98 protein-coding genes and 1 tRNA gene (2 of these 99 cut by a window edge) are annotated in these 115,343 nt (G+C 61.3%); 40 read left to right on the top strand and 59 right to left on the bottom strand.

The window, feature by feature from the left end; genetic code table 11:
• The 3 genes in view from ACR0K1_RS00990 to ACR0K1_RS00980 are tightly spaced (at most 11 nt apart) and all read left to right on the top strand, a layout consistent with a single transcriptional unit that may run on beyond the window.
• Nucleotides 1-464, top strand: partial view of an ABC transporter permease subunit gene (locus ACR0K1_RS00990; protein WP_480848222.1) — the 3' portion only. Its footprint begins 430 nt before the window's first position; the window shows 464 of its 894 coding nt (coding positions 431-894); the start codon falls outside the window, past its left edge; the stop codon is at nucleotides 462-464.
• 11 nt (nucleotides 465-475) lie between these two features.
• The gene (locus tag ACR0K1_RS00985) at nucleotides 476-1,522 is read left to right on the top strand and encodes an ABC transporter ATP-binding protein (protein WP_480848220.1); all 1,047 of its coding nucleotides are present in this window, start codon (nucleotides 476-478) and stop codon (nucleotides 1,520-1,522) included.
• A complete protein-coding gene (locus ACR0K1_RS00980; protein ID WP_480848580.1) occupies nucleotides 1,522-2,517 on the top strand; it encodes an endonuclease/exonuclease/phosphatase family protein in 996 nt (331 codons plus the stop codon). Before ACR0K1_RS00985 ends, ACR0K1_RS00980 begins: the two co-directional genes overlap by 1 nt.
• Nucleotides 2,518-2,524: 7 nt before the next feature.
• Here ACR0K1_RS00980 and ACR0K1_RS00975 read toward each other — a convergent pair whose 3' ends face one another.
• Nucleotides 2,525-3,400 (bottom strand): LysR family transcriptional regulator, encoded by an 876-nt coding sequence (locus ACR0K1_RS00975; protein ID WP_480848218.1) that lies wholly within the window; start codon nucleotides 3,398-3,400, stop codon nucleotides 2,525-2,527.
• A gap of 116 nt (nucleotides 3,401-3,516) precedes the next feature.
• Between ACR0K1_RS00975 and ACR0K1_RS00970 the strand changes: the two genes are divergently transcribed.
• Both ACR0K1_RS00970 and ACR0K1_RS00965 read left to right on the top strand, forming a co-directional pair.
• Entirely contained in the window at nucleotides 3,517-5,067 is a 1,551-nt protein-coding gene (locus ACR0K1_RS00970; protein ID WP_480848216.1) for a proton-conducting transporter transmembrane domain-containing protein, read from the top strand.
• Between the two features lie 14 nt (nucleotides 5,068-5,081).
• Nucleotides 5,082-7,493 carry a YbcC family protein gene (locus ACR0K1_RS00965; RefSeq protein WP_480848214.1) on the top strand — a complete coding sequence of 804 codons (2,412 nt, stop codon included), beginning with the start codon at nucleotides 5,082-5,084 and terminating at the stop codon, nucleotides 7,491-7,493.
• Between the two features lie 45 nt (nucleotides 7,494-7,538).
• Here the strand turns inward: ACR0K1_RS00965 and ACR0K1_RS00960 are convergent, their stop codons facing one another.
• From ACR0K1_RS00960 to hutI, 16 genes are all read right to left on the bottom strand, one after another.
• Complete coding sequence (locus ACR0K1_RS00960; RefSeq protein ID WP_480848212.1) at nucleotides 7,539-8,684, bottom strand: iron-containing alcohol dehydrogenase; 1,146 nt, start codon at nucleotides 8,682-8,684, stop codon at nucleotides 7,539-7,541.
• Complete coding sequence (locus ACR0K1_RS00955) at nucleotides 8,681-10,063, bottom strand: aldehyde dehydrogenase family protein (protein ID WP_480848210.1); 1,383 nt, start codon at nucleotides 10,061-10,063, stop codon at nucleotides 8,681-8,683. The genes ACR0K1_RS00960 and ACR0K1_RS00955 overlap by 4 nt, the downstream gene beginning before the upstream one ends.
• Before the next feature lie 94 nt (nucleotides 10,064-10,157).
• On the bottom strand, nucleotides 10,158-11,435 hold the full coding sequence (locus ACR0K1_RS00950) for a glutamine synthetase family protein (RefSeq protein WP_480848578.1): 1,278 nt from the start codon (nucleotides 11,433-11,435) through the stop codon (nucleotides 10,158-10,160).
• Between the two features lie 234 nt (nucleotides 11,436-11,669).
• Nucleotides 11,670-12,425 carry a methyltransferase domain-containing protein gene (locus ACR0K1_RS00945; protein ID WP_480848208.1) on the bottom strand — a complete coding sequence of 252 codons (756 nt, stop codon included), beginning with the start codon at nucleotides 12,423-12,425 and terminating at the stop codon, nucleotides 11,670-11,672.
• Nucleotides 12,422-13,042, bottom strand: coding sequence for a pimeloyl-ACP methyl esterase BioG family protein (locus ACR0K1_RS00940; protein WP_480848206.1), 621 nt, complete (start codon nucleotides 13,040-13,042; stop codon nucleotides 12,422-12,424). Before ACR0K1_RS00940 ends, ACR0K1_RS00945 begins: the two co-directional genes overlap by 4 nt.
• Nucleotides 13,039-14,325 carry an adenosylmethionine--8-amino-7-oxononanoate transaminase gene (bioA, locus tag ACR0K1_RS00935; protein WP_480848204.1) on the bottom strand — a complete coding sequence of 429 codons (1,287 nt, stop codon included), beginning with the start codon at nucleotides 14,323-14,325 and terminating at the stop codon, nucleotides 13,039-13,041. The genes ACR0K1_RS00940 and bioA overlap by 4 nt, the downstream gene beginning before the upstream one ends.
• Complete coding sequence (bioD, locus tag ACR0K1_RS00930; protein ID WP_480848202.1) at nucleotides 14,322-14,942, bottom strand: dethiobiotin synthase; 621 nt, start codon at nucleotides 14,940-14,942, stop codon at nucleotides 14,322-14,324. Before bioD ends, bioA begins: the two co-directional genes overlap by 4 nt.
• A complete protein-coding gene (locus tag ACR0K1_RS00925) occupies nucleotides 14,939-16,072 on the bottom strand; it encodes an 8-amino-7-oxononanoate synthase (protein ID WP_480848200.1) in 1,134 nt (377 codons plus the stop codon). Before ACR0K1_RS00925 ends, bioD begins: the two co-directional genes overlap by 4 nt.
• Nucleotides 16,069-17,049, bottom strand: a complete 981-nt coding sequence (gene bioB / locus ACR0K1_RS00920; protein WP_480848197.1) for a biotin synthase BioB — start codon at nucleotides 17,047-17,049, stop codon at nucleotides 16,069-16,071. Before bioB ends, ACR0K1_RS00925 begins: the two co-directional genes overlap by 4 nt.
• A 111-nt stretch (nucleotides 17,050-17,160) precedes the next feature.
• On the bottom strand, nucleotides 17,161-18,009 hold the full coding sequence (nadC, locus tag ACR0K1_RS00915; RefSeq protein ID WP_480848195.1) for a carboxylating nicotinate-nucleotide diphosphorylase: 849 nt from the start codon (nucleotides 18,007-18,009) through the stop codon (nucleotides 17,161-17,163).
• Nucleotides 18,006-19,571 (bottom strand): L-aspartate oxidase, encoded by a 1,566-nt coding sequence (locus ACR0K1_RS00910; RefSeq protein WP_480848193.1) that lies wholly within the window; start codon nucleotides 19,569-19,571, stop codon nucleotides 18,006-18,008. Before ACR0K1_RS00910 ends, nadC begins: the two co-directional genes overlap by 4 nt.
• A gap of 6 nt (nucleotides 19,572-19,577) precedes the next feature.
• Nucleotides 19,578-20,627, bottom strand: coding sequence for a quinolinate synthase NadA (nadA, locus tag ACR0K1_RS00905; protein ID WP_480848190.1), 1,050 nt, complete (start codon nucleotides 20,625-20,627; stop codon nucleotides 19,578-19,580).
• 153 nt (nucleotides 20,628-20,780) lie between these two features.
• On the bottom strand, nucleotides 20,781-22,463 hold the full coding sequence (gene hutU / locus ACR0K1_RS00900) for a urocanate hydratase (protein WP_480848188.1): 1,683 nt from the start codon (nucleotides 22,461-22,463) through the stop codon (nucleotides 20,781-20,783).
• Nucleotides 22,460-23,251 (bottom strand): N-formylglutamate deformylase, encoded by a 792-nt coding sequence (hutG, locus tag ACR0K1_RS00895; RefSeq protein WP_480848576.1) that lies wholly within the window; start codon nucleotides 23,249-23,251, stop codon nucleotides 22,460-22,462. Before hutG ends, hutU begins: the two co-directional genes overlap by 4 nt.
• Nucleotides 23,251-24,789 (bottom strand): histidine ammonia-lyase, encoded by a 1,539-nt coding sequence (gene hutH, locus ACR0K1_RS00890; protein ID WP_480848186.1) that lies wholly within the window; start codon nucleotides 24,787-24,789, stop codon nucleotides 23,251-23,253. The genes hutG and hutH overlap by 1 nt, the downstream gene beginning before the upstream one ends.
• Nucleotides 24,786-25,997: an imidazolonepropionase gene (gene hutI, locus ACR0K1_RS00885; protein ID WP_480848184.1), complete on the bottom strand. Its 1,212-nt coding sequence runs from the start codon at nucleotides 25,995-25,997 to the stop codon at nucleotides 24,786-24,788. Before hutI ends, hutH begins: the two co-directional genes overlap by 4 nt.
• A gap of 83 nt (nucleotides 25,998-26,080) precedes the next feature.
• On the opposite strand from hutI, the gene ACR0K1_RS00880 reads away from it, so the two are divergent.
• Nucleotides 26,081-27,445, top strand: a complete 1,365-nt coding sequence (locus ACR0K1_RS00880) for a formimidoylglutamate deiminase (protein ID WP_480848182.1) — start codon at nucleotides 26,081-26,083, stop codon at nucleotides 27,443-27,445.
• A 73-nt stretch (nucleotides 27,446-27,518) separates the two neighbouring features.
• A complete protein-coding gene (locus ACR0K1_RS00875) occupies nucleotides 27,519-28,220 on the top strand; it encodes a GntR family transcriptional regulator (RefSeq protein ID WP_480848180.1) in 702 nt (233 codons plus the stop codon).
• Nucleotides 28,221-28,225: 5 nt separating this feature from the next.
• On the opposite strand, the gene ACR0K1_RS00870 is transcribed toward ACR0K1_RS00875, so the two are convergent.
• A complete protein-coding gene (locus ACR0K1_RS00870) occupies nucleotides 28,226-28,843 on the bottom strand; it encodes a TetR/AcrR family transcriptional regulator (RefSeq protein ID WP_480848177.1) in 618 nt (205 codons plus the stop codon).
• A 160-nt stretch (nucleotides 28,844-29,003) separates the two neighbouring features.
• Between ACR0K1_RS00870 and ACR0K1_RS00865 the strand changes: the two genes are divergently transcribed.
• From ACR0K1_RS00865 to ACR0K1_RS00840, 6 genes are all read left to right on the top strand, one after another.
• Nucleotides 29,004-29,933, top strand: a complete 930-nt coding sequence (locus tag ACR0K1_RS00865; protein WP_480611619.1) for an AEC family transporter — start codon at nucleotides 29,004-29,006, stop codon at nucleotides 29,931-29,933.
• 103 nt (nucleotides 29,934-30,036) lie between these two features.
• Entirely contained in the window at nucleotides 30,037-30,870 is an 834-nt protein-coding gene (fghA, locus tag ACR0K1_RS00860; RefSeq protein WP_480848175.1) for an S-formylglutathione hydrolase, read from the top strand.
• 3 nt (nucleotides 30,871-30,873) lie between these two features.
• On the top strand, nucleotides 30,874-32,322 hold the full coding sequence (gene sthA, locus ACR0K1_RS00855; protein ID WP_480848173.1) for a Si-specific NAD(P)(+) transhydrogenase: 1,449 nt from the start codon (nucleotides 30,874-30,876) through the stop codon (nucleotides 32,320-32,322).
• Nucleotides 32,319-32,774 (top strand): YaiI/YqxD family protein, encoded by a 456-nt coding sequence (locus ACR0K1_RS00850; protein ID WP_480848171.1) that lies wholly within the window; start codon nucleotides 32,319-32,321, stop codon nucleotides 32,772-32,774. Before sthA ends, ACR0K1_RS00850 begins: the two co-directional genes overlap by 4 nt.
• Nucleotides 32,775-32,885: 111 nt before the next feature.
• On the top strand, nucleotides 32,886-33,980 hold the full coding sequence (mtnA, locus tag ACR0K1_RS00845; RefSeq protein WP_480848169.1) for an S-methyl-5-thioribose-1-phosphate isomerase: 1,095 nt from the start codon (nucleotides 32,886-32,888) through the stop codon (nucleotides 33,978-33,980).
• Between the two features lie 81 nt (nucleotides 33,981-34,061).
• The gene (locus ACR0K1_RS00840) at nucleotides 34,062-36,101 is read left to right on the top strand and encodes a bifunctional aldolase/short-chain dehydrogenase (protein ID WP_480848167.1); all 2,040 of its coding nucleotides are present in this window, start codon (nucleotides 34,062-34,064) and stop codon (nucleotides 36,099-36,101) included.
• Between the two features lie 19 nt (nucleotides 36,102-36,120).
• On the opposite strand, the gene ACR0K1_RS00835 is transcribed toward ACR0K1_RS00840, so the two are convergent.
• A complete protein-coding gene (locus tag ACR0K1_RS00835) occupies nucleotides 36,121-37,356 on the bottom strand; it encodes an MFS transporter (RefSeq protein WP_480848165.1) in 1,236 nt (411 codons plus the stop codon).
• Between the two features lie 149 nt (nucleotides 37,357-37,505).
• Here ACR0K1_RS00835 and zapE point away from each other — a divergent pair, with 149 nt between their 5' ends.
• Entirely contained in the window at nucleotides 37,506-38,564 is a 1,059-nt protein-coding gene (gene zapE / locus ACR0K1_RS00830) for a cell division protein ZapE (RefSeq protein ID WP_480848163.1), read from the top strand.
• Between the two features lie 62 nt (nucleotides 38,565-38,626).
• Here zapE and ACR0K1_RS00825 read toward each other — a convergent pair whose 3' ends face one another.
• Genes ACR0K1_RS00825 through ACR0K1_RS00810 form a run of 4 tightly spaced genes read right to left on the bottom strand, consistent with a single transcriptional unit; the run spans nucleotide 38,627 to nucleotide 44,887 of the window.
• Nucleotides 38,627-39,901 (bottom strand): bifunctional folylpolyglutamate synthase/dihydrofolate synthase, encoded by a 1,275-nt coding sequence (locus ACR0K1_RS00825; protein WP_480848161.1) that lies wholly within the window; start codon nucleotides 39,899-39,901, stop codon nucleotides 38,627-38,629.
• Nucleotides 39,898-40,830, bottom strand: a complete 933-nt coding sequence (gene accD, locus ACR0K1_RS00820; RefSeq protein ID WP_480848159.1) for an acetyl-CoA carboxylase, carboxyltransferase subunit beta — start codon at nucleotides 40,828-40,830, stop codon at nucleotides 39,898-39,900. The genes ACR0K1_RS00825 and accD overlap by 4 nt, the downstream gene beginning before the upstream one ends.
• A gap of 60 nt (nucleotides 40,831-40,890) precedes the next feature.
• Complete coding sequence (locus tag ACR0K1_RS00815; protein WP_480848156.1) at nucleotides 40,891-41,787, bottom strand: CPBP family intramembrane glutamic endopeptidase; 897 nt, start codon at nucleotides 41,785-41,787, stop codon at nucleotides 40,891-40,893.
• Nucleotides 41,780-44,887 (bottom strand): ABC transporter transmembrane domain-containing protein, encoded by a 3,108-nt coding sequence (locus ACR0K1_RS00810; RefSeq protein ID WP_480848154.1) that lies wholly within the window; start codon nucleotides 44,885-44,887, stop codon nucleotides 41,780-41,782. The genes ACR0K1_RS00815 and ACR0K1_RS00810 overlap by 8 nt, the downstream gene beginning before the upstream one ends.
• A 228-nt stretch (nucleotides 44,888-45,115) precedes the next feature.
• Here ACR0K1_RS00810 and ACR0K1_RS00805 point away from each other — a divergent pair, with 228 nt between their 5' ends.
• The 3 genes from ACR0K1_RS00805 (at nucleotide 45,116) to ACR0K1_RS00795 (ending at nucleotide 47,853) form a co-directional block, all read left to right on the top strand.
• Nucleotides 45,116-45,877 carry a DUF6478 family protein gene (locus ACR0K1_RS00805; protein ID WP_480848152.1) on the top strand — a complete coding sequence of 254 codons (762 nt, stop codon included), beginning with the start codon at nucleotides 45,116-45,118 and terminating at the stop codon, nucleotides 45,875-45,877.
• Between the two features lie 11 nt (nucleotides 45,878-45,888).
• Nucleotides 45,889-46,248 (top strand): hypothetical protein, encoded by a 360-nt coding sequence (locus ACR0K1_RS00800; RefSeq protein ID WP_480848574.1) that lies wholly within the window; start codon nucleotides 45,889-45,891, stop codon nucleotides 46,246-46,248.
• Between the two features lie 78 nt (nucleotides 46,249-46,326).
• Complete coding sequence (locus ACR0K1_RS00795) at nucleotides 46,327-47,853, top strand: MFS transporter (protein WP_480848150.1); 1,527 nt, start codon at nucleotides 46,327-46,329, stop codon at nucleotides 47,851-47,853.
• A gap of 43 nt (nucleotides 47,854-47,896) precedes the next feature.
• Here the strand turns inward: ACR0K1_RS00795 and ACR0K1_RS00790 are convergent, their stop codons facing one another.
• From ACR0K1_RS00790 to ACR0K1_RS00760, 7 genes are all read right to left on the bottom strand, one after another.
• Entirely contained in the window at nucleotides 47,897-49,237 is a 1,341-nt protein-coding gene (locus ACR0K1_RS00790) for a S41 family peptidase (protein ID WP_480611633.1), read from the bottom strand.
• Nucleotides 49,238-49,243: 6 nt separating this feature from the next.
• On the bottom strand, nucleotides 49,244-50,368 hold the full coding sequence (locus ACR0K1_RS00785) for a murein hydrolase activator EnvC family protein (protein ID WP_480848147.1): 1,125 nt from the start codon (nucleotides 50,366-50,368) through the stop codon (nucleotides 49,244-49,246).
• The gene (gene gpmI / locus ACR0K1_RS00780; RefSeq protein ID WP_480848145.1) at nucleotides 50,365-51,882 is read right to left on the bottom strand and encodes a 2,3-bisphosphoglycerate-independent phosphoglycerate mutase; all 1,518 of its coding nucleotides are present in this window, start codon (nucleotides 51,880-51,882) and stop codon (nucleotides 50,365-50,367) included. Before gpmI ends, ACR0K1_RS00785 begins: the two co-directional genes overlap by 4 nt.
• A 119-nt stretch (nucleotides 51,883-52,001) precedes the next feature.
• On the bottom strand, nucleotides 52,002-53,672 hold the full coding sequence (locus tag ACR0K1_RS00775; RefSeq protein ID WP_480848143.1) for a sulfatase-like hydrolase/transferase: 1,671 nt from the start codon (nucleotides 53,670-53,672) through the stop codon (nucleotides 52,002-52,004).
• 65 nt (nucleotides 53,673-53,737) lie between these two features.
• The gene (gene nqrM, locus ACR0K1_RS00770; protein WP_480848141.1) at nucleotides 53,738-53,974 is read right to left on the bottom strand and encodes a (Na+)-NQR maturation NqrM; all 237 of its coding nucleotides are present in this window, start codon (nucleotides 53,972-53,974) and stop codon (nucleotides 53,738-53,740) included.
• Between the two features lie 15 nt (nucleotides 53,975-53,989).
• Nucleotides 53,990-55,015, bottom strand: a complete 1,026-nt coding sequence (locus ACR0K1_RS00765) for an FAD:protein FMN transferase (protein ID WP_480848139.1) — start codon at nucleotides 55,013-55,015, stop codon at nucleotides 53,990-53,992.
• A gap of 65 nt (nucleotides 55,016-55,080) precedes the next feature.
• Nucleotides 55,081-55,266: a hypothetical protein gene (locus ACR0K1_RS00760; RefSeq protein ID WP_480611639.1), complete on the bottom strand. Its 186-nt coding sequence runs from the start codon at nucleotides 55,264-55,266 to the stop codon at nucleotides 55,081-55,083.
• A 122-nt stretch (nucleotides 55,267-55,388) separates the two neighbouring features.
• Between ACR0K1_RS00760 and ACR0K1_RS00755 the strand changes: the two genes are divergently transcribed.
• Nucleotides 55,389-55,913 (top strand): CBS domain-containing protein, encoded by a 525-nt coding sequence (locus ACR0K1_RS00755; RefSeq protein ID WP_480848137.1) that lies wholly within the window; start codon nucleotides 55,389-55,391, stop codon nucleotides 55,911-55,913.
• A 39-nt stretch (nucleotides 55,914-55,952) separates the two neighbouring features.
• Here ACR0K1_RS00755 and ACR0K1_RS00750 read toward each other — a convergent pair whose 3' ends face one another.
• Nucleotides 55,953-56,708: a metallophosphoesterase family protein gene (locus ACR0K1_RS00750; protein WP_480848134.1), complete on the bottom strand. Its 756-nt coding sequence runs from the start codon at nucleotides 56,706-56,708 to the stop codon at nucleotides 55,953-55,955.
• 128 nt (nucleotides 56,709-56,836) lie between these two features.
• On the opposite strand from ACR0K1_RS00750, the gene ACR0K1_RS00745 reads away from it, so the two are divergent.
• Nucleotides 56,837-57,850, top strand: coding sequence for an NAD-dependent epimerase/dehydratase family protein (locus ACR0K1_RS00745; RefSeq protein WP_480848132.1), 1,014 nt, complete (start codon nucleotides 56,837-56,839; stop codon nucleotides 57,848-57,850).
• A gap of 54 nt (nucleotides 57,851-57,904) precedes the next feature.
• Here the strand turns inward: ACR0K1_RS00745 and nqrF are convergent, their stop codons facing one another.
• The 6 genes from nqrF to ACR0K1_RS00715 are packed head-to-tail and all read right to left on the bottom strand — an operon-like array spanning nucleotide 57,905 to nucleotide 63,766.
• A complete protein-coding gene (nqrF, locus tag ACR0K1_RS00740) occupies nucleotides 57,905-59,128 on the bottom strand; it encodes an NADH:ubiquinone reductase (Na(+)-transporting) subunit F (protein ID WP_480848130.1) in 1,224 nt (407 codons plus the stop codon).
• 10 nt (nucleotides 59,129-59,138) lie between these two features.
• Complete coding sequence (nqrE, locus tag ACR0K1_RS00735) at nucleotides 59,139-59,747, bottom strand: NADH:ubiquinone reductase (Na(+)-transporting) subunit E (RefSeq protein ID WP_170389343.1); 609 nt, start codon at nucleotides 59,745-59,747, stop codon at nucleotides 59,139-59,141.
• Complete coding sequence (locus ACR0K1_RS00730) at nucleotides 59,747-60,400, bottom strand: NADH:ubiquinone reductase (Na(+)-transporting) subunit D (RefSeq protein WP_170710614.1); 654 nt, start codon at nucleotides 60,398-60,400, stop codon at nucleotides 59,747-59,749. Before ACR0K1_RS00730 ends, nqrE begins: the two co-directional genes overlap by 1 nt.
• Nucleotides 60,400-61,215, bottom strand: coding sequence for a Na(+)-translocating NADH-quinone reductase subunit C (locus ACR0K1_RS00725; RefSeq protein WP_480848128.1), 816 nt, complete (start codon nucleotides 61,213-61,215; stop codon nucleotides 60,400-60,402). The genes ACR0K1_RS00730 and ACR0K1_RS00725 overlap by 1 nt, the downstream gene beginning before the upstream one ends.
• Nucleotides 61,208-62,416 carry an NADH:ubiquinone reductase (Na(+)-transporting) subunit B gene (locus tag ACR0K1_RS00720; RefSeq protein ID WP_480848126.1) on the bottom strand — a complete coding sequence of 403 codons (1,209 nt, stop codon included), beginning with the start codon at nucleotides 62,414-62,416 and terminating at the stop codon, nucleotides 61,208-61,210. The genes ACR0K1_RS00725 and ACR0K1_RS00720 overlap by 8 nt, the downstream gene beginning before the upstream one ends.
• 6 nt (nucleotides 62,417-62,422) lie before the next feature.
• Nucleotides 62,423-63,766 carry a Na(+)-translocating NADH-quinone reductase subunit A gene (locus tag ACR0K1_RS00715; protein WP_480848124.1) on the bottom strand — a complete coding sequence of 448 codons (1,344 nt, stop codon included), beginning with the start codon at nucleotides 63,764-63,766 and terminating at the stop codon, nucleotides 62,423-62,425.
• Nucleotides 63,767-64,064: 298 nt separating this feature from the next.
• Here ACR0K1_RS00715 and ACR0K1_RS00710 point away from each other — a divergent pair, with 298 nt between their 5' ends.
• Both ACR0K1_RS00710 and ACR0K1_RS00705 read left to right on the top strand, forming a co-directional pair.
• Nucleotides 64,065-65,180 carry a THUMP domain-containing class I SAM-dependent RNA methyltransferase gene (locus tag ACR0K1_RS00710; RefSeq protein WP_480848122.1) on the top strand — a complete coding sequence of 372 codons (1,116 nt, stop codon included), beginning with the start codon at nucleotides 64,065-64,067 and terminating at the stop codon, nucleotides 65,178-65,180.
• Between the two features lie 92 nt (nucleotides 65,181-65,272).
• Nucleotides 65,273-65,349: transfer RNA gene (locus tag ACR0K1_RS00705), tRNA-Pro, on the top strand.
• A 170-nt stretch (nucleotides 65,350-65,519) separates the two neighbouring features.
• Here ACR0K1_RS00705 and ACR0K1_RS00700 read toward each other — a convergent pair.
• Nucleotides 65,520-66,062 (bottom strand): MarR family winged helix-turn-helix transcriptional regulator, encoded by a 543-nt coding sequence (locus tag ACR0K1_RS00700; protein ID WP_480848120.1) that lies wholly within the window; start codon nucleotides 66,060-66,062, stop codon nucleotides 65,520-65,522.
• 78 nt (nucleotides 66,063-66,140) lie between these two features.
• Between ACR0K1_RS00700 and ACR0K1_RS00695 the strand changes: the two genes are divergently transcribed.
• The 3 genes from ACR0K1_RS00695 to ACR0K1_RS00685 are packed head-to-tail and all read left to right on the top strand — an operon-like array spanning nucleotide 66,141 to nucleotide 68,968.
• Nucleotides 66,141-67,154, top strand: coding sequence for a TRAP transporter substrate-binding protein (locus ACR0K1_RS00695; protein ID WP_480848118.1), 1,014 nt, complete (start codon nucleotides 66,141-66,143; stop codon nucleotides 67,152-67,154).
• Nucleotides 67,155-67,160: 6 nt separating this feature from the next.
• The gene (locus ACR0K1_RS00690) at nucleotides 67,161-67,661 is read left to right on the top strand and encodes a TRAP transporter small permease (protein ID WP_480848116.1); all 501 of its coding nucleotides are present in this window, start codon (nucleotides 67,161-67,163) and stop codon (nucleotides 67,659-67,661) included.
• Nucleotides 67,658-68,968, top strand: a complete 1,311-nt coding sequence (locus tag ACR0K1_RS00685; protein ID WP_480848114.1) for a TRAP transporter large permease — start codon at nucleotides 67,658-67,660, stop codon at nucleotides 68,966-68,968. The genes ACR0K1_RS00690 and ACR0K1_RS00685 overlap by 4 nt, the downstream gene beginning before the upstream one ends.
• 24 nt (nucleotides 68,969-68,992) lie before the next feature.
• On the opposite strand, the gene ACR0K1_RS00680 is transcribed toward ACR0K1_RS00685, so the two are convergent.
• The 5 genes from ACR0K1_RS00680 to ACR0K1_RS00660 all read right to left on the bottom strand — a co-directional run bounded on the left by ACR0K1_RS00680 (nucleotide 68,993) and on the right by ACR0K1_RS00660 (nucleotide 75,083).
• Nucleotides 68,993-70,234 carry an acyl-CoA dehydrogenase family protein gene (locus ACR0K1_RS00680; protein ID WP_480848112.1) on the bottom strand — a complete coding sequence of 414 codons (1,242 nt, stop codon included), beginning with the start codon at nucleotides 70,232-70,234 and terminating at the stop codon, nucleotides 68,993-68,995.
• Nucleotides 70,235-70,364: 130 nt separating this feature from the next.
• Nucleotides 70,365-71,552 (bottom strand): kynureninase, encoded by a 1,188-nt coding sequence (gene kynU / locus ACR0K1_RS00675; RefSeq protein ID WP_480848109.1) that lies wholly within the window; start codon nucleotides 71,550-71,552, stop codon nucleotides 70,365-70,367.
• 1 nt (nucleotide 71,553) lies between these two features.
• Nucleotides 71,554-72,393 (bottom strand): tryptophan 2,3-dioxygenase, encoded by an 840-nt coding sequence (locus ACR0K1_RS00670; RefSeq protein WP_480848108.1) that lies wholly within the window; start codon nucleotides 72,391-72,393, stop codon nucleotides 71,554-71,556.
• 28 nt (nucleotides 72,394-72,421) lie between these two features.
• Entirely contained in the window at nucleotides 72,422-73,600 is a 1,179-nt protein-coding gene (locus ACR0K1_RS00665) for an acyl-CoA dehydrogenase (RefSeq protein ID WP_480848572.1), read from the bottom strand.
• A gap of 208 nt (nucleotides 73,601-73,808) precedes the next feature.
• Nucleotides 73,809-75,083: an NAD(P)/FAD-dependent oxidoreductase gene (locus ACR0K1_RS00660; RefSeq protein ID WP_480848106.1), complete on the bottom strand. Its 1,275-nt coding sequence runs from the start codon at nucleotides 75,081-75,083 to the stop codon at nucleotides 73,809-73,811.
• 113 nt (nucleotides 75,084-75,196) lie between these two features.
• Between ACR0K1_RS00660 and ACR0K1_RS00655 the strand changes: the two genes are divergently transcribed.
• On the top strand, nucleotides 75,197-75,601 hold the full coding sequence (locus ACR0K1_RS00655) for a rhodanese-like domain-containing protein (protein ID WP_480848104.1): 405 nt from the start codon (nucleotides 75,197-75,199) through the stop codon (nucleotides 75,599-75,601).
• 116 nt (nucleotides 75,602-75,717) lie between these two features.
• A complete protein-coding gene (locus tag ACR0K1_RS00650; RefSeq protein ID WP_480848102.1) occupies nucleotides 75,718-76,602 on the top strand; it encodes an MBL fold metallo-hydrolase in 885 nt (294 codons plus the stop codon).
• 49 nt (nucleotides 76,603-76,651) lie between these two features.
• Here ACR0K1_RS00650 and ACR0K1_RS00645 read toward each other — a convergent pair whose 3' ends face one another.
• The 5 genes from ACR0K1_RS00645 to ACR0K1_RS00625 all read right to left on the bottom strand — a co-directional run bounded on the left by ACR0K1_RS00645 (nucleotide 76,652) and on the right by ACR0K1_RS00625 (nucleotide 81,989).
• Nucleotides 76,652-77,803, bottom strand: coding sequence for a porin (locus ACR0K1_RS00645; protein WP_480848100.1), 1,152 nt, complete (start codon nucleotides 77,801-77,803; stop codon nucleotides 76,652-76,654).
• A gap of 340 nt (nucleotides 77,804-78,143) precedes the next feature.
• Nucleotides 78,144-79,301 carry an N-acetylglucosamine-6-phosphate deacetylase gene (gene nagA, locus ACR0K1_RS00640; RefSeq protein ID WP_480848097.1) on the bottom strand — a complete coding sequence of 386 codons (1,158 nt, stop codon included), beginning with the start codon at nucleotides 79,299-79,301 and terminating at the stop codon, nucleotides 78,144-78,146.
• A complete protein-coding gene (locus tag ACR0K1_RS00635) occupies nucleotides 79,298-80,329 on the bottom strand; it encodes an SIS domain-containing protein (RefSeq protein WP_480848095.1) in 1,032 nt (343 codons plus the stop codon). The genes nagA and ACR0K1_RS00635 overlap by 4 nt, the downstream gene beginning before the upstream one ends.
• Nucleotides 80,330-80,337: 8 nt before the next feature.
• Nucleotides 80,338-81,105 carry a GntR family transcriptional regulator gene (locus tag ACR0K1_RS00630; RefSeq protein ID WP_480611661.1) on the bottom strand — a complete coding sequence of 256 codons (768 nt, stop codon included), beginning with the start codon at nucleotides 81,103-81,105 and terminating at the stop codon, nucleotides 80,338-80,340.
• Entirely contained in the window at nucleotides 81,102-81,989 is an 888-nt protein-coding gene (locus ACR0K1_RS00625; RefSeq protein WP_480848093.1) for a glucosamine kinase nucleotide-binding domain-containing protein, read from the bottom strand. Before ACR0K1_RS00625 ends, ACR0K1_RS00630 begins: the two co-directional genes overlap by 4 nt.
• Nucleotides 81,990-82,146: 157 nt before the next feature.
• Here ACR0K1_RS00625 and ACR0K1_RS00620 point away from each other — a divergent pair, with 157 nt between their 5' ends.
• The 10 genes from ACR0K1_RS00620 to ACR0K1_RS00575 all read left to right on the top strand — a co-directional run bounded on the left by ACR0K1_RS00620 (nucleotide 82,147) and on the right by ACR0K1_RS00575 (nucleotide 92,086).
• Entirely contained in the window at nucleotides 82,147-83,046 is a 900-nt protein-coding gene (locus ACR0K1_RS00620; protein WP_480848091.1) for an N-acetylmuramic acid 6-phosphate etherase, read from the top strand.
• Between the two features lie 10 nt (nucleotides 83,047-83,056).
• Nucleotides 83,057-84,307 carry an ABC transporter substrate-binding protein gene (locus ACR0K1_RS00615; RefSeq protein ID WP_480848088.1) on the top strand — a complete coding sequence of 417 codons (1,251 nt, stop codon included), beginning with the start codon at nucleotides 83,057-83,059 and terminating at the stop codon, nucleotides 84,305-84,307.
• Nucleotides 84,308-84,373: 66 nt separating this feature from the next.
• A complete protein-coding gene (locus tag ACR0K1_RS00610; protein ID WP_480848086.1) occupies nucleotides 84,374-85,288 on the top strand; it encodes a carbohydrate ABC transporter permease in 915 nt (304 codons plus the stop codon).
• Nucleotides 85,289-85,301: 13 nt separating this feature from the next.
• The gene (locus tag ACR0K1_RS00605; protein WP_480611666.1) at nucleotides 85,302-86,141 is read left to right on the top strand and encodes a carbohydrate ABC transporter permease; all 840 of its coding nucleotides are present in this window, start codon (nucleotides 85,302-85,304) and stop codon (nucleotides 86,139-86,141) included.
• On the top strand, nucleotides 86,138-87,166 hold the full coding sequence (locus ACR0K1_RS00600; protein WP_480848084.1) for a Gfo/Idh/MocA family protein: 1,029 nt from the start codon (nucleotides 86,138-86,140) through the stop codon (nucleotides 87,164-87,166). The genes ACR0K1_RS00605 and ACR0K1_RS00600 overlap by 4 nt, the downstream gene beginning before the upstream one ends.
• Before the next feature lies 1 nt (nucleotide 87,167).
• The gene (locus tag ACR0K1_RS00595) at nucleotides 87,168-88,163 is read left to right on the top strand and encodes an ABC transporter ATP-binding protein (RefSeq protein WP_480848082.1); all 996 of its coding nucleotides are present in this window, start codon (nucleotides 87,168-87,170) and stop codon (nucleotides 88,161-88,163) included.
• 84 nt (nucleotides 88,164-88,247) lie between these two features.
• Complete coding sequence (locus ACR0K1_RS00590) at nucleotides 88,248-89,285, top strand: zinc-dependent alcohol dehydrogenase family protein (protein WP_480848080.1); 1,038 nt, start codon at nucleotides 88,248-88,250, stop codon at nucleotides 89,283-89,285.
• Nucleotides 89,286-89,421: 136 nt separating this feature from the next.
• Entirely contained in the window at nucleotides 89,422-90,993 is a 1,572-nt protein-coding gene (locus ACR0K1_RS00585) for a caspase family protein (protein ID WP_480848078.1), read from the top strand.
• On the top strand, nucleotides 90,963-91,670 hold the full coding sequence (locus tag ACR0K1_RS00580) for a hypothetical protein (RefSeq protein ID WP_480848076.1): 708 nt from the start codon (nucleotides 90,963-90,965) through the stop codon (nucleotides 91,668-91,670). The genes ACR0K1_RS00585 and ACR0K1_RS00580 overlap by 31 nt, the downstream gene beginning before the upstream one ends.
• 11 nt (nucleotides 91,671-91,681) lie before the next feature.
• Nucleotides 91,682-92,086: a hypothetical protein gene (locus tag ACR0K1_RS00575; protein WP_480848074.1), complete on the top strand. Its 405-nt coding sequence runs from the start codon at nucleotides 91,682-91,684 to the stop codon at nucleotides 92,084-92,086.
• Between the two features lie 38 nt (nucleotides 92,087-92,124).
• On the opposite strand, the gene ACR0K1_RS00570 is transcribed toward ACR0K1_RS00575, so the two are convergent.
• Nucleotides 92,125-93,582: a caspase family protein gene (locus ACR0K1_RS00570; protein ID WP_480848072.1), complete on the bottom strand. Its 1,458-nt coding sequence runs from the start codon at nucleotides 93,580-93,582 to the stop codon at nucleotides 92,125-92,127.
• A gap of 199 nt (nucleotides 93,583-93,781) precedes the next feature.
• Here ACR0K1_RS00570 and ACR0K1_RS00565 point away from each other — a divergent pair, with 199 nt between their 5' ends.
• On the top strand, nucleotides 93,782-94,819 hold the full coding sequence (locus tag ACR0K1_RS00565; protein WP_480848070.1) for an OmpA family protein: 1,038 nt from the start codon (nucleotides 93,782-93,784) through the stop codon (nucleotides 94,817-94,819).
• A 21-nt stretch (nucleotides 94,820-94,840) separates the two neighbouring features.
• Here the strand turns inward: ACR0K1_RS00565 and ACR0K1_RS00560 are convergent, their stop codons facing one another.
• From ACR0K1_RS00560 to ACR0K1_RS00545, 4 genes are all read right to left on the bottom strand, one after another.
• On the bottom strand, nucleotides 94,841-96,775 hold the full coding sequence (locus ACR0K1_RS00560) for a caspase family protein (protein ID WP_480848068.1): 1,935 nt from the start codon (nucleotides 96,773-96,775) through the stop codon (nucleotides 94,841-94,843).
• Between the two features lie 20 nt (nucleotides 96,776-96,795).
• Nucleotides 96,796-100,401, bottom strand: coding sequence for a two-partner secretion domain-containing protein (locus ACR0K1_RS00555; RefSeq protein WP_480848066.1), 3,606 nt, complete (start codon nucleotides 100,399-100,401; stop codon nucleotides 96,796-96,798).
• Nucleotides 100,346-102,058 (bottom strand): ShlB/FhaC/HecB family hemolysin secretion/activation protein, encoded by a 1,713-nt coding sequence (locus tag ACR0K1_RS00550; RefSeq protein ID WP_480848064.1) that lies wholly within the window; start codon nucleotides 102,056-102,058, stop codon nucleotides 100,346-100,348. Before ACR0K1_RS00550 ends, ACR0K1_RS00555 begins: the two co-directional genes overlap by 56 nt.
• Before the next feature lie 200 nt (nucleotides 102,059-102,258).
• On the bottom strand, nucleotides 102,259-103,098 hold the full coding sequence (locus ACR0K1_RS00545) for a M15 family metallopeptidase (RefSeq protein WP_480848062.1): 840 nt from the start codon (nucleotides 103,096-103,098) through the stop codon (nucleotides 102,259-102,261).
• 166 nt (nucleotides 103,099-103,264) lie between these two features.
• On the opposite strand from ACR0K1_RS00545, the gene ACR0K1_RS00540 reads away from it, so the two are divergent.
• From ACR0K1_RS00540 to ACR0K1_RS00530, 3 genes are read left to right on the top strand one after another with little or no spacing between them, the layout of a single operon-like run.
• Nucleotides 103,265-103,840 (top strand): OmpA family protein, encoded by a 576-nt coding sequence (locus ACR0K1_RS00540; protein ID WP_480848060.1) that lies wholly within the window; start codon nucleotides 103,265-103,267, stop codon nucleotides 103,838-103,840.
• Between the two features lie 38 nt (nucleotides 103,841-103,878).
• Nucleotides 103,879-106,083: a serine/threonine protein kinase gene (locus ACR0K1_RS00535; protein ID WP_480848058.1), complete on the top strand. Its 2,205-nt coding sequence runs from the start codon at nucleotides 103,879-103,881 to the stop codon at nucleotides 106,081-106,083.
• Between the two features lie 20 nt (nucleotides 106,084-106,103).
• Entirely contained in the window at nucleotides 106,104-107,330 is a 1,227-nt protein-coding gene (locus tag ACR0K1_RS00530) for a hypothetical protein (RefSeq protein ID WP_480848056.1), read from the top strand.
• Between the two features lies 1 nt (nucleotide 107,331).
• On the opposite strand, the gene ACR0K1_RS00525 is transcribed toward ACR0K1_RS00530, so the two are convergent.
• The 6 genes from ACR0K1_RS00525 to tagH form a co-directional block, all read right to left on the bottom strand.
• The gene (locus tag ACR0K1_RS00525; protein ID WP_480611682.1) at nucleotides 107,332-108,054 is read right to left on the bottom strand and encodes a PP2C family protein-serine/threonine phosphatase; all 723 of its coding nucleotides are present in this window, start codon (nucleotides 108,052-108,054) and stop codon (nucleotides 107,332-107,334) included.
• A complete protein-coding gene (tagF, locus tag ACR0K1_RS00520) occupies nucleotides 108,051-108,737 on the bottom strand; it encodes a type VI secretion system-associated protein TagF (RefSeq protein WP_480848053.1) in 687 nt (228 codons plus the stop codon). Before tagF ends, ACR0K1_RS00525 begins: the two co-directional genes overlap by 4 nt.
• Nucleotides 108,737-112,306: a type VI secretion system membrane subunit TssM gene (gene tssM / locus ACR0K1_RS00515; RefSeq protein ID WP_480848050.1), complete on the bottom strand. Its 3,570-nt coding sequence runs from the start codon at nucleotides 112,304-112,306 to the stop codon at nucleotides 108,737-108,739. The genes tagF and tssM overlap by 1 nt, the downstream gene beginning before the upstream one ends.
• 2 nt (nucleotides 112,307-112,308) lie before the next feature.
• Nucleotides 112,309-113,736 (bottom strand): type IVB secretion system protein IcmH/DotU, encoded by a 1,428-nt coding sequence (icmH, locus tag ACR0K1_RS00510; protein ID WP_480848048.1) that lies wholly within the window; start codon nucleotides 113,734-113,736, stop codon nucleotides 112,309-112,311.
• Nucleotides 113,737-113,833: 97 nt separating this feature from the next.
• The gene (gene tssK / locus ACR0K1_RS00505) at nucleotides 113,834-115,174 is read right to left on the bottom strand and encodes a type VI secretion system baseplate subunit TssK (RefSeq protein ID WP_480848046.1); all 1,341 of its coding nucleotides are present in this window, start codon (nucleotides 115,172-115,174) and stop codon (nucleotides 113,834-113,836) included.
• Nucleotides 115,175-115,212: 38 nt separating this feature from the next.
• Nucleotides 115,213-115,343: the final stretch of a type VI secretion system-associated FHA domain protein TagH gene (gene tagH, locus ACR0K1_RS00500; protein WP_480848044.1), read on the bottom strand. 1,318 nt of this gene lie beyond the right edge of the window; only the last 131 of its 1,449 coding nucleotides appear in the window; its start codon lies beyond the right edge, outside the window; its stop codon occupies nucleotides 115,213-115,215.

Genomic DNA, 115,343 nt, shown 5'->3' with positions numbered 1-115,343 from the left:
TGCCCTCGTACGAAGCGATCCAGAAGCTGGGCCTGACCAACACCTATACCGGACTGATCGTACCCTTGATCGCATCGGCCACCGGCACGTTCTTCTTCCGCCAGTTCTTTATGTCGGTGCCGGAAGAACTGGCCGAAGCCGCGCGCATCGATGGCGCAGGCCCGTGGAAGTTCTTCATCGACATCCTTGTCCCGCTCAGCCGGACGATGATCGCGGCGATCTTCATCATCATGTTCGTCTTTGGCTGGAACCAGTATCTGTGGCCGACGCTGATCACCACGGATGAAAGCTTCTTTACTCTGGTGCGCGGGATCAAGCAGATCGTTCTGTCCTATACCGACAGTCAGATCCCCGAACACGGGCAGGCCTTGGCATTGGCCATCGTGGCGATGATCCCGCCTGTGGCCATCGTCATCTTCTTCCAGAACTGGTTCGTCAAGGGCCTCACAGAATCCGACAAATAAGGAATACGCGCATGGCTCAGGTTTCATTAGAGGGCATCCGCAAGGTCTATCCAAACGGCTTTAAGGCGGTCGAGACCACCAGCTTCACCATTCAGGACGGCGAGTTTGTCGTTCTGGTCGGGCCCTCGGGCTGTGGTAAATCCACCCTGCTGCGGATGATTGCAGGGCTTGAGGATATCACCGAAGGCACGCTGAAAATTGGCGACCGGGTGGTCAACGATGTGGACCCGGCGGATCGGGACATCGCGATGGTGTTTCAGAACTATGCCCTGTACCCGCATATGACCGTTCGCAAAAACATCGGCTACGGGCTCAAGAACCGGGGCATGCCGGCGGCTGAAATTGACGCCAAGGTTCAGGACGCTGCAACCATGCTGAACCTGACGGAATACCTTGATCGCAAACCGGCGCAGTTATCGGGCGGTCAGCGTCAGCGTGTTGCCATGGGCCGCGCCGTGGTCCGCGACCCGGCGCTGTTCCTGTTTGACGAGCCGCTGTCGAACCTCGACGCCAAGCTGCGCAACCAGATGCGGATCGAAATCAAGGCTCTGCAGCGCCGCCTCGGCACTACCGCCGTCTATGTGACGCACGATCAGGTCGAAGCCATGACAATGGCCGACCGCATCATCGTTCTGAACGCGGGTCAGATCGAACAGATCGGCACACCGTCCGAAATTTACCACAACCCGGCCTCGACCTTCGTGGCCTCGTTCATGGGCGCGCCGCCGATGAACCTGATCGAGGTTCAGGTGGATCAGGGGCAGGTCCGGATCAACGGGTATGACGGCCTGATGCCCGCGCCCGAGTCTGCGAATGGCCCGGTCACTCTGGGTATCCGGCCCGAGGATATCGAACTGAACGAACAGGGCACGGTCCCGTTTCGGGTCGACATCCTGGAAGAGCTTGGCGCCCACCGCCTGCTGCACGGCGCGCTTGGCGGTCAGCCTTTTACCGTGATGGTCAGCAAGGATCACAAGGCTCAGATCGGCGAGACTCAGGTCTCGCTCCGGCCCGATGCGGTCCGGCTATTTGATGCGGAAACGGGAAAAGTTCTTTGATCACAAACGTTGTGGACGATCTGCCCGCCGTGACTGAAGATCAGCGGGCCAGCATCCTGTCCGCCCCCCGCACGGCGCAGGCCCATCGCGACCTGCTGCGCCGCTTAGACGCGATGAACGCCCTGCAATTGGGTGGTGCGGCAAGTCGTTCAAACTTGCCCGCTGATTTCAACGTGGCCGCCTGGAATGTGGAACGCTGCCTGTTCCCCGAAGCGACGGCGGCCCACCTGCAACAGATCGCCCCTGAAGTTGTCCTGCTGTCCGAGGTCGATCACGGCATGGCCCGCACCGCGCAGCGTCACACGACCGAAGTGATGGCCGCTGAACTGGGCATGGCCTACGCCTTTGGCGTCGAGTTCCACGAGCTTGATCTGGGCGGCCCGACCGAGCGGCATTTCTGCAAGGACGATTTCAACACGCTGGGCTGGCACGGCAACGCGATCCTGTCCTCGGTTCCTTTTGAGCGCACCGCTTTGATCCGGCTGGACGATCACGGCCATTGGTTTTGCAGCGATGACGGTACAGTTGACCCGGACCAGCCGCGCGTCGGGGGCCGTATGGCTATTGCCGCAGTGGTACCGACCGAAAACGGCCCTGTTTGTGTTGTCTCAACCCATCTGGAAAGCAACGCTGGCGCGCCGCACCGTCATGGGCAATTCGAAATCCTGCTGGATGCAATCGACGCCTTTGCCCCCGATATGCCGATCCTGATTGGCGGAGATCTGAACACCGGCAACCACCTGCCTCCCGATTTCGACTGGCAAAAGGAAACCCTGTTCGACCTTGCCAGGACGCGCGGCTATTCCTGGGAGTTCACCGCAGACGGCCCGACGACCCGCCCCAGCCTGATCACGCCGCACCCCACGCGCGTGATGAAGCTGGACTGGCTGGCCGGACGAGACCTGACCTGCCGGGACAAGGGTGTCCTGACCTCAATCTCAGATGACGGGACGCCGCTTTCCGACCATGATTGCGTGTGGTGCAGGGTCGGCTGACTGCTGATCACTCCGGGCCGTCTGACAGCAATTGCCGAACCAGCGGGTTGGGAAAGCGCCGTTTGAGCGTCACGGCGTGGAAGTTCTCCTTTATGCGCGGATGCTCCTGCGCTTCGACCAACCGGCCCGAGGACAGTTCGTCCTGAACCACGATTGGGGCCACCAGGGCCAGCCCGATATCCTCGCGCGCCAGCAGGCGCATCATGGCCATGTCGTCCACCTCAGCCGCGATGTGCGGGCGCACCGACATGCGGCTGGCCATCGCGTCAAACGCCGTGCGGACGGAATTATTCGTGGTCGGCAGAATGAAGGGCTGTTCTTCCAGCAAATCCCGGATCGGGCGTTTTGGGTCCAGCCTGACCGGGGTGCCGACAATGCTGACCGGCTGTTCCGCCAGATGATGTGTTTCAAACCGGGTCAGACTGTCGCTGGCGGGTTCGTGGTTCATCAGGACAAGGTCGAAGTTCAGCGTTTCCAGCCCCTCGAGCAATTCGCTGGGGTTGCCGGATCGCAGGATCACCTCGACATCCGAGCGCGCCAGAATGGGCCGCAGAAATCCGATTTGAAAGTTCCGTGACAGCGTCGCCTGCGCCCCGACACGCAGCGCTTGCCTGCTGTTTCCTTCGTCCTGCAAGGTCGCCACAAGCTCTTGCCCTGTTGCGAAAATCGCGTCGGCATGGTCGAGCGCGATGCGCCCGGCTTCGGTCAGATGCAACTTGCGCCCGCGGCGCTCGAACAGCTGATGGCCCAGCCGTTGTTCCAGTTCCTTGATCTGAACGGACAGCGCGGATTGCGACAGATTCAGACGCTCAGCCGTCCGGGTCAGGTTCCCGTCATGCGCAACGGCCCAAAAATAGCGGAGGTGGTGATAGTTCAGCGGCATATCGTTCTATATAACCGAACGATATCTACAGAACAATGAATTTTTATGATGCTTAATTCTGAAATATGCCCTGTCCGACGGGCTGGCTCAGCCTGAAAGATCAAGGAGTGTACCCTGTGACTTACCTGCTTATTCCCTTGCTTGGCCCGCTGATTCTGCTGGCTGCAGCATATCATGCTGACCGCAATCCCGGTTTGCGCCCCGGCAAGGTGCCGAAACTTGCGGAATGGGCTGCTTTGGCCGCCTTTGGCATGTCGGCGCTTTCGACCCTGCTTCTGATAACGCTTGGCGCAGGCACTTCGGCGCTGATCGGGGTCTGGGGCGTCGGCCTGTCGGTTCGGCTGGATGCGGTCAGCGCCACGATGCTGGTGCTGGTCAGCTTCATCGGGTGGGTCGTTCTGCGCTATTCGGCGACCTATATGGATGGCGAAGCGCGGCAGGGGGCGTTCACGGGCTGGATGTCAGTGACATTGGCCTCGGTCCTGTTGCTGGTGATGTCCGGCAACCTGATACAATTACTGGCGGCTTGGATTGCCACCAGCCTGTCCCTGCACCAACTGCTGTTGTTCTATCCCAACCGCACAATCGCACAGCGCGCGGCCCGCAAAAAGGCCGTCGTCGCCCGGATCAGCGATGGCGCGCTGGCACTGGCTGTTCTGCTTCTGATTTTGGGGTACGGAACCACCGATATCCCGGCGATCCTGTCCACCGCGCAGCCTGATGCGATGACCATCATCGCCGCGCTGCTGATTGCGGTGGCGGCCATCACCGCCTCGGCCCAGTTCCCGATCCACGGCTGGCTGACCGAAGTGATGGAGGCCCCAACCCCTGTCTCGGCCCTGCTGCATGCCGGGGTGATCAACGCAGGAGGGTTCCTGTTGATCCGCTTCGCCGATGTGATGCTGGTGGCTCCGGGTATCATGGCCCTGCTGGTGATGCTGGGCGGGTTCACCGCTCTGTTCGGCGGGCTGGTGATGCTGACACAGCCCGCGGTGAAAACATCCTTGGCGTGGTCCACAATTGCCCAGATGGCGTTCATGATCATGCAGTGCGGTCTGGCGCTGTTTCCGCTGGCCTTGCTGCATATCGTGGCGCATTCGCTGTACAAGGCACATGCCTTCCTCAGCGCCGGTGAAGCCGTGCGCAACGTGGCGGCGATCCGGCGGCCCGGACCTGTTGCGGTGCCAAGCGCGCGGAATGTGCTGCTGGCCTTTGCGACCGGCATCTTGATTTACGGGGTTGTGGCCGCAGTTTTTGGAATTGACGGAAAATCCATGCAGGCCATCGCGTTGGGAGTGATCCTGATCTTCGGCGTCGCCTATCTGCTGGCGCAGGGCTTTGCCGACGCGGCACCGGGCGCATTGACCCGTCGCACGGTGATCTATGCCGGTCTGACCTCGGTCAGCTATTTCGTACTGCAGGTCGCGGCCCAGCATGTGACGGCGGGCACGCTGCCCGCGACCCCGGCACCGGGACCCTTGGAATGGGCGCTGATCGTGCTGGCCCTTGTCAGCTTTGGCGCGGTCGCGCTGGCGCAATCGACCTTCCCGCTTTGGGCGTCGCACCCTGCGGCGGCAGGCATCCGGGTGCATCTGTCGAACGGGCTTTACGCAAACGCAATCTTCGATCGGCTGCTGGACGAATGGTCCAGACGGCAAACGGCTTAAACGGGGGCCTGAAAATGTATATGAAACACGAAAGCTATCCCGCCGCACTGCTGGAACTGGTTGCGATTGCCAATGACGCGGTGCGTCAGATACCGCCGCTGTTCCCTTTGTCCGCGAACGTCGCGGTGAACCCGTTTCTCGGCCAAACCGACGAGCCGCTGACCGTGACCGCCGCCCGCCTTGCCCGCGTCGCGGGTGCGCGCATCACGCCGCACCGCGCCGCTTTTGCCGAAAAGCTGAACGCAGGCGATATTCTGGATGAGGATTTGATTGACGCGCTGGCCAACGCGGAAAACCGTTTTGATCTGCCCAGCCTGAACGAAGTGAAGTCAGCGCTTACGGCGGAGCCGACCACCCCTATGCCCCTGCCCACCGTCGCCGATCTGGCCGCCGAGGTGTCGGGCATCGACTGGCCCGGCCTGATTGACGAACGGATCGGCGCTTGGGCCGCCAGCCATTTCGATCAGGGTCAGGCCCTGTGGCAACCCAGCCGTGTCGGAGGGGCCTACAGCGCTTGGCGCGAGTTCGCCTCGCGCGATCTGACGCTGGAGATTCACGGGCTCAAGGGCTTCGGCGCGTTTGTGGCGGGCACCAACCGGTCGCAATGGCGCGCCATCGGCCGCGCCTCGGAAACGCTTGGTGTAACGCCCGAGGCGGCTGGGACCGCCTTCCACCGCTGGCTGATCACGCTGGGCGGCTGGGCGCAATATGCTCGTTACCTGTTGTGGCAGGCCGAACTGGAAGGTCAGAGCGACACGACTATTACCGAGCTTCTGGCCATTCGGCTGGTGTTCGAAGAGGCTCTGTTCACCCTCTACCGCGACCAGATTGCCGACCGGTGGGCCGGGACCATCGCACAGCATGAAGCCCCAGTGATGCCAACCCGCGATCTGATGATCGACGTGGTTCTGCAGGATGTCGCCGAGCGTGTGCAACAGCGCAGGCTGGCGCACACTCTGGCCACGCATCCCCCCCGCAAGACCGAAGGCCGGCCGCAGGTTCAGGCCGCGTTCTGCATCGACGTCCGCTCCGAGGTCTTCCGCCGCGCGCTCGAGGCGCAGGGCGAAGGGATCGAGACCATTGGTTTCGCAGGGTTCTTCGGCCTCGCCAGCGCCCATAAGGCCGCCGGTTCGGACGTGACCGAACTGCGCGGGCCTGCATTGTTGAACCCAAGCGTCTCATCGAAAGCCGCCGAAGGAACCCAAGCCGATCTCAACCGCCGCTACACAGCCCGCGCCAAACGCGCCTGGGGCCGGTTCAAGCTGGCCGCCGTATCTTCGTTTGCCTTTGTCGAGGCGACCGGCCCGGTCTATGCCGGAAAGCTGCTGCGCGATGCGCTGGCGTTCAAATCAGAACCGGAGAAAGGTGACCCGGCCCCGCAGCTTGATTCATCGATTGATCTGCAAACACGCGTCGACATGGCGCAGAGCATTCTGTCCGCCATGTCCCTGACCGGCAACTTCGCCAGAATTGTCATGCTGGCGGGCCACGGGGCCGATGTGACCAACAACCCCCACGAAAGCGCATTGCAATGTGGCGCGTGCGGAGGGTACGCCGGTGACGTCAGTGCCTGCCTGTTGGCCGCTTTGCTGAATGACAGCGCCGTCCGCGATGGCTTGCGGCAAGCGGGTATCGATATCCCGGCGGATACGCTGTTTCTGCCAGCTCTGCATCATACAACGACGGACAAGGTGACCCTGTTCGATCACGATCAACCGGTGGGTCAATGGACCAAGGACATCGCTCAGCTAAAGGGTTGGCTGGAAGCGGCCGGGCAAATGGCCCGGGCCGAGCGTGCCGACCGCCTGCCCCGGGCCAGCGACGCAAGCGACATTGCCCGCCGCGCCATCGACTGGGCCGAGCTGCGCCCCGAATGGGGCCTCGCCGGGTGTCGTGCTTTTATTGCGGCTCCGCGCAGCCGGACACATGGCGCAGGCCTCTCGGGTCAGTCCTTTCTGCACAGCTATGATTGGCGCGCGGATGACGGCTTTGGCGTGCTGGAACTGATCATGACCGCTCCGGTCGTGGTCGCCAGTTGGATCAGCCTGCAATATTACGGCTCGACCGTTGCGCCCGCCCTGTTCGGCGGCGGCAACAAGCTGCTGCACAACGTTGTGGGCGGGATCGGTGTCATCGAGGGCAATGGCGGAGCTCTGCGCCCCGGTCTGCCCTGGCAATCGGTGCATGACGGAGAAGGGTTCCAACACGACCCGCTGCGCCTGTCGGTGATCATCGAGGCCCCGCGTGAGGCCATGAACGACATCCTGAAACGCCACGCAGGCGTCAAGGCGTTGTTCGACAACCGCTGGCTACACCTGATCGCGATGGATGAAAATGGCGATCTGGCATGGCGGTATCAGCGGGATCTGCACTGGGTTCCGATGGCAGGCCACGCCGATGCCAGCCGTGCCATCGCCGCCGAGTAATCTGGTTGCTGCCGGGTCCGGCGGCACTCGCCGGACCCGTTGGTCTTACAGCGCGGTTTCGAACAGTTGCGTCAGGTTATCCTCGGTCAACTCAACCGGGTTGCCACCGCAGGATGGATCAATAATGGCCCCCTGAACCAATTCGGGAATCGAGGCCTCTGTCACGCCCAGATCAGACAGGTTGCGCGGAATGCCGAGGCTGTCGTTGAACGTCTGCACAAAGGTACAGAACCCGTCAAAGCCGCCATCAATGCCCAGAAAGGCCGCCGCTGACTGGAAGCGATCGGCAATTTCGGGGGCGTTAAAATCCAAGACGGCGGGCATGCAGACCGCATTCGTCGTGCCGTGATGGGTATTGAACACCGCGCCGACGGGATGGCTCATCGCGTGAATCGCCCCGAGGCCCTTTTGGAACGCGGTTGCCCCCATCGCCGCCGCGCTCATCATCTGGGCGCGAGCCTCAATATCGCTGCCATCGGCATAGGCGCGGGGCAGGTATTCTTTCACCAGCCGCATGCCCTCCAGCGCGATGCCGTGGCTCATCGGGTGGTAATGCGGGCTGCTGAACGCCTCGACACAATGGGCAAAGGCATCCAGCCCGGTGCCCGCAGTGATGAATTTCGGCATGCCCACCGTCAATTCCGGATCACAGATCACCACGGTCGGCAGCACCTTGGGGTGGAAGATGATCTTCTTGGCGTGGGTTTCGGAATTCGTGATCACACTGGCGCGCCCCACCTCAGACCCAGTCCCGGCGGTGGTCGGCACCGCGATTATTGGCGCAATCGCATCCGCATCCGCGCGCGTCCACCAATCGCCGATATCCTCGAAATCCCAGACCGGGCGCGTCTGACCCGCCATAAAGGCGACCATCTTGCCCAGATCCAGCCCCGAGCCGCCGCCAAAGGCAATCACGCCATCATGGCCACCCGCGTTATACGCCGCGACCCCGGCGTCGAGGTTCTTTTCATTCGGGTTCGGGTCCACATCCGCAAACAGGCCCCGCCCCAGCCCGGCGGCCTCCATAATGTCCAACGTGGCGCTGGTGATCGGCAGATCGGCCAGCCCCTTGTCCGTCACCAGCAAAGGACGCTTCATCCCCGCTGCTGCGCAGGCCTCGGGCAGTTCCCTGATCCGGCCAGCGCCGAACTTGATCGCGGTCGGGTAAGACCAGTTTCCAACAAGGCTCATGATGTCACCTTTTTCAGATGGTAGGATTTTGGGCGCGTCAGGTTGTGATAGCCGATCACCGACAACCCACCCCCACGCCCGGTGTTTTTGCAACCGGTCCAGCAAAGACCGGGGTCCAGATAGTCGGCCCGGTTCATGAAGACGGTACCGGTTTCGATCTGGTCGCCCACCCGCGCGGCGCGGTCCACATCGCGGGTCCAGAGGCTGGCAGTCAGGCCGAACTCACTGTCATTCATCAGCGCGATGGCTTCCTCGTCCGAGGACACTTTCATGATGCCCACCACAGGCCCAAAACTCTCATCCCGCATCACCCGCATGTCATGGCTGACATTGGTCAGGATTTGCGGGGTAAGATAGGCACCGCCATCATCCTCGGGGAAGGTGTCGATATGGGTCACGGCACCCGCGGCGACAGCCTCGGCAATCTGCGCGCGTACCTCATCGGCGAACCGCACATTTGCCATCGGCCCGATCGTCGTTTCAGCGTCCAGCGGATTGCCCAGCTTATAGCCCTTCACGATCTTCACCGCTTTGGCGACAAAGTCATCATAAAGGCTCTCATGCACATAAATCCGTTCGATCCCGCAGCAGCACTGGCCCGAGTTGAACATCGCCCCGTCGATCAGCGTGTCGACGGCCGCATCCAGATCGGCATCGTCCATGACATAACCCGGATCCTTGCCGCCCAGTTCCGTGCCGACCCCGGTAAAGGTCCCCGCCGCCGCGCGTTCCATCGCCTGCCCGCCGCCAACCGAGCCGGTGAAGTTCACAAAGTCAAATGCCTTCCCTGCAATCAGATCATTGGCCACATCATGGCTCAGGAACACGTTCTGAAACACGTCCATGGGCACACCCGCCGCATGAAAGGCGCGCGCCATCCGCTCACCCACCAGCAGCGTCTGCGTCGCGTGTTTTAGCACCACCGCATTGCCCGCAATCAGCGCCGGAGCAACGGTGTTGATCGCCGTCATGTATGGATAGTTCCAGGGTGCCACCACAAACACCACCCCATGCGGAAGGCGCTTGATGTATCGCCGGAACGTCTCGTCCTCGCCCACGGCGATATCGGCCAAAGACGCCTCAGCAATCTCAGCCATGTAGCTGGCGCGTTCACTGAACCCGCCGAACTCACCGCCGTAACGCACCGGGCGGCCCATCATATGCGCCAGTTCCGGCACGATCTCATCATTCATCGCACCAATGGCAGTCACGCCTGCCATCACCAGATCAATCCGCTGCTGCAAAGGCCGCGCGGCCCAGTCCACCTGCGCCGCCCTCGCCTGTGCGGCAACCTCAAACGCCGCTTCGCGCGTTAGAACCTCCCGCTCTGCATATACCGAACCATCAATCGGCGAGACACATTGCAACATCTGCCCCATCTTCTCTCCATTCCCGAAAGAAACAGGATCCCTGCTTCATCTGGCCACAAATATCCCGGGGAGCGCGAGGGGCTGGCCCCTCGCTCCCAAACCATCAAGCCCGCTCAAACCCCCGGGCAATTTCCCAATCCGTCACCACGCGCTCAAATTCCTCAATCTCCACCTCAGCGGCGCGGGTGTAGTGATCGACCACATCATTCCCCATCGCCGCGCGCAGCATGGCTGATCTGTGCAGCGCATCGCGCGCCGCGCGCAGGTTGCCGGGGATCATGCCGGTGTCGCCCTGATAGACGTCACCGGTCGCCGCAGGCTGCAGGTCCAGCCCTTCTTCAATTCCGGCGATCCCGGCGGCCAGCATCCCTGCAAGGGTCAGATATGGGTTCATGTCCGAGCCCGGAATGCGGCATTCCACCCGCACCGCCTTTGTCCCGTCACCGCACAGGCGGAAACCGGCGGTCCGGTTGTCGACCGACCAGATGATCCGCGTTGGCGCAAAGGTGCCCTTCATGAACCGCTTGTAGCTGTTGATATAGGGCGCCATGAAATAGGTATAGTCGGCTGCGTATTTCAGCAGCCCGGCCATATAGCTTTTCATCAGCGCCGACATGCCGAGCGGATCTTTTTCGTCGAAAAAGATCGGCACCCCGTCGGCCCAAAGTGACTGATGCACATGGGATGAACTGCCCACCTTCTCATGATGCCACTTGGGCAGGAACGTCGCCGCATGCCCGTGTTGCCACGCAATCTCTTTCACCGCATTCTTGGCGATGGTGTGATATTCGGCCGTGTCCATCGCAGGGGCATATTTGATGTTCAGTTCTTCCTGCCCGGTCTCGGCTTCACCCTTGGAGTTCTCGACCGGTATCCCCGCCTCCCACAGATGGTTGCGGATCGGGCGCATCACATGTTCTTCCTTGGTGGTTTGAAGGATGTGATAATCCTCGTTATAGCCCGAGATCGGCTCGAGTTCCCGGAACCCTTCCTTGCGGATCTGATCGAAGCTTTTCTCGAACAGGAAAAACTCCAGTTCCGTGGCGGTCATCGCCTCATAGCCCATGGCCTGCAGGCGGTTGACCTGTTTCTTCAGAATCGATCGGGGGGCGTGCGGCACCTCTTTGTGGGTGTGATGATCCAGAACATCGCACATCACCATCACCGTGCCCTCCAGCCACGGCACCGGGCGCAGCGAGTCCAGATCGGGTTTCATCACATAATCGCCATACCCCCGTTCCCAACTGGTCGAGGCATAGCCACCGGGCGTTCCCATCTCGAGGTCGGTGGCCAGCAGATAGTTGCAGCAATGTGTCTCTTCCCAGGCGCTGGCAACGAAATGAGCGGCATGAAACCGTTTCCCCATCAGCCGTCCCTGCATATCGACGATGCAGACCAGAACCGTGTCCACCTCACCCGCAGAGACCAGGGTTTTCAGGTGTTCGAAAGTCAGTTTTGCCGTCACGTTGCTGTCTCCTTGATGTCCCCCGCGGTGCGCCGATGCGCTACCAGAATCCTATCCGCCACCGTGGCGACCTGTTGGCCCGAGCGCAATAGGGTGCCGCGAAGTTCGGCGCGTTGAAAGACGACAGGACGGGGCTGTATCGGCCATCCGCTACCGCTTGCGGGCAATGACCCAGACAGGATGATAGGTCAGCGAAACGCCCCGAGGGGTTTCGAAAAGGCGCCTATAGTCAGCCGTAAACCGGGCGAGGGTCGATTTGGTCCACGTCGTCCGCGCCCGGCCATTCACGCCGGTATTGCGCAGATGCTCCAGAACCTGACGGGGCGTGGCAAAACACGACTGTCGTACACAATCACCAGCGCTGAGAATGTCCATCCGGTCGCTCAATGCCGCCGTCAGCTCATCAGGTCGACACAGCCCCGGCGCGCGGGCCGCCGTACCGATCCGGGTCAACTCGCGGTATTGTTCGGGTCCGAAACCGGAAATCGCGAGCCATCCGCCTGGTGCCAGCGCGTTTGCCGCCTTGGTCAGCAATCTGGCCGGGTCCTCCATCCACTGGATCATCGAGGCCGAGGCCAAAAGGTCGATGTGCTCCGGCCAAGCAATCTCCCGGGCGTCTCCGGCAACAAACCCTGCCCCCATTGCGTCAGCCGTCGCGCGGGCCTGCGGGGCAAGGTCATTCAGGGTCAACGCGCCGAACCCGAAGCTCTCGCACAGATGGCGGGTCAGATGGCCGGTGCCGCATCCCAGCTCGAACGCATGGCCGAAATGGTCCGGCGCGCCGTGCTGGCGCAGCTCTGAGACCAACCGATTGGCGATCCAGGCCTGCTGGCTGGCGGTGTCGTGATAAGTGTCGAAGCTTCGGCTAAAGCTGCGCTGGACCCGGTCGGTAAACTGAACGGTCATACCAGCCACCCTGCCCAGTTTTGTCCCGGTTGAAAGGGAACGTGCGGCGCGGAAATGCGTTTTACCTTTTCCGGTTGAGACGCCCACGCCGCCTCCTGCGCGGCGGTTGAAATGATACGGTCGCGGTCCGGAATCCAGATCCGGTCAAAGCCCGGGTCCGGGGCGGGTCCGCGTTGGGTGACGGCATGAAGCTCGGACCGGGCGGCCTCAATGTTCAGCGCAGGCGGTTCGCTGTCCAACCCGGCGCGGCGGCAGAATTTTGCGAAACCGGTCGGCGAAAGCTGATCCGCCGTCGCGCGGATCAGGTCCGGTGCGATCCCATACTCTGCGCTGGCCGGATGCAGCGTACCGCTGACGGCCACCAGCCGGTCAGGCCGAAACCCGGATACGCTCAGCCAGTGCGCTGCCGAGGCCACGCCGAAGGAGAACGCCAGCAGGTCCACCCGGCCGAACCGGCTCAAATCCGGCAACGGGTCCTCCAGGCTGGTGTAATCTTCGACCAACAGAACGTTCCCGGCCCCGGTCAACCCGCTGAACGGGGCCGCGCCAAGAGCCCAGCCTGCGAAGACCAGCATCAGGTCCGAGCGATCCGATTGCGCCAGCCATTGATGCCTCACCGCGCACCTCCGGCCAGAGAGACCATGGCGGCTGTGACCCGGCTCAACTCGTCCGGCGAGATGATGTAGGGCGGCATGCAATAGATATTGCGGGCAAACGGGCGCAGCCAGACGCCGGTTTCCGGCGCCAGCCGATGCGCGATTGAGGCATCCACCGGCTCCTGCATCTCGATCACGCCAATGGCCCCCAGAACCCGCACATCCGCCACGCCCGGCAAGGCCCGGGCAGGCGCGAGTTCCGCCTCTAGCTGCGTGGCGATGTCACCGACCTCCTGCCGCCAGTCGCGTTGTCCCAGCTGATCCAGACTGGCGACACCGGCAGCGCAGGCCAGCGGGTTGGCCATATAGGTCGGGCCGTGCATCAGAACCCCGGCCTCGCTGTCGCCGATCCCCTGGGCCACGGCTTCAGTGGCGACGGTCGCGGCAAGCGTGATGTGCCCGCCGGTCAGCGCCTTGCCCAGACACAGAATGTCGGGAACCACCCCTGCGTGATCCATCGCGAACATCTCGCCGCTGCGTCCGAAGCCAGTGGCGATTTCATCGAAAATCAGCAGGGTGTCATGCGCATCGCACAGTTCGCGTGCACCGCGCAGCCATGCCGGGTGATAGAAATACATCCCCCCGGCCCCCTGCACGACCGGTTCGAGGATCAGCGCGGCGATCCGGTCGCCCTTCTCTGCCAACAACTGCTCCAGCGCGCCCAGCCCGTTTTCAGCGGGGTCATCCGACCAGTCCTGATCGTAGCGGATGGGCGGGCGCGGCAGAAAATGCTGGATCGACAGCGCGCCGCGAAACAACCCATGCATGCCGTTGACCGGATCGCAGACGCTCATCGCTTTCCACGTGTCGCCGTGATAGCCGCCGCGGATGGTGGCAAATTCGGTCCGTTCGCGGCGGCCTTTGGCGATCTGGTACTGTACCGCCATTTTCAGCGCGACCTCAATCGCGACCGAGCCGCTGTCGCTGTAGAAAATCCGGTCCAAACCGTCGGGCAACAGGCCGATCAGCCTGCGGCCCAGTTCGACGGCTGGTTCATGAGTCAGGCCGCCAAACATCACATGCGGCAACTGTCCCAACTGTTTCTGCATCGCATCGATGATGGCCGGATGGCGGTGCCCATGTACGGTGCACCACCAGGACGACATCGCGTCGATCATCCGGACCCCGTCATCGCGGGTCAGCCACACGCCTTCGGCCCCGGTGATCAGATGCATCGGGCCGGGGTCCAGCACATGCGTATAAGGATGCCACAGGTGGCGGGCGTCGAATTCGAGCGGGGTCACAGGAACCTCCGGATCGTATCGACATTGATGGATGAAAAAGCCTCCGCAAGGTTTTGGGATGTCAGATTATTCAGGTATGGCAGACGGCCAAGATGCCGGACATCGCACATCTGCACGATGGTGTCTTCCACGTCAGGCGCGGCGTCGCCGACAAAGGCCACGCCGGCAACCTGACACCCGGCCCTGCGCAGGGCCATCAGGGACAGAGAGGTGTGGTTGATCGTCCCAAGCGCCGTGCGGGCCACCAGAATGACCGGGGCCTGCCACTTGGCGAAGAGGTCCAGATAAAACACCTCCCGGTTCAGTGGCACCATCACACCCCCCGCCCCTTCGATGACCAGAGGCCCGTCGACCTGCGGCAGGATCAGACGCGACAGGTCGATCTCAACGCCCATATCCTCGGCTGACAGGTGCGGGGATGCGGGCAGGTTCAGGCGATAGGTTTCGGGCAGCACCTCGGCCCCCGACAGGGTGCGCACAATTTCGGTGTCGGTTGCATCTTCCAGCCCCGATTGCACGGGCTTCCAGTATTTGGCCCCCAGCGCCGCCGTCAGGCCCGCCGCGAAAACAGTTTTACCGACGCCGGTATCGGTTCCGGTGATGATCAGCGCGCTCATGCGGCCTCCTTTTGCTGCGTGGCGAGGGCGCGGAACAGGGCGGTGATGTCCTCGTGCCCGACATTCCCGGTGATGGAGACCCGCAGACGCGAGGCCCCACGCGGCACTGTCGGAGGCCGAATGCCGCGCACATCGAACCCCTGATCCTGCAGAGACGCCGCCATCGCCATTGTTCTGGCTTCATCCCCCAAAACCACCGGGATAATCTGGCTGTGAAGAGCGACCCCCGAAACACCGAATTGCCGCGCCGTTTCATGCGCGTGCCGAACGCGCTGCTGCGCCGCCATCACAAGCCCATCGGTTGTAGCCAGCGCTGTTAGGCCGCCGCGAACGAGCGCTGCGTTCAGCGGCGACGGCGCAGTGGCAAAGATGAAAGGACGCGCCCGGTTGATCAGCGCATCAATCATGGCTTTCGGCCCGCAGATCAGCCCTCCAGCAACACCCAGCCCCTTACCGCAGGTGTGAAGCGTCAGCAGGTCTGCATCAAGATCGTGGGCCAACCCTTTGCCCTGCCTCCCGAAAACGCCGGTCGCATGAGCCTCGTCCACGATCAGAACGGCATCACACTCCTGCGCCAGCGCTGCGAGGTCTTTCAGAGGTGCTAGATCGCCTTCCATCGAGTAGACGCTTTCCACCGCGATCCAGATTTGCCCTGCGCCGCCGGCAGCGCGCCAGTTGGTCACCACCTGCCGGGCATCGCCGACATCATTGTGCCTGAAGGCGCGCAGGTCAGTCCGGCTGGCGCGCATGCCTTCGTGGGCGCTGGCGTGGACAAGCGCATCGTACAGAACCAGATCGCCAGCGGCTGGCAGAGTGGAAAAGATCGCCTGATTGGCCTGAAACCCGCCGCCCATGAACAAGGCAGCCTCGGCCCCGAAAAACGCGGCGGCCTGTTGTTCCAGGGCTTCATGTTCAGGATGATTGCCCCGCAGCAGACGCGACCCGCCCGATCCCACGGGAACGCCCCGCGCGATTGCCTGCTGAGCGGCCTGCTGCAAAACCTGCGAACCCGCCAGCCCCAAATAGTCGTTCGAGGCAAAATCCAGCCCGCGCACAGGTGAAAGCACCCGGCGACGATGCCGGGATTCCAGCGTATCGAGCATGGAATTCAGCCGGTCGACAGCTTTCATTCGGCAGCTTCCGTGCAAGCCCTGCCCTCTGCCTGTTCCGCCTGCAGACCCAGCTTGGCAAACAGGATCGAGTCCATGTCTTCCTCGGGGTTTTCTGCGGTTAGCAAAGTGTCGCCGACGAAGATCGAGTTGGCCCCGGCAAAGAAGCACATGGCCTGCATCTCGTCGCTCATCTCGCTGCGCCCGGCGGACAGGCGGACGTAAGAGGTCGGCATAAGGATGCGCGCGGTGGCGATGATGCGCACAAAGTCGATCGGGTCGATGGGTTCGGCATCGGCCAGCGGCGTGTCGGCCTGCGGCATCAGCATGTTGATCGGAACCGAATCCGGCGGCGGGGTCATGTTGGCCAACTTCAGAAGCATGTCGATGCGGTCGCCGGTATGTTCGCCCATCCCCAGAATCCCGCCCGAGCAGACCTTGATCCCCGCATCCTGCACCCGGTTCATCGTGTCGATCCGGTCGGCAAAGGTGCGGGTGGTGATCACCTCAGAGTAATAGCGTTCGGACGTGTCGATGTTGTGGTTGTAGTAATCCAGCCCGGCGTCGCGCAGTTGCACGACCTGCGTGTCATCCAGCATGCCCAGCGTCATGCAGGTTTCCATCCCCATCGCCTTGACGCCCTCGACCATCGCCACCAGCGCGGGCATGTCGCGGGCTTTGGGTTCGCGCCACGCAGCGCCCATGCAGAACCGGGTTGCGCCGCCATCCTTGGCCTTCTTGGCCTCGGCCAGAACTCGCTGGACCTCGATCAGTTTCGAGGCCGGCAGTGTCGAACCGTTCCGGGCCGATTGCGAGCAATAGGCGCAATCTTCCGCGCAGCCGCCTGTCTTGATCGACAGCAGTTTGGAGGTTTGAATCCGGTTCGGATCGAAATGCTCACGATGCACGGTCTGGGCTCGGAACAGCAAATCCATCAGCGGAAGGTCATGAACAGCTTGCGCAGATTTTCGGGTCCAGCCGGAATGGGGGATGATCATTTTATCTATAAAACTTTCTGCAGCCTGCGTTAGCCGGGATTTATTATCGATAAAATTGAATCGCGCAACACATCATGCTGGCGCGCCACAATTTGACGCATGAATCCGCTTTTAGAAGTCCAACCCGAGGTCCGCCGTGCGCACCGAATGTGTCAGCGCCCCGGACGAGATATAGTCCACCCCTGTCGCCGCAATCGAGGCCACCCGGTCAAGCGTGACATTGCCGCTGGCCTCGGTCTTGATACGTCCGTCGACCATGGTAACCGCTTCGCGCAGCGTGTCGTTGTCCATATTGTCCAGCAACACGACCGAAGCGCCGCCGACCTCAAGCACTTCGGAGAGTTGGTCCAGCCGGTCCACTTCAATTTCAACCGCCATCATGTGGCTGGCATGGGCTTTTGCCGCCCCCAGTACCTGACGAACCCCACCCGCGGCGGCGATGTGGTTGTCCTTGATCAGGATCGCGTCGGACAGCGAATAACGATGGTTGAAGCCGCCGCCATGCAGAACCGCCAGTTTCTCGACGATCCTGAGACCGGGCGTGGTCTTGCGGGTGCAGGTGATGCGCGCCGTAGTGCTCTTGGTCTGTGCCACAAACGCCGCTGTCTGGGTCGCAATGCCGGTCAGCCGCCCGGCAAAGTTCAGCGCCACCCGTTCGCCGGACAGGATCGAGGCGGCTGAGCCCCGGATGGTCATCAGCGTATCACCCCGCTTGCATGCGGTGCCGTCACCGACACACGCTTCGACCTCAAGCTTGGGGTCGACCAAACGAAAGGCAATGGCCGCCACCTGCATGCCCGAAACAACCGCATCCTCGCGCGCGTTCAGGCGGGCCTCATAGGTGGTGCCCTCGGGGATCACGGCGCGGGTGGTCACGTCGCCATAACTGCCAAGGTCTTCCATCAGGGCGGCGCGGATCATCGGTTCCAGGACCAGATCAGGCAGGGTGGCAAAACTCATGTCAGTTCCTTGCAGGCTTGCGCCCGGATGGCGAGCGCTTCGGACAGGTACATCCGCGAGCGTTCACCGGGGCCTTGGGCGGTATCGGGGAAATCGGATCGGGCGTGCGCGCCACGGCTTTCATCGCGCAACAATGCGCTGGCGGCGATCAGGGTGGCCGTCGCGCACATGTTCATGAACGATGGGTAAACGTCGTTCGCCGCTTCCAGCGCCGCGATCTTCTGCAGCGCTTGGGTCAACCCGGCGCAGTCCCGCACCACGCCGACATGGCGGGTCATGATCTGGCGCAAGTCCAATACTGCCTTTGCCGTATCCGGCGCATCGCCCTTGGCAAATTGGATGTCCAGAAAGTCAGCCTCCGGCATCACGGGAACACTGTCTGCGATGTCTTCGGCGCAGATGCGGGCAAACACCAGCGCTTCCAGCAGACCGTTCGAGGCCAGCCGATTGGCCCCGTGCAACCCGGTCGAGGATGCCTCGCCACAAACCCAAAGCCCGCCCAGTGTCGCGCGGCCCTTTGTGTCGGTTGCGATCCCGCCCATGTGATAATGCGCGGCGGGGGCAACCGGGATCGGCTGCGTCACCGGATCGATGCCGTTTCGGGCGCAATATTCGGCAACCGCCGGAAACTCCTGGGTTATGCGGGCGCCCAACGCCGCGCGGGTGTCCAGCGCGGGCTGACTGCCCGCCTGCACCTGATCGAAGATCGCACGCGCCACCACGTCGCGGGGGGCAAGCTCGGCATCCTTGTGGATGGCCTGCATGAACCGCTCGCCCTGCTTGTTGATCAAAATGGCCCCTTCGCCGCGCAGCGCCTCGGTCGCCAGCGGCGCGGGGTCTTCGCCCACATCCATCGCGGTGGGGTGAAACTGGACGAATTCGGCATCGGCAATCTGCGCCCCGGCCCGTGCCGCCATGCCGATGACCTGCCCCCGGATACGGGGAGGATTGGTGGTCAGCGCAAAAAGCCCGCCAGACCCACCCCCTGCCAGCAGCACGGCAGGCCCGCGCAGCATTACGGTGTCGGGGCCACCTTCGGCATCCTGTACCGCGACGCCGGCCACCTGCCCGTCCTTCACATCCAGCCCGACGGCAAGCACGCCCTCCAAGACCTGAATGGAAGGTGTTTCGCGAACCTGTTCAATCAGCGCGGCCATGATCTGGCTGCCCGCCTGATCGCCTTTCACCCGCACCACCCGCGCAAAACTGTGCGCTGCTTCACGGGACAGAACATAGCCGCCGTCCTTAGTGCGGTCGAACGGCGTTCCCAGCGTGGTCAGGTCAAGGATGTAGTCGCGCGCTTCACGCGTCACGAGGTCGGCAACCTCGGGTGACACTGTCCCCGCCCCCGCGTTCACAGTATCCGCCGCATGGCTTTCCGGGCTGTCTGCACCGTCCATCGCCGCCGCCACGCCACCCTGCGCCCAGGCGGAACTGGCCCCCTGCCCCAACGGGTCGGGCGAGATCATCACCACTGGCCGCGGTGCCAGTTTCAGCGCGGCATAAAGCGCACCAATACCAGCCCCCACGATAACAACACGATCCGTGGTGAGGTCTTTCATACGGGATCAGAGACCCAGCTTGCGCGACAGATCGATCATCGCCTGCACCGATTTGCGCGCCTTTGCGGCAACGTCCCCGGCGACCTGGACCTGACCCTCCATCGTGTGCAGGGCATAGAGGATCTTTTCCAGCGTGATCTTCTTCATGTACGGGCACATGTTGCAGGGTCCGACGAAATCGACCTCGGGAAGCTCGTCGGCAATGTTCGACGCCATCGAGCATTCGGTGATCAGCATCGCCTTTTCAGGCTTTTCGTCATACACGTATTTGATGATGCCGCTGGTCGAGCCGGAATAATCAGCCTCGGCCACCACATCGGGCGGGCATTCCGGATGCGCGATCAGCCGCGTGCCCGGGTTCCATTCGCGGAAATCGCGCAGGTCCTGCGCGGTGTATTGTTCGTGCACGATGCAGGAACCGGGCCAGTAGACCACGGTCTTGTCGCTTTTAGTTGCCACGTTCTGCGCCAGATACTGGTCGGGCGTCATGATGACCGTGTCGCTGTCCATCGCATCCACGATCTGTACCGCGTTGGACGAGGTGCAGCAGATATCCGAGGCCGCTTTGACCTCGGCCGTGGTGTTCACATAGGACACAACCGGCGCGCCGGGGTATTTGGCGCGCATTTCGTCGATTCCCTCAGCCGTGATCGATTCTGCCAGTGAGCATCCTGCGGCCATATCCGGCATCAGCACGGTCTTTTGCGGGCTCAGGATTTTCGACGTCTCAGCCATGAAATGCACACCGGCCTGCACGATCACATCCTCTTCAACCTCGCTGGCCTTCATCGCCAGCTGCAGGCTGTCGCCGACAAAGTCGGAAACGCCGTGGAAAATCTCGGGCGTCATGTAATTATGCCCAAGGATCACGGCGTTACGCTGTTTTTTGAGCGCATTGATTGCCCGCACATAAGGCGCATAGATCGCCCAGTCCGGCGGGCTGACCACGCGGTCCATCCGGGCGTAAACATCCTGCATCTCGTTGGCCAGCGTGGCCGAGGGCGCAAGGTCGTACTGATCCGCAAGTACGGAACGAACGTTAGTAAGATCGAGCAACGGGCGAGCTACCTTTTCAGCTGTCGTTTATCTGGCGGGCTGCTTGAGGCCGTAGGCCTAGCCGATGCATTTCCGTAATAAAACCGGAAAGTTTGGCGTTAGCGCTAAGAAATGCAGGTAAATCCGCCGAAAACCGGAAAAGGACGCACCGGATTACCCCAGGATACCCGGCAGCCGCAGCCCGTGTTCGCGCGCGCAGTCCTTGGCGATGTCATAGCCCGCATCGGCATGCCGCCACACGCCCGAGGCAGGATCGTTCCACAAAACCCGCTCGAGCCGTTTGGCCGCCGCATCGGTCCCGTCGGCGCAAATCACCACGCCCGCGTGCTGGCTGAACCCCATCCCGACACCGCCGCCATGATGCAGCGACACCCATGTCGCGCCCGACGCGGTATTGACCAGCGCGTTCAGCAGCGGCCAGTCGCTGACCGCATCCGAACCGTCCATCATCGCCTCGGTCTCGCGGTTGGGTGAGGCGACCGAGCCGCTGTCCAGATGGTCGCGCCCGATCACCACCGGGGCTTTCAACTCGCCCGTGCGAACCATTTCGTTGAAGGCCAGACCCGCGCGGTGGCGATCCCCCAGCCCGATCCAGCAGATGCGCGCGGGCAGGCCCTGAAAGGCGATACGTTCCTGCGCCATGTCGAGCCAGTTGTGCAGATGGGTGTTCTCGGGGAACAGTTCCTTCATCTTGGCGTCGGTTTTGTAGATATCCTCGGGGTCGCCCGACAGGGCGCACCAGCGGAACGGGCCGATGCCACGGCAGAACAGTGGGCGGATATAGGCAGGTACGAAGCCGGGGAAGGCAAAGGCGTTTTCCAGCCCTTCATCCTGCGCCACCTGCCGGATGTTGTTGCCGTAGTCCAACGTCGGCACACCCGCGTTCCAGAAATCGACCATCGCGGCCACATGCTGCTTCATCGAAGCGCGCGCCGCTTTTTCCACCGCTTTCGGGTCGCTTTCGCGCTTGTCCTTCCACTGCGCCATGGTCCAGCCCAGCGGCAGATAGCCGTTCACCGGGTCATGGGCGCTGGTCTGGTCGGTGACGATATCGGGGCGCATCCCGCCCGCTTGCATGCGGCGGTAAATCTCGGGGAAAACCTCGGCGGCATTGCCCAGCAGGCCGACCGACTTCGCCTCGCCCGCCTTGGTCCAGCGGTCGATCATCTCAAGCGCTTCATCCAGCGTCTCGGCCTTTTCATCCAGATATTTGGTCCGCAGGCGGAAATCGATGCTGTCCGGGTTGCATTCGACCGCCAGACAGCAGGCCCCGGCAAAGACGGCGGCCAGAGGCTGCGCACCACCCATACCGCCCAGACCTCCGGTCAGGATCCACTTGCCGGTCAGATCGCCGCCATAATGCTGGCGCCCGGCCTCGGCAAAGGTCTCATAGGTGCCCTGAACGATGCCCTGCGTGCCGATGTAAATCCACGACCCGGCGGTCATCTGGCCGTACATCATCAGACCCTTCTTATCGAGCTCGTTGAAATGGTCCCAGTTGGCCCAATGCGGCACAAGGTTCGAGTTGGCGATCAGCACCCGGGGCGCATCCGCATGCGTCCGCACGATGGCGACCGGCTTGCCGGATTGCACCACAAGCGTTTCATCCTCTTCCAGATCCTTGAGGCTGGCGACGATGGTGTCAAAATCATTCCACGTCCGCGCCGCGCGTCCGATACCGCCATAGACCACCAGCTCATGCGGGTTTTCGGCCACATCCGGGTGCAGGTTGTTCATCAGCATCCGCATCGGCGCTTCGGTCATCCAGCTTTTGGTGTTCAACTCGGGGCCGGTGGGCGGAAACACGTCGCGGGTGTTCTTGCGGGGGTCGGTCATGGGGCAAGCTCCAGTGCTGTGTCTTGGATGGCATCCAGAATATCGCGCAGCCAGCGGCGCAGGCGGGTGGCTTTTTCCAGGTCATACGCCCACGGCGCGGCTTCGGCGGTCAGATAGGCGGATTGGGCTAGTTCCATCTGGATCGCGTGCATGCCTTCGCTCGGGCGTCCATAGTGCCGCGTGGACCAACCACCGCGAAACCGCCCGTTCAAAACGGTTCGATAGGGGGAAGTGGCCGCAAATTCATGGGTGATAGCCTCGATCTCGGGCGCGCAGGTGGTGCCGCCATCGGTGCCGATATTCATGTCAGGCAGCGTGCCGTCGAACAGAAACGGAATTTGGCTGCGGATCGAGTGGCAATCGTAGAGGACAGCGATGCCGTGGGTGGCTTTCACGCGTTCCAACTCGGCGGTCAGCGCGGCATGATAGGGCGCATGAAACTGCGCCAGACGGTGCGTGATTTCCTGTTCCGAGGGTGCTGAGGTCCAGATGTCCTGACCGTCAAAATCCGTCATCGGCACCAGAGTCGTGGTGTTCTGACCGGGATAGAGCGTCACACCGGACGGGTCCCGGTTGGCGTCGATCACGTAACGGTGGAAGGTCGCCCGCACCGTTGTCGCGCCGGGCAGCAAGCCGCTGTAAAGGTCGTGAATGTGCCAGTCGGTATCGCTCAGCCCCTTGCCGATTGGATTCAAGGCAGCCTCGATATCCGGCGGCACATGGGTCCCGGTATGGGGCAAGCCCAGCACGACAGGGCCATCACCCCGTGTGACTTCCACCCGGGCTATCACGCGCCCAGCTCCGGCATGGTGATGCCTGTGCGATGGGCGATCTCACCACTGGCGATCAGGGTCGAGGCGGCCTCGATATCCGGCGCGGTGTAACGGTCGTCGCCCAGCGGTGGCACGATTGCGCGCAGCCTGGCCATCACGCCTTGAAGGGCTTCGCTGGTCGGTAATGGCGCGCGGAACTCGACGCCTTGGGTGGCGCAGAGCAGTTCTACCCCCAGAATACGCTCCAGATTGGTCACCATCTGCCCCAGACGGCGTGCGCCATGGGCGGCCATCGACACGTGATCCTCCTGATTGGCCGAGGTCGGCGTGCTGTCGGTCACGCAGGGATTGGCCAGATGCTTGTTCTCGCTCATCAGGGCCGCCGTGGTGACTTCGGCGATCATCAGGCCCGAGTTCAGCCCCGGATTGGGGGTCAGAAACGGCGGCAGATCGAAGCTGAGCACCGGGTCGACGATCAGCGCGATGCGGCGCTGCGCGATTGCGCCGATCTCGGCCACCGCCAGCGCGATCATGTCGGCGGCAAACCCCACCGGTTCGGCGTGGAAGTTGCCGCCCGAAACGATCAGACCGGTCTCGGCCAGAACCAGAGGATTATCCGTCGCCGCGTTCGCCTCGATCTCAAGCGTTGTTGCCGCCTGACGCAGCACATCCATCGCGGCCCCAACGACTTGTGGCTGGCAGCGGATGCAATACGGATCCTGCACGCGCGTATCACCGTCGCGATGGCTTTCGCGGATGACCGAACCCGCCAGCAAAGCGCGCATGGCAACCCCGGCTTCGATCTGCCCGCGATGACCGCGCAGAGTGTGAATTTCTGGCTGCAAAGGCGCGGTCGAGCCCATGATGGCGTCCGTTGTCAGCGCCGAGGTCACCAGCGCGCATTGCGCCGCCTGCCACGCACCAAACAGGCCTGCCAGTGCGAAGGCGGTGGAAAACTGGGTGCCGTTGATCAGCGCCAACCCCTCTTTCGGGCCAAGTTCAACCGGTTGCAGCCCCGCCGCCTCCAGCGCCCTGCCACCTGGCATGATTTCGCCGCCAAATTCTACCTCGCCCTCACCCATCATGACAGCGGCCATATGCGACAGCGGTGCCAGATCACCCGAGGCCCCGACCGAACCCTGCGCCGGGATCACCGGGGTCACGCCCTTGGCCAGCATAGCTTCCAGCAAGTCGATCAGTTCCAACCGGACACCAGAGGCGCCGCGGCCGAGGCTCAGCAGTTTCAGCGCCATCATCAGCCGGGCATGCGCGCGCGGGATTGCTGGCCCGACACCGCAGCAATGACTGAGGATCAGATTGCGCTGCAGGGTTGCGGTATCCTCGGCGGCGATCTTGACATTTGCCAGCTTGCCGAAACCGGTGTTGACGCCATACACAGCCAGATCCCCCGCGGCTGCATCAGCGATCCGCGCATGGGCCGCTTCTATAGCGGGGCGGCACGCCCGGTCCAGACGTACCGCGCGCTCTTCCCGAAAGACCTGTTCCAGTTGCTTCAAAGACACCGCACCGGGTGCGAGGGTCAGGGTCGTCAAATCGCACCTCCGAAAAAGCGAGTGTGAAGCGGGTTGAAGCCGACGCGATAGGCAAGCTCGGCCGGGTGCTGCACATCCCAGACCGCCAGATCGGCGCGCAGACCGGCGGCGATCCGGCCGCAATCGGTCAGACCAAGCGCGCGGGCCGCGTGGGTGGTGACGCCCTGCAACGCCTCTTCGGGCGTCATGCGGAACAGGGTGCAGCCCATATTCATCGCCAAAAGCAACGAGGTCATAGGCGCAGAGCCCGGATTGCAATCCGTCGCCAGCGCCATCGGCACGCCGTGCTTGCGCAACAGGTCAATCGGCGGGGATTGGGTTTCGCGCAGGGTATAGAACGCGCCGGGCAGGATGACGCCGACACTTCCTGCGGCAGCCATGGCCTGCACGCCCTCTTCATCCAGATATTCGATGTGATCCGCCGACAGTGCGCCATACCCGGCGGCCATTTTTGCACCGCCAAGATTCGAGAGCTGCTCGGCATGCAGTTTGACCGGTACGCCAAGCTCTTGCGCTACATCGAATAAGGGCACCAGTTGATCCGGCAGAAAGGCGATCCCCTCGCTGAATGCATCCACTGCATCCACCAGTCCCAGTTCATGCGCCTCGCGCAGGGTCGGGATGCAAACCTCGGCAATATAGGCGTCGGCGCGGTCTTTGTAGGTGTCGGGAATAGCATGCGCGCCCAGAAAGCTTGCCACCACCCGAACGGGGCGATGGTCCGGCAACGCCCGCGCGGCACGCAGCATGTTCAACTCGGTCTCGCGATCGAGACCGTAGCCGGATTTGACCTCGATCACCGAGACACCCTCGGCCAGCATCGCATCCACACGCGGCAGCGCCTGTACGATCAGGTCTGCAACACCGGCCTCGCGCGTGGCTTTCACGGTCGAGATGATGCCACCCCCGGCGCGCGCAACTTCTTCGTAGGTCGCACCGTTCAGGCGCATCTCAAACTCGACGGCACGGTGGCCGCCATGCACCACATGGGTGTGGCAATCGATCAGCGCGGGCGTGACCAGACGGCCATCCAGATCGGTGCCGGGCAGCGACGCATGATCCGCAGGCAGGTCGGCCCGTTTCCCGACCCATGCAATACGCCCATCCGCGATCACAACCGCCGCATCTTCGATCAGCCCGTATTTCTCAGGCCCTTCTGCCATCGTGGCAGCTTGCAGATTGAGTAGCACCTGATCGCGGGCCTGCATTCGATTCCATCTCCCTCGCATTTCGCTCTTTTCTAGTACAGTTCAATCTGTATTATGTCTATGCATTATTTGTGGAGCCCCGCATGACCGCCCTATTCGCACAGCGCGCCCTTCTTGAGACCGGATGGGCAGAAAACCTGCGGCTTGAGGTCAGGGATGGCCGGATTGCCAGCCTTTTGCCAAACGCATCACCGCAGCCAGGCGATGTTCGGGTGGATACCCTGCTGCCGGCGCTCGCGAACCTGCACAGCCATGCCTTTCAGCGCGCGATGGCGGGGATGACCGAATACCGTCTGGCCGGGCGCGACAGTTTCTGGACATGGCGCGACCTGATGTACCGCTTCACCGCCCACCTGACACCCGAGCATGTTCAGGCCATCGCCGCGCTGGTCTATCTTGAGATGCAGGAGGCCGGGTATGCCTCGGTCGGAGAGTTTCACTATCTGCACCATCAACCGGACGGGAAGCCCTATCACCGCCTGTCTGAGATGTCCGACCGGATCATGGCCGCTGCGGCAGAGACCGGGATCGGCCTGACCCTCCTGCCGGTGCTCTACTCCTACGCGGGTGTCGGCGAGCACCCGTTAGAGGCGGGTCAGCGGCGCTTTGGCAACGACGTGGATCGGTTTTGCGCCCTGGTGGATCAGGCGCGGGGTGCGCTGAATGCATTGCCGGACGATTACCGTGTCGGCATTGCGCCCCATTCCCTGCGGGCCACCTGCCTGCGTGATCTGGCACAGGTCGTGGCAGCGCAAGTTGCCGGCCCAATCCACATCCACATCGCCGAACAACCCAAGGAAGTGGCCGAGGTTCAAGCCGGGCTAGGCGCGCGCCCGGTCGAATGGCTTTTGGACAATGCGTCGGTCGACGGCAATTGGTGCCTGATCCACGCGACCCACATGACCGACGCCGAAACCCGCGCAATGGCTGCCAGCGGTGCCGTCGCCGGGCTCTGCCCGATTACCGAGGCCAATCTGGGCGATGGCCCCTTCAATGGCGCGGCCTATCTGGAGGCGAAAGGTGCCTTTGGCGTCGGCTCCGACTCTAACGTCCTGATCTCATTGACCGAGGAGTTGCGCACGCTGGAATATTCCCAACGCCTGCGCGACCTGTCCCGAAATGTGCTGGTGGTCGGCGAAGGTTCGGTGGGCCAGACGCTGTATTGCGGCGCGGCTGAAGGCAGCGCGCAGGCCTTGGGCCGCCAGGCCGGAATGATCGCCGAAGGCATGCTGGCCGATTTAGTAGCCGTCGACAGCCAGACCCCGGCTTTGTGCGGGCTCAACGCGCAACAACTGCTTGACGGTCTGGTCTTTGCCGCCAAAGACAGCGTGGTAACGGATGTCTGGTCGGCCGGTCGGCATCAGGTGCAAAACGGGCGCCACGTGGCACGGGACCGGATTATCGCCAACTACCGTCAGGCGATGGCAGACCTTGTCCCAAATCTTTGACCCCAAGGCATCTTTGCAATCCAAATAAACACAGACATAATACAAATATGACCGAAACAAATATGAGCGCCCCGTGAACGATCAAAAACCCATCGGTTTTCAGGACATAAGGGACGAGGTGCTGAACCGCATCCAGACCCGGATTTGGCCGCAGGGCAGCTTGCTGCCGACCGAACTGGAGCTTGCCGCCGAATTCGGCTGCGCCCGTGCGACGGTGAACCGGGCGCTGCGCGAGCTGGCCGAACAGGGCATCGTGACCCGCAAGCGCAAGGGCGGCACGCGCGTTGTCACCACTCCTGTCAAACAGGCCAAGCTGCCGATTGCGGTCGTCCGCCAGACCATCGAGGATATGAATGCGCAATACCGCTACGCCCTGGTCACGCGCACCCTGATCGATTGTCCCGCCTGGCTGCAGGCCAAGCTGGGCATTCAGGAGGGCACGAAAATCCTGCATCTGCAGTGCATGCACCACGCCGACAACCGCCCGTTCCAGTATGAGGAACGCTGGATCAACGTACCCGCGGTTCCGCATGTGGTAGATGAGGATTTTCTGGCCGTTGGTCCAAACGAATGGCTGCTGGCGGAAGTCCCGTTCTCAAACGCCGAAATCGCGTTTTCAGCCGTGCCAGCGGCAGGCCAGTTGCAAGAGTTTCTGTCAGTCCCGCCGGGAACCCCGTTGTTCCAGATGGAACGCACCACATGGTTTCGGGAAAGCCCGGTCACCTTCGTCAGAATGACATTTCATCAGGGCTATCAGATGCGCACCACGTACTGAGAATTTCAAACCCCGTAGCGCGCCATGAACATATCCACCGCATGCTGCGCGACCTGATCTATCTCGGCCTGACTGAACTCGCTTTGAATGCCAAACGCGGCCCGGGTCCAGACCCGCACCTTGCACAGTTCCGAAAACTGTTCGGCGGCGAACTGGATGTCGTCGATCCTCAACTCGCCCTTGGCCACCGCTTTCTCCAGATAGCTGGCCATGTGACACTGGCCGTTTCGTGGGCCCGCCTCATAGAACGCGCGCCCTAGCTCGGGAAAGCGATCCCGCTCGGCCACGCAAACCCGGAAAACCTGCTGCGCAAAATCCGAGATCAAAAAACCCGTAAGCTGCTGCGCTGTGATCATCAGGACCTCACGCACAGGTTTGGTCTCATCCACCATCGAGATGACCTGATCCGCCATGCGGTTGCATTCGGTCTGTGCGACCTCGACAAACAACAGGCGCTTGTCGGGAAAGTAGCTGTAGAGCGTGGCCTTCGAGACACCGGCAGCGCGGGCGATATCGTCCACACTTGCGCCTTCGAACCCATCCGCCATGAAAACCTCTCGGGCTCCGCGCAAGACCTGATCGAATTTCCGGCCAGTGCGCAGGATGGTGGCGGTTTGGGTCATGTCGTCTCCTGAGATGTTGCGTGGGGCAAGCGTATAAACCGTTCGGTTCAGATACAACGATTCGCGGTGCTTTCAAAACCGCGGATGGCGCGGACACCTTGTTTGTCGCGCCTCGGTCAGAGCGCTTGCCGCGCCCGCAAACCATGCTAGGACAGTGCGCATGGTCGAGATTTTCTTACGCACCCTGCCCTTCTTCGCAATCATCGGCCTTGGTTACTGGGCCGGGCGCACGCGGTTCTTCACCGCCGAGGCGACGGCCTATCTGACTAAATTCGTGTTCTATTTCGCCCTTTCAGCAATGCTGTTCCGGTTTGCGGCAACCCTGCCCTTTGCCGATATCTTCAACGGGCGGCTGATACTGGGCTATCTGGCCGGAACGCTGACGGTCTATGCGCTGGCCACCAGCGTCGCCTGGCTGCGCGGGCTCGACATCCCCACCGCCGCGGTCGAGGCCCAATGCGCGGCGATTGGCAATGTCGGCTTTCTGGGCCTGCCGATGCTTGCACTGTTGCTGACCGAAGCGGCAATCGGCCCGGTGATGCTGGTTCTTGCGGTGGATCTTGTCGTGTTCTCATCCGTCATCGTGATCCTGATAAACGGCGGGCGGGATGGAAAACTGACCCCCGCCACATTCCGGCTGATCGGTCTGGGATTGCTGAAAAACCCGATGATCGTGTCCATCTCCGCCGGGCTGATCTGGTCGGCGCTGCAAGTCCCGGTTCCGGGCCCGCTGAATGATTTCCTGACCATTCTGGGCGGCGCGGCAACGCCCGGAGCCTTGTTCGCAATCGGGGCCTCGCTGGCCGGAAAATCTGCGGAACGGCTGCAGGTCGCCGCCTGGCTGAGCTTTTGCAAACTGGTCGTCCATCCCGCCTGCGTCGCCGTTGCGCTGATCTGGCTGGTCCCCATCGACCCTTTTTCGGCAACGGTTGCCATTGCTGCCGCAGCCCTGCCCGTGGCGGGCAATGTCTACATGCTGGCCGCGCATTACGGGGTCGCCCCCCATCGCGCGTCCGCCGCGATACTTCTGTCGACGATCGTAAGCATTCTGACCGTTCCATTGGTGATCGCCTGGGTCACAACACCCTGATCTTCACCTTTTCGAAAAATACTCTCGCCGAAGGCAGCCGCACTTTACGTGCGGCTTTTGGAACGTTAGCCATGGCGCAAACCCAATGTAAGGACAAAGCCAGATGGAAACCCTTTCAGAAAATGCCTGTTTCGGTGGTGTACAGGGTGTGTACCACCATGCCTCCTCGGCTTGCCAATGCGACATGACCTTCGGCCTGTTCCTGCCGGCCGAGGCCAAGGACGGCCCCGTTCCCATCCTGTGGTATCTGTCCGGCCTGACCTGCACCCATGAAAACGCCATGACCAAGGCAGGCGCACAGGCCTGGGCCGCAGAACAGGGCATCGCGGTTGTGTTCCCCGACACCTCGCCACGTGGCGAAGGCGTGGCCGATCACGAGGATTACGATCTGGGTCAGGGTGCCGGGTTTTATGTGAACGCGACCCAAACCCCATGGGCCCCGCATTTCAACATGTGGAATTACGTGGCCGAGGAACTGCCCGCTCTGCTGGCCGAAAACTTTGCCCTCGACATGGACCGTCAGGCCATCACCGGCCATTCGATGGGTGGCCATGGCGCGCTGACGCTGGCGATGAACCTGCCGGGGCGGTTCCGGGCGGTCTCGGCTTTTGCGCCGATCTCGAACCCGACCGGGGCGGATTGGGGGCGCAAACAACTCAGCGCCTATCTGGGCGATGATGAGGCCTTGTGGGCCAAACATGACGCCTCGCTGATGATGAAGGAAAAGGGGTTCGACGGCCCGATCCTGATCGACACCGGGGCCAGCGACCAGTTCATCGACCTGCTGCGCCCCGAGGCGCTGGCCCAGGCGATTGCCGAACGCCGCCAGCAGGCTACCTATCGTCTGCAGCCCGGCTACGACCATTCGTATTTCTTTGTTTCGACTTTCATGGAAGACCACATCATTTTCCACGCCGAAGCGCTGTACGGGGACTGAGGCATGAGCAAATACGACTATGACCTGATCATCATCGGGTCCGGCCCGTCGGGGCGTTCGGCAGCGATACAGGCGGGCAAGCTGAAACGGCGGGTGCTGGTGATCGACCGCAAGGATCGCTTTGGCGGGGTGTCGGTGCATACCGGGACAATCCCGTCGAAGACCCTGCGGGAAACCGTGCTGAACCTGTCGGGCTGGCGCGAGCGCAGCTTTTATGGGCGCTCGTACCGGGTCAAGGACCAGATCCGCGCCGAGGACCTCAAGGCGCGCCTGCACATGACGCTCGATCACGAGGTCGACGTGCTGGAACATCAGTTCAACCGCAACCATGTCGAAACGCTGAACGGATTGGCGAAATTCATCGGCCCGCACGAGGTCGAGGTCGCCACCGACGCGGGCGAGACCACGCGCCTGACCGCCGCCAAGTTCCTGATTGCCACGGGCACCAAGACCTACCGCCCGGATTATGTGCCGTTCAACGGCAAAACCGTGGTGGATGGCGATGATTTTCTGGAAATGGCCGAAATCCCCCGGTCGCTCTGCGTTATCGGCGCGGGCGTGATTGGTGTGGAATACGCCACCATGTTCTCGGCGCTTGACGTGCGGGTGACGCTGATCGAACCCAGGGAAACCTTCCTCGATTTCATCGACAGCCGCCTGATCCACGATTTCACCCATCAGGTCCGCGAGAACGGTGTTGATCTGCGGCTGGGCTCGGCGGTCGAAAAGATCGAAGATGCGGGCGAGCATGTTGAGGTCACACTCGAAAACGGCCGCCATGTCCGGGCCGAGATGCTTCTGTTTGCTGCCGGACGGATGGGTGCGACCTCGGCACTGAATCTGGATGCGGTTGGGCTGGAAACCGACCACCGCAACCGGATCAAGGTGGATCGCAAGACCTATCAGACGGCTGTGCCGCACATCTATGCAACCGGAGATGTCATTGGCCACCCTTCGCTGGCGTCTACCTCGCTGCAACAGGGGCGCGTTGCGGCCTGCCATGCGCTAGACACCCCCACCCTGCCGGAAAGCCCGTGGTATCCTTACGGCATCTATTCCGTGCCCGAAATCTCGACCTGCGGCATGTCCGAAGAAGAATTGCAGGAACGCGGTATCCCTTACGAGGTCGGCGTGGCGCGGTTCCGCGAAACCTCGCGCGGGCATATCATGGGGCTGGAACATGGCATGCTGAAAATGCTGTTCTCGCTGAAAACCCGCCGGGTGCTGGGGGTCCAGATCGTCGGCGAAGGTGCGACCGAGTTGATCCATATTGCACAAGCCGTTCTGAACCTGAAAGGCACGGTGGACTACTTCGTGCAGAACACCTTCAACTACCCGACGCTGGCCGAGGCGTACAAGATCGCCGGTCTCGACGCGTTCAACCGCATGCCTATTCCTGAAGAGTTCAAAGTGCGCAAGGCACCCGCGAAGAAAGAGGCAAAGAAGGCGTGACAACGCTCTATGTCGATGGCGACGCCTGCCCGGTAAAGGCCGAGGCCGAACGGGTCGCGACCCGGCACAAGGTGCCTCTGGCGCTGGTGTCGAATGGCGGGCTGCGGCCCTCGGCGAACCCGCTGGTTCAGGTCGTCATCGTGGCCGAAGGCGCGGATGAGGCGGATAAATGGATCGCCGAGCGCTGCGGGATGGGCGATGTGGTGATCACCTCGGACATCCCGCTGGCCGCGAAATGCGTCGCGGCCGGTGCGCGTGTCCTGCGCCCGAATGGCGAGGCTTTCACGGCAGCCAATATCGGCCAGCAACTGGCGATGCGCGATCTGATGGCCGACTTGCGCGCCGCCAACCCTCTGGGCGCGGGCGGGGGCGACAAACCGTTCAGCAAGGCAGACCGGTCCCGCTTTCTGGATGCGTTGGAGCGCGAGTTGCGCGCGGCGCTGCGGGGCTGATGGCGCCTGACCAACCCGGCGGAACCCGAATACCCCGTTTACATCCGGAGTTTTAGAACGCACCTTGCGGTTGAAACCTGACCGCGCGTTTTGGAACACGGAGAGTGCAGTATGAAAGTCAAAGGCGAACACTACCGATCGATCTGGTGGGACACCGCAGCGGGCGAGGTTCGGATCATCGACCAACGCTGGTTACCGCACGAGTTTCGGATCGTAACTCTGAAAACGCTGGATGAATTTGCCACCGCAATCCGCGACATGTGGGTCCGGGGCGCGCCGCTGATCGGCGCGACGGCCGCATTTGGAATCGCCGAGCAGATTTCCCGTGACAGCTCGGATGCCTCGTTTGATGCGGCCTATGAGGTTTTGAACGCAACCCGGCCGACGGCAATCAACCTCCGCTGGGCGCTGGATAAGTGCCGGGCGGCGCTGATGCCTCTGGCCCCCGGTGACCGGGCGGATCAGGCGTGGAAACTCGCGCAGGAGATCGCGGATGAAGATGTTGAGATCAACGCCTCGATCGGTCGGCACGGGCTGGAACTGATCAAAAGCATCGCCGCAAGCAAACCTGCAGGCGAGCCGGTGCGCCTGCTGACCCACTGTAACGCGGGATGGCTGGCGACGGTGGATTGGGGAACCGCCACAAGCCCGATGTATCACGCCCATGAGGCCGGTATTCCGGTCCATGTCTGGGTGGACGAAACCCGGCCCCGCAATCAGGGGGCGCTGACCTCGTGGGAGTTGGGCGAACATGGCATTCCCCATCGCTACATCGTCGATAATGCGGGCGGGCATCTGATGCAGCACGGGCTGGTGGATGCGGTCATCACCGGCACCGACAGGACCACTGCGCAGGGCGATGTGTGCAACAAGATCGGCACCTATCTCAAGGCGCTGGCCGCGCATGACAATGGCGTGCCGTTTTATGTGGCCCTGCCCTCGCCCACCATCGACTGGACGGTTCGCGACGGGGTGGAGGAAATCCCGATTGAAGAGCGTGATCAGGGTGAAGTCTCACACGTCATGGGGATTGACGATCATGGCGCAATTGCCGACGTGCGCGTGACCCCCGACGGAACCGAAGGCGGCAACCCCGCCTTCGACGTGACGCCGAACCGGCTGGTCACCGGGCTGATCACCGAACGCGGTGTATGTGATGCCTCTGCCGAGGGGCTGGCTGATCTGTTCCCTGAAAGAGCCGGTTAACATTTTGTTCAGGCTGCCCGACGAAAGTCCGGTCTGATTGGAAAAGCCCACGACCCGCAGTGAAAATTTTGCTGAGAAAACATGATGATCGAAAACTGGTACAAGACAGACGAAGCCAGCCAATGGCGCAATCAGGCGGGCGAAAACCCTGCCGATCAGGAACTGGGTGAGCGCGTCTATACCTCGCGGCTGATCGGGCAGAACCCGGACCTTCTGATGCATGGCGGCGGCAATACCTCGGTCAAGCTGGAGCGGCCCGACCTGTTCGGCGACCTGCAGCGGGTTCTGCATGTCAAGGGTTCGGGCTGGGATCTGGACAGTATCGAAGCGCCGGGTCTGCCGGGTGTCTGGCTGGACCCGCTGCTGAAACTGCGCGCGCTGGATCGGTTGACGGATTTCGAGATGGTCAATGTGCAGCGCGCCAACCTGCTGGACTCCGGCTCGCCCAACCCCTCGGTCGAAACGCTGCTGCATGCCTTCCTGCCGCATAAATACGTCGATCACACCCACGCGACCCCGTTTCTGGTGCTGGCGAACCTGCCAAATGCCGAAGAGGTCTGCCGCGAGATTTTTGGCGACCGGTTAGGCATCGTGCCCTATATCATGCCCGGTTTCGGTCTGGCGAAAAAAGCGGCTGAGGTGTTCGACGAAAACCCGAATGTCGAAGGGCTTTTACTGCTGAATCACGGGCATTTCACCTTCGGGGAAACCGCCCAGGAAAGCTATGACAAGATCGTGTCGCACACCAACGAAGTCGCGGCCTATTTCGGCATGGGTTCGGTGACGCCCATCGGCCAGCGTGAACCCGCTGCAAACCTTGAGGTGCTGCCAGCGCTGCGCGGCGTCATTGCCGACGTCTCGGCAAGCCGTGACGATCCCATGCCGGTGTTCGATCTTCGAAATGGGCCAGAGGTCATGAAATTCCTTGAGCGCTCAGATATCGAAGATTTGTCCGGTCGGGGCATGGCCTCTCCCGACCATGTGCTGCGCACCAAGGGCAGCCCGCTTGTCCTGCGCACATCCGACCTGACCGGCGGGCGTGCGCAACTGAAAGCCAGGGTTGAGGAATTTGCCGAAGCCTATCGCGCCTATTTCGACCGGCAAGCCCCGCAGGCGGATGAACCCAAGACCCTTTTGCCCGCCGACCCCAAACACGCCTGGATCGAAGGCGTCGGGGTGGTTGGTATCGGGGCCAATGCCAAGGCGGCCTCGGCGGCGGCGGATCTGGCAGAGCAGAACCTGCGGGTGCGCGCCGTGGGTGAGGATGCAGGTGGGTTTTATCCAATCGGCGAGAAGGACCGGTTCGATTGCGAATACTGGTCGCTGGAACAGGCAAAGCTTGGCAAATCCGCCCCGCCGCCCCTGCAGGGCAAGGTGGTGATGGTCACGGGCGGCGCCGGGGCGATTGGTCTGGCGACCGCGCAGGCCTTTGCGGCCTCGGGCGCCAATATCGTACTGGTGGATCGGGATGAGACGGCGCTGACCGAGGCGCAGAAGACACTTGGCAACTGGCATTCTACTTTCGCCTGTGATGTGACCGAAGATGGCGCAGCTGATGAAGCGGTGAATGCAGCCATTCATCGCTTTGGCGGGTTGGATATTCTGGTCTCGAACGCCGGATCGGCAACCTCGGGCGCAGTGCTGGACCTTGACGATGCCGCGTTTCGCGCGGCGTTCGAGCTGAATTTCTTTGCCCACAAGGCCTTTGCATCTAGCGCGGCCCGCGTGATGCGGGCGCAGGGGCGCGACGGTCAGATCCTGTTCAATATCTCAAAACAGGCTATCAATCCGGGCCGGAACATGGGGGCATACGGCACACCCAAGGCGGCGACGATGTTCCTGTTGCGCCAACTGACGCTTGAGCTTGCCGGCGATGGTATCCGGGTGAACGGGGTGAACGCAGACCGCATCCGCTCGGGTCTGTTGACCGATGGATTCATTCGCGAACGCGCAGAGGCGCGTGGTGTTAGCGAAGAGACCTATATGGCGGGCAATCTGCTGGGCCGCGAGGTTGAGGCCACTCATGTCGCCAACGCCTTTGTCGCGCTGGCACTGATGGAGCGTACGACGGGTCACGTCGTGACCGTGGACGGGGGAAACACCGAAGCGGAGCTGCGCTGACCAAAGCGCGGTTGCCGTCTCAGGCGGCGACTGGGGTTCGGTTCTCACGGATCGGCAGGTGCACGATGGCGCTGAACGCCCCAATCGCCACGCCGATCCACCAGACGAAAGTGTAATCGCCAAACTGGTCATACATGCGGCCGCCAAGCCAGATGCCAAGAAAACTACCAACCTGATGGCTGAAGAAGATGATGCCATAAAGCGTCCCCATGTAGCGCAGCCCATATAGATGCGCGACCAGACCGGATGTCAGCGGGATCGTCGCCAGCCACAGAGACCCCATCACCAGCGAAAAGGCGATCACCGACAGCGGCGTGATCGGGAACATGATGAACAGCGCCGCCGCGAGGGTCCGCCCGGTATAGACGGCAGCCAGCAGGTATTTCTTGGGGAAGTGATTGCCCGCCCAACCGGCCAGCAGCGTGCCGCCAATATTGGCCAGCCCGATCAGTGAGATCGAAACCGCCCCAAGGGCCGAGGTTGTGGTGATGCCGATGGAATGCAACACGCCGCCGGGCTGGATCGGCCCGCACATCTCGGTCACGAAGGCCGGGAAATGCGCGGTTATGAAGCCCAACTGATACCCGCAGCTGAAAAAACCCATAAATATCAGCGCGTAAGATGGATCGCGAAAGGCCTTGCCCAGAATCTGGCTCATGCTTTCTTCAAGCTCGGCCTTGGAAACGGCCTGCGGCGCGCGCATGAAGGGCAGCGTCAAGACCAGCGCAAGGATCGCGATGGCGAAGATGATGAACACCTGCTGCCACGGCAGGAAGGTCAGCATCCACTCGGCGGTCGGCGCACCCAGCACCTGACCAAAGCTGCCCGCCGCCGTCACGATGGCCAGCGACATCGACCGGTTCTGGTCCGACGACGCGCGCCCAACCACGGCCAGCACCACGCCGAACCCGGTTCCGGCGATGCCGAAGCCCACAAGCCAGGCGTACATCTGGTGCCCGAACGGGGTGACGGACCAGGCCGACAGCACCATCCCTGCCGCATAGGTCAACGCACCCAGAATGATCGCTTTGCGGTCGCCGACCTTCTCGGCAATCGCGGCAAAGATCGGTTGCCCGATCCCCCAGGCCAGATTCTGAATCGCAATCGCCATCGAGAAATCGGTGCGCAGCCATCCGAATTCATCCGCAATCGGAATCTGGAACACACCGAAAGAGGCGCGCACGGCGAAGCTGACCGTGATGATGATGCATCCGACGATCAGGATAGGGTTCAGCAGGCGGTCGTATTGCGGCATGGGCCCCTCGGGGATTTCGTCCGGCAGACGGTAATCAATTGGAACCGGGCGTCAATTCAGCAGTTTTGCGGTCACGGATAACGAAATTTGAACTGTCGGCAAAAATGCCCGCTTTTCATGGCGCAAACCGAAAGGTAAGGCTCGGACCTATGACGGATCTGATTTCGCATTACGAGGCCCGCATCGCCGAAGGCACCCTGACCCGGGACGACGCGCAAGAGGCTGTCCTGCCGCATTTCGAGCGTATCCGGGCCGCGCTGGCCCAACCGGTCAAGCGCGGGTTGTTTCGCAAAGCGCCCCCTGCCCCGCAAGGGCTGTACCTGTGGGGCGGCGTCGGGCGCGGCAAATCCATGTTGATGGATATGTTCGTCGATACGCTGGGGGACATACCGGCGCGGCGCGTTCACTTCCATGCTTTCATGCAGGAAATCCATGCAGGCATGCATAAGGCGCGTCAGGACGGGGTCGAGGATGCGCTTGCGCCCGTCGCGCAAGAGGTCTTGAAATCCGTCCGCCTGCTGGCCTTCGACGAGATGCAGATCACCGACATTACCGACGCCATGATCGTCGGGCGATTGTTCGACCTGTTGCATGAGGGCGGGGTGGCGGTTGTGACCACATCGAACCGGCATCCAGACGATCTGTACAAGGACGGGCTGAACCGGCAACTGTTCCTGCCGTTTATCGCCCATATCAAAGAGCAGTTGCAGGTGTGGGAACTGATCTCTCCGACCGACTACCGGCAGAACAGGTTAAAGGGCGCGCCGGTCTATTTCACGCCGATCGGGCCCGAGGCGCGGCAGAACATCCGGTCTGTGTGGACCGATCTGGCAGGAGGCCCGGCGGACCCGCTGATTTTGCAGGTCAAGGGGCGTGCGGTCGAACTGCCCGCCTTCCGGAACGGCGTGGCGCGCGCGTCGTTTTATGATCTGTGCGGCCGTATGCTGGGGCCGGGGGATTATCTGGCCATAGCGGAAGAAGTGAAGGTATTGATCCTCGAAGATATTCCCCGCCTGTCGCGCAACAACTTCAACGAGGCAAAGCGCTTTGTGACCCTGATCGATGCGCTTTACGAAGGTAAAGTCCGCCTGATCTGTTCCGCTGCTGCCGAGCCCGAGATGTTGTATGTCGAGGGTGAGGGAACCTTTGAATTCGAGCGCACCGCCTCGCGCCTGCGCGAGATGCAGGACCAGGATTGGGGGAAATAGGGGGCTCTGCCCCCGCCGCGCTTTGCGCGACTCCCCCGGAGTATTTTTGAAAAGATGAAGCGCTAGCCGTTTTCGCGCAGGATATTTCCGGCGAGATAGAGTGAGCCGCAGATCAGGACCCGCGCGTGCGGGTCTTTTTGCGTGATCGCGGCCAAGGCGGCGCTGACGCCGTCTGCGGTGGTGGCGGGCAGGTCGACTTTGGCGGCGGCGGCGGCGGTCTCCTCGGCGCTGAGCGTGGCCGCCTCGCCGGGTATGGAGACGGCGGTCAGGCTTTGGGCCTGCGTGGCCAGCGGTGCCAGATAACCCGTCACATCCTTGGTGTTCAGCATGCCACAGATCATATGGGTCGGGCGTTTGGGCAGCCTGGCCAGAACATCGGCCAATGCGATGCCCGCGGCGGCATTGTGCCCCCCGTCCAGCCACAGTTCCGCCTGCGGGGCCGACTGCACCAGCGGTCCGGTTTTCAGACGCTGCATGCGCGCGGGCCATTCGGCTTTGGTGACCGCGGCCTCATAGGCGGCATCGCCGAGTTTCAAGTGGCGCAGCACCGCCAGAGCGGAACCGGCGTTCTGAATCTGATGCGCCCCCAGCAGGTTGGGTAGGGGCAGGTCCAGCAGACCGGTTTCATCCTGATAGACCAACCGCCCCTGTTCTTCGTAGACATGCCAGTGCTGCCCATGGGCGATCAGCGGCGCGCCGAGTTTGGCTGCGGTGCGTTCGATAACCTCCATCGCTTCATCGGGCTGAGGTCCAACGATGCAGGGCACGCCCCGCTTGATGATCCCTGCCTTTTCGGCGGCGATTTTCGCGAGCGTGTCGCCCAGAAACTGCTCGTGATCGATCGAGATCGGCGTGATTACGGTGACGGCGGGTTTGTCGATCACGTTGGTCGCGTCCAGACGACCGCCTAGACCGACCTCGAGCAAAATGTAATCGGCCTGTGCGCGGGCAAAGGCCAGAAGGGCGGCGCAGGTTGTGATCTCGAAATAGGTGATGTTTTCACCGCCATTGGCTTCGTAACACTCATCCAGAACGGCGGTCAGGTTGGGTTCGGAAATCAGTTTTCCGGCCAGACGAATGCGTTCGTGGAAACGCGCCAGATGGGGTGATGTGTAAGCGTGAGCCGTCAGCCCTGCCCCTTCGAGCCCGGCGCGGATCATCGCCTGGGTCGAGCCCTTACCGTTGGTGCCGGCGATGTGGATCACGGGCGGCAGTTTGTCCTGCGGATTGTCCAGCGCGGCCAGCAGGTTCCAGACACGGTCCAGCGTCAGGTCGATGATCTTGGGGTGCAGCGCCATCATCCGGTCGAGGATGGCGTCGGACGTTGGCGCGGTCATTCCTTGCCTGCGTCCTCGGCAGGGGCTTTTTCCTGTGTTTCCTCGGGAGACGGCGCTGGCAGATCGCCTTTGACCGCAGGCGGCAGCCCCATCAGCATTCGGGTGATCGTGATAAGCTCTTCGCGCATCTCGGTCCGTTTGGTCACGCGGTCCAGCATGCCGTGATCCAGCAGATATTCGGCGCGCTGGAACCCCTCGGGCAGTTTTTCACGGATGGTCTGCTCGATCACACGCGGACCGGCAAAACAGATCAACGCGTTGGGTTCCGAGATATGCACATCGCCCAGCATCGCGTAAGACGCGGTCACGCCTCCGGTGGTCGGATGGGTCAGAACGACGATATAGGGCAGGTTCGCCTCTTTCAACATTTCCACGGCGACGGTTGTGCGGGGCATCTGCATCAGACTCAGAATACCTTCCTGCATCCGGGCGCCGCCAGCAGCCGAGAACAGGATCAGCGGGCGTTTCAGTTTCACCGCTTCTTGTGCTGCGGCGATGATGGCGTTGCCCACAAACATGCCCATCGATCCGCCCATGAACGAGAAATCCTGCGCAGCGGCCACGATCGGTGTCCGGCCGATCTCGCCCGAGGCGACCAGCATCGCCTCTTTCTCGCCGGTCTTTTTCTGCGCGGCTTTCATGCGATCCGGGTATTTCTTCTGATCGCGGAATTGCAGCGGATCGTCCTTGGGGGCGGGAACGTCGACCTCAGTGAAGATGCCACCGTCGAACAGGTGCCGGAATCGCTCGCGCGGGGTGATTGCCATGTGATGGCCGCACTGGGTGCACACGTTCTGGTTTTCCGCCAACTCGCGGTGAAACAGCATGGTTCCGCATTCATCGCACTTGTGCCAAAGGTTTTCAGGCACTTCCCGGCGCGAGAAGATCGAGTTGATCCGGGGGCGGACGTAATTTGTGATCCAGTTCATGTCGGAACCTTGGCTAGTGCGGCGTTGACGTCAAATAAGACGCCACGGCCGGAAATGCAATCAGCGCCTGATCGCAAGGCGCGCGGTTAGCCAGCTGACGATCATGACCGCGAAGTCCACCCGCAGCCATTGCCGCAGCATGCCGGTATCCGACATGTCGTAGGGCAGCAGGAACAGGGCCAGACCGCTGAGGTTGTCGGGCAGTGAGATAAACAGCAGCGCAACCGCATTGTTGAAGAAATGCAAGGCGATAGCCGGACCAAGGGTCCCAGCCCGCGCTGTCAGGTCGGCGGCCAGCAGGCCAAAGACGCAAGACCATGCGGCAACCAGCAGGGCGTTGTCCCCTGCGAGGGCCGGCGCGTAGTGACCGGCGGCAAACAGGATCGAGGGAACGCCCATCCAGATCACCGGGGACCGAAATCTGGCCGCCAGAGATTGCTGCAGGTATCCGCGAAACAGAACCTCTTCGGCGCTGGTCTGGATCAGGACAGCGAAGGCTGAGATCGGCAATAACATCAGCCAGACAGACAGGCTGAGGTTCGCCTGAAGCGGCTCGCCCATGTCATAGGGCGGCAGCACGGTCACGATCACGCCCAGGATCATCAGGGCGCGCAACACCCTCCAGAACTGAGCCAGTGCGGTGCCGCGCGCCCCGATCATCGACGCAAAAGCCCGGTGCTGCAGCAGGCGCGCGGCGACGGCGACGCCCAGTGTGATGAACCCGAAGCTGCCCAATAGCACGAACATGGCCAGCGGTGTGCCGCCCTTGAACAGAACAGCGGTCCAGTCAGAGGGGGCGATACCGGCAATCGCCGAAAACAGGACCAGGTTCAGCGCGCTGACAAGAATGCCGACCAAAGCCAGCCCCAGCGCAATCCGCCACAGTTCGGGTCGGGCGCGGGCAGGCGCGACAAGGCGGTCATGGGCGGCGTAAGCGCCCGGTTCATCGTCACGCATTGTCACCGGCGCCCTCAAGGCCCTCGGGCTGGGTCACATCCGGGAAAACATCCGCCCCGGCGCTGGCGGCATTGATCCGGTTGGCCAGTATGGTCAGATACCCGGCCACGGTTTGCAGCAGTTGCACCGCAACCGTGGCATCGCTTTCGACAACCGCGCGCAGTTCTTCCGCTCCGATCCGCAGGAAGGAACAATCATCGACGGCCGTCAGGTCCAGTTGGCGCTCTTCACCGGTGATGATCGACAGATCGCCGATCAGGCGACCCGGCTCGATGATCGAAACCGTTCGTTTCGCCCCGTCCGGTTCAGTCCATTCCAGTTTGGCCTGACCCGCGATGCACAAATAAGCGGCGTCCGGTATCTGTCCGCGGGAAAAGATCACCTGACCCGCCGCAGCCTCGTACCACTGCGCTGAAAACGCCAGCAGCCTCTGGTTGCGGGCATCAATGCCCGAGAACAGCTCGGTCGAGGCGATCACTTCGATCTTGCGGCTCAGATCGGCCGAGGCCCCCTGGACGTGCATAGGTTGGGTGCGCGAGACGCCGTCGATCCGCCCGTCCTTGATTTCGACGAACAGATCATAGGCTTCGGGATGGGCAAAGTGGTCCTCCATGAAGATCATGATTGAATCCGGCAGCAATTCGCGCAGTTTCAGACGCGTGCGCAGGCGGCTTTCGGAATCGTGGCTGGCCAGCGCCTTGTCGAGGATCAGAACATCGGGGCGTTTGATCCCGGCCCGCGAAAACGCGGCACGTTCCTGAAATACGGTCGGCAGGTTGTTCCCGCCCAGACCTGAAGGCAGGTCATAGATGATGGCAGCGGCGCGGCGGCGCAAACCGGCCTCGTTCATCGCTTCGGCCACCACGTTTTCAATGTCTTCGGCATGCGCGCCTGCCATCAGTGACACCCGACCGTAGATCGCGTTTTCCATCACCGACAGCCGGGGGATGTAGACCTCGGGCGTCACCGGCAGGAACATTCCATCGAGCGCGCCGCGCAGCTGGTCCGCCCGTGCCTTGCGGATCGCCAGGATCTTGTCCTTGTATTCTTCCGGGAAATCCGGGCCGATCTGTTCGGCTGTCAACAGAAACGGAACGGTGAGCAGCGTCGCGCGCTCGTCATCGTTGATCTCGGCATCGCCCTTGGCCTTGCGGCGGTCCTGAATGTCCAGCAAGCGGTGATACATGTCTTTCGACATGCCCAGCCGCAGGAACAAGGGGTGGTCCGTGCCATCACGGCCAAAGGCGTGGTTGAGCGTTTCCAGCACCGCATTTGAAATGCTCATCGCGTCTTCTGCAAGGTCATGCGCACTGAGCATGGACAGGAACCGCCCGTCGCCTGCCAGAATCTCGGGTGAGATATCGCGTGCCGGGGCGCCGAACAGCAGGTTGCCGCCCAGCGGAACAGCGGGATTGAACCGGTCGGGATCGAATCTGTAGACATATTGGTCCAGACCCTTGGCGCGCAGCTTTTCGTCTACGGATTTACGCAGATCGACGATCCCCTTGGCCAGTATCGGGTGCAGTTCGGGGTCGAAACGCGTGCGCAGGGTGCGGCGGAACATGAATTCGTCAATGCCCATCGCCTCGACCAACTCGAACCACCAGTCGCGGATATCGTCAATGTCATCCAGTCCGGCCAAACCGGGGTCGATCCACTCATCCGACAGCGAATCCGGCGGGTTCCCGGCGCGCACCGCTTCGATCTGCCGGCGCGTGGGTGTTTTCACTGCGTCTGTCTCATGCTGCGGGTGGGTCCGCAAGGGCATCATCAGGTTGTCGCCCAAAGTGCCGTCAAACAGATAGGGCCGCGAATAGGCATAGCCGATCCGCGCTGCGATGACGGACTGATGCAGATCGCGCAGATCGTGCCCGGCCAGAATAACCTCTCCCTGAACCGGCAGAACCTCGCGGGTCAGCAACTGGGCCAAGGCGTTGCGCTCGGCCGCGTGGGTCGACTGGATCGCCACGCGGGCCCCCTTGGGAATGGTCAGGTCGATATCTTCCAGAACGGTCTTGCCGTCATTGTCCCTGACGGTGACGTTGCGCAGCTCGATATCGCCGGCCAGATGCGGGATCGTCTCGGGCTCGCCCACGAACAGGTGCTCGGGGATCATGTCCGATGGCGCGAAGCGCTCGGTCACAATCTCCCACCGCAGGGACATGTCCTGCACCTGATTGTAATAGGTCAGAAGATCCTTCCACGGGCCGCTCAGATCCTTGTATGCCCCAAGCGCGGCGACCAGAGCGCCCACCGTAACCTCGCCCGTGATCGCCAGATAGCCGCCAACCGAGTAGAACAGGAACGGCGTCATCTGAGTGATCAGATTGTTGAGGAATTTCATGAAGAATTTCTTGTTGTAGATCCGGAACCGGATCTCGAACAATGTGCCCAGCCGGTGGCTGAATTGCGCCAGCCGGTAACGCCAGCCGCCATTGGTGCGCAGGTCGCTGATGCCAGCCGCGCTTTCCCCGATCTCGGAGCTCAACTGCCGGACCTCCTGTATGCGGTCCTTGTTCAGCAAGTTGATCTGGCGCTGCAGTTTGGGGATCAGCCAGGCCTGCAACGGGATCAGGGCGATGCTGGCCAACCCGAACCAAACGCTTTGCATGAACAGAAAGGTGACGATCGTCATCATCTGCCCGAACTGGAACACCGGCTGGGCGATGGCATCGCCCATCAGCCCGCCCATCGGTTCGGCCTCGGAGGTGATCATCGACACCAGTTCCCCCTGGCTGGTGGTGGCGAAATAGGATTTCGGAAACCGCATCGCACGGTGAATCAGCGTGAACCGCAGACGGCGCAGCATACGCTCGGCCAGAACGCCTTTCATCGTGTTGATGCGCATTTTCATCAGCCCGCTGACGATCACGGTTGCCAGAAAGGCAAAACACAGGATCAGCAGATATTGCACCTGAGTCACGGTGATCCCGAACACCACCACCGTGTCAGCGGGCGCGCCGATGGCGTCGTTGATGATCTGCTTGGGCAATTCCAGCGAGGCATAGAGGAACGGGAACGACAAAACCGTCAGAACCAACAGAACAAGCTGTTGTTTCTTCGAGTATTTCCAGATGAATGAAAACAGGGTGGGTTCCATGCCTGGGCCTTGTCCGGAGTGGGAGGAACTGCGACGGTTGCGATGTTCCGCGTGGGTCAGATGGCAGACGGTAAGCATTGCCTTGGCCCTTTGCAAGAATGGGCGCGTTTCTTGTCCGGCCGTGTCGCGACCGTCCGGATTTGGTAAATTCTGTCCGCCAATCCTTATTTCAGCTTTGTCCCGCAACCTCTGTTTGATTAAACAGAGGCAACTTCAGACGATGGAACCATGGGCAGAATTCTGGACCGCTATCTTCACCGCAAGATTCTTGGGCGCTGGCGCACAGCGGCTTTGGGAGCAACGGGTGCGGCACAACCGATATTGCGCCAGCAGCGCGATCAGGCCCGCGCGCTGCGCACCCATCTGGACCGGCTGATTCACGAGGCGGACAGCCGCCTGAGCCACCCGCTGATCGGATCGGCCCAGTTTCCCAAACCGGTCGGAACGGACTGGAGCTGGCGGCCCGACCTGTGGCGCGGACCGTTGGCGCAACCCGGTCTGGCGTCGCCCCGGCGCAAGGCCGCGCTGGACGGTCAGGTGACACTGTTTCACGACTGCCCGCAGGCCGAGATTGCGGCACGCCAGATCAGAAACCGCAAAGAGCGGGACCTGGCACCGTATAGTCTGGCGATCGAGGTGTTCAGCTTCGAAGGCGGGTTCCTGTCGCTGTCCGTCGAATTGCCGAAAGACGCCGCGCAGAACCTGACCAGTCAGCATCTGATATGCGTTGACACCCTGATCGACAGCGAACGACCGGTTGAGATATTTGCCCGCCTCAACGTGCAGCACGGGCCGAACGCGGAACAGGTGCTGCGGCAGATGGATATGTCCGGGCCCTCCACCGCGGTTGATTTCGATCTGGCGCATCTGCCGCTGAACGAGCGGCGGATCGAGAAAATCTGGCTGGACCTGATCATCGAAAACCCGCGCATGAACCGCATCGTCCTGCGCGATCTGACCATTTGCCGCCACCACCGCGCAGATTTATGAGACAGCCTGACATGACGCAGCCGACACTAACGCTCACCCGGTTCGAAAACGGCCTGTGGCAGGGTCATCTTCAGTCCGATGCGCAACCAAGCATCGAGGTTCGCTATCTCGGCGAGGCGTTGGAGGGTGTGGACCTGTCACCCGCCGACACCGGCTGGACCCTGACCGTGCCCGTGCCGGTAACCGCTCTGTCCGAAGGCGTGCACAGCTTTGTTGTCATCGATACCGCCTTGACCCGCAAACTGGCGGATTTCACCGTGATCGCCGGCGCCCCCGCCGCCGACGATCTGCGGGCCGAGGTCGCGCTGTTGCGCGCCGAACTGGATATGCTCAAACGGGCGTTTCGGCGGAACTGCAACGCGGGCGACTAAGCGCCGCCGCCTCATTTCTCTGTTATTTCAGCCGTTTTAGTGCATCATTCAGGCATCCAGAACAGATTGGGTGCAGCAATGGACCGCAACAGCATCATCAAAGTCATCGCTCTGATGGTGACTGGCTTTGGCATCGGCATCGACTTTACCGGTGCGCTGATGCTGGTCCCGGCCATCGAAAACTCTTTCAACGCCGACATCACCAGCACCCAATGGGTCCTGAACATCTACGCCCTGTTCTTTGCCATGACCATGGTCGCCGGGGGCCGCCTTGGCGATATGTACGGCCATCGGAAGGTGATGATCATCGGCCTGTCGATCTTTTTGTTTTCGTCGATCATGTGTTTCGTATCGCCCAGTCTGGACTTTCTGGTCGGCGCGCGTGCCTTGCAGGGTATCGGCGCAGGCTGTGTCTGGCCCTGCACCTTGGCCTTTGGGGCCACGAAAGTCTCAAAACCGGAACACCGGGCCCTGGTCATGGGCCTTATTCTGGCGGGTGTGACCACCGGCAACGTCTTTGGCCCGATGATCAGCGGGCTTGCCGTGAACCTTGGTGAATGGCGGTACTTCTTTCTGGCCAACGTGGTGTTTTCCTGCATCTCGATGGCCACCGCCCTGTTGCTGATGAAGCGTGAGACGCATCACAAACAGGGCGAGCACATTGATTTCGCGGGCATGGCCGTCCTGTCCTTCGCCGTTCTGCTGCTGCTTTACGGGTTGGATGTGGGTGCGGATTGGGGCTGGACCTCGGTTCCGCTGTTGCTGCTGTTCTTCGTCAGCGCGTTTTTGTTCCTTCTGTTCCCAAGGATCGAAAAACGGGTCAAGGAGCCGCTGCTGTTGCCCCAGATGATGCGGAACCGCGAGTTTCGCATCACGCTGGGCCTGAATATGTTCAACGTCTCGGCGGCTTTCGTTGGGTTGCTGTATTTCCCGCAATACATGCAAAAGGTTCTGGGCTGGTCGACCTTTGAATCGGCGCTGGGATTGGCACCGCTGACGATGTTGCTGGCGGTCGGGTCCATTGTGTCCGGCACGCTCTATAACGATTTCGGGCCCAAACGGCTGTTGCTCTGGGGTTATCTGATCGCCGCCATAGGGTCAGCCAGCATGATCGTGATGCCCAGCGGGCTGGGGTATTTCCGGATTCTGCCCGGCATGGCGATGATCGGACTGGGCGCAACGCTGACGGTTGGTCCCTCGGGCACTGCGGCTGTCTGCGCTGTCAAACCCGAACGCGCGGGGCTAGTCGGCGGCCTGAGCTTCATGGTCCATCTGGTCTATGGCGCGATCTCGGTCGCCTTTGCCACGGCCATCATGTACGTGGTCAGCCGGTCCAGCCTGCAGGAAAACCTGAGCGCTGCCGGCGTTGACCTGTCAGAGGCTGATCAAAGGGCCATCAATGGCGGCACGCTCAGCACCGACTCGGCCCAAGCGGTGCTGCAGAAACTGGGGCCCGAGGAGGTCGAGAAGGTCAAAACCGCCACCGCCGCCGCGTTCGACAGCGGCATGAGCATGGCCTTCGTGTTTTCGACCATCTCGGTTTCGGTGGGTATCCTGCTGGCCCTCATGCTGGATGAGGAAAAGCTGCACAAGGTCGAAAGCTGACGCGAAAAAAGGAAAGGGCCGCGTCATTCGCGGCCCTGTGATTTTACTGTGATGGCCCGTTCGGGTTGAAGGCCGACAGACCCTTGAGGATGTCGATGGCATAGGCCAGTTGGTAATCCTCCTCCCGCAGTTCCGCGGTTTCTTCGGCCTTGGCGCGGTCTTCCTCAATCTGGCGAATCTCATCCTCGCTCAGGCTGTCATTGTTCAGACTGCCGCGCAGGTCCGCCTCGGACCGGGAGGGCCGGTTGGATTCTTCCTCTTCCGGCTCGGGGGCCGGGCGCGGCTGTTCGACGATGATGTCGGGGCTGACGCCCAGCGACTGGATCGAACGGCCCGACGGTGTGTAATAGCGCGAGGTGGTCAGGCGCATCGCGCCGTCGCCGCGCAGGGGCATCACCGTCTGAACAGACCCTTTGCCAAAGCTCTTTGTTCCCACAACGATGGCACGGCGATGATCCTGCAACGCACCGGCCACAATCTCCGACGCAGACGCAGAGCCGCCATTGATCAGCACCACAATCGGCTTGCCCTCGGCCAGATCGCCCGGCGTCGCGTTGTACCGCTCGCCTTCTTCCGGGTCGCGGCCGCGGGTCGAGACGATCTCACCTTCGTTCAGGAACGCGTCCGAGACCTTGATGGCCTGCGTCAGCAGACCGCCCGGATTGTTGCGCAGGTCCAGCACGAAGCCGTTGACCTTTTCGATCCCGCCGGCCTCGGTGATCTGTTCTTCCAGCCCCTCTTGCAGGTTCGGGAAGGTCTGGTCGTTGAAGGTGGTGACGCGCAGCACAACGCTGGTGCCTTGCGTCCGGGCGCGGACGGCGGTCAGTTTGATGGTGTCGCGGATGATGGTCACGTCGAACGGTTCCGGTTCGCCTTCGCGCACGACGGTGATCACGATCTCGGACCCGACAGGCCCGCGCATCAGATCGACCGCCTTGTCCAGCGTCAGGCCCAGAATGCTTTCGCCATCCACATGGGTGATGAAATCCCCGGCCTCGATCCCCGCAGCGGCGGCGGGCGTGTCATCGATAGGCGAGACGACTTTGACAAAGCCCTCTTCCTGCGTGACCTCAATGCCCAGCCCGCCGAACTCGCCCCGCGTTTGCACGCGCATCTGTTCCGCGTCATCGGGCGACAGATAGCTGGAATGCGGGTCCAGCGAAGTCAGCATACCGTCAATGGCGGCCTCGATCAGTTCTTCGGGCTCCACTTCTTCGACATATTGGCTGCGGATGCGTTCGAAGATGTCGCCGAACAGGTCCAGTTGCTGATAGACGCTGGCCTTGCTTGCAGCCTCCTGCGCCAGCAGGGGTCCTGCGATCTGAGTGGTTGCGATGATGCCTGCCACGGTTCCGGCCACACCGGCCATAACAAATTTCTTCATACTCGTTTATCCATCCTTGCTGGTCCGAAACCACGATTCCGGGTCCACGGGGCTGTTGTTCTGTCTTACCTCTATATAGAGCGTTTCTGACCGGTCAGTTCCAGTGCCATCACTGGTTGTTGACAATATTGCGCCGATTTCCGGCGTTTTGCCCGGCATGAGACCCACGGGCGTGCCCTTGGGGATCACCTGCCCCGGCTCACCATAAACCTCCTGCAGGCCTGAAAACACGAATAAAAGATCGGGTTGAGGTTCCAGGATCACCAGATTCCCCAGATCCAGAAGCGGGCCCCGATAGCGAATCGTGGCTGCCGTGGGCGAGGTGACCAGCGCGCGCGGGCGCGTTCCAAGCACCAGACCGGGGCGGGTCACCCCGGCGGCGTCGGTTTCACCCGCGCCATGCAGCAGGATGCCCTGTACTGGCAGAGGCACCTCGCCCTTGCTGCCGGTTATGCTGGCGTCGGTCGAGGCGATCTCACTTTCCGAGATTTCAGCCAGCCCGCTGGCAAACCCGTCCAGCGTTTCCGTGGAAGAGATCAGGATCGCCGTGCGCACCGGGTCTTCGACAAAGCGCCGGGGAAGGTCGGTGCGATCGGCTATGGCTTCGCTCAGCCGGGTGCGGGCATCCTGAACGCCGCTCAAACCTTCGGTCAGGGTGTCGGCTGCGTCCTGTTGCAACAGGCGCAGGTTTTGCACTTCTTGCAGGTCCCGCGCCAGCGCTTCGGCCCTGGCGTTCAGGCCCGGCGTGACTTCGGACAGCATCATGCCCGCCCGCGCCGCCCCCAACGGGCCCGAGTGGTGCAGCATCAAGACCGGCGGGGCGGTGGTTTCGATGGTTTGCAGCACGCCCAGCAACTGCGCCACGTCCTTTTCTTTCGCACGCAGTTCGGCGGTCAGTTGCGCCTCGCGCGTTGCGGCCTTGCGCAACCCAGCCCGCATGGCAATCAGACCGGCCTCATAGGCCTGAATCGTTTCGGTCAGGGCGCGCACCCGGTCGCGGGCCCCTTCGGCTTCGGTCAGCGAAACCGAGGCCTGTTCCAACAGCGCCGCCGCCTCAAGCGCGGCCTGCGAAGAATCAGCTTGCGCGGGACCCGCGAGAAGAAGTGAGACAGCCAGAGCCGCTAACCTCATGACAACAGGCTCTCGCCGGTCATTTCGGGCGGTTTGGGCAGGCCCATCAGGTCCAGCAGCGTCGGGGCCAGATCCGACAGGCGCCCGTTGCGTAGCTGCGCGCCTTGGGGGCCTCCAACCAGTGCCACCGGCACCGGGTTCAGCGTATGCGCCGTATGCGGGCCGCCGGTTTCGGGGTCGACCATCATCTCGCAATTCCCGTGATCGGCGGTGACGATCATCGCGCCTCCGGCCTTGTCCAGCGCGGCGACAACTTGCGCCAATCCCTGATCCACAGCCTCACAGGCCTTGATCGCGGCCTGCAAGTCGCCGGAGTGTCCGACCATATCCGGGTTGGCGTAGTTGGTGACGATCAGGTCGTAGCCGGCCCCGATGGCTTCGACAAATTTCGCCGTGACCTCGGGGGCCGACATCTCGGGCTGCAGGTCATAGGTCGCCACTTTCGGCGATTTCGGCATGTACCGGTCTTCGCCCTCTTCCGGGGCCTCCTTGCCGCCGTTGAGGAAAAAGGTGACATGCGGGTATTTCTCGGTTTCGGCCAGCCGGAACTGGCGCAGGCCCTGTTTGGCGACCCATTCGCCCAGCGTGTTCACGATGGCGCGTTTGGGAAAAACCGTCGTCATGTAGGCGTTATGGCCGTCGGAATATTCGACCATGCCCAGCAGCGTGGACAGGTTCGGGCGCGGTCCGGTATCGAAGTCCGCAAAACCCGGCTCACCAATCGCGCGCAAAATCTCGCGCGCGCGGTCGGCGCGGAAGTTGAGGCAGAAGAACCCGTCCCCGTCCCGGACACCGCCATAGTCGCCTAACACGGTGGGCGCGATGAACTCGTCGGTCTCGGACTGGTTATAGGCATGATCCACCGCATCATGCGCGGTGCTGACAGCACGACCCTGCCCTTTGATCATGGCGGCATAAGCTTCGCTGACCCGGTCCCAGCGGTTGTCGCGATCCATTGCAAAATAGCGCCCGCAGACGGTGACAATCCTGGCCCCCTTGGGCAACCGATCCTCAAGTTCCGCGATATAGGTAAAGGCCGATTTCGGGGCGACGTCACGCCCGTCCGTCACCGCATGCAGGACCACCGGCACACCTGCATCGGTGATCGCCCTGGCTGCCGCGACGATATGGTTCAGATGCCCGTGTACACCCCCGTCCGAGACCAGCCCCATCAGATGCGCCGTGCCGCCCGCAGCCTTCACCCTGGCAATGAAATCCTGCAGCGCGGCATTGTCGAAGAAAGAGCCATCCTCGATCGCCAGATCGATCTGCCCCAGATCCATCGCCACAACCCGGCCCGCGCCGATATTGGTATGGCCCACCTCGGAATTGCCCATCTGACCGCTGGGCAGGCCCACATCCGGGCCGTGGGTGATCAGCGTGGCATGCGGCCCATTGGCCATGATCGCGTCAAAGGTCGGCGTGTTCGCCAGATAGGGCGCGTTGGCCGTTGTATCGTCCGACAGGCCCCAACCATCGAGAATGCACAGGACAACGGGTTTCGGGGCGGTCATTGGGTGTCTCCGGTTACTGCTCTGCGCCCATCTTCTATCGCGCGCCCGCCAGAGGGTGAACCGTCTTTGCCACGATTGGCGCAGATTTAATCAAACCGGAACCGGCAGGGATTGAAGCGTCAGTCCTTCAGATAGCTCTTGTAGGGCCGAGCCTTGCGATTGCGGTATTTGACCGTCAGGTCCAGCGGCGTATCGTTTTCATCATAGACCCCCAGAACGATCCCCCTGCCCCGGCTTTTGGTCCGCATCTCGATCAGTTGCTGCTCGGACCGCGTGGTGCGCTGCGACGCGCGGCGGGTCCAGGCGAACAGATGCTCATACATCTCGGCAATGACTTCGGAGTGCTCAGCGCTGTCGCGCAGATCGGTCAGTTCATCCGGGTCGTTTTCCAGATCGAACAGGATCGGCCGGTGGCCGCCTTCGCAATGGATCAGCTTCCATTTCCTGTTCGCCACCATGAACATCACCGCATCGCGGACCGAGGCGTTCAGCACATCCGCAATCGGCGAGCCCGAGTAATCGTATTCGCAGATCACCACGTCGCGGGGCAGGTCGTCGGCCTGTCCGTGCAGGATCGGCAGCAAGGAATGCCCTTCCAGAATATGCGTCGCCACCTCTCCGCCGGCGGTATCGACAAATGTGGGTGCCAGGTCGATGGATTCCACCAGCGCATCGCTGACCGTACCGCGTGTGGCATCCGCCTCGGGCGAAGGATCGTAGATGATCAGCGGCATCCTGGTCGACGCATCGTGGAAGAAGGTCTTTTCCCCCATCCAGTGATCGCCCAGAAAATCCCCGTGATCCGAGGTCAGGACAATCATCGTGTCATCCATCCGCCCGGTCTGTTCCATCCAGTCGAACAGCCGCCCCATCTGGTCGTCCGCCTGTTTGATCAGGCCCATATAGGCGGGGATCACCGCCTCGCGCACATCTTCCCGCGAGAACGCCTGCCCCACTTTGGTATCCATGAACGCCTTGAGCACCGGATGCGCATTCTGGCGTTCCGCCTCGGACCGGACCACCGGCAAAACGTGGTCGGGACCATACATCGAGGCATAGGGTTCGGGCACGATGTAGGGCCAATGCGGCTTGATAAAACTCAGGTGGCAGCACCACGGGCCGTCATGGGTTTGCATGAAGTCGATGCCGCGCCCGGTCAGATAGGGGGTTTCGCTGTCCTCTTCGGCGATATTTGCTGGCTCGGATGCGTTTTTCAGAAACCAGCCGGACAGAACGTTACCTTCCGCATCCAGCCCGGAATTGGCAAAGTCATGCCAGGGGTTGTCGCTCTCATAGCCCTTGGCTTTCAGGAACTTGTTGTATTCCTTCGCCCCATCCGGGTCGTAATACCCATCCGGCCCCTCGGGCAGCATGCCGTCATCCCGTTCGAACACGTCGAAGCCACATTCGGCAACGCGGGCCCCTATCAGGCTGTCGGGTTCCAGACCCAAACGGGCCATGCCTTCGGCATCCGCGCGCATATGGGTCTTGCCGACCAGCCAGCAATCCATCCCGGCCTTGCGCAGATGGTCACCCATCGTGATCTCGCCAACTTTCAGCGGAATGCCGTTCCAGGACGCCCCATGCGAATGCACATAACGTCCGGTATAGGTAGACATGCGGGAACTGCCGCAGATCGGCGACTGGATATAAGCGCGGTTGAACCGGACGCCTTTCGCCGCCAGCCGGTCGATATTCGGGGTATGCAGATGCGGATGCCCGTAACAGCTCAGGTAATCCCAACGCAGCTGGTCGAACATGATGAACAGGATATTTCTGGCTTTGGCCAATTGCGCCCCCTCCCGAGTGGTCCGGTGCTATCTAGCCAATTCCGTTCGGGCAGCGCAAATGCCGATTAGTTCTGACGCTCCATCCGTTCCAGCATCTTCCTGGCGCGCTTGCATTGAAGCTGGTCGCGCAGCGGGCTGTCGGGGTCGACATCCTTTTGGCAGACCACGCATTTATCCGCGCCCGAGATCGCGTTCAGACCGCCGCAGCTACCCTTGATGGTCTTGCCCATCAGCATCACACCCAGCGACATGCCCACCATGACAAGGGCTAGCAGTATGAAGGCCAGAATAAAGGTGCTCATCTTGGGTCCTGCCGGTCAGTTCGTGCCAAGCGCGTCTTTGAACGCGGTGCTGTGCATCGTAATATACGCATCTTCGCCGCCTGTCACATCCCGCGCGATGAAATACACGGCAAGTTTATGCTCTTCGGCCAGTTCCATGCCCTTTTCCTGCCCCAGCGCAAGCATCGCCGTCGCCCAGGCATCGGCCATCATCGCATTTTCGGCCAGAACGGTGACCGAGGTCGTGCGATGCGTAATCGGACGCCCGGTGGTGGGGTCGATGATATGGGAATAGCGCACACCATCCTGTTCGAAGAAATTCTTGTAATCGCCAGAGCTTGCCATGCCGCGATTGTCCAGCGACACGATCAACTGAACGCTTTGCGCGCCGGGTTCGGGTTTTTCGATGCCGATGCGCCACGCCTCACCCTGATCGTTTTGCCCTTTGGACACCAGATCGCCGCCGATCTCGACCAGATAGTCCTCGATCCCAGCCTCTTGCAGGGTCTCGGCCACGGCGTCGATACCGTAGCCTTTCGCAATGGCAGACAGGTTGATCCCAACCGCGGGGTCGGATTTCGCCAGTGTCCCGGCCTCGGCGTCCAGCGTCAGCAACCGGGCCTGCCCGACACCATCCAGCGCGGCTGATATGTCTTCGTCGGACGGCACCGGGTCTTCCGGTTTGCGTGGGCCGAAGCCCCAAAGCTCAATCAAAGGGCCCAGCGTCACATCGAAAGTACCGCCGGTCTTTTCGTGCACCTCATTCGCGGCAGCCATCACCACTGCAAACTCGGCTGAGACCGGCATCGGGGCGGTGCTGGCGGCGGCAGAAAAGGTCGAAACCTCGGAATTCGGGTCCCAGTTGGACATCTTGGCGTTGACGTCGGCCAGTGTCTGATCAACGGCCCGGGCGAGCGCGTCGGCGTCCAGATCCTCGCCAATGGCGGTGATGTTGAAGGTTGTTCCCATCGTTTCGCCCGACAGGCGGACCACGTCGGGTTCCTTACCGAACAGGCAGCCGGAAACAAGTGTGGCGAGGGCCAGCAACGGCACTAGTCGCATCGGGGGTCTCCTGGAAAATCCGTGCCCGGCATATGCCAGCGCCCCGGGTCAGAGTCAAACCGGCGTCACAGCTTGAGCGGCAGAAAACCAAGCGCAAGCAAGCCTATTCCCGCCGGTACCCCGAACAGCCAGGCCCGTTTCCGCCATCCCGGCGGCTGCTGTTTCCACAGTTTGCGGAAGTTATGGCCGCAAACGACCACCACAAAGAAGATCAGCACAGCCAGCGGCGGGGTCAGATAGAGGTCGTTCAAAGCCTTGCGTATCCTTGATAAGCGGCGGATTTCACCGATCCGGGCATTTGCACCCTATACAGGTCGTTTAGCTGCGCTAAGGTGAAAGGGAAAGACTTTGAAGTACAAGGAGGAGAGTGCCAATGGCTCCAAGCTCTTACCAGTCCCCATCGCGCGGCGACAAGGCTGACAAGACAACCTACAGCCAGTCGACGGAATCGAACCTGTCGCATGCGCAGACGACCGTGGCCAAGCTGCTTGATGGTAAGGGGGATGCGGTTTTCTCGGTACGTCCCAATGATACGATCCATTCCGTGGTGAATACGCTCAAGGAAAAGCGGATCGGTGCCGTGGTCGTGACCGATCAGAACGGTACCCTGCAGGGCATCCTGTCGGAACGTGACATCGTGCGACGCATGGCGGATACGCCGGGTCAGACCCTGCCGCAAGCGGTCGAGGAACTGATGACCAAAGAGGTCAAATCCTGCACACCGGACGATCTGCTGAATGACGTGCTGAAAACTATGACCGAAGGCCGTTTTCGCCACATGCCGGTTCTGAAAGATGGCAACCTTTGCGGCGTGATCACCATCGGTGATGTCGTGCATTTCCGTTTGAAGGAACTGGAATACGAAGCCCTGCGCATGAAGCAGATGATCGTCGGTTAATTCCTGGCGCGACCATCGGCGACCGGCCCCTTTGGCCGGTCAGCGGGTTGATGTGAACCGGACGCCGCCAGAGAAAATTTCGGCTGCTGTCAGGCGACCGGTGGCAAAAGCACCGGTGTCGATTGAGATGACACCCCGCGCAACCCGCGCCTGATCCACTATCGTATGACCATGCACGACCCATTGACCGTCTGCCCGGCGCGCCCGCGAATAATGCGGCCGCCCCCACAGGCAGGTCTGCCGGGGTTGATCGTCAACCGGCTTTTCCGGGTCCAGCGCCGCGTGCACGACCGAGACATTGCCGCTGGTCCAGATCAGCGGGCAGTCCGACAGCCACGTGACCAGCGCCTCACCCATGGCATGCCGTAACTGCGCGGCCATCGCGGCGGCGTTGTCCTCGGGAGTCACATTCTTGATCCCGAAAGAGGCCAGCGTTTGCAGCCCGCCATTGCGGAACCACAACCCGCTGACTTGCTCAGGGTCTTCGAGAAAGCGCAGCAGCATTTCCTCGTGATTTCCCAGCAGGCAGATGACGCGCCCGCCCGAGGTTTCGCTCAGGTGATGCAACTGGCGCAAGACCTGCGCGCTGTACTCGCCCCGGTCGATATAGTCGCCCACAAAAACCATACGGCAATCGCTGTCCATGCGGGTCAGGATTGCCTGCAACAGATCAAGACGGCCATGGATGTCACCCACCGCATAGAATCGCTCATCCGGAGCGATTGCGGACAGGTCGTCATCCGCGTCCTGCGTCTGGCGTTTTGCCAAAAGCCCTTTGATCCAGTCTTTTACCATGCGGGCCTATCCCTACCCGGCGCAAGCTGCGGCCACAATTGGCAATCGTTTCGATTGAAGGCCCGTAGGTGTCTGATATGACTGTCACCAAGGGAGTTCATTTATCAGATCAGCGCGCAGAGGGTTGTATGAAACGGGTTTTGGTTACGGGCACTGCGGGCTTTATCGGGTTTCATCTGGCCCGATTGCTGCTGGCGGATGGATTCCGCGTGCATGGCTATGACGGGATGACAGACTATTACGACGTCACCCTCAAGCAGCGGCGGCACCAGATGCTGATGCAGACGCCGGGCTTTTCGGCAACCGAGGATCTGTTGGAAAACCACGACCGCCTGATGCAGGTTGCCGATGAATTTCAGCCCGACATCATCATCCACCTCGCTGCGCAGGCCGGGGTGCGCTACAGCCTTGAACATCCGCGCAGCTATATCGACTCGAACGTCGTGGGCACGTTCAACGTGATGGAGGTTGCGCGGCAGCATAATGTGGACCACCTGCTGATGGCCTCGACCTCCTCCATCTATGGGGCCAGCGAGGATATGCCCTTTACCGAGACTCAAAAGGTCGACAATCAACTGACGATCTACGCCGCGACCAAAAAGGCGGGCGAGGCGATGGCGCATTCCTACGCCCATTTGTGGGACCTGCCGACAACGATGTTCCGGTTCTTCACCGTCTATGGCACCTGGGGGCGGCCCGATCTGGCCTATTTCAAGTTCGTCGGTGCCATTCTGGATGGCCGCCCGATTGACATCTACAACCACGGCGACATGTATCGCGACTTTACTCATGTCGAAGACCTTGTAAGGGGCATCCGGCTGTTGATCGACACCCCTCCTGTCCGGCCTGCCAGCAGCGATGAGATCGAAGACGGCGACAGCCTGTCCCCCATCGCACCCTATCGCATCGTTAACATCGGCAACGGAGAAAAGGTCCGTCTGATGGACTTCATCGAAGCCATCGAAGAGGCGGTCGGCCAGAAAGCCATCCGCAATTACATGCCGATGCAGATGGGCGATGTTCCGGCAACATGGGCCGACAACAGCCTGTTGCAACGCCTGACCGGCTATCGACCGCAGACCGAGTTCAAGGACGGGATCAAACAGTTCGTCGAGTGGTATCGCGACTTTTACGGGAAATAAGCGGGCACTTCTGGCAAAAGAAAACCGGCGCAGGGTGCGCCGGTTTCTTGTTTTTTACCCGCCGAAATCGTCGAGCATGATGTCTTCGCGGTCCACGCCCAGATCCAGCAGCATGTTGATGACCGACTGGTTCATGATTGGCGGACCACACATGTAATATTCGCAATCCTCGGGCGCGGGATGGTTCTTGAGGTATTCCTCGAACAGCACGTTGTGGATGAAGCCGGTATAGCCTTTCCAGTCATCCTCGGGCTGCGCGTCCGACAGGGCCACATGCCATTCAAAATTGTCGAAATCTTTGGCCAAAGTGTCGAAATCCTCGACAAAGAACATTTCTTTCTTCGACCGCGCGCCGTACCAGAAGCTGATCTTGCGGTTGCGGTTCTCAAGGCGTTTGAGCTGGTCGAAGATGTGGCTGCGCATCGGCGCCATGCCGGCACCACCGCCGATGAACACCATCTCTTTTTCCGTCTCACGGGCGAAGAATTCGCCGAACGGACCCGAGATCGTGACCTTGTCGCCCGGTTTCAAGTTGAAGATATAAGACGACATCTGACCCGGCGGGATGCCGTCCGAGCCCGGAGGCGGCGAGGCCACGCGGACGTTCAGCATGATCATGCCCTTTTCATCCGGGTAGTTCGCCATCGAATAGGCGCGCTCGATCGGTTCACCTACGACGGATTTGTACTGCCACAGATTGAAGCGATCCCAATCCTCGCGGTACTCCTCTTCCACATCGAAATCGGTATAGGCCAGTTGGTGCGCGGGCGCTTCGATCTGTATGTAGCCACCGGCGCGGAAGTTCACGTCTTCGCCTTCCGGCAGGTCCAGCGTCAGCGCTTTGATGAAGGTTGCCACGTTCTCGTTCGAACGCACTGTGCATTCCCATTTCTTGACGCCAAAAACCTCTTCGGGAACCTCGATATCCATGTCCTGCTTGACCGCGACCTGACAGGACAGACGGTCGCCGCAGGCGGCCTCGCGCTTGGTGATGTGACTTTCCTCGGTCGGCAGGATCGAGCCGCCGCCCGAATGCACCCGGACGCGACACTGTGCGCAGGTGCCACCGCCACCGCAGGCGGAGGGGACAAAGAGCTTCTCGGCCGCCAGCGTCTGCAACAGCTTGCCACCCGCCGGAACCGATACGGTTTTCTCGCCGTTGATGGTGATGTTGACGTTCCCGGTCGAGACCAGACGCGAGCGTGCGGCCATGATGATCGCGACCAGTCCGATCACGATCAGGGTGAAAAGCGCGACGCCTAGGGTAAAAGTTTCCATCGACGCCTCCTTACAGTTTCACGCCTGAGAAGGACATGAAGGCCATCGCCATCAGCCCAGCGGTGATGAAGGTGATCCCCAGACCCTGCAGGCCGTCGGGAATATCGGAATACTTCAGCTTCTCGCGCACGCCAGCCATTGCGGTGATCGCCAGCGCCCAGCCAAAGCCCGACGACAGGCCATAGGTCGCGGCCTCGGCAAAGTTATAGTCGCGTTCCACCATGAACAGCGAGCCGCCCAGAATGGCGCAGTTCACCGTGATCAGCGGCAGGAAAATCCCCAGCGCGTTGTAAAGCGGCGGGAAGTACTTATCGAGGATCATCTCGAGGATCTGCACCATCGCAGCGATCACGCCGATATACGAGATCAGACCAAGGAAGGTCAGGTCCACATCCGGGAACCCGGCCCAGGACAGCGCGCCCGGTTTCAGCAGGTAATTCAGCAGCAGGTTGTTGGTGGGCACGGTGATCGCCTGCACAACCATGACCGAAATCCCCAGACCCAGCGCGGTGGAAATCTTCTTGGACACGGCGATGAAGGTACACATCCCCAGAAAGAAGCTGAGCGCAAGGTTTTCGACAAAGATGGCCTTTACGGCCAGTGAAATCAGACCTTCCATCAGTGCGCCTCTACCTGCTGGATTTTGTATTCACGCTCTTCCACCTGGTTCGGCTTCCATGTGCGGAAGGCCCAGATGATCAAACCGATGATGAAGAACGCCGAAGGCGGCAGCAGCAGCATGCCGTTGGGCACGTACCAGCCGCCATTGTTCACGGTCTGCAGGATGGTCACGCCAAACAGCGACCCGGCACCGAACAGCTCCCGAATGAAGCCAACCAGCAGCAGGATCAGGCCATAGCCCATGCCGTTGCCCATCCCGTCGATGAAAGACGCAACCGGGGGGTTCTTCATCGCAAACGCCTCGGCCCGGCCCATCACGATACAGTTGGTGATAATCAGGCCAACAAAGACCGACAGGGTTTTGGAAATCTCGAAGGCATAGGCCTTAAGGATCTGGTCCACCAGGATCACCAGCGAGGCGATGATCACCATCTGCACGATGATCCGGATCGACCCGGGGATCTGGTTGCGCAGGCATGAGATGAAGAAGGACGAGAACGAGGTCACGAAGATCACCGCCAGCGCCATCACCATCGACACCTGCAGCGACGAGGTCACCGCCAGCGCCGAACAAATACCCAGCACCTGCAGGGTGATTGGGTTGTTGTCGACAAGCGGATCGACCAGCATCTCTTTCTTGGTCTGGGACATCACAACTCTCCTGCTTGCAGTTTGGCCAGGAAGGGACCGTAGCCCGCATCACCCATCCAGAATTTCACCAGGTTATCGACCCCGACCGAGGTCAGCGTGGCCCCGGCAAGCGCATCGATGTAGAAATCGGGGCCCGCGGCGGGTTGCGATTTGGCGACAGTGATCTGCAAGTCGCCCGCATCGTCGCGCAGTTTCTTACCGCTCCACAGCGCTTTCCAGCGCGGGTTGTCCACCTCGGCCCCAAGGCCGGGGGTTTCGCCATGCTGATAAAACTGCAGGCCGTAGATATCGTTGCCATTCTTTTCCAGAGCGATGAAGCCATAGAGCGTCGACCACAGGCCATAGCCGTGCAGCGGCAGGATCACTTTGTCCAACTCGCCCGCATCGTCGCGCAACAGGTAGATCACGCGGTATTTCGACTTGCGGCCAATACCCGCCGGGTCGTCGTCCAGCGCAACACTCAGTTCCGGATCGCTGGCCGCAGCGATGTCGTCAAAGGTGGCCGGATCGAACTGGTCGTCCACGAACTCGCCGGTGGACAATTCCACCACATGCGGCTCGAACGCGGCAAAAGCCTCGGTTACATCGATGCCGGGTTCATACACACCCGCCACCTGCAGAACGTTAACCTGCTTGTCCTTCAGCCGGTTGGCATCCTGCACCGGGCGCAGGCTGACAGCCGCAGCAGACACCACCATCGAGGCCACCAGACAGACGGCGACGGCGATGAAGATCGTCTTGCCGACCGAATCCGGCGAGGCCGCCAGAAACCTGGCCAATGCGCCTTTCGGTTCGTTGGATTGCGTATCAGACATGGCGACGCGCCCTCCGTTTGATGTTGGCCTGCACAACGAAATAATCGATCAGCGGCGCAAAGACGTTGCCGAACAGGATAGCCAGCATCATGCCTTCGGGGAAAGCCGGGTTGATGACGCGGATCATCACAACCATGACACCGATCAGCGCGCCATAGATATAGCGGCCCGTGTTGGTGTGGCTGGCCGAGACGGGCTCGGTCACCATGAAGGCCAGACCGAATGCGTACCCGCCCAGCACGATGTGCCAGTACCACGGCATCGCAAACATCGGGTTGGTGTCCGACCCGATCAGGTTCAGCAGCAGGGTAAAGCCGATTGTGCCCGCCAGACAGCCAATGATCAGGCGGTAATTGGCGATCCGCGTGGTCAGCAGGAAGGCCAGACCGATCATGCAGGCCAGTGTCGAGGTTTCGCCAAAGCTGCCCTGAATCTGCCCGAAGAACGCATTCCACCAGGTGATGCCATCCGCTGCCAGCGCCTGATAGCCATCCGAGGCCGAAACGGACAGCGCCGTCGCGCCCGAGAACCCGTCGACCGGGGTCCAAACCGTGTCACCGGACATGTTGGCCGGATAGGCGAAATACAGGAACGCCCGGCCCACAAGCGCAGGGTTCAGGAAGTTCTTGCCGGTGCCGCCAAAGACTTCCTTACCGATGACAACGCCAAAGATAATGCCAAGCGCGACCTGCCAAAGCGGCGCGGTTGCGGGCATGATCAGCGTGTAAAGCATTGAGGTAACAAGGAAACCCTCGTTCACCTCATGGCCACGCACGGTGGCGAAGATCACCTCGAAGATACCACCTGCGACCAATGTCACGATGTAGATCGGCAGGAAGTACATCAGCCCGTGCATCACGTTGGCGAAGATGCTGGCAGGGTCCTGCGAGATGCCGAATGCCTGCAGGATCGCAATCCGCCAGCCGGTTGCCGAATCCGGCCCAAGTGCTGCAATCGCGCTGTTGGCCTGATAGCCGGTATTGTACATCCCCCACAAAATGCAGGGGATCGTGGCGATCACGACATAGGTCATGATCCGCTTCATATCCACATAAGACCGCGCATGGGGCGCTGCGGTGGTTACGGTTTTCGGAGTGTAGATGAAGCTTTCCACCATCTCGTAGATGGGAAAATACTTCTCGTACCTGCCGCCCTTGGTAAAGTTCGGCTCGATCCGATCGAAGAAGCTGCGCAAACCCATTTCGGATCAGCCCTCCTTTTCAATCTTGGTCAGGCAGTCGCGCAGCGCCAGCCCGTATTCATATTTGGCCGGACAGGCAAAGCCCACAAGGCCCAGATCCTCTTCATCCAGCTCCAGCGCGCCCAGTGCCTGTGCGGTGTCCGTGTCCATGACCAGCAGCGCGCGCAGCAATTGCGTCGGCAGATAGTCCTGCGGCATCAGCTCTTCGAAGGTCCCGGTCGGCACCATCGCCCGACGGCCACCGTTCAGGTTGCTGGTCAGTGCATAGAGCTTTTTGGCAAAGGCCGAGCCCAGAACAGGCTGCACCGCGAATTTCGACGGCATCGGACGAATCCAGCCCATCGGGATCTGGTCATGATCTTCGCGGATCAGGGTAATCTGACGGGCAAACCGGCCCAGATAAGCGGTCGGACCCTCGGCAAGCTGTCCCGACAGGATCGAGCCCGAGATAACGCGCGGGGTTCCGTCCACATTGACCTCGTCGCCGGTCAGGTCGTCGGTCGAGGCGCCCATGACCGTCCGGATCAGACGCGGCTGGCGCGCGCAGGGGCCGGTCAGGGCAACGACGATGTTCGGGTCCAGATGGCCGGTCTGCATCAGGCGGCCAATTGCGATCACGTCCTGATAGCCAATGGTCCAGACCTGCTTGTCCCCTGCCAGCGGTTCAAGGAAGTGAATATGCGTCCCTGCCAGCCCCGCCGGATGCGGCCCGGAAAAGGCAGCAGCCTCGACATCGGCGACATCCGCGCCGGAAATGGCATCGCCGTCCTTGTGACACAGATAGGTTTTGCCCTCGGTCAGTTTTGCAACCGCGGCCAGACCTGCTGCAAAAGCCTCGCCTGCATCTGCAATGATCACGGCGGCGTCGGCGGCCAGCGGTTCACTGTCCATCGCGGTCACAAAGATCGCTGCCGGTTTATCTGCGGGCGCGGGCATCTTGGAATAGGGCCGCGTGCGGAACGCAGTCCACAGCCCGGCGGCGCAGAGTTTCTCGGCCACACCTTCGGCACTGTCGGCATTTCCGACACCAGAAAAGTCGATGCCCGCATCGTTCGGATCAGAGACCTCGATCACCACGCTCTGCAATACGCGGCGCGCACCGCGATTGATGGCCACGACCTTGCCGCTAAGGGGGGCAACCATCATCGCCTCGGGCACGTCCTTGTGGCAAAAAAGCGGCGTGCCGCGTTGAACCGTCTCGCCTTCCTGCACCAGCATGCGCGGCTTCAGCCCAAGGTAATCCGACCCCAGAACCGCAACGGTGGAAAACTCGGGCCCCGGTTGGATCGTCTGTTCGGGCGCGCCCTGAACCGGCAGTTCCAACCCTTTTTTCAGTTTGAAAGTTTGCATCTTGCTACGGTCTTCCAAGCCTCTTTCCTGCGCCAACTATTGTACGCCACGCGATCATGACGTCCAGATAGCGCGGATCGTCTGGCTCACCGGGACGCAAATGCGTCATAAACCCGCCGGAATCCGCTGGCATTACTCCGATCTCGGACCCTTTACGCGCACAGGCTGCGAAACGCAAACCTGTTACCGCCGAAACCAGCGGCAGCGGGTCACTTTATACTGATCCTATTACAAAACCTGCAAAGCAACCCCGAAAAAGCGTGTCGCACCTGTTTTGCTTCCGGTGTAAGCAAAAGCCATGAACGCATCTGACGAATTTGAGATTTTCCTGGTGGCAACGCCAGGGCTGGAAGCCCCCCTTTGCGCCGAGGCCAAACAGCACGGATTCGCCGGGGCCAGGGTCATCGCAGGCGGGGTTAGCTGCACCGGAGGCTGGTCCGAGGTCTGGCGCGCCAATCTGTGCCTGCGCGGGGCCAACAAAGTTCTTGTCCGTCTGGGCAGTTTCCCGGCGGTGCATCTGGCCCAGCTGGACAAACGGGCACGCAAATTCCCCTGGGCGGACTTTCTGCGCCCCGATATTCCGGTCAAGATCGAGGCCACCAGCCGCAAATCCCGCATCTATCACGCCGGTGCTGCCCGTCAGAGGATCGAGCGGGCCATATCCGAAACGCTTGGTGCACCGATCTCGCCCGACGCCAATCTACGCGTCCTTCTGCGTATCGAAAAAGACCTGTGCACTTTCTCCGTGGATACATCCGGCGAACCCCTGCACAAACGCGGCCACAAACCGGCGGTCGCCAAAGCCCCGATGCGCGAGACGATGGCCGCCATGTTCCTGCGAGACTGCGGGTTTGACGGATCAGAGCCGGTTCTGGACCCGATGTGCGGGTCGGGCACCTTCGTGATCGAGGCCGCCGAGATTGCGTCGGGGCTCCTCCCCGGTCGCTCTCGCCGATTTGCATTCGAGGATTTGGCCGGGTTTGATCCGCAGGCGTGGCAGGCCCTGCGCCAGGCGCCGCCGACACCGGCCCCTGATCAGCGTTTTTATGGCTCTGACAGAAACACAGGCGCGATTGAGGCCGCCTCAACCAACGCCCAACACGCAGGCGTGGCGGAAATCGCCCGCTTTTCTCAGCGCTCCGTCAGCGACATCAAACCGCCCGAAGGACCCGCTGGACTGGTCATCGTCAACCCACCCTACGGGGCCCGGATCGGAGACGAAAAACGCTTGCGGTCGCTTTACGGCAGCCTGGGCAAAACCCTGATGTCGCGTTTTTCCGGCTGGCGCGCCGGGATCGTGACCAGCAACCCCTCACTGGCCCGCGCAACCCGCCTGCCCCTTCTGCCCCCCGGACCCGTCGTCGATCACGGCGGCACCAAAATCCGCCTGTACCAGACGGATGCCTTATCCTGACGCGGGATCGAACCCCATTATTCCGGATGCGAATTCACCACAGAATCCCTCTTGCACATCCCCTTTGCCGGGTATAGATCACCCGCCACGGTCGGAGTGTAGCTCAGCCTGGTAGAGCACTGTCTTCGGGAGGCAGGGGTCGGAGGTTCGAATCCTCTCACTCCGACCAATTGATCCACCTGAACAGCAGATAAGCTGGACCCCATTTGTGACAGTTCTTTCGCCCTTGCGAAGGATTTTCCCCGTACGCCCGCGATGAAAACCGTTTGAGGCCCATAATCTCTTACCCGAAAACTCTTCATCTCTTACCCAAATACTCTTCAGGCTTGAGGATGTCGTTTACACGCGACCTTTCGCGCTTCCCTCAAGCTTGCTCAAAGCGGCCATCAGGCTTCTGCGTTCGGACGCGTTCAAAACCCCGAGAATTTTTTCCTCCAACGCGGTCAGATGGGGGGACATCGCCTTATAAAGGTCCAGCCCCTTTGCGGAAGGGCGAAGCAATTCGCTTCGGCCGTCTTCGGGATTTGGGTGCCGTTCGACCAGCTTCTTTTCTTCCAACTTGCCCACGGCGCGGCTGACCGTGACTTTGTCGATTGTCGCGGAAGCCACGATTTCGCGGTTCGTGATCTGCCTGTCGCGCACCAGAATGGCCAGCACCCGCCACTCGGCCGAACTGAGATCGAACTTCTCCTGATAGACGCCTCGCAGCATTTCGCTGACGGCGGCGTAGGTCCGGCGGAGCTGGTAGGGGAAAAACGCGTTCAGATCCAGCTCTGCCCCGTTTTCTACCGTCTCGTCGTGTTTCCGTTCCATGCTGCTTCTCCGGCCGGGCCTGAATACCATTGGCCATAGAATTTTATTTTCGTTGACATTGTTACACATGAAACCAATACTGGCAATATAGTTTCAACGGAAACTAAATTGATACAGTGGAATGCGATTTCCTGGGAGGAGAATGACATGAACGCTATGAAGACTATCATTGGATCGGCACTGTCAGGCGTGGTATTGACGGCCTCTGTCGCAACAGCCGAGGAGTTTGTCCTGTCATCGTGGCTGCCGCCGCAGCATCCGGTTGTCGCCAACATCATTCAGCCCTGGGCAGATTCGGTGGCCGAAGCGACCGAAGACCGCGTCACCGTCCGCATTCTTCCAAAACCACTCGGCCCGCCTCCGGCGCATTACGATCTGGCGGTGGACGGGGTGGCCGATATCACCTACGGCCTGCATTCGTTCACCCGCGATGACCGTTTCCTGCGGTCGCGGATTGGACAATTCTCGTTTCTGGGCGATTCAGCCGAGGATACTTCGGTTGCCTATTGGAACGTCTATGCCGGCGACCTCGACGCGCAGGCAGAGCATGAAGGCGCGAAGCTGTTGGGTCTCTTCGTGCACGGCCCCGGGATGTTCCATAACAACCAGCGGCAGATCGAAACGGCCGACGATTTCTCGGGCCTGAAAATTCGCACGCCCGGCGGTTACATTGCAGACCTGTCCGGCGATCTTGGGATCACCACGCAATTCATGGGGCCGGGCCAGGTGTTCGAAAAACTGTCCACCGGGGTCATCGATGGCGTCACCTTCCCGATCGAGGCGATGAAAGCGTTCAAACTGACGGACCACATCACGCATTCAATGCGTATCCCGGGCGGCATGTACAATACCTCGTGGTTTCTGGTGATGAACGAAGACCGCTGGGATGAGATTTCGGACGTCGACAAAGCCGCAATCGAGGCCGTATCGGGTGCCGCCTTTGCCGCCCTTGCGGGCAAAACATGGGATGCGGCAGATGCTGCTGCGGCTGAATATGTCGCCGAAAGCTCGGTTCAGGTCTACGATGCCCCGGACGAAGTTCTGGAGGCGATCAAGGGCTTTGCCGACAAGCATGAGGCTGCATGGGCCGACGCCGTTGCCGAAACCGGCTTCGACGGTACAGCGGCGCTTGCAGAAATGCGCAAACAGGCGGGGCAATAACCTCGCATGGCTCATCCTGCCGACACCGATCCGCGCCGGGGCGTAACGCTCTGGCGCAAGCTGTTCTACGCCATGGCCATGGCGTCAGTTGTGGTCATGCTGGCGATGATGCTGCTGACCGCTGCAGACGTGGTGGCGCGATATGTGTTCAACAGCCCGATAAAGGGCGCCTTTGAGCTGACCGAAATCGGGCTTGCCCTGCTGGTGTTTCTGGCGATGCCACTGACCACGGTGTCCAACGAACATGTGACGGTGGACCTGCTGAAGCTTCCCTCGCGGGGGATACTGTCCAAAGCTTTGCTCATACTCTCGGTCGTCATTGTCGCGGGCACCTTTGCCATGATGGCGTGGGAGGTGTGGGAACACGCCATGAAACTGCAAAAACGCGGTTCGGTAACCAACTCGCTCTCAATCCCGTTGTATCTGGTCGCCATTGTCGTCGCTGCCGCCTGCGCAATTTCCGGTCTCGCTGCGGGGGTCGGCTTGGTCAAAGGTTCCAAGGAATGATCGCTTCGCTTCTGGGCATTGCCGTATTGTTCGTGCTGGTCCTGGCCCGGGTGCCGATCGCCTTTGCCATGATCGGGGTCGGAACCGTCGGTTTTGCGTTGCTGCGCAGCTGGAAGGCCAGTTTCACGCTGCTGGGCAACACGACATTCGACACGGTGCTGTCCTTCACCCTGTCGGTCATCCCGCTGTTCATTCTGATGGGGAACCTGCTGACCGCCTCAGGCGTTAGCCACTCGCTGTTTGCCGCGGCACAGCGCCTGTTGCGCAAGCTGCCGGGCGGGCTGGCGATGGCCACTGTCGTGGCCTGTGGCGGGTTCAGCGCCGTTTGCGGCTCATCCCTTGCGACCGCTGCGACTATGTCGCGGGTTGCCATGCCATCGATGCGCAAGGTCGGATATGCAGACAGCCTTGCGACGGGATCCATCGCAGCCGGTGGGACGCTGGGCATTCTGATCCCCCCGTCGGTTATCCTGATCATCTACGGCATCATAACCGAGGCGGACATTGCCAAACTGTTCCTGGCCGGATTGCTGCCGGGTTTGCTGGGCGTACTTCTATACATCGCCGCCGTCTATGCCGCAGTCAAAGTCAAGCCCGATCTTGCGCCAGCCGGTTCCGACGATCACCCGTTGAACGCCCGCGAACTCGGCGGCGTCGGCGCGGTTGTGGGTCTGTTCAGCCTGATCATGATCGGCATCTACGGAGGGTTCTTCACCCCGTCCGAGGCCGCCGCAGTCGGGGCGTTCCTGTCGCTTATCATTGCGGTATTCATGGGCGGTATCGGCATCCGTGACCTTTTCCGGGTCGGCATCGACACGGTTCGTCCAACCGCCATGATCTTTGCCATTGTCATCGGGGCTGAGGTCTTTTCGAACTTCATCAGCTTTGCCGGTCTTCCGGACGCCATCCTGTCATTTGTTCAGTCGCTGGATGTCAACGCGTTTGTGGTCATGTTTGTGCTGGTGCTGATCTACATCGTGCTCGGCGCGGTGCTCGAGAGCCTGTCGATGATCCTGCTGACCGTGCCGATCTTCTTTCCGATGATCATGTCCCTGGATTTCGGCGACGGCATTCTGTCGAACCCCGAGGCGGTCGCGATCTGGTTCGGCATCATCGTTGTAGTGGTGACGGAGATCAGCCTGATTTCCCCGCCGATCGGGCTGAACGTTTTCGTGCTGCGCACGATTCTGCCCGATATCCCGATCCGGACGATGTTTGCAGGTATCTTTCCGTTTTGGGTGGCCGACATTCTGCGCCTTGCCCTGCTGATTGCCTTGCCATCCATTGCCCTGACTCTGGCGCTCTAGGCAGGACATGCGCCCTGCCCCGGCTTACCGCTTGGGCGGGGTCAGCCATTGTGCCGACATGCCGAAATTTGAGTTCTTCAGCTCCTGTTTGGCGATGGCCTGCAGATGCACCTCGTCCGGCCCATCGGCATAGCGTAACGCGCGCGCCCATGTGTAGCTGTCGGCCAGCGGTGTGTCCGGCGTCATACCCATTGCACCGAATACCTGCATCGCCCGGTCGGTGACGGCGGCGTGGACGTTGGGAGCAACGACCTTGATCAGTGAGATTTCGCGGAACGCCGCCTTCGCGCCAACCTGATCGATTTTCCACGCAGCTTTCAGCGTCAGCAGGCGGGCCTGTTCGATCTCGAGCCGCGATTTTGCAATCCACTCGCGGATGACACCCTGTTCCGAGAGTTTCTTGCCAAATGCCACCCGCTCTTGCGCGCGTTCGACCATTAGCGACAGCGCCATTTCCGCCGCACCAATCGAGCGCATGCAGTGGTGAATGCGTCCCGGCCCAAGCCGCGCCTGTGCCAGTGCAAAACCGCTGCCCTCTTCGCCCAGCAGGTTCGCGACGGGCACACGCACGTCTTTGAACACCAGTTCCGCGTGGCCTTCGGGGTCGTGCATGTTCAGGATCGTCGGATTGCGCACAATCTCGAAACCCGGCGTGTCCTTCGGCACGATGACCATGCTTTGCTGCTTGTGCCGGTCCGCGCCGGGATCGGTCTTGCCCATGACGATGAACAGCTTCGTGTTCGGATGGCAGGCGTTGGTGATGAACCATTTGCGGCCGTTCAGCACGTATTCATCCCCCTCGCGGCGGATCGAGGTTGTGATATTTGTCGCGTCAGAACTGGCCACATCCGGCTCGGTCATGGCAAAGGCGGACCGGATTTCGCCGTTCAGCAGCGGCACCAGCCAGTCCCTGCGCTGTTCCGGCGTGGCGAACATGTGCAAAAGCTCCATGTTGCCGGTGTCGGGCGCGCTGCAGTTGAACACCTCCGAGGACCAGCTGACCTGCCCCATAATCTCGGCCAAAGGCGCGTATTCCAGATTGCTCAGCCGCGTGCCGGGCTCATCGTCGCGCAGACCGGGCAGGAACAGGTTCCACAGCCCTTCGGCCCGCGCCAGCGCCTTGAGGTCTTCCATGAACGGAACCGGGAAATTGCCCGCCTCCATTTCCTCTTTATGGTCGCGGATGCGCAGATAGATATGCGCCTCCATGAAGCTTTTGAGCTGGGTGCGGAGTTCTTCGGCGCGGGGCGACAGGGCAAAATCCATGATGATCCTTTTCAGATGGCTACGGCCTTTGCGGTCCCCTCGCGCGCATGTGCGCAAAAAGACACTCAGAGCATTCTCAATTGAAAGGCCGCCCGCAAGGGGCAGGCTGCGTAACCCCGCGTCAAAGGGTTCAGGTCACGCGATTGACTGCCCGGTATTTGGGATCATCCCAAAGCCGGTCGTCCAGTACATCGGTCAGAATATCAACGGCGGCCACCACATCGTCTTCGTCCAGATACAGCGGCGTGAAGCCGAACCGCATGATGTTGGGCGCGCGGAAGTCGCCGATGACGCCCCGATCAATCAGCGCCTGCATCGCGGCATAGCCCTGATCAAAGGCGAACGACACCTGACTGCCCCGGATAGCCGCGTCGCGCGGGCTGGCCAGCGTCAGTCGCGGGCAGCGCGCCTCGACCTCAGCGATGAAGCGCTCAGACAGGGTCACCGAGGCCGCCCGGACCTCGGCCATGGAAACGCCATCCCAGACTTTCAGCGCCTCTTCCAACGCACCCATCTGGAGGACCGGAGGGGTGCCGACGCGCATACGTTCGATATCGGACGCAGGCCGATAGTTCAGTTCAAAGGCAAAGGGCGAGCCATGGCCCAGCCAGCCCGCCAGCGCGGGCTGCGTCTGGTCGATCAGGTCGGGGCGCACATAGATAAAGGCGGGCGCACCCGGACCTCCATTCAAGTATTTATAGGTACAGCCAACCGCGAACTCACAGTTGGAACCTGCGAGATCAACCTCGATCGCCCCGGCGCTGTGGGCCAGATCCCAGATCATGACTGCACCCGCCGTATGCGTCCGCCGGGTGATATCGCTCATGTCATGCCTGCGCCCGGTGCGGTAATCGACCTCCGTCAGCATCACCGCCGCGACCTTGTCATCGATGGCCTCGGCCACTGCCTCGGGGTCGACGGTCTTTAACTCATAACCTGCGTTTTTCAGCGCAATCAGCCCTTCGGCCATATACAGGTCGGTCGGGAAGTTGCCGTTGTCCGACAGGATGACCTTTCGATCCGGGCGCATCGCCAGCGCAGCCGACAAAGCCTGAAAAACCTTGATGGACAGGGTATCGCCCATCACAACCGAGCCGTCAGGCGCGCCGATCAGGCGGGCGATACGGTTACCGACGCGGGCGGGCTGTTCCATCCAGCCGCAACTGTTCCAGCCCCGGATCAGTTCACCACCCCATTGGCGCGTGACCACATCCTGCACTGCGGGTGCCACGGATTTCGGCAATGGCCCCAGCGAGTTGCCATCCAGATAGATGACCCCTTCGGGGATATCGAACAGGTCTTTTCTGGGCAGCTCCATCCTACAATCCCCCGCGCAGGTTCCACAGTTCCGGGAACAGTTCCACATCCAGCATCTTGCGCAGATAGCTGACGCCGCTGGTGCCACCCGTCCCGCGCTTGAAACCGATCACCCGTTCCACGGTCGTCACGTGGTTGAACCGCCAGCGGCGGAAATAATCCTCGAGGTCCACCAGCTTTTCGGCCAGTTGGTACAGCACCCAATGGGTGTCCGGTTCGCGGTAAATCCGGGTCCATGCGGCGATGACCGCATCGTCGGACTGATGCGGTGCGCGCAAGCGATAGACTGCAGGATCAAACGCAGTGCCCAATTCAGCCTCGAGCATGCGCAGGGCGATGTGGTAGATTGAGGGCTGGGCCAGTTCGTCCTCCAGCATCCGGTGCAGGTCAGGGTTGTGTTCATGCACCTTCATCATCGCGGTGTTCCGGTTGCCCAGAACATACTCTATCAGCCGGTATTGATGGGACTGAAACCCCGACGAGGCCCCAAGCGCCTCACGGAACTTGGTGTAATCGCTTGGGGTCATGGTGCGCAGCACGTCCCAGGCATTGTTGAGCTGTTCGAATATCCGCGACACCCGGCTGAGCATCTTGAACACCTGATCCGCGCGGCCTTCGACCATCAGCACGCGGGCGGCCTGCAATTCGTGCAAAGCCAACCGCATCCACAGCTCGGACGTCTGGTGCTGGATGATGAACAGCATCTCGTCATGGGCGTCGGACAACGGATGCTGCGCCGACAGGATGGTATCCAGCGACAGGTAATCGCCATAGCTCATGTCCTTTGCAAAGGACATTTTCGCGCCCTCCTGTGATGGGTCGTAAGCGTCGCCGTTGCTCATCTCACACCTCTTGCGGTGATGCGAACCGTCACATGAAGGCCTGCAGCCCGGTCTGTGCCCGCCCAAGGATCAGCGCGTGGATGTCATGAGTGCCCTCATAAGTGTTCACCGCCTCAAGGTTCATGACATGGCGGATGACGCCGTATTCGTCGCTGATGCCGTTGCCGCCATGCATGTCACGGGCTTCGCGGGCGACGGCGATGGCTTTGCCGCAATTGTTGCGCTTCATCAGGCTGATCAGTTCGGCAGGTGCGCTGTGCGATTCAAACAGACGCCCCAGTTGCAGCGCCCCCAGCAGGCCCAACGAGATTTCGGTCTGCATATCCGCCAGCTTTTTCTGGATCAGCTGCGTCGCGGCCAGAGGTTTGCCGAACTGCTTGCGGTCCATCGTATAGCTGCGCGCCGCATGCCAGCAGGCCTCGGCCGCGCCCATGGCACCCCATGCAATGCCATAACGCGCCCGGTTCAGGCAGCCAAACGGCCCGGACAGGCCCGACACGTTCGGCAGCAGGTTTTCTTCGGGCACAAAAACCTGATCCATCTGAATCATGCCGGTGATCGAGGCCCGCAGCGAGAATTTGCCTTCGATCTTCGGTGCACTCAGACCCTTCATGCCTTTTTCAAGGATGAAACCCTTGATCTTGCCGTCATGCGCATCGGACTTGGCCCAGATGATAAATACGTCAGCAATCGGCGAGTTGGTAATCCAGTTCTTGGCGCCGGAGACCAGATAGCCGCCATCGACCTTCGTGGCGCGCGTCAGCATGCCGCCGGGGTCCGAGCCGTGATCCGGTTCGGTCAGGCCAAAGCACCCAACCGCCTCGCCCGAGGCCAGTTTCGGCAGGAATTTCTGCCGCTGCTCCTCGGTGCCATAGGCGAAGATCGGGTGCATCACCAGGCTGGATTGCACGGACATGGCCGAGCGATAGCCGGAATCCACGCGCTCAACCTCGCGCGCGACAAGGCCGTAAGACACGTAACCTGCGCCGACGCCGCCATATTCTTCTGGGATGGTCGAACCCAACAGGCCCAACTCACCCATTTCGGTCATGATCTTACGGTCGAAGTTTTCATCACGGTTCGCCATGATGACGCGGCTGGCCAGCTTGTCCTGGCAATAGGCGTGGGCCGCATCCCTGATCATGCGCTCTTCTTCGGTCAGTTCCTGCTCGATCAGGAAAGGGTCTTCCCACGTCATGCGGGGCATTTTAGCGCGCGCGGATTCTGGCGTGGCGGCGTGGCGGTCTTCGGGTTGTGTCAGCATATCGTACCCTCCCATACTGGCCTCCTTACTATCGTTGTGCTTTTGGGATTGCCACCAGAAGAGTGGCTGTTTGCAAAATACTGCAGACAGGCCTCAACGGACAGTCCTGCACGCCCGGAAATCCACGTCGATAAGCAACTGTCCTTTCCGCCTAAAGGCTCTTGAGAATCTGATTGGCGGTAAACGCCGTCTGGTAGAAGCGAGACATGATCGGCGCGGACCGCACCGTGGTTAGTTGCGTCATGGGCAGCGGCAGATCGCCCGGGTCCATCCCCGCAATCAGATCGGCCATGCAGGCCCCGAAAATCGTGCCGGTCGTGATGCCGCGCCCATTGTATCCGATGGCCGTCAGCAGGTTCGGGGCCAGTTGGTAGATGCGGGGCAGATGGTCCGGCGTCATGGCGATCCGGCCATGCCACGCCTCTTCGAACGCCACCGGCCCAAGGTCGGGAAAAAGCCGCGCGAGTTGCTTTCTGGCCCAGCGATGCGACAGGCCGCGCCCGACCGAACCCACCAGCGATCCCATCGAGCCGATGACCAGCCGGTCGGACGCATCGCGGCGGAGGCTGAACATGATCTGCGCCGTCGTCCAAAGGCCCTGCCGACCCGGCAGGATATGCGACAATTCAGCCTTCAGCGGCTGCGTTGCCAACTGAAAAAAATGGATATTGGTGAAAACGCGGTTCAGGTCGGGCCAAAGCGCGTCGGTATAAGCGTTTGTCCCCAGAACGACGTATTTTGCCCGAACAATTCCCTGATCCGTTTCAACTATCCACATATCCCCGTCGCGGCGCAGCCTGGTTGCCCGAACGCCCGTGCTGATCCCGGCACCCGCCGCCTGAGCGGCACGGGCCAGACCCCGGCAATAGCCCATCGGATTGATGGTGCCTGCGCGATGGTCCAGAAGACCGCCGTGAAACATATTTGTCCCAGTTTTCCGGACCATCTCCTCGGGCGACAGCAATTCGACCGGCTCACCCAGACGCGCCCATTCGGCATGGCGGGCTTCCAGATCCCTCAGACCGGACTTTGCATGGGCGGCATGAATTGTGCCGGTCCGCGTCACCTCGCAACGTATCTGGTGTTTTTCGATAAGATCGAAAACCAGACCGGGCCCATCGCCGAAGCATTTGATGAACCGCGGCCCGTAGATATCGCCCAGCTTTTTGCGAACGGCTGCTGGCGGGTGCCAGACCCCGGCGTTGACCAGCCCGACATTGCGCCCCGAGCCGCCAAACCCGATACGCTGCGCCTCAAGCACATGGGCCCCCAGCCCACGTTCCGCGCAATGCAGGGCCGCAGACAGACCCGTGTAGCCGCCGCCGACTATCGCGACATCGGTTCTCACATCGCCCGCCATGGGGTTCCGGACGTCCTGTTCCTTGGCCGAGATGTCCCAAACAGAGATCGGGCTATGTGGTTTCATTGGCTGGTCCGCCCCTTATGCTAAAAGCGCCGCCGCGCCTGCATGGGCGCAGGTTGCAACGGGTCTTTGGGTGGGTCAATATTTGAAAAACGTACTGGAAACGGAAGGTTGGAATGGCTGCTCTGAAAAAATCCGCCGCGCAGATGGTGCAAGACGCCCGAGACCGCATTGAAGAGATCGAAACCACCGATCTGATCGCAATGGCCGACGACCCGAATGTGGTGATTGTCGATATTCGCGACGTGCGCGAACGTCAGCGCACCGGTTTCATCCCCGGCAGCTTTCACGCCCCGCGCGGCATGATCGAGTTCTGGGTCGATCCCGAAAGCCCCTATCACAAGGACATCTTCGCGCAGGAGGGTAAGAAATACGTCTTTCACTGCGCCTCGGGCTGGCGTTCCGCAATCACCGTCGCCACCCTGCAGGATATGGGGTTCGAGGCTTCGCATCTGAAAGACGGGTTCGGGTCCTGGGAAAAATCGGGCGGGCCGGTCGAGCATGTCGCTGACACAGACTGATCTGGTAAGGCGGCAGGCTTGCCCGCTGATTTAAATCCTCAGAGCCCCCGGCTCTTTTCTTTGTTTTCAATACCCCGCAAGGTACAGTTGCCCCGACCAGTCAAAAGGACTTTGCCATGACGATCCCACCTGTTGATATGGCTGTAAAACCCGAAGTCACCGGGTTCTTTGACGAGATCTCCAATACAATCAGCTATGTGGTGCGCGACCCGTCCGGCACGGCCTGCGCAATCATCGACCCGGTGATGGAGTTCGATCCGGCTGCCGGGCGCCTGACCTTTGACTCGGCGGATCAGATCATCGCGTTTATCCGCTCTCAGGGCCTGACGCTGGAATGGATCATCGAAACCCATGTCCATGCCGACCATCTGTCGGCGGCCCCCTATATCCAGCAGGAGCTTGGCGGTAAAATCGGCATCGGCGAGCACGTCCTGACGGTGCAGGATACGTTCGGAAAGATTTTCAACGAAGGCACCGAATTCCAGCGCGACGGATCGCAGTTCGAGGCTCTTTTTGCCGATGGCGATACCTACGCAATCGGGTCACTGCCGTGTTTCGCCCTGCACACGCCGGGCCATACGCCGGCCTGCATGGTCCACGTGATGGGTGACGCCGCCTTTGCAGGCGACACGCTGTTCATGCCCGATGGCGGCTCGGCCCGCGCGGATTTTCCGGGCGGGGATGCGGGGCAGCTCTACGATTCAATTCAGCGCGTTCTGTCCCTGCCCGACGAGATGCGGCTGTTCATCTGCCACGATTACGGCCCCGGTGGCCGGGCCATCGCGTGGGAGACGACGATCGGAGAGCAAAAGGCCAGGAACATTCACGTCGGCGGTGGGAAAACCCGCGAAGAGTTCATCAAATTCCGGACCGAGCGGGATGCTCAGCTTGACGTTCCCAAACTGATCCTGCCGTCTTTGCAGGTGAACATGCGCGGCGGCGAGGTGCCGACGGATGAAGACGGGAACATGATGCTCAAGACTCCGGTCAACAAGCTCTGACCTGCAAAAAGGCCGGGCCGGTTTCCCGGCCCGGCGGCGTCAAGCCAGTTCAGAACTTCCAGCGCGCGCCCAGAACGACGGTCGACAGGTCGTCGAAATTGTCCGATGAATCGTCATAGGCATAGTCCTGATACGAGAAATAGGCCTCCATATTCAGGCTGTCGATCTTCTGCACGATACCGATCCCCCAGACATCCGAATCCGAGCCGTCGGCGTTAAAGTCGGACCCGTCCCAATAGTGCAGACCAATCCCGGTTTTGCCGAAAGAGAACCAGTTATCTTCATAGGCGATCTTGGCGTAGAAATAGCTGGGGTCAGCCGCGGTGCTGCTGTCCACGTCCCGCTCACCTGCGGCGATCGAGAAACTGAAGCGCTCGTTCACTAGGATCGAGGCTGAACCGACAACATCCTCGCGCCGCGCGCTCTGGCTGCCGCCTGGACCGCTTTTGCCGCTGCTGCGGACCAGATAGCCCAGCCCCGCCGCAACCTCGATATTGCTGGTCACTTTGTTTCGGTAGTAAATCGCGACGTCATAGTAATCGCGGTCATCGTCGAAATCTTCCTCAAGCACGTTCTGGCCGTAAGAGGCGCTGAAGGTGAACCCGTTGAACGATGGGGTGTCATAGCGGATACGCGTGCGGCGCGCGCCGTCAAAACTGTCGGTTGTGCCGCTCACGGTCGGACCGGTCAGAAAACCGGCGTCATCGCGGAACAGGAACGAGGCGTTGGAATCGGCGGTGAAGGAATACAGCACCAGACCGACCAGCGACAGGTCCTGTTCGGCAATGCCGTCCCCGGACATGCTGCCCTGCCCGGCCGAGAATTTGCCCCAGTCGCCTTCAAGCGAGAAATCCACATGGCGGATATCTTCGCGTGTCCAGCCGCTGAAGTCATTGCCGTTCTGGTCCGTTTCCGTCGAATTGGGCAGGCCAAGGGCGGTTTCGAACCGGAACTGGAACGTGTTATTGCCATAGGGCTGTTCCAGCCGCAGGCCGACCCGGCTGTTGGAAGCGTCAAAATCCCTGACGTTGGTTTCCGTTTCCTGACCATCATCGACCGAAATAATGGCCGGGTTCAATTGACCGTAGAGGACGACAAAGCCGCCCGAATTGTTGTCATATTTCAGTTCGGCAGTTGCCGGGAATGCGTACGCCGATGCCATCAGCGCCGCTGATGATGCCGCTATCGTTCTGAATTTCATCTTTACGACCCTCTTGTTTCTTCAAACCGCCAAAATCCGGGCCGGGCTATGTGTCCGCAGACATACCTGTAATGGGTCCGGTGCAGCGTGTTTTGCGTTCCGGTTTACTCGGTGGGCGTTTCCCCTCCTTTCGTGTCGAAATACCTGTTTCAGAATCAATGGTTAAATTAACAAACTCGCATATGAAGAGTACCACATATTATTGCCCGGGCAGCAACTCGTTTTGATGAAGGTCGGACGACATTTCGGCACAGTCGCGCAATGGGCGGCGTTTGGGATTCAACAACGCCGGGTTCGGGTGAAACTTGAACCGATGCGGGTTTCACACAGAAACCGCCGTCTAACGGTCGATCCTGCGCCCAAACTGCCAGACGGTTTCCAGATCGCCCGAGCGTCCGATATGCACCATATGCGCATGACATCCTTCGGAAAGCCGCCCGACCAGATCGTTCCGGATCAACGCAGCGGGAAGGCGACCGGCCATTTCCAGCGCTTTGGAAATCGGCATTCCGGTCACGTCGGACAGATTGCGGACGGCGTCCAGCAACTCAAGATGCGCCCCTGCCAACGTGCCGTCGGCCAGTGTCAGCCTGTTGTGGTTTCTCAGGATTTCACGGCCATTCAACTCGAAGCTGGTAATGTCCGAACCTGCGGTCGCCATCGCGTCGCTGACAAGAAATACGAACCCCGGCCCCTGTTTTGCCCTCACCGCGTTACGCATGGTGGCCGGGTGGACATGGATGTTATCGGCGATCAGCCCGGCGGACAGACCGCCCAGGGCCAAGGCCGCCCCAACTGTGCCGGGTTCGCGGTTGCCCATCTGACTTTGGGCATTAAACAGGTGCGTCACGCAGCTTGCACCAGCCTCGACCGCAGCCACGCAATCCGCGTAAGACGCATCGGTATGGCCCAGCGAGACCAGTATCCCCGCTTGAGCCATCGCGCTGATTTGCGCGGTCGAGACGCTTTCGGGGGCTACGGTAACTTTAAGTACCGGCAGACGCGCTGCCGCCTCAAGAAGCCTGTCCAGATCGGACTGTTCCATCGGGCGAATAAGGGCCGCGTCATGGGCACCCCTGCGGGATTTGGCAAGGTGCGGTCCCTCAAGATGCAGGCCGAGAATGCCCGGAACGCCGATCTCCACAGCTTCGATTGCTGCGGATATGGCCTGTCTGGTCACCTCCGGCGTGTCGGTGATCAGAGTGGGCAGAATGGAAGTGGCCCCGATCCCTGCATGGGCCTCGGCCATGCGCAGTAACGTGGACACATCCGGCTGATTGTTGAACATGACGCCGCCACCGCCATTGACCTGCAGATCGACGAAACCCGGTGCCATTAGGCCACCAGCCAGTTCAGTCCGCGCGACCGTCGGGCCGACATCCACCTCAGGGACCACCGCTTCAATCCGGCCCTGCCGGTGCAACAGCGCATGATCCTGAACCACCTGCCCCGGCGTCAGAATATCCGCCCCGGTGATGGCCTGAAGCGCGTCGGTCATACCGTTTCCGTGACCTTGTTCAGGTGGCGCGGGGTGTCGGGATCAATGCCGCGAGAGGCCGCAAAAGCCTCGACCATGGAATAGAACGACACGATCAGGCTGAGCGCATCGGTCAGCGGATGCAGCGTGCGCACATGGTCGATCCGCGTGGCCTGTTGTACCTTGCCGGTTGTTGCAAACACATGGGCCCCCTTGGCGCTTATGGCATCAGACACTTGCGACAGCGCCGCTTCCGCCGCGTCGGCAGCCGCGAAGCTGAGCACCGGGAAGCCTTCCTCGACAATCGAGACCGGGCCATGCAGCACCTCGGCGGACGAATAGCTTTCCGCATGCAACTGGCAGGTTTCCTTGAACTTCAGCGCCGCCTCGTTCGAAACCGCCAAGGCCTGCCCACGACCCAACGTGAACAGCGACGGCCGCGCCCCGATTGCGTCGCGAACCTCGGGCCAGTCTATGCGCGCCGCACTTTCCAGATGCTGCGGCAAGGCGCGGATTGCGGATAAAAGGGCGGCGTCCCCGCTCCATTCCGCCAGCATCCAAAGACCTGCCACCGCCGAGCTGACAAACGTCTTTGTCGCCGCAACGCTCAGTTCGGGACCCGCCTGAATGTCGATGGGATGCGCGCTGGCCGAGGCGAGCGGAGAACCGGCATCGTTTGTCAAAGCGACGGTCAAGGCCCCGTCCCGTCCGGCATTGCGCGCCATCGCAAGGATATCCGGGCTTTGGCCGGACTGCGACACCGCCAGGCAAAGGCTGTTTTGCAGCTTCAAGGGCGCATCATAAATCGACGCGACGGACGGCCCGACCGAGGCTACGGGCACGCCCAGAAGGATCTCGGACGCATATTTCAGATAGGTACACACGTGATCCGACGAGCCGCGCGCAACGGTGGTGATAAAGGTCGGATCAAGGTCGCGCGCGACAGCTGCGACGGCGCTCACATCCTTTTGGCCCCGGCTCAGAAGCCGCTCAATGGCCAGCGGTATTTCGTCAATTTCCCGGCGCATCCGGGTGGTTTGCTGTGGCATAGAATGTCCTAGCTGTTGGCCAAGCGCAGTTCTGCGACAAAGTCATACGCATCACCGCGATAGATTGAGCGGGTGAATTCCACGACCCGCCGGTTGGACAGGTACGAGGTGCGCACGATGCGCAGCCCCGCCGCGCCGGGCTGAACGCCCAGAAGGTCGGCATCCTCGCTTTCCAGATTGATCGCCGAAATACGCTGCAGAGCCCGGACAGGCCGGTTCCCGCTGCGCTCCAGCACTTCGTACAGCGAAGATTCCACCTGTTGCGGTTTCGGCAGTATGTCGATGGGCAGCGAGGCCCGTTCAATCGCCATCGGCCTGTCATTCGCACGGCGCAGGCGGGAAATGCGCGCAACGGCTTCCCCGGACGACAGGGCCAGCGCGATCACCTCCTCGGGTGAGGGCGTGTGAATGCCCCGATCCAGCCATTCGCTGGAAGAATCCAGACCGCGCCGCGACATATCCTCGGTAAACGAGGTCAGCCGTGACAGCGACTGTTCCACCTTCGGCGTTCCGTCCGCGACGAAACTGCCCGAACCCTGCCGCTGAATGATAATGCCCCGATCGACCAGATCCTGCATCGCGCGGCGCACTGTCACCCGCGACAGGCCGGTCAGGCTGGCGATTTCCCGTTCCGCAGGCAGTGGCGCGCTTTCGCCCAGCAGTCCCAGTTCGATGCTCTTTTCGATCCGCTTGCGCAGACGCACATATCTGGGACCGGTCGCATCATGCATCCAGCCATTGTCGCCCAGGAAGTTTTCGATGGTGTCCAAAGTCATGCTGCCCCGACCTTTGCCCGTTCGACCAATCGCCGGGCCAGTTTCAGCGCCCCGTCGATGGCCGTGCCTTGTGGTTCTGTCAGCGCCTGTTGCATCTCGTCCGGCAGATAGCTTGCGTAATGCGGTGCGACACCACCCACTGCACAAATCGGCTCTGCTATAGACCAGCCAAGCGAGTTCAGCCCGCCGATGATGTAATCGGCGCCCTTTTGCATCAGTGTCCTGGCGACCCGGTCTCCTTGTATCGCCGCAGCAATGATCTGCGGGGCGAGGTCGGCAATATCGGCAGGCCGGGAAGCGCCAGAAAACGCCACGATCTTGATCGGGTCGTCATTGAAACGGGCGCTGATGTCCCGTGTCAATGGGCTCGGTTGCTCAATCCCGTCGGCAGCCAGAAGAACCTGCCGCAGAAGCAATGTGCCCAGCCAATTGCCCGAGGCCTCATCCCCGATCAACGGGCCATAGCCGCCGATAAACTGAATGCGTTCGCTTGTTTGCCGCGCCAGAAACGACCCCGTTCCGATGCCGATAAGACAGCCGTCCCGATCCCCAAGCGCCCCCACAACGGAGGATCGGCTGTCATCCTCGACTTGTACAATCCGGGACGGCAGGTGCCGCGCGACCTCGGATGCGGTTTCCGCATCAGTGACACCGGCAAGGCCCGCGTAGATCGGAATATCAGCCAGCGCATCCTGCGACAGGCCCGCTTCGCTCATCAATGCCTCGAGGCCCGCGTTCAATGTGCTCAGCGCGGTCTCACGGTCCGAGAACACATTGGCACTGCCAAAGCTGACCGCCGTCCGGCCTGCGGGTGCTTCCAAAGCAAACCGGCAGCGGGTGCCGCCGCCATCAATAGCGATGAGATATGGGAGAGACTCGGCCATATAGATACCTTTACAATACCTTTAGTCCGAAAAAAAGACCTTTGCACGCTATACACGGCTATTTCTGTGTTTTTTTGATCCGAAATGAGATAAATCAAACAAAAGGTAGACAAAAGGTATTGTATAGGTATTAGATAGGACGCCAAAGGGGAATCAAATGCTGCCGCAAACCGAAATGCTGCGTGACGGGGCCGAAGGCCTGGACCTGCGTCCTGACGCCGACATTCTCGCGCGCTTGCTGACTGCGCAGAAAGAGGCATTGGCGGGTCTGGATGCCTGTCTGGCCGAGCTGTCGCAGGGGGCCGGGATTCTGACCGCAACGGTAAAAAACAACGGTCGCATCTACTATGCGGCGGCCGGGTCGTCCGGCCTGATGGGGCTTGCGGATGGGGCCGAACTGCCCGGCACCTACGGCCTGTCCCCGGACTCCATCGCGATCTGCATGGCCGGTGGCGTGCCCTCGGGTGCCGCCATGCCCGGCCATACCGAGGACGATGCCGAAGCGGCTGAGGCGGCTGCGGCTACGGTCAAACCCGGCGATGCGGTGATCGCCATATCGGCCAGTGGCTCGACCCCCTACCCGCTTCATTTCGCGCGCAAGGCCCGGGCGGCAGGGGCCAAAACCATCTGCATCGCCAACAACGAAAAAGCGCCGCTGTTCGACCACGCCGACTGCGCGATTTTTCTGAACACGCCGCCCGAGATCATTGCCGGTTCAACCCGAATGGGGGCCGCCACCGCACAAAAGGTCGCCTTGAACATGATGTCCACGCTGATGGGTATCCGGCTGGGGCATGTGCATGACGGGATGATGGTCAATGTCGTTGCCGACAACCACAAACTGCGCCACCGCGCCGAAAACATCATAACGAAAATTACCGGAGTGTGCGAGGACGAGGCCGGTTCAGCGCTGGACGAGACTGCGGGCGATCTGAAGCAGGCCATTTTGCTGGCGTCGGGGGCTCCTGACACCCAGCAGGCAGAGCAATTGCTCAGGCAATCCGACGGGCATCTGCGCCCGGCGCTTCAGGAACTTCAAGCAAATTCAGTTCAATAGGGAGGAAACCATGAAAAAGACGTCGCTCAGCGCAATTTTGCTGGCCTCATCGGCTTTGGCCACGACCGCCTATGCGGAAACGGAACTGCTCATCGAAAGCTGGCGCAACGATGACCTTGCCCTGTGGCAGGAAAAGATCATTCCGGCGTTCGAGGCGCAGCACCCGGATATCAAGCTCAAATTCTCGCCGCTGGCTCCGACCGAGTATGATGCCGCCCTGAACGCGAAGCTCGAGGCCGGGTCCGCAGGCGATATCATCACCTGCCGCCCGTTCGACCGCTCGCTGGGCCTCTATGATGGCGGGCACCTGTCCGACCTGTCCGATATGCCCGCGATGAGCAATTTCTCGGACGTCGCAAAAGCCGCGTGGCAGACCGACGACGGCTCCGCCACCTTCTGCGTTCCGATGGCGTCGGTGATCCACGGCTTTATCTACAACAAAGACGCGTTCAACGAGCTTGGCATCGAAGTGCCGACGACCGAAGCCGAATTCTTTGCGGCCTTGGACAAGATCAAAGAGGACGGCAGCTATATCCCGATGGCGATGGGCACCAACGACCAGTGGGAAGCCGCCACCATGGGCTATAACAACATCGGCCCGAACTACTGGAAGGGCGAAGAAGGCCGTCTGGGGCTGATCGATGGATCGCAGAAACTGACGGATGAGCAGTGGGTTGCGCCCTATGAAACGCTGGCCAAGTGGAAAGACTATCTTGGCGACGGGTATGAGGCACAGACCTATCCGGACAGCCAGAACCTGTTCACACTGGGACGGGCCGCGATCTACCCTGCGGGTAGCTGGGAAATCTCGGGCTTCAACACGCAGGCCGATTTTGAGATGGGCGCCTTCAAACCGCCGGTCCGGAATGCGGGCGATACCTGCTATATCTCGGATCACACCGATATCGGGATCGGCATGAACGCGGCCAGCGAGAATGCGGAAGCTGCGCGCACCTTCCTGGCCTGGGTGGCCTCGCCCGAATTTGCGAAAATCTTCGGCAACGCGCTGCCGGGCTTCTTCCCGCTTTCGAATGAGCCTGTCGAACTGGAAGACGCGCTGGCCAAGGAATTCGTAAGCTGGCGCGGCGAGTGCGAGACCACCATCCGCTCGACCTACCAGATCCTGTCGCGGGGCGAGCCCAATCTGGAACTGGAAACCTGGAACGCCTCGGCCAATGTCGTCAAAGGCACGGAAAGCCCGGAAGACGCCGGGAAACGCCTGCAGGATGGCCTGGCGGGCTGGTACGCGCCACATCAGTAAGCCACTCACCCCACCAACGGTTCCGGCCTGACGGGCCGGAACCAACCTGAACCATTGAGGCATGTTATGGGCACCAGCCGGATCAAATGGCACATCGTGGTCTTTCTTGCGCCTGCTGTGCTTGTCTACTCGGCCGTCATGGTCTTTCCGCTGTTCAACACCCTGCGGCTGGCGCTGTATACCGAGGTGGATCAGGCGCGCGTTTTTGTCGGGCTCGAGAATTTCCGCACCCTGTTCGGCAATCCGCTGTGGTCCGGTGCGTTCTGGAACGCTCTGGGCAACAACTTCTGGTTCTTCTTCATCCATATGCTGGTCCAGAATCCAATCGGCATCGCACTGGCCGCCATGCTAAGCCACCCGCGCCTGCGGTTTGCCGCCTTCTATCGCTCGGCGATCTTCATCCCGACGATCCTGTCCTTCGTCATTGTCGGCTTTGCGTGGAAACTGATCCTGTCGCCGATCTGGGGCATTGCGCCCGACTTGCTGGCCTCGGTCGGGCTCAAATCGCTCTATTCGCCCTGGTTGGGGAAAGAGGAATACGCCCTGACCACACTGGCGCTGGTCTCGGTCTGGCAGTTCGTGGGCATCCCGATGATGCTGATCTACGCCGCCCTTCTGTCCATCCCCGAAGAGATTCTGGAGGCCGCCGAGGTCGAAGGCATCACCGGCATGGCCGCCTTCTGGAAGATCAAACTGCCGCTGATCCTGCCGTCGATCGGCATCATCTCGATCCTGACTTTCGTCGGTAATTTCAACGCGTTCGATCTGATCTATGCCGCGCAAGGCGCGCTGGCGGGGCCGGATTATTCCACCGATATCCTGGGTACGTTCATGTACCGAACCTTCTTTGGCTTCCAGTTGCAACTGGGCGATCCGCATATGGGCTCGGCCATCGCAACGGGCATGTTCTTCATCATCCTGACCGGGGTTTGCATGTATCTGTTCCTGATCCAGACCCGCATCCGCCGGTATCAGTTCTGAGGGGGCGCGAGACATGAACAAAGCCCGCAGAAACCCGTTCAACCTCGCCGCAATGCATGGCGCGCTGATCCTGTACACGCTGATCGCGCTGTTCCCGGTCTTTGTGATCCTGATCAACAGCTTCAAGACCCGCAAGGCGATCTTCCGCGAGCCGCTGGCCCTGCCCGATGCCGAAACATTCTCGATGATCGGCTATCAGACGGTTATGAAACAGGGCGATTTCTTCCTGTATTTCCAGAACTCGATGATCGTCACCGTGGCGTCGCTGTTCTTCATCCTGCTGTTCGGTTCGATGGCGGCCTTTGCGCTCAGCGAGTACCGGTTCAAGGGCAACACCCTGATGGGGCTCTATCTGGCTTTGGGCATCATGATCCCGATCCGTATCGGTACAGTCGCTATTCTTGAGATGATGGTGGCGACCGGGCTGGTCAACACGCTGATGGCGCTGATCCTCGTCTATACGGCGCAGGGCCTGCCGCTGGCGGTGTTCATCCTGTCGGAATTCATGCGGCAGGTCAGCGACGACCTGAAGAACGCGGGCCGCATTGACGGCTTAAGCGAATACACGATCTTCTTCCGCCTCGTCCTGCCTTTGGTCCGTCCGGCGATGGCAACGGTGGCGGTGTTCAACATGATCCCGATCTGGAACGACCTGTGGTTCCCGCTGATCCTTGCCCCGGCGGAAGAGACGAAGACCCTGACATTGGGCAGTCAGGTCTTCATCGGCCAGTTCGTGACGGACTGGAATGCGGTTCTGTCAGCGCTGAGCATGGCGATCCTGCCTGTCATGATCCTCTATGTCATTTTCTCGCGGCAACTGATCCGCGGCATCACTTCGGGGGCGGTCAAATGATCCGGGTTCTTGTCGCAGGTCTGGGCAATATGGGGCTGAGCCATGCGTTGGCACACCATCACCACCCGGATGCAGAAATCGTGGGGCTGGTGAACCGGTCCGGCGCAGTCGATCACCCCGATCTGCAAACCTATCCGGTGTTCACCGATTTCCATGCGGCCTTGGCCGAAACCGCGCCCGATCTGGCGGTCATCGCCACCTATTCCGACAGCCACGCGGATTACGCCTGCGCCGCGATGGAGGCCGGGGCGCATGTGTTCGTCGAAAAACCCTTGGCAACCACCGTCGAGGATGCGCGCCGCGTGGTCGCCAAGGCGGTCGAGACCAACCGCAAGCTGGTCGTTGGCTATATCCTGCGGCACCACCCCTCGTGGATGCGCCTGATCTCGGAAGCGCGCGATCTGGGCGGACCTTATGTCTTTCGCCTGAACCTGAACCAGCAATCCACCGGCCCAACATGGGAGACGCATAAGGCGCTGATGCAGACAACCTCGCCCATCGTCGATTGCGGGGTGCATTACGTGGACGTGATGTGCCAGATTACTGACGCGCCGCCCGTCCGCGTCAACGGCATGGGCCTGCGCCTGTCCGACGAAATCGCCCCCGACATGTACAATTACGGTCAGTTTCAGGTTGTCTTCGTGGACGGCTCGGTTGGTTGGTACGAGGCTGGCTGGGGACCCATGATGTCGGAAACCGCGTTTTTCGTGAAAGACATCGTCTCGCCCAACGGGGCCGTGTCGATCACCGAAGGCAACAAGGGCGACTCGGACGATGTGGATGGCCACACCAGGGTCGGCGGCATTCTGGTGCACAAACCAGAAGGCGACACCCTGATCGAGATGGCGGGTGAGCCTGGCCACCAGCAGCTTTGCGATGCGGAACAGGCCTATATGCTGCAAGCCATTTCCGAAGATATCGACCTGACCCGCCACATGAACGACGCTGTGCAATCCCTGCGCATCTGCCTTGCCGCAGATCACAGCATTCGGACCGGCCAGCCGGTCGACCTGAAGGAGACGTAACGTGACTGCCCTGACCCTTTCCAACGTCTGCAAATCCTTTGGTCCGGTCGAGGTGCTGAAGAACATCGACCTGACCGTCGAGGAAAACGAATTCGTGGTGTTCGTCGGCCCCTCGGGCTGTGGTAAATCCACCCTGTTGCGGGTGATTGCGGGGCTTGAAGATGCAACCTCGGGCAGCGTGGAAATCGATGGCCAGCAGGTGAACACCATCCCGCCCGCCAAGCGTGGCATTGCCATGGTGTTTCAATCCTATGCGCTTTATCCGCACCTGACGGTTCGGGGCAACATGGCGCTGGGTCTGAAACAGGCGGGCCATGCCAAGGACGAAATCTCGCGCCGCATCACCGAGGCCAGCCGGATGCTGTCGCTGGAGGAATATCTGGAGCGCCGCCCCGCCGAACTGTCCGGTGGTCAGCGCCAGCGCGTTGCCATCGGCCGGGCCATCGTGCGCAACCCCAAACTGTTCCTGTTCGACGAGCCGCTGTCCAATCTCGACGCCGCCCTGCGCCTGAACACGCGCGTCGAGATTGCCAACCTGCATCGCCAGATCAGCGCCAGCATGATCTACGTCACCCATGACCAGACCGAGGCCATGACGCTTGCCGACAAGATCGTGGTTCTGCGCAGTGGCCGGATCGAGCAGGTCGGCACCCCGATGGAATTGTACAACAACCCCGCAAACCGGTTTGTGGCCGAATTCATCGGGTCTCCGGCAATGAATTTCGTTCCGGCCGAGATGATTGGCGGCAATACCGGCACCGTCTTCGGCATCCGCCCGGAATACGCCAGGCTGGGCGACGCCGGGGCGTTGTCGGGGACCGTCGTACACGTAGAAAATCTGGGCGCGGACACCAATGTTCTGGTCAATATCGGCACGGACAAACCCTTCACCATACGGGCCTTCGGTCAACACCGCGTGTCGCCCGGGGCCGAGGTCGGCATCAGCTTCGAGCAAACCGATATGCTGGCCTTCGACGGCGACGGCCAAAGGCTCTGACCACTGGGGAAGTCGATTGGACGGGCAACTGGATCAGACGTATAGGAGTGGTCCAGACCACCCGTTCACGGAAGGACCCGCCCCATGAAAGCCGTGCTGTACGAAAAGTTTCAGGAAGCCCCCAAAGTGGTCTTGGTCGACGATCCGACGCCCGAACCCCATGGCGTTGTCCTCAAGGTGGAAGCGACCGGTGTGTGCCGCAGCGACTGGCACGGATGGATGGGGCATGACAGCGACATTGACCTGCCGCATGTCCCCGGCCACGAACTCGCCGGGGTGGTCGAGGCCATTGGCAAGGACGTGAACAACTGGAGCGTCGGCGATCGGGTGACCGTGCCCTTCGTGTGCGGCTGCGGGTCCTGCGCCGAATGTCACGCAGGCCATCAGCAGGTTTGTCTTCAGCAGCAACAGCCGGGATTCACCCATTGGGGCAGCTTTGCCGAATATGTCGCCATCCATCAGGCCGATCTGAATCTGGTGGCCCTGCCGGACAGGATGGATTTTGACACTGCCGCCAGTCTGGGCTGCCGGTTTGCCACCGCGTTCCGGGCGGTGGTGGATCAGGGCAAAGTCTCTGCCGGTCAATGGGTGGCTGTGCATGGCTGCGGCGGCGTGGGCCTGTCAGCGGTGATGATCGCCAGTGCCGCCGGGGCCAATGTGATCGGGATCGACCTCGACCCCGGCAAGTTGGATCTGGCCCGCGAGCTTGGCGCGGTCACCACCGTTTCCGGGGCCGAGGCGGATGTTCCCGAAACGATCCGCGAGATTACTAAGGGCGGCGCGCATGTGTCGCTGGACGCTCTGGGGCATCCCGTGACCATGACCAACTCGATCCTTGGCCTGCGCCCCCGAGGCAAGCATGTTCAGGTCGGTCTGTTGCTGGGTGATCACGCTGCGCCCGCAGTCCCAATGCCCAAGATCGTCGGGCAAGAGATCGAATTGCTCGGCTCTCATGGGATGCAGGCGCATCGTTATGGCGCAATGCTGGATATGGTGGAAAGCGGCAAGCTTGACCCCGCCCGCCTTGTCGGGGATCGGATCAGCCTTGACGAAGCACCGAAAGCGCTGATGGAAATGGACAAATTCCGCTCAATTGGCGCAACCGTGATCACAAGCTTCTAGGCTTGCAGCCCGAACGCTGGTCACGCCCGCCGGGCATTTGCCCACCGATGCAGAACCTCTCGGGGAATCTAAATTCGTCACGTCTGAACGCCAACGCCGATTGTCATCAAACGTTACCTTGCGTTACCTTGCTCGCATGACCCTGACCCGCCCCACCGACCTGCAGGCCGGTGTTCTGAGCATCTTCTTGCTGTGCCTGACATTCTGGGCGACGCAGGCCCACGCCTCGGGCCGGGTGGCGTTGCTGATCGGCAATTCCGACTATGCGTCCCCGGACATGGCCCTGCGCAACCCGGTGAACGATGTCACCGCGCTGAGCAGCGCGTTGCAAGAGCTGGGTTTTGCCGTAACGGAAGCCACCGACCAGAATGCAGACGCGATGCAGCAAGCGCTGGATCAATTCGGCGCAGCGGCGGAAGGTGCCGAAATGGCGGTGTTCTTCTATGCCGGGCACGGGGTTCAGATTGGCGGCGAAAACCATCTGATCGGCACCGATTTTGCGGGCAGCGATCTGCAGGCGCTCAGGCGCAGTTCGCTGACGCTGGACCGGGTGCGGGATGTGATCACCAAAGCGGGTCCCAAGGTGGGCATCCTGCTGCTGGACGCCTGCCGGAACAATCCGTTCTCGGACAGGGGCATGGTTGAACAGGGCCTTGTCAGAATACGCGGCGGGGCCGGGCTGCTGATCGCCTATGCCACCGATCCCGGCAACGTGGCCTATGACGGAATTGGCGACAACAGCGTTTTTACCTCTGGCCTGCTGGACCATATCGCGACGCCCGATTTGGATGTCCGGCTGATGCTGGGACGGGTGCGCCAGCAGGTGGTTCTGGAAACCGACGGGCGTCAGATACCCTGGGTCGAGGAATCGGTGCTGGATGAACACAGCTTCGCGCCGGGTTTGCCGGGTGAGACCGCTGACGACGAAACCGCAGCGGATCTGGCGCATTGGCGCGGCATAGCCTCCAGTGCGAATGCGTCTGATTTTGAAACCTACCTGCGGGCTTACCCCAACGGGTTGTTTGCCGCTTTCGCCCATGATCGCATAGACGGTCTGAAGGCCGGGTCGCCCGGATCGCTGGCCCCGGTCAACGCCTCGCTGGCCGAGGCGAACCCGGAGCAGCTTGCGACTGCGCTGGTGGCTCTGGGGCATCTCAATGACGGGCAGACGCGCGATCTGGGTCCGGCATTGGACAGTTATCGCCGCCGCCTGCCCGCGCAGGAGGTCGCCTCGGCCGAACGGCTGTTTGAAGACGCGGCGCAGGTTTCGGTCTTTCTGGCCGCGACCACCTTGCAGCGCCTGCGTACCGACATCGTTGCCCTGCGCAGCGTCGAGCGCACATTGGGGATCGCCGAGGATGCACTGGCGCAGATCGAAGAGATTGCCCGTACAAACACCGACGCCCTGCCCGTTCTGCAGCAGGCACGGAACGACGTTTACGATATCTACCGGTCGCGCGGCATCATCCTGCGGCGTCTGGACCAGAGCCGCAGTTACTATGACGAAGTGCTGAATCGCTCTGTCATTTTTTTCCCTCCCGACATTGACACGTCGATCATCAGCGCGGCTTCGGGCTCGCGCGACCTGACCTATGCCGATGCGCAACTGAACAACGACGCCGCCCTGTTTCTGCGGCATGTTGCGCAGGCGGAAGACAGCAAAAAAGGAAGTTACCAATGGCTGGCCGATCTCATACCTCCCGACTAAGCGCGGCATTCATCGCGGTGTCCCTGACCCTTTCGGCCTGTGGCGGTGGTAGCGATGAGCCGACGGCCGCGCCCGAGGCAACCCCCGGCGGGTCGTCACAGGCCGAGGCCGATCTGGCCAAACAGGCCGCCGCCATGCAGAAGACCATCCTGCAAGGGGCGGTTGCAGGCGGTGTAACCGGCGGCGCGATCGGGTTCGGTCTGGGTGGCAGCGACGATGTCGGCACCGGGATATCCCTGGGCCTAGGGGCCGGGGCACTGGCGGGCACCTATGTGTCTTTTGTTCAACGAAACTACGCGGGGCGCGAATCCCGTCTGCGGCAGATCAAGAAGGATCTGGACAGCAACGCCAGCGAAATGCAGACGACACTGAACGTCATGAATCAGGTCCTTGCGGCGCAAAAGGCTGAACTTGACGCGCTGAACGCCGGTGTTGCCGCCGGAACCGTGGACGCGGCCCAGTTGCAACAGGAACTTGCCGAGGCCAACGGCAATCTGACCCAGATGGAACTTGCCATCGATGGCGCAACCAAGCGGCAGGCCGAGTTCACCGAAGCGCGCAACCTGACCATATCCCGCGGTCAGACGGCATCGCCCATCGACGGCGATCTGGCTGCGCTGTCAAATCAGATCACGCAGATGCGCGGCATCGCCGGCGATCTGGCCTCATCGCTTTGAACGGGGGCCACATGATCCGTTTTGCCATCTTCCCCTGCCTTGTGCTGACCGCCTGTCAAACCACCACTGACCCGGCAGAGGGCGGCTTCTTCTCCGGGGTCTCGGGCATTGCCACAGGGGCCTATGACGACCGTATCGAAGCCGCCGAAGGCGATGTTGCCGCCGCGCAGGCGCGAAACGATGCCCTTGCGGCGCAGATCCGGTCCTCGGAATCGGAACTGGTGCAGCTGAAGCTGAAAATCCTGCAGCAACGCGATGCTATAGGCGGAGGCGACGCGGCCACCGCATCCCGCATCGACAGGGTTCTGAATGACACACCCCAAGGGGCCACGCCCGATGCAAAGCTGGCCGCCCTGCAGCGCAGCATTGCCGAGGCCCGCGCGCTGAGCGCCGATCTGGCGAAACTGTCTGGTTAAGGCGTTATGCGTTCAAATCAAACGCAAAACGCTCTGGCCTAGCCCTGACACCCGCCCAAAGCCCAGCGGCGCATGTTGACCTTTAGCCCGCCGCCATAGGGGTGTTGCTTTGCAACATTTCCGGCGGCTGGCCGTTTGACATAGGTTTGGGCCTGATCGCACAGCGTCTCTGCGGTCCACTGATGGCAGTTGGAACATTGCTGGTCTTTCCAAAGCTCTTCGGGCAGCCCTTCCAGCGGTGGGAACTGCGGCGAGCCTGCCACCAGTTCCTTGATGGTCTGGCCGCGCACATAGGCATTTCCAAAGCTCAGCGGCGTGTCCAGCGTCAGCGTCTCGTCCGCCGCGATTGCGCCATCGGTTTCCGCCTCGGGTATCTTGGCAGTGGGCTCGGCCTTTCGGGTCACGGTCTCTTCCCCGAGACGGAGCGCGGAAAGCCGTTCGACCGCTTCGTTCGAGAACGCCCCATCCGGGAAACTGTGCAGATACACCTCGTAGGAATGGACCGTGTCGTCGGCCAGCGCCAGTTCATACATCAGCCGGTCGGTTTCCGTCGCCTCGGCCACCTGTTCCTGCTGCTCGGGCTGCACCGCGCCGGATGGCGGAGCGGTTCCGAAGGATTCAGCCAGAACGGTCTGCAACAGGTCGCTTGCCTTGTCGGCATGGATGCTTTCGGGATAGGCGCGCATGAACAGCATGATCTGCACCGGATCGCGGGTATTGACCGCTTCCTGCCACAGGTCCTCTTCGTTGCGGTGCTGCACGATCTTCGTTTCCGTCTCAATCGCGAAGGCAAAATCCTGTGTCAGCGAGGACGTGTCCCAGGGCGTCTGCAGACCACGGGTTTCTTCCAGAACATCGACGCGCACTTTCTTGAACAATTGCTCAATCGCCATGCCCGGCGTTTCGATATGTTCCGCCAGGCTCAGCGTGAAGGGGCTGTTGCCCACCTCACCATCCAGCGCGACCCCGCCCGGATCGGTGGCATAGGCCAGAAACGTCCCCGTCGGGGCCTTCATTTCGGCCAGACCGTTGTCGTCCATATCGGCAAGCTCTTCGAACGGATTGTTCCGGCAGGCATCCAGAATGACGATGTTGGTCTTGTTATGGGCCGAGGCCATCTGATGCAGCACCGACCGCGCCTCGACCGCCATCAGGTCCAGATCAGCCGGATCGTTCAGCGAAATATCCACCGGCAGAAGATAGTTCGACCCAAAGGACTGCACGCCGTGACCGGCATAATAAAACAGGCCAACCGCATCCTCGCCGCCCTTTCGCAGATCACGGCCGAACTGGGAAATGGCGCGTTTCATCTCGATCTGGTTGCTGTCCGACAGATGCCGGACATCGAAGCCAAGGCCGGTCAGCTTTTCGGTGATCAGCTTCGCGTCGTTCGCCGGGTTGTCCAGCGCCGAAACGGATCCATAGGCCGAGTTCCCGATGACCAGCGCAATGCGCGGCTCGGCCACTGCCTGAGCGGTCCACAATATCAAGATCATCGCAATCAGAGCTTTTACTTTGCGAAGCACGTCAGATCCTCTGTTTCCGTCATCCCACCAAGCCCCGTGACTCTGGGGCATCATGCCGGTTCGAATTTTACTACACAGCTTTTTTGGCTTTCTTGTGGCCACCGCCTGACATATCCCGAATTAAGGATCAAGCATAGGAACAGGTTCACACATGCCGCGCTCAACCCCAATGCGAAACTTTTTCGCCATAGCCGGATTGCTGCTGGCAAACAGCGCATGGGCCCAAAGCGCCAATCCGTTCGAGCATGGGTGGAAACTGGACGCCGAAGCCTCGGAACTGCAATTTCTGTCGGTGAAGAAAAACTCGGTGGCGGAAAACAGCGGGTTCGCCACGCTTTCTGGCGTGATCAGCCCCGAAGGGGCCGCCGATATCCGCGTTCAGATGGACAGTGTCGATACCAGCATCGACCTGCGCAACGTGCGCATGCGGTTCCTGTTCTTTGAAACCTTCAATTTCCCCGAGGCGGTCATTACTGCGCAGCTTCCGCCCGAGGAACTGGTCGATCTGCATCAGACGCGCCACAAGATCATCGACCTGCCATACACCCTATCGTTGCACGGCGTGACCAAGGACAGTGTTGCTCAGGTCGCCATAACATTGGTCGACAATGACCGGGTCGCGGTGGCAAATACCACCCCGATTGCCATCGCCCTTCCCGACTTCAATCTTGAAGAAGGGCGCGGCAAGCTGGAAGAGGCCGCAGGCGTCGATATCCTGCCCTTCGGCTTCATCAGCTTCGGCTTTGTGTTTGACCGCGCCAAGGCCGGAACCCCACCGAAGCTCGAGGTCGCATCGGCAGTACCGGGGGCCGCCGCTCTGGAATCCAAGGGCGAACTGGACCGTGAGGCCTGCGAAGGGCGGATGGAAATTCTGTCGCGCACCGGCAACATCTATTTCAACTCGGGCAGCGCCCGCCTGAGCGACGCGTCTATTCCGCTACTGGCGAACCTGCACGACATCGTCGACCGCTGCCCGGAGCTGACTATCGAGATCGGCGGCCATACAGACAGCGATGGCTCCGACGCGGCCAACCGGGTGCTCAGCGAGCGGCGGGCGCAGGCGGTGAACAACTATCTGGTCGATCAGGGCATCGCATCCGAACGTCTTGTGACCGTGGGCTATGGCGAAAGCCGCCCGGTGGTGTCGAACGACACCGCAGAGGGCAAACGCCGCAATCGCCGGATCGAGTTCATCCCGGTGAACTGAACCGCGCAGGCCGTGGGACAATCAGTTCCCGGCAAGAATGATGGGATCGAACCCGCCGCTGCGCCATTGTTGCAGGGCCGATATGAAGTTCGGCCCCGGCACACCGTCTATGGCGCTTGAATAGTAATCCGCTTTCTGCAGCAGTTTCTGAACCTCCATCACGGTTTCCCGCGACCACTGGTCCGAGGCCAGAGACAGTTGATTCAGGATCGAACCATCGTCTTCTGCAGCCCCCCGCAGCAACATACGGGCCGCTTCCAGCGGATCGTTGGGAACGCCGCGGCCTTCATCCAGCAGGATCGCGGCGGCCAGATATCCCTGATACTCGCCATTCCGTGCGGCTTTCTGAAAATAACCAAGCGCTTGTGCAGGCGCCCCGGCAATGCCGTCTTGCGCCAGAACGCCAAGATTGAAGGTCGCCTTGGCCGACCCGCCCTCGGCGGCGCTTTGCAGCAGCGTGATTGCCCGCGCCTCATCCTTGGGAACAACCTGACCTTCAAACAGGGTGACCGCCAGATTTATCATAGCGTCGAAACTGCCCCCCGCCGCCGCACGTTCGTACAGCTCCATCGCAGCGTTCACATCCTGCGGAACGCCGGTTCCGCTTTCGTGCAGCTGGGCCAGCGATACCATTGCCCGCAAGTCCCCCTGATCCGCCGCCTGCTTATAGAGCGTAACGGCCCGATCCACATCCCCCGCCGCAATCGTTGCCCGCGCCAGCAAAGCCACGTAGTGCGACAGATCAGGCGTCTGCGCAGCAGCGGCGCTGCAGGCCTGAATGGCGGTCAGCGCGTTTTCCTGCAGGCGGCTGAACGGCACGCCGGGAATGCTGGCCGTCCGGTCCCGAGGATGCGTGGCCAGACGCTCACAGATACCGCCCGGAGTGCTGTCTTCCGGACGGGGGATCGAGGCGATCAGGCGGCGCGCCTGATCCACATGGTTTCCGTCGGGGTATTGCTCGATATAGAATTCCAACAAGGGCCGCATCCGGCTGCGCTGCGCCAGTTTCCACAGACGTTCCGCCTGTTCGTCCTGATCCTCGACCGACAGGGCCCGGGTCAGCGTCTCGCCCTGCCCGGCGCGGTCCAGAAAGGCCACAACCTCGTTCACATGCGCCCCTTGCGGGTAGCGGTCCATATAAAGCTGCATCAGCGACGCATCCTGCGCATTGGCCGCGACCTGCCACAGCAGGGTTTCTTCCGAGGCCGTCACCGGGCTGTTATCAAACCGGAACTGCCGGGTCAGCGATGAGTTGTCCCACGGAATCTGCCGCCCCCCGGTCGAGGCCAGAACATCCTTGCGGACCGAGATCATCAGGTCGGAAATATCCTGCCCCGGCGTGTAGATATGGCTCAGCAGCGCCTCGGTGAAGAAACTGTTCCGCCCGGTGCCGTCATAGGCCACGTTGTCGGGCTGCGTGGCATAGGCGAACATAAAATCCGCCGCACTGCCGACCCGCGCCAGCCCGTCGCCGCCGACATCCAGCCCGGTGCCCTCAAAGGGATTGTCGCGGCAGGCGTCCAGAAACACCAGCCGGATACCATCGGACCGTTCCATCCGGCCGACGAATTCCTGCATCGGGATGGTCTGTTCCGGAATGTCCGCAGGCGTCGAGATTTCCGCATCGACCGGAACCAGATAGTTGCGCCCGTCCACCTGAAACCCGTGCCCGGCGTAAAACAGCAGCGAGACGTCGGAATCCGCAGCCGTGGCACCATAGGATTCTGCCAGCGAAAGCATCTCGTCACGGTTCAGATCGGTGCCCAGGAATACCTGAAACCCCAACCCCTCAAGCGCGATTGCCAGGTCGGAGGCATCGTTGATCGGGTTGTCCAACGGGCTGACAGATGCGTAGTCCGAGTTGCCGATGACCAGCGCGACCCTCTTGTCGGCCAGCGCCATGCAGGCGCTGAACAGCGTCAGGAACAGGGCCGAAAGGCAACGGGTTGCAAACACAGGCAAAACTCTCTGACAGATCAAAGGCCGATGGCGCGCGTCAGACCGATTTCGGCTTGTCCGACCGCAGCTACAATCGTGTCTACCTGCTGGTTCTGGATGATGGCAAGTTCCGGATCGCTCGCTCGTATCAATGTGATGGCTTTGCGAATCTCACGCTGGGCGTCACGGATCTGCCGCCGCGCCTGCTGGACCGCCTCGCGACGGATCGCGGCGCGTTCCGCCGCCGTGGTGGCCAGCGCCAGCCGCCGGTTGGCGTTTTCACCCGCCTCGCGGATACCGGCACTGGCCCCGCGAATGATATCGCCGATGGATTCCAGCCCCGGCGGCAAGCCGTCCACGATCTGATCGAGGTCGGACGCGTAGTCATCCATCGCATCCGCCAGACAAGCCAGATACTCGCTGACATTGTCACCGCTGCTGGCACAGGACGAAACCTCGCCATCGAAATCCTGCGAGACGTTTTCGACGGTCCCAAGCGCCGTCTTGGCTTCGGTCACGGTGGTGGTGGCCGTACCGCCGCCGCCTCCTCCGGTAATCGTGGTGTCAACCGTAGGCGTAATGGTGATCTGCGGGGTTGGGGGAACCGGTATGATGGTCGTTCCACCGCCAATGACCGCAGCACCGGGCAAGGCCGCAACGGTGAAGGTCTGACCGGCCGAGCTGCTGAGGCTGGAGGTATCGACCGAATAAGTCGTGGCCCCTGCCGCGGTGCTGGCAAAGTTCAGTGTCTGGAATATCGGCGATGTGTTGAGAGAATCCGATGCCGGACCGAACCTGTAAGAGGCAGGGCCGCCATAGACATTCCCCGTTGCCGTTGCGGTCGATGTTGTTCCCGCCGGAACAGCCAGACTGTCCGGTATGGCAAACACGACGGGCGACGTGGTGTAATTCGCCGGGTTCGTGCTGCCGGTACCGGGAGCCCAGGTGGTTGTGAAATCCCAACCCTGCGCGGATGCCAGCCGATAGAATGTCAGCGTATCCTGAAGCTGCGCCGTCGTCAGGCCCTGCCCCCCACCTGCGCTGGTGGTCAGCCCCGATGTTGACGTGTTCCAGAACGACCCGTTGACGGTATCAAAATTGGCACCTACTAACCCACCCATTTCGGGCGTATTTACGCCGGAGAAGCTGACATTGCCCGCGGCGTAGGTGCGGTTAATCGTGTCGAAGTTTTGTCCGACCAGACCACCCAGTTCAGCAGTCAGCGTGATCGATGAACCACTATTGGTACCCGACACATTAGACGTGGAATATGAATCGCGGATTAGGCTAAAGTTTTGGCCAACAAGGCCACCCATTGTAATAGCGATCCTGGCCGATCCGCTCACATCACCGACGCTATGTGATCTGATGATGTTTCCAAAATTCTGCCCCACCAGACCACCCGTGAGTACGGTATCCGATTCAATTGGTGTAACTGTGACATTTGCCGTTGAAAAACTGTCGCTAATGCTTCCAAAATTTTGGCCGACCAGGCCGCCGCTGGCACCATATCCACCGCTGAATAAAGTCCCAGACGTCATCACACCCGACACGGTTCCAAAGTTGTTGGCGGCGAGAATCCCACCCTCCCCGACCGAGGCATCGGCATTGGTAATCGACAGATTGCGGACTGTGCCATTCAGATTATTGAAAAGGCCTGCAAAATTGAATGTGTCGTCTATGAACAGCCCATCGATGGCAAACCGGTTTCCATCCAGCGTTCCCGAGAAATTCATCGGATTGAAACCCCGGAACCAGCTGGTCGTTGCCGAGGCATTGATGTTGTTCACCAACTCATAGTTCAGCGTGGACAGGGCCGAGCCGCCGATCCCTTGCAAACCGTAGATATCTGTCAACTGATAGGGGTTTGAGCTTGTCCCGCTGCCGCCGGTCACTCGCAGGAAATTGGCCTGTGTATCGATGTCGAAATCTGTTGCCGCAAAGCTGGGCAGACTCGACGATATTTGCCGCCAGAAGCCGGCGACCAGCGAAAAGACTCCGACATTGATGTCACCTCCCGCGCCGGTGGTGATCAGGCCCACGCCATCAACCGCCCCGAGCGCGGTCAGGATCAAGCTGCCGTTGGGGCCATTGATCGCCCCGTTCAATGTGATGGCATTATCGGCGTTCAGGATAAAATCGTTCGTCGACGTCCAGTCGATATCGGCATTGATCGTGATGTTCCCGGCATCCGGCCCCGAGCCCGAGGTGTCGAGCGTCACGTTCGCCGTGGAAAGCTGGGCTTCAAGCCCGGCTTCGGTAAATGTGCCAGGCACCGTTATGTTCAAAGGGTCAAACAGCAGATCGCCGGTTTTGCCATTGGGTGCGCGCAGGTCAGCAAAACCGCGATAGACCAGATCGGTTTTGCCCGAAACCTCGACAAATCCGCCATCCCCCGACTGTGCGCCCCCGCGGGCCGAGATATTGCCATGGAACGTCGTCAGGTTGTCCGACCACACGACGATCCGCCCGCCGTCGCCTTCGTCGCCGCCATTGGCCGTCAGCGTTGTGCTCGCATCCGCGCTGGTAGTCTGCGCCGTCTGCAGGTTTCCACCGCCCTGATAATCGCCGCCGACCCGGATCGTACCGCCGTCACCTGCCCCTGCCCCGTTCGCGTTCAGCGTGGCCCCGGCCAGAGCGATTGCCTGACCCGTGATCGTGATCGATCCGCCGTCCTGCGCCCGAACTTTGGGCCGGGGCGAACTGGCGACAAGCGTCTTGCGGGCAGAGGTGTCGATGTCACCGCTCACCTTCACGCCGCCACCGCCGCCGCCCAGCACAACTGCGCCGGACACACCGCCGACGGACCGGGCCTCGATCACGCCAGACATGTTGATCACCTGCCGCGCTGCATTGCGCGCGCTTGCGGCTTTCAGGTGGACGACCCCTCCGTCCGCCTCGATCCGCCCGGAATTGGTGACGAGCGCCTCCATCGAGGCGTCATCGCTGTTCGACGGCACGGCGACCTGAAGAAACCCATCGCCTGCGACGTCCAGCGTCACCTGCTCTCCGGCACCCAGACCGACCTTGCCCAGCGGCACCCGGATCAGGCCCGAATTGGACACTCTGCCGCCGATCAGCGCCGCATATCCCCCCGGCACGACCGAAATGGTTCCCGCATTCTCGACCGCAGCGGAGTTGCCGTTGCCATTGAAGCGGTATCGCCCGTTCAGGAAGTCATCGTCCGAGATATCCAGCGTCGAGGCGACAAAGCCTGCCGTGTTCACATGCCCGTTCGGTCCGATGAAGATACCGTTGGGGTTCACCAGAAAAACCTGACCGTTTGCGTTCAACTGGCCGTGGATCTGGCTGGTGGTGTCGCCCGTCACCCGGTTCAGGATCACGCTTTGCTGACCCGGCTGGTGGATGTTCACGGTCGAGCCCGACCCGACCGAAAACCCGTTCCAGTTCACAATCGCGGCCCCGGAGCCCTGCGTGATGTCCAATTGGGTGCCGCTGGGCTGCGTGATGGTCACATTCCCGGCGGCCACGGCGGCTCCGTTCGGCAAGGACTGCGCCAACGCCGTAGTGCCCATCAGAAACGCCGAGGCCGAAAGCAGCGCGCCCCGGATCAGCATTTTCGGGCCTTCAGAACCTGCGACTTGCAACGATGCTGAACCGGTTTCCGTCTTCGCCAAGGTCATCGCGTTCCCCTCTGCCATATTCCACTCGCAACGATCCGGACCGATAGGCCGAATCCTCAATCGTAAACAAATCTGCGCCAATGCCGTAAGCATAGGCTGTGGTCGTGCTTTGCTCAAAGAATGTGGGTTGTTCCAGACCCAACTCGCCATATGCGCCGAACACATAGGGTTTGAAAATCAACGGAAAGCCCGCCACCGAAACCTGCTGCGACCGGCCCGCTTCCGCGCGCACGACCCAACCGTCATCGCCGCGCAGCTCGCCCGCGTCAAATGTGGACAGCTCGCTGGAACTAGCGATGTTGAACTGTTCCGACGTGACCAGCGGATCACCGAAACTGGTCTGGACACGGCCATTCAGGCTAAGCGACCAGTAGGCGTTCAGCGGGCGCTGATATTGCGCCGACAGGACAAGCTTGGTGAATTCCGCGCTGGCCCCCTGCCGCGACAGCGGGGTGTCGCCCGGCCCCACCGATGCGCTGGCCCCAAAGGCATCCAGCCCGCGCGACAGGATGGCGCTGCCGCGTAGGAATGACCCGTTTTCGTAGTTCCGCGTGGCGTCCAGAGTTGCGCGCAGCACGCTCAGATCGTCGTCATAGATCGGAAGGCGGAACGAACCCACCAGCAGGTCCTGCGTATCGCTGACCCGGTCCAGGATCAGTTGCGACGACAGGTTGAACTTTCGCGACCGGATCCAGGGGTAATAAAGCCGGATCGACAGCCTTTCGAATTCACTTTCGTTCGGCACAAACACCGAATCCGGGCGGGCTTTACTGGACGTGACCTCGACATTGAAGGTCAGGCCGTCATACCCGATCGGGAACACCGTGCCCGCGGCCAGAATCCTGTATTTCGCATCGTCCGAGAAATACCGCGTCGGCGACCCGCCTGCGTTGAAATAGAACGTCTCGCCCATCTCAAGCGCGCCGTTGACCTCAAGCCCAAGGTTCAGGTTCACAGGGCCCAGATCGTCTGACAGCGTGTTGTCGAAGCCGTAAGAGCCCGTAAACCCTTTGAACTGACCATCCAGCGTCAGCACCGTACCGCCAGCGGCATCGCCTGCGGACAGGGTCGAGGCCAGACGCAGCCCAAACGTATCGCCCGCCACCAACAGCGCCCGCTCGATCTGCTGCAGCTTGATGCCGCGCTTGCCGATCAGAGGCCTGGTGATTTCCACCACCCGGTCCCGGGCCTGCTCGGGAACTTTTTCCGCATCGATCCGTTCGATGAAGCCATCGACCACGACAATCCGCAGGGTCCCGCCATCGCGCAGGGTCTGCTGGGGCAGCACCACGCGGCTCAGGACAAAGCCGGCGTTTGTATAGGCGCTTTCCAGCCGGTTGGTCGCAGCGAAGATTTCAGACACCGGAACGCGCTTGCCCGACAGCCGTTCGACATAGGCGGCATTTGCGGCCTCCATCTGCGGCAACGCGCCTTCGATATCGACCTGGCCAACCGTTACGAACAGCTTGTCCGCGCCTTCCGGGATCGGCGCACCGGGGTCGCGCGCGACGGTAACAGGCCCCGTACTGCGTTGACTTTGCGGCTGAAATGTCGCCGGGGCAAGGTTTGACGCGCTTTGGGCCAGCGCGGTTTCCACCATGCCAAAGCTGGTACCGACGACAAGCGCGGCTATCAATTTGAAACGTCGGTCATACATCATAGAACAACGGGTTTAGACATCATCAGCCGACCATGGTGGAAGAGTGGAACAGCGCTTAGAAAAGCGCAGCCCGCGCAGCAAAGCAAGATTGTATAGTACATTACCCGGTGCCTGTTGGAATTGTCCCACATCGTATTGAGCGTTTTTACGCCAGCGTCTGTGTCGGACATCACAAATGCCGATCACATCTGCCGTCACTAAAGAAGGCCCTGTTCAAGCCATTCCTCGATCTTGTTGCGGCTAACCTCGAAATGCATCGAATCCTCGCGCCCCCAGGCCGCGCCCCAGACCCAGCCCTCCTGCCGGAAGAAATCGGCGAGAATTGTCAGGCCCAGCTGCGTTTTTCCATCCCCCAGCGTGTCCAGAACACCGTCGATGTTCAGATCGACGGCCAGACCATAGGCATGGGCCGAGGCCGAGGATGTCGCCCCGCGAATGCGGCGCACACATAGCGACCCGGCCGTGTTGATCCGCGCATAAAGGTCAGGATCGGTGCGGCGAATATTCTCGAACACGGCGCGCAGCGAATCAACCGCAGGTTTCAGCATCCGCACCCGGACCGGCCCGACCTCTTCCAATACCAGCTTTTCTTCCAGCCGGGGGTTCGTCATCGACTGGCATTCATCCGTCAGATCCTCGCGCGGCAGGCCGAACGTGTCCTTCAGGAAAGACGACCCCGCCAGTTCAAGATCCTTGTTCACGTTGTTTCGGTTGGCGATCAGGACGACCTGCGCATAAGCGTCGATGATCTCATTCGGCGTGGTGCTGTCATATCCGAAGCTGTCCGCATCCTCGTTGCCCTGCTGAAAGATGGGGCCACCGCTTTGCGAACGCGAGATTTCCAGCGACAGTTGTTCCAGCTGGTTGCGCATATCGTCAATCTGCTGGCTGAGCATTTCAATCTCGATCCGCGCACCCGAGTCTATTGCGGGTCCTTCGAAATTGTCCTCCATCGGAACGATCAGCGGGAACACATACCAGATGATCGGGGCAAGTATGATCGCTACCCCTAAGATTATCGCCGGAACGATGCGCATTTGCCTTGTTTTCCCGTTTCCTGCCGCCTTCGGGCGTAAACCTAGAAGGCGCAGGGCGGGATGTCACGCAATTGCCCCAAAATTGTGCTTCACAAGTGTGACTTTCTTCATTGTCGCCCGTCAGACGCAACGGTACTCTTTGTGTCAAACAGGAAGGACTAAGGTTATGTTCGCACTTTCATCTTTGAAATTCATCGGGGCTTCGGCTTTTGCGGTTGTGTGTACAACGCAGCTTGCGCTGGCCCAGACAAATGAACTGACGGCTGACGAGATCACCGACGCGTTCAACAAGCAAAAGACACGTGGTCTGGTTATCGTGCCCTCGAATACCGGCGACACGGCAACGGAAGACGCGGCTGAAACAACTGTTGCCGCCGCCCCCACCGAGTATCAGCCGGTGGCTGCGGAAGATCAGGTGAATATCCAGATTCGGTTCGATTTCGCCTCGGCTTCGCTGCGGCCCGATCAGAAACCAAAGCTGAGCTCACTGTGCCAAGCGATGAAAAACGTGGATGTGAGCGTTTTCCAGATCATCGGTCACACTGACAGCGCCGGCTCTGCCGAATACAACCAGAACCTGTCGCTGCTGCGCGCGAAAGAGGTCAAACGCTTCCTCGTCAGCGATTGCGGTATTGCCGAAACACGGCTGGAAGTGCTGGGCGTCGGCGAAGCAGAACCTCTGAACAAGGACAATCCGCGCGCGGACGAAAACCGCCGCGTTGAATTCCAGGCTCTCGGCTGATTTAGTATCTGCTAACCACAAGAATTTCCGAGGGCAGCATGACCGAATCCCGCGCAGGCGACCTGTTTCAGCCGGGCGATCTGGTAAACAATACATATCGGATCGAAGCCATCCTTGGGCGGGGCGGTACATCTGACGTCTACCGGGCCCGCTCTGAAATTTCGGGGCGGCTCGCCGCGTTGAAGGTTCTGAAGGCAGAATTTTCCAGCAATGACGACTATCTGGTCCTGCTGACCCGCGAGGAAGAAATCCGCGACATCCGCCACGACGCGGTTGTGCGTTATTCCGAGAACAACCGCACGGCGGACGGCCATGTCTATCTGGTGATGGATTATGTCGACGGCCCGGGGCTGGACCAGAAGCTCAGCGAAGGGCCGATGTCGGCGGCGGACATTCTGACCGTCTGCAAACGGGTGTGCGAAGGGCTTGAAGCCGCCCATGCCCGCAATATCGTGCACCGCGATCTGAGCCCTGACAACATCATCCTGCGCGATGGCGATCCGGCCCAGGCGGTGATCATCGATTTCGGCATCGCCAAAGACACCAATCCCGGCGCGGAAACCATTGTCGGCGGCGAGTTTGCGGGCAAATACGCCTATGCCGCGCCCGAACAATTGTCGGGCAAGACCGACCAGCGCACCGACATCTACTCGCTGGGCGCGCTGCTGCTGGCCAATTTCCGGGGCCAAAAAGCCGATGCCGGGCGCAATCTGCTGGAGGTTGTCGAAAACAAGAAATCGCCGCTGGATACGGCTTCTGTCCCCGAGCCGCTGAAATCGATCCTCGACAAGATGACCGCGCCCGATCCCGACGACCGGTATCAGACGGCCAGCGACGTTCTGCGCGCGCTCGCCTCGGCGCGGTCGGGAACGGTCGAGCAAGCCCTACCGGATTTGGACGAAGACGTGACCGTGATTGTGCCTAAAAGCCAGTCCGCAACACCGGAACTGGTCATGGCACAACCGGAACCGGTCCGAGGTTCGGATACCCCTGCGCCAAAACCGGCCCAACCCGCGCCCAAGACATCGCGCGGTGCGCTTGTGCCCATCCTCAGCGTTCTTGCCGTGGCGGGCATCGGGGCCGGTGGCTATTTTGCCGGTGTGTTCGACAGCTTTCTTGGGCCGAGTTACCCGGTGGCCGCCCCTTATACGCTGGTGGCCGACAAACGCGATGGCCTGCCCCCGCGGGCCGTGGGGTTCGTGCCGTCTGAATCCGCCCGCGACACCATGACCAGCGAGATCACCGCCGAAGGCGGCGAGGTCGATCTGACGCTGGCCTCGGGCGACATTTCGGAAACATGGGGCCGCGCGGTCACCGATGTGATCGGATCGGTCATGGAGATGGATGAATGGCGGCTCGTGGTGAACGGGAATGACGCCAAGCTGACAGGTCTGACCACGAATGAGGCTTTGCACGCAGAGTTGGAACAGCTCTATTCCGCCGGTCTGCCCGCCGGGTTGCAGGGAACGGTTGAGCTGGACCTTGAACCCCTGTTCCTGTCCGCGGCCGAGATACGGCCAGTCCTGTCCGGGCTGGCCGATTGCGGCGCATTGAAACTGGTCGACGCTCCGGCGACGGGATACGGACCCGAAAGCCCGATACAGGTCAGCGGCACGTTGGCCTCGCAGGACAGCATGGTCGGGCTCAGAACCGCACTGACCGCTTTGGCCGGATCGCGGCCGCTGGATTTGGATCAGGTTGCGCTACTGAACCCGACACTCTGCCTGATCGAGAATTTCCTGCCGAGCGCTCCGGCCAGTGATATCTCGATCGCCTTTTATAACGGTGAACAAGGCAATGCACCGAATCCTGCGGGCGATTTTTTGGTCGGGCAAAACCCCGTGATCGATGTCGATCTTCCAGTTGATGTGCAGGACGGTTTCTTATCGGTGTCAGTGCTGGACGTGTCTGGTAACGTATTCCACCTTCTGCCCAATGTGACGCGCACCGAAAACAATGTCGCAGCACTACGAGACGGGGAAACTGGCCCTGTGTCAGTGCGTGTGGCCTATTCAATCCCCGAAAGTCAGGAAAACGGGGGTATCGCTTTTGAGGTTGACGACTCAACGCTGGGCAAAAGCAAGGTCATCGTGCTGCACACCGACAATCAGCTGTTCGATACCCTGCGCCCCACCACGGAATCCGCCGCCGGCTATGCCGAAGCCCTGCGCGAGCAGGACCGCAATGTCGACACGCAGATCCTGTCGCTCGACAGCCGCATTCTGACCACTCTGGAACAATAGAAACGGGTGGCCCTTCTTCCATGCCCTGCTTTTGCAAATCCAACGCGGCGACGCTGCCAAACCTGACGCCAACCGCCAATCTGTCGGTTCAGGCGGTGCCGCCGCAGATGATGAAACTGCTCGCCCTGCTGGGTCTGCAGGGCAACGCCAGCGGTCAGGCGCGGGCGGACCTGAAGCTGAACGCGATGCTGCCCGCGATGACGCCCGATATGTACCTGCAGGCGACGATGGCGGCGAAAGCACCCAATATCGCCCTGCCGCCGATCCTGCCCGGCGATGGCGGCGGCGCCATTTCGATGATGATGAAACTGGCGGTTGCCGGGTTTCCGCTGGCCGACCCGCGCGCCCTGCTGGCCGAAATCCAGCAGGCGGTTCTAAGCCTGGCTGCAAATGTGCTGCCGCAGGCGCAGGCGATGCCGTCAATCCCGGGACCGCAGCTTCAGAACATGACGCTGGCCGCCAACATGACCCTTGCGCTGCGGGCGCAGGGCATCTGCCCGATGGCGCTGGCCGGGCTGGATTACTCGTTTGAGGGCGCGATGGAAGTTGGCGAGGCCGGTGGATCGCGCGGCACCTGCTCGGCGGCGCTGAACTTCGCGGCCTCATTGCCGCGCATCACCCTGCCCCCGTTTGCCCTGCCGCTGCCGAAACTCAACCTCGCGCGGCAACTGGCGTTGCTGGCCCCGGCGGCAACGGCACCCGCAGCCATGGGGCTGCCGCCCATATCCGATCCCAACATGATGAAGGCACTGATGGGTCAACTGGCCGCCCTGTCGACGGTTCCGGTGCCCAACCTACCCGTCTCGCTTGAAGACCTGCAGGCCATGGCGGATCAACTCAAGGACCTTGCCACGATACAGGAAGCGTTCGGCCCCGACGCCCTGACCCCCGCCGGGGTGGCGCGGGTGAACGCAATGCTCAGCTATATCGCCCGCCTGAACGTGCCCATGCCGCTCGAGGCGCAGGCGCTTCAGATGCAACTGGATGCGCTGCCCAAGATTGATGACATCACGCAGGGCGCGCAGGCGGCGCAGAGCGGCGCGGTGAATCTGGCCGCATCGATGAGCGTTCAGCCGCCCGCCGTACCCATTCTGCCAACGCTGCAGTCGCTGGCAAAACTGGCAAAGACCTTGCCAATGGGGCCGTGCGACGCGTGCAACACCGATATCGGAGCGATCAAAGACAGCCTTGCCGGGATGCAGCTGCCACCTGCCCCGCCACTGCCGCCGTTGCCGTCCTTTAGCTAAGTTACAGAATATCCACCACAATCACGGTGATATTGTCCGCCCCGCCGCCATCGAGGGCGATCTGGATCAACTGATCCGCCACCGTCTCGATCGGCATCTGGGACAGGGCTTTTTCCAACATCGGAAACGTGGCGTATTTGCTCAGCCCATCTGAGCAGATCAGAAACCGGTCGCCCGGTTGAACCTCGCCCCGAATCTTGTCCAGCTCCAGTTCTTCCCCCACACCCACCGCGCGGGTGATGGCGTTGGATTGCGGATGCTGCTCGGCCTCGTCCCAGCTCATCTGTCCGGCCAGCACCAGATCGGCCACCACGGAATGATCGGTGGTCAGCATCTGAATCTTGCCGTCGCGCAGCAGGTAAATCCGGCTGTCCCCGGCCCAGAGCCCGACAAAATGCCCGTTGGCCAGCATCATGCAGGCCACAGTCGTGCCAATGGTGCCGCCGCCGCGCGCTTCGGCCTCTTGCCGGATCACCGCATGGGCTTTTCGGATCACGTCGCGCAATGTCCCAAGCCGGTCCGAGGGCGGCAGACCCGGCGGAATGGCCGCGACCATATCGGCAACAAGGCGGCTGGCATAATCGCCCGCCTCGTGCCCGCCCATGCCATCGGCCACCAGCCACAGGCTTTCCTCGGGCAGCGCCAGCACCGCGTCTTCGTTGATCTTGCGCTTAAGGCCGACATGGCTGCGCGCGCTGTACCGAACGCGGTGACTTGAATTCATATTGGTCTTGCCTCGGTCCACAATGCGGCATGCAGGTTGAACAAACCTTGCATGTTTGCCCCATCCGGTAAACCTTCGCAGACCATCATCCGGGGCACGCCGCCGATTTCGGTGCTCCAAATGCTGGGAGTGCGATATCTTTGCGACATCAGCCCCGCCGCCAGATCGGGCAGCAGACTGTCCGACACTTCGCCGCGGGTCAGGACCATAGTCGGGCCGCTGGCGCGCACCGGTGCGGTTGGTTGTTGCATCGGCACAGCCAGTTCCGCCAGCGCGGCTTCCAACCTGTCGCGGGTCATGTCGTCCTCGAGCGCAGCGAGGACCAGGTCTTCCAGTTGGCGATACGTCTCGGACGCCCGGAAATGCGCCAGAATGGCCGAGCCTTCGTTCGACACAGGCGCGGCCAGCGTCAGCGGAAAGCGCCGCCCGACGCGATCCACCGAGGGCATCAGAACACCCAGCATCTTTTTCGGCCCGGCCAGCCCCGGCGACAGGCAGAACCGCCAGATCGGGGCGGACATGTAATGCTCGTCCCAGGCCTGACCCAAGCCCTCGGACGCCGCCAGCATGCTGCGCTGAATCCACTCGTCCCAGGGCTGCACAAAGGCCGGTGCCACGCCAAGGCGAAAGAAATCCCCGACCGAGGGCATCTTGCCGAATGCGCCAAACCAGGCCTGTTGCATCAGAACGACTTCGGGCAGCTGAATTTCTGCAGCGCCGGCAGGGCAAAGGGGTTGATGACCGAGCCGGACTGCAACTGGAAGATCGCGATGCGGCCGCCGACATTGAAGATCACCTTTTTGCGGTCCGAGACATTGGTGCGCCGCACCTCGGCCGCATCCAGCAGGCGGAACCAGGCCCAGGGCCCGTCCTTGGACAGCACGCTTTCGATATTGCGCTTTTCCGGCTCGAAACTGACGCGCGCCAGACCGACCGAACCGGGCCACGTTACGGCCATGGGCGAGGGCAGCCCGCCGCGATGGCGGAAATCCAGCGTCTGGCCGTCGATTTCCAGCTTCACGCCCTTGGCTTTGGGGTCCAGCGCCTCGGGCATGATCTGGAACTGAATCTGCGGCTGCGGGCCAGCGGCAAAGAACGCTTCCTTGATCTCGGCGGCGTTCTGGAACTGGGTCAGAACCGCCTGACTGATGCCCAGATCGGCCTCGTTCACGCCGGATTTCCACGACCATGGACGGGTGCGCATATCCACATGTTTGGCGAGGTTTTCGTTGAAAAACGAATCGATCAGACCCTGCGGGCCGAACAGTTTGCCGAAATCACCCATCGCCACATCCGCGCCCGACCGGCGATTGAACGGATACCGGTCCGTGACGACCTGCTCGCAGAAGGGCAGCACACTGGCCTGCCAGCGCGCATTGATCGACGACCGGGTGCTGTCCGACGTGATCCCGGACGATCCGTCGATGATCTGCACCGCCCAACGTTCCATCGGGCCGGGAATGCGGGCCGCTTCCTGCTGAAACTGCTGCAGCGCCTGCCCGGTTTGACCGCCAGACACGCCGCTGAACGACATTTTGTTCAGCTCCTGATAGACGCCAGTCAACGATCCCATCAGAAGATCAAGCTGCGAGGGCTGGCCCTCCTGACTGTCCACCAGTTGGTGCAGCCACGAGAACCGATCCTCGACATACTGACCCGGCTGCTGCACCGGTTCGCCGACACCGGCCCCGCTGGACTTCGCCAAAGCCTCCAACAAAATCTGCGCCTGCACCGAGGTTGCCGATTGAATCTCAAGGCTGGCCGCATCCGACAGCCCCTCGTTCAGAGCATCTGTATTGGGCAGCGCCGAGCGGCTTTCGGTCAGCTTGGTTTCATCCGAGATCGACGTCAGGACATTCACGATGGGCGAGGTCGGGCCTGAGAGCACATTGGTCACTTCAACCGCATGGCTCAGGCTTTCCATCGGCACGATGTCGATATCGCCCAGCATCGCGTCATAGCGTGCGATATAGTCGTTGTAATACAGATCGAGCACGTCGCGGCTGAGCGCCGCCAGCGCCTGTTCGGTCTGCTCGGCCTCGCCACGTGGGCCCAGAACCCAGCTTTCTTTCTGTACACGTTTGGCCACACCCAAGGCTTCGCCAAGGAAAACATCGTTGAACCCGTTATGGGTGAATATCCCCTCGATCCCGGCATTCAGCGGCTTGCCCGAGGACCGGACCAGAACCCGGCCCACGGCAGGACCTCCGACATCGGTGATACGCCATTCCTGCAGGGCGGTTGCCGACGGGCTGGAAACGATGCCGTTATACACCCGCTGCGCCAGTGGCAATTCCGACAGGATGCCCTGAATCTGTTCTACCATCGGCCCGTTCAGAGCGACCTCCTGCATCGGCTGGCTCAGCAGAGCGTCCAGATGGTCGTTCAGATCGGCGCGGAAGTCTTCTCGCGTGGGTCCGGGGAAGGACACCGTCCAGTCGATATTCATCCATTCCTTGACCAGGTTCTGGTTCATCGGCCCCTGCAGGCCCAGCATCAGATAGACCTTGAGCGCCTCGTACAGCACATCCGGATTGTTGATATTGGCGCTCATCTGCTCTTCCAGACGCAGCAGCAGGCGCGGCAGGAAACGCTGGTTCAGCGCGGCGCGGTAGGTTTGCGCCGCCTGAGTGCCGATCACGTCGCCCTGATACAGACCATAGGTCAGACGCGTTTCCGGCTCGGGGTCGGACAGGGTCGGGTTGGCGGGCAGATCGCGCAACGTGTTCAGCGCCTGCACTACGGGCACCAGATCGGTGTCCCCCACCGGGCTGGGCGGCAGCGTTGCAGCGGCAGCCTGATAGGCCGAGACGCCCTCTTGCGCCTCAGCGATCAGGTCGGAATTGCCCGAAAAACTGCGCACCAGCAGGGTGCCAACGGTGACAGCCGCCACAACGGTTGCGGCGACCGAGACCCATTTGGTGATCCGGTAACGGCGTTCCACCTTGTCATCGGCGCTGACCAGACCGGCCTCGGGAAAGATCACCCGGTCAAACAGGCGGGTCAGGAAATAGGACCGGCCCGAACCCTGCCCCGACCCGATGGCCTGCCGCCCGATCCCGAACGTACGCGCCATGCCCAGCATCAGACGGTCAATCGGCGTGCCTTCCTGCGTGCCGGATGTGAAATACACCCCCCGCAGCATGTGGCGGTGCTGATAGCGACTGTCCTGAAACACCTCGGTCAGGAACTCATGCGCCACCTTGCGGACCGAGGCCACCTGCATCGGGAACCCGGCAATCAGCGCGCGTCGCTGCGGGTCGGTTTCTGTCTGCATCCGTTCCAGCGATTGCGCGTTGAGGCGGCCCAGCAGCAGCGCGAATTCCTCGTCAAACGCTGCCACAGGCGATTGTTCCGCGCGAGATTTGTCCAGCGGCAGGGTAAACCCCCAGACCTGTTCGCGGTCTTCCTTACCCAGATTGTCGTAGAACTCGGCAAAGCCCGCGATTAGATCGGCCTTGGTAAACAGGATATAGACCGGGAAGCGCACGCCCAATTTCTCACGCAGTTCTTCCAGACGGCGGCGCACGGCCTTTGCGTGCTCTTTCTGCGTGATCTCGTCCTGAAGGGACAGGTCAGACAGGGAAATCGCGATCATCGCCCCGTTGATCGGCTGGCGCCTGCGGTATTTCTTGAGCAGGCTCAGGAACCCGATCCAGGCCGCATTGTCGACCTGCGCGTCGCTTTCCTGCGTCGTGTAGCGCCCCGCCGTGTCGATCAGAACCGCGTTTTCGGTGAACCACCAGTCGCAGTTGCGCGTACCGCCCACGCCGCCGATGGCAGTCTTGCCCATCTCGTCGGCCAGAGGGAAGTTCAGGCCGGAGTTTACGATGGCCGTGGTCTTGCCTGCGCCCGGCGGACCGATCATCACGTACCACGGCAACTCGTTCAGATGCCGTCGCCCATTCTTGGATTTGCGCAGCGCCGCCATTGCGGTTTTCAGCTTGCCGCGCAGTTCCGAGATTTCGCTGTCGATCATGTCGCCGCCATCGCTGACGGCCTCGGTGATCTCTTCGGTCAGCTTCTTCTCGCGGCGGCGGCGGACAAAGAAAATGGTCAGCGCAATGCTGAGGAAGATAAAGTAGATGACCCCGCACCAGATCAGGCGGGTGCCGACCCCATCCAGCGGACGCCATTCATCCGAGCCGATCAGAGGCCCGAAGAAATACAGGCACAAAGACAGCGCCGTCGCGGTGAAAAACAGCACCGTGTAGATCGACAAAAAGACGAATCTCAGAATTCTGAAGAACACGATCAGTTCTCCTCTTGTACCAGCAGGACCTCGATCCGGCGGTTGGTGGCCCGGCCTTCTCGGGTCGAATTGTCAGCAATCGGTTCGCTGTCGGCGCGGCCCTCGGCGCTGAGGCGATCCGGCTTTGCCATCTCGCCCGCCATCTGGTTCATCACCGATTTCGCGCGCGCCAGCGACAGCGCCAGGTTCGATGGGAACCGTGAGGACCGGATCGGCACATTGTCGGAATGCCCGGCCACGATCACCGCGCCGGGTTCCTCGTTCAATGCCACGGCGACCCGGCGCACCGGCTCGCGGAACTTGTCCTGCAGATGGTCGGATCCCGAGCCGAACATGCCCGAACCCTTGATTCGGATGATCAGCGTGTTGCCCTTTTCAAAGACCTCGACCAGACCCTCGTCGATCTCGGGCTTCAGGAATTCCACGACTTTTTCCACCTGCGGCTGGGCCTGCGGCGGCGGTGGCGGCGGTGGCGGTGCGCGGCGCTGCAACTCGGTCACGGGACCTGCGTCGATGACCGACATCTGGCCCACAAGATTTTCGGTCTTGTTCGACAGCAGATAGGACAGCCCGCCGAACTCGATGATCAGCAACAGGGCCGTGACACCAAGCGCGATCCAGACCGGCTTCCACATGCTGAGCGCGCGATACGGTTTATCCACGCCCTGCCAATGGGGGGCCAGATCCCGTTCGACATCGCCGCGTTGCGCCCGGATGATGCGGGCAAGGCCCTGCCGGATTTGCAGATGCTTGTCGGGGCCGCCCTGTTCGACGCGCAGACGGCCCTCGAACCCCAGCGACAGGCACATATAGACGAATTCCAGCAGTTCGATATTGTTTGCCGGGTCCTGTTCCAGCCGCGCCAGCAGATCATAAAACCGGTCGCCGCCCACGGTCTCGCGGTGGAACGTGCCGACCAGAGATTGCGTGGCCCAGCTGGATTGCCCGCCCCAGGGCGTGTTCAGAACCACATCGTCCAGCGTCGCGCACAGCGCGTAGCGCGCGACCTTGACGGTTTGCGCCGGGATACCGGCTTGCAGGGCGGCATTCTCAAAACTGCGGACCTCGGCCACGACGCTTTGGCGCAGCTTGTCCGGGTCCATATGCTGCGCCCGGTTGCGGATGCGGCTGATCAGCGAAAACAGCGAGGCGGCGCAGGCATTCAGCCGGTTCATGCCGGTGGTCGCCACATCTTCGGCCCCGCCCTGTGGAGGCTGCGATTGCGGCGGCTGAACGGGCGGCACACCATAGCCCGCCGTGGGGGCGGGCTGTGGTTGCGGAACCTGCAAAGGATCGGGATATCCGGCCGGTTGCTGCGGCGCAGGAGGCTGTTGCGGCGTGCCGCCAGCCTGACGCCGCCCGCCCGGATTGGGTCGGATCACCGTCTTATCCGTATCGTCCGGTTCGGCAAAAGGATCTTTGTCGGACATCGTCTACCTGCTTCCTCAAGGCCCCCATGTCAGAGTGTGACCCACTTTGGGCAGCCCTATCAAATTGTTTCGCCGCAGCCAGTAATCGTCTTCACATTTACTGGTTGCGGATCGCCCAAAGCTCCATCTGAAGCCCCGGATACTGCCCCGACACATGCACAGCGATCCCGCCCGAAGTGGTCATCTTGGACCAATAGGGGCTGGCTGCATCCAGTTCGAAGTAAACCACCCCCGAATGATAGGGAATCTGGCGCGGCGCGACCGGCAGCGGGCGCAGCGTGATCCCGGGCAGGGCCGAGTTCACTAGCTGGCGGATTTCCTCGACCGGACCGGTCTTGGCCTGACCCGCGAAATGCCGCCGCACATCTTCGGCCGGGATATCGGCGTTGACGGCCAGCACAAAGCCCGCGTTCCCGATCAGCTTGCGGTCGGCGATGACGCCGACGCTGATGCCGTATTTGCGCGGCTCCAGCGGGATCGAGATTGCGGTCTGTTCCAGAACCGAACTCAGGTACTGGCGCAGGGTGCGGATCACCGGCGCGAAGGATTCAGTCAGATTGTCATGCTGATAGGCGGGGAATTGCACCGCTTCTTTCTCGGCGCTCATGAAGGTCGCAAGCTCGCCCGCCATCGCGACACAGACCCGGTAGGCATGTTCCGGGTGCACGTTTTCGATATTGGCGAAATGGCGCACCAGCGGCAGGTTGCGGTTGATGGTCATCAGCAGCAGGAAGTCGGAAATTTCCGCCGCGCCCTTGGCAGGGCCACCTTCGGACAGTCGCCCGGCCAGCGCCTGCACCCGGTGCGACAGCATCCCCTCAAGCTCGTTCATGAACCCGGCCAGCGCCGGGCCGGCGCGCACATCGATCACCGAGGGGATGAAGCCGCGGTCCAGTATGATCTCTTTATCCGGGCGCACCTCGATGATCCGAGCGATTGGGATGGCCAGCTTGTCGGCCAGATCGTCCACCGCCAGCGCAAATTGCAGCCGCAGCTTGCCGACACCCAGCGTCACCGGCTTTTTCTGCTGGCTCATAACATCGGTGATTTCCTGTTCCGCCGGGCGCAGGCGGCTGACAGATTGTTCGGCCCCGCTCAGATCCACCTCGGACGCGCCCTGCCGCCGCTGCGGCACGGTCAGGTAGACCACGCAATCCTTGATCGTTTCAGGCACTTCCAACGCGGGCGGGTGGTCTTCGGCCTGCGGTACGCGGAACACCTGCCCGTCCGGCGTCAGACCCGAGCAGGATTTCAGCGCAAACTGCCCGACCTTCAGAACCTCATCATCGATCTCAAGCGCGCTCAGCCCCCAGGCATAGGGCGTCACACGGCGCGCCAGCCCGGCGACCAGCGCCTCGGTATACCGGTCGGCCTGCTGGAAGTGATGGGGCTGCAGAAACAACCCTTCGGTCCAAAGCACCTTGCTGTCCCAGGACAATGGCTGCCCTCCCTTGTTCTTACCGCCCTAGCCGGGCTTTATTTCAGCTTTTCCAGCTGTTCCTTATAGGCGCGCGCGAATTCCCGGCTGAATAGATCGTGAAAATCATTCTCTGCCTGATCCGAGATATCTGCGTACATCTTCTCATACACTTCCCAGTACTGGGCCT

It is taken from the genome of Ruegeria sp. F5, assembly GCF_056533845.1.
This window is presented reverse-complemented; position numbering and strand designations above follow the sequence as displayed.

What these genes read in the sequence shown, in the direction of transcription:
- ACR0K1_RS00985 (WP_480848220.1), top strand. Translation starts at nt 476, where the DNA reads ATGGCTCAGGTTTCATTAGAGGGCATCCGCAAGGTCTATCCAAACGGC.
- ACR0K1_RS00975 (WP_480848218.1), bottom strand. Translation starts at nt 3,400, where the DNA reads ATGCCGCTGAACTATCACCACCTCCGCTATTTTTGGGCCGTTGCGCAT.
- ACR0K1_RS00965 (WP_480848214.1), top strand. Translation starts at nt 5,082, where the DNA reads ATGTATATGAAACACGAAAGCTATCCCGCCGCACTGCTGGAACTGGTT.
- ACR0K1_RS00960 (WP_480848212.1), bottom strand. Translation starts at nt 8,684, where the DNA reads ATGAGCCTTGTTGGAAACTGGTCTTACCCGACCGCGATCAAGTTCGGC.
- ACR0K1_RS00955 (WP_480848210.1), bottom strand. Translation starts at nt 10,063, where the DNA reads ATGGGGCAGATGTTGCAATGTGTCTCGCCGATTGATGGTTCGGTATAT.
- ACR0K1_RS00950 (WP_480848578.1), bottom strand. Translation starts at nt 11,435, where the DNA reads ATGCAGGGACGGCTGATGGGGAAACGGTTTCATGCCGCTCATTTCGTT.
- ACR0K1_RS00945 (WP_480848208.1), bottom strand. Translation starts at nt 12,425, where the DNA reads ATGACCGTTCAGTTTACCGACCGGGTCCAGCGCAGCTTTAGCCGAAGC.
- bioD (WP_480848202.1), bottom strand. Translation starts at nt 14,942, where the DNA reads ATGAGCGCGCTGATCATCACCGGAACCGATACCGGCGTCGGTAAAACT.
- ACR0K1_RS00925 (WP_480848200.1), bottom strand. Translation starts at nt 16,072, where the DNA reads ATGAAAGCTGTCGACCGGCTGAATTCCATGCTCGATACGCTGGAATCC.
- bioB (WP_480848197.1), bottom strand. Translation starts at nt 17,049, where the DNA reads ATGATCATCCCCCATTCCGGCTGGACCCGAAAATCTGCGCAAGCTGTT.
- nadC (WP_480848195.1), bottom strand. Translation starts at nt 18,009, where the DNA reads ATGAGTTTTGCCACCCTGCCTGATCTGGTCCTGGAACCGATGATCCGC.
- ACR0K1_RS00910 (WP_480848193.1), bottom strand. Translation starts at nt 19,571, where the DNA reads ATGAAAGACCTCACCACGGATCGTGTTGTTATCGTGGGGGCTGGTATT.
- hutU (WP_480848188.1), bottom strand. Translation starts at nt 22,463, where the DNA reads ATGACCGACCCCCGCAAGAACACCCGCGACGTGTTTCCGCCCACCGGC.
- hutI (WP_480848184.1), bottom strand. Translation starts at nt 25,997, where the DNA reads ATGCAGGCCCGCGATCAGGTGCTACTCAATCTGCAAGCTGCCACGATG.
- ACR0K1_RS00880 (WP_480848182.1), top strand. Translation starts at nt 26,081, where the DNA reads ATGACCGCCCTATTCGCACAGCGCGCCCTTCTTGAGACCGGATGGGCA.
- ACR0K1_RS00870 (WP_480848177.1), bottom strand. Translation starts at nt 28,843, where the DNA reads ATGACCCAAACCGCCACCATCCTGCGCACTGGCCGGAAATTCGATCAG.
- ACR0K1_RS00865 (WP_480611619.1), top strand. Translation starts at nt 29,004, where the DNA reads ATGGTCGAGATTTTCTTACGCACCCTGCCCTTCTTCGCAATCATCGGC.
- fghA (WP_480848175.1), top strand. Translation starts at nt 30,037, where the DNA reads ATGGAAACCCTTTCAGAAAATGCCTGTTTCGGTGGTGTACAGGGTGTG.
- sthA (WP_480848173.1), top strand. Translation starts at nt 30,874, where the DNA reads ATGAGCAAATACGACTATGACCTGATCATCATCGGGTCCGGCCCGTCG.
- mtnA (WP_480848169.1), top strand. Translation starts at nt 32,886, where the DNA reads ATGAAAGTCAAAGGCGAACACTACCGATCGATCTGGTGGGACACCGCA.
- ACR0K1_RS00840 (WP_480848167.1), top strand. Translation starts at nt 34,062, where the DNA reads ATGATGATCGAAAACTGGTACAAGACAGACGAAGCCAGCCAATGGCGC.
- ACR0K1_RS00835 (WP_480848165.1), bottom strand. Translation starts at nt 37,356, where the DNA reads ATGCCGCAATACGACCGCCTGCTGAACCCTATCCTGATCGTCGGATGC.
- zapE (WP_480848163.1), top strand. Translation starts at nt 37,506, where the DNA reads ATGACGGATCTGATTTCGCATTACGAGGCCCGCATCGCCGAAGGCACC.
- ACR0K1_RS00825 (WP_480848161.1), bottom strand. Translation starts at nt 39,901, where the DNA reads ATGACCGCGCCAACGTCCGACGCCATCCTCGACCGGATGATGGCGCTG.
- accD (WP_480848159.1), bottom strand. Translation starts at nt 40,830, where the DNA reads ATGAACTGGATCACAAATTACGTCCGCCCCCGGATCAACTCGATCTTC.
- ACR0K1_RS00815 (WP_480848156.1), bottom strand. Translation starts at nt 41,787, where the DNA reads ATGCGTGACGATGAACCGGGCGCTTACGCCGCCCATGACCGCCTTGTC.
- ACR0K1_RS00810 (WP_480848154.1), bottom strand. Translation starts at nt 44,887, where the DNA reads ATGGAACCCACCCTGTTTTCATTCATCTGGAAATACTCGAAGAAACAA.
- ACR0K1_RS00805 (WP_480848152.1), top strand. Translation starts at nt 45,116, where the DNA reads ATGGGCAGAATTCTGGACCGCTATCTTCACCGCAAGATTCTTGGGCGC.
- ACR0K1_RS00800 (WP_480848574.1), top strand. Translation starts at nt 45,889, where the DNA reads ATGACGCAGCCGACACTAACGCTCACCCGGTTCGAAAACGGCCTGTGG.
- ACR0K1_RS00795 (WP_480848150.1), top strand. Translation starts at nt 46,327, where the DNA reads ATGGACCGCAACAGCATCATCAAAGTCATCGCTCTGATGGTGACTGGC.
- ACR0K1_RS00790 (WP_480611633.1), bottom strand. Translation starts at nt 49,237, where the DNA reads ATGAAGAAATTTGTTATGGCCGGTGTGGCCGGAACCGTGGCAGGCATC.
- ACR0K1_RS00785 (WP_480848147.1), bottom strand. Translation starts at nt 50,368, where the DNA reads ATGAGGTTAGCGGCTCTGGCTGTCTCACTTCTTCTCGCGGGTCCCGCG.
- gpmI (WP_480848145.1), bottom strand. Translation starts at nt 51,882, where the DNA reads ATGACCGCCCCGAAACCCGTTGTCCTGTGCATTCTCGATGGTTGGGGC.
- nqrM (WP_480848141.1), bottom strand. Translation starts at nt 53,974, where the DNA reads ATGAGCACCTTTATTCTGGCCTTCATACTGCTAGCCCTTGTCATGGTG.
- ACR0K1_RS00765 (WP_480848139.1), bottom strand. Translation starts at nt 55,015, where the DNA reads ATGCGACTAGTGCCGTTGCTGGCCCTCGCCACACTTGTTTCCGGCTGC.
- ACR0K1_RS00755 (WP_480848137.1), top strand. Translation starts at nt 55,389, where the DNA reads ATGGCTCCAAGCTCTTACCAGTCCCCATCGCGCGGCGACAAGGCTGAC.
- ACR0K1_RS00750 (WP_480848134.1), bottom strand. Translation starts at nt 56,708, where the DNA reads ATGGTAAAAGACTGGATCAAAGGGCTTTTGGCAAAACGCCAGACGCAG.
- ACR0K1_RS00745 (WP_480848132.1), top strand. Translation starts at nt 56,837, where the DNA reads ATGAAACGGGTTTTGGTTACGGGCACTGCGGGCTTTATCGGGTTTCAT.
- nqrF (WP_480848130.1), bottom strand. Translation starts at nt 59,128, where the DNA reads ATGGAAACTTTTACCCTAGGCGTCGCGCTTTTCACCCTGATCGTGATC.
- nqrE (WP_170389343.1), bottom strand. Translation starts at nt 59,747, where the DNA reads ATGGAAGGTCTGATTTCACTGGCCGTAAAGGCCATCTTTGTCGAAAAC.
- ACR0K1_RS00730 (WP_170710614.1), bottom strand. Translation starts at nt 60,400, where the DNA reads ATGTCCCAGACCAAGAAAGAGATGCTGGTCGATCCGCTTGTCGACAAC.
- ACR0K1_RS00725 (WP_480848128.1), bottom strand. Translation starts at nt 61,215, where the DNA reads ATGTCTGATACGCAATCCAACGAACCGAAAGGCGCATTGGCCAGGTTT.
- ACR0K1_RS00720 (WP_480848126.1), bottom strand. Translation starts at nt 62,416, where the DNA reads ATGGGTTTGCGCAGCTTCTTCGATCGGATCGAGCCGAACTTTACCAAG.
- ACR0K1_RS00715 (WP_480848124.1), bottom strand. Translation starts at nt 63,766, where the DNA reads ATGCAAACTTTCAAACTGAAAAAAGGGTTGGAACTGCCGGTTCAGGGC.
- ACR0K1_RS00710 (WP_480848122.1), top strand. Translation starts at nt 64,065, where the DNA reads ATGAACGCATCTGACGAATTTGAGATTTTCCTGGTGGCAACGCCAGGG.
- ACR0K1_RS00700 (WP_480848120.1), bottom strand. Translation starts at nt 66,062, where the DNA reads ATGTGTAACAATGTCAACGAAAATAAAATTCTATGGCCAATGGTATTC.
- ACR0K1_RS00695 (WP_480848118.1), top strand. Translation starts at nt 66,141, where the DNA reads ATGAACGCTATGAAGACTATCATTGGATCGGCACTGTCAGGCGTGGTA.
- ACR0K1_RS00690 (WP_480848116.1), top strand. Translation starts at nt 67,161, where the DNA reads ATGGCTCATCCTGCCGACACCGATCCGCGCCGGGGCGTAACGCTCTGG.
- ACR0K1_RS00685 (WP_480848114.1), top strand. Translation starts at nt 67,658, where the DNA reads ATGATCGCTTCGCTTCTGGGCATTGCCGTATTGTTCGTGCTGGTCCTG.
- ACR0K1_RS00680 (WP_480848112.1), bottom strand. Translation starts at nt 70,234, where the DNA reads ATGGATTTTGCCCTGTCGCCCCGCGCCGAAGAACTCCGCACCCAGCTC.
- kynU (WP_480848109.1), bottom strand. Translation starts at nt 71,552, where the DNA reads ATGGAGCTGCCCAGAAAAGACCTGTTCGATATCCCCGAAGGGGTCATC.
- ACR0K1_RS00670 (WP_480848108.1), bottom strand. Translation starts at nt 72,393, where the DNA reads ATGAGCAACGGCGACGCTTACGACCCATCACAGGAGGGCGCGAAAATG.
- ACR0K1_RS00665 (WP_480848572.1), bottom strand. Translation starts at nt 73,600, where the DNA reads ATGCCCCGCATGACGTGGGAAGACCCTTTCCTGATCGAGCAGGAACTG.
- ACR0K1_RS00660 (WP_480848106.1), bottom strand. Translation starts at nt 75,083, where the DNA reads ATGAAACCACATAGCCCGATCTCTGTTTGGGACATCTCGGCCAAGGAA.
- ACR0K1_RS00655 (WP_480848104.1), top strand. Translation starts at nt 75,197, where the DNA reads ATGGCTGCTCTGAAAAAATCCGCCGCGCAGATGGTGCAAGACGCCCGA.
- ACR0K1_RS00650 (WP_480848102.1), top strand. Translation starts at nt 75,718, where the DNA reads ATGACGATCCCACCTGTTGATATGGCTGTAAAACCCGAAGTCACCGGG.
- ACR0K1_RS00645 (WP_480848100.1), bottom strand. Translation starts at nt 77,803, where the DNA reads ATGAAATTCAGAACGATAGCGGCATCATCAGCGGCGCTGATGGCATCG.
- nagA (WP_480848097.1), bottom strand. Translation starts at nt 79,301, where the DNA reads ATGACCGACGCGCTTCAGGCCATCACCGGGGCGGATATTCTGACGCCG.
- ACR0K1_RS00635 (WP_480848095.1), bottom strand. Translation starts at nt 80,329, where the DNA reads ATGCCACAGCAAACCACCCGGATGCGCCGGGAAATTGACGAAATACCG.
- ACR0K1_RS00630 (WP_480611661.1), bottom strand. Translation starts at nt 81,105, where the DNA reads ATGACTTTGGACACCATCGAAAACTTCCTGGGCGACAATGGCTGGATG.
- ACR0K1_RS00625 (WP_480848093.1), bottom strand. Translation starts at nt 81,989, where the DNA reads ATGGCCGAGTCTCTCCCATATCTCATCGCTATTGATGGCGGCGGCACC.
- ACR0K1_RS00620 (WP_480848091.1), top strand. Translation starts at nt 82,147, where the DNA reads ATGCTGCCGCAAACCGAAATGCTGCGTGACGGGGCCGAAGGCCTGGAC.
- ACR0K1_RS00615 (WP_480848088.1), top strand. Translation starts at nt 83,057, where the DNA reads ATGAAAAAGACGTCGCTCAGCGCAATTTTGCTGGCCTCATCGGCTTTG.
- ACR0K1_RS00610 (WP_480848086.1), top strand. Translation starts at nt 84,374, where the DNA reads ATGGGCACCAGCCGGATCAAATGGCACATCGTGGTCTTTCTTGCGCCT.
- ACR0K1_RS00605 (WP_480611666.1), top strand. Translation starts at nt 85,302, where the DNA reads ATGAACAAAGCCCGCAGAAACCCGTTCAACCTCGCCGCAATGCATGGC.
- ACR0K1_RS00600 (WP_480848084.1), top strand. Translation starts at nt 86,138, where the DNA reads ATGATCCGGGTTCTTGTCGCAGGTCTGGGCAATATGGGGCTGAGCCAT.
- ACR0K1_RS00590 (WP_480848080.1), top strand. Translation starts at nt 88,248, where the DNA reads ATGAAAGCCGTGCTGTACGAAAAGTTTCAGGAAGCCCCCAAAGTGGTC.
- ACR0K1_RS00585 (WP_480848078.1), top strand. Translation starts at nt 89,422, where the DNA reads ATGACCCTGACCCGCCCCACCGACCTGCAGGCCGGTGTTCTGAGCATC.
- ACR0K1_RS00580 (WP_480848076.1), top strand. Translation starts at nt 90,963, where the DNA reads ATGGCTGGCCGATCTCATACCTCCCGACTAAGCGCGGCATTCATCGCG.
- ACR0K1_RS00575 (WP_480848074.1), top strand. Translation starts at nt 91,682, where the DNA reads ATGATCCGTTTTGCCATCTTCCCCTGCCTTGTGCTGACCGCCTGTCAA.
- ACR0K1_RS00570 (WP_480848072.1), bottom strand. Translation starts at nt 93,582, where the DNA reads ATGATCTTGATATTGTGGACCGCTCAGGCAGTGGCCGAGCCGCGCATT.
- ACR0K1_RS00565 (WP_480848070.1), top strand. Translation starts at nt 93,782, where the DNA reads ATGCGAAACTTTTTCGCCATAGCCGGATTGCTGCTGGCAAACAGCGCA.
- ACR0K1_RS00555 (WP_480848066.1), bottom strand. Translation starts at nt 100,401, where the DNA reads ATGACCTTGGCGAAGACGGAAACCGGTTCAGCATCGTTGCAAGTCGCA.
- ACR0K1_RS00550 (WP_480848064.1), bottom strand. Translation starts at nt 102,058, where the DNA reads ATGTATGACCGACGTTTCAAATTGATAGCCGCGCTTGTCGTCGGTACC.
- ACR0K1_RS00545 (WP_480848062.1), bottom strand. Translation starts at nt 103,098, where the DNA reads ATGCGCATCGTTCCGGCGATAATCTTAGGGGTAGCGATCATACTTGCC.
- ACR0K1_RS00540 (WP_480848060.1), top strand. Translation starts at nt 103,265, where the DNA reads ATGTTCGCACTTTCATCTTTGAAATTCATCGGGGCTTCGGCTTTTGCG.
- ACR0K1_RS00535 (WP_480848058.1), top strand. Translation starts at nt 103,879, where the DNA reads ATGACCGAATCCCGCGCAGGCGACCTGTTTCAGCCGGGCGATCTGGTA.
- ACR0K1_RS00530 (WP_480848056.1), top strand. Translation starts at nt 106,104, where the DNA reads ATGCCCTGCTTTTGCAAATCCAACGCGGCGACGCTGCCAAACCTGACG.
- ACR0K1_RS00525 (WP_480611682.1), bottom strand. Translation starts at nt 108,054, where the DNA reads ATGAATTCAAGTCACCGCGTTCGGTACAGCGCGCGCAGCCATGTCGGC.
- tagF (WP_480848053.1), bottom strand. Translation starts at nt 108,737, where the DNA reads ATGCAACAGGCCTGGTTTGGCGCATTCGGCAAGATGCCCTCGGTCGGG.
- icmH (WP_480848048.1), bottom strand. Translation starts at nt 113,736, where the DNA reads ATGTCCGACAAAGATCCTTTTGCCGAACCGGACGATACGGATAAGACG.